Below are 95486 nucleotides of genomic sequence, written 5' to 3'. Positions count from 1 at the left end.
CGGCGGATCCGGCAGCCCCGGCCGCGCCGCCGGCTCCCGCGGAACCGCCGCCCGCCGAGCCTCCGGCTCCCGCGGAACTGCCCGCGCCGGCCCCGCCGGCACCGCTTGCCGACCCGACCACCGGTGCGGAGCCTGCCCCGACCGTCACCGCGCCTGGCATGGTCCCCGACGCGCCCGCCGCCAGCGCGATCAAGGGAGCCGCGCCGCCCTGGAGGGTGGCGAGGTAGGCGGTGGCAGCGCCCGCACCGATCGTCAACGGCAGCAGCACCAGGGCAAGACGGTGCGAGACCTCGGCGGCCTCGGCGGCCACGATCGTGCATCGCGCACAATCGGCGAGGTGCGCCTCGAGCTTCTTGTGGTCGCGGGTCCCCAGGTTGTCACGGGCGTAGGCGCCGAGCCGTTCGATGGTCCACTGACAGTCCGACCCGTCGGCCACCGTCTGCAGGTGCGCCTGGATCCACGCTTCACGCAGGCCTTCGCGCGCACGGAAGGCCAGCTGGGCCACCGCGGTCGACTTCATCCCCAGCAGGGGAGCGATCTCCGCCGGCTTCATCTGCTCGATCTCGGTGTACCAGAGCACCTCCTGCCACCGGGTCGGCAGGCTCCGGAACGCACGGTGCGTGAGGCTCCGATCGAGCGCCTCGTCGGTCGCGTGCGCGTCGGCATCCGGATCGGGAAGCGCCTCGAGCTCGTCGATGGCCGTCTCACGACGGGCGCGGCCCCACCCGGCGGCCGTATTGCGGATACTCGTGAACAGGTACGCGCGGAAAGAGCCGGTCGGGCCCCCGCCCTTCGCGATCGCCTGGTAGATGCGCGCGTACGCCTCCTGGACGAGGTCGTCGGCATCGAAGGTCGAGGTGATCGACGAGGCGACGGTCAGCCCCGACCGGTAGTGGCGGCGCCACAGCTCGGCGAACGCCTGACGGTCTCCGGCGCGCGTGCGCAGCACGAGGTCGGCATCGGGGCGCGGCTGATCGGGCGTGTCCATGACGAGAGAGTCCTGTCGGAGTGGGCGTCGTTCGTTGTCATCGAAGAGACGGCCACGGCGGCGGATTATGACGCGGGTCGCGCCATTTCTTCCCATTTTCGCAGGTCCGGTGGGGCAACGGCCCCTCGCGGCGGAGCGAGCTGAGCGCCGTCGGAGACAGTTCGAGAAAAATCCCACAACCCGCGTCATGGATCGTGCGGTGCGCGCTCTCTTGGGGTGAAGGGCTTCCCGTCGCGTGCTCTCCAGGGGGATTCAGGAGCAGCGCCGACGGGAACGGCCAGGGGAACGGAGCGATCCGTGGCCAGGACCGGAAGCGCGGAATCTCGGGGGAGGATCTGCGCGGTACCGGTGGGCGGACGGCGCGGGGGCGCCCTCCGCCCCGCTTCTGTCATCCGGTCCCCGTCGCCGTCGGGCGCGGGTGCCGTCAGATGCGGATGCCGTCGACCCACACCGTCCGCACCCGGAGGTGCTCGTCGAGCAGCACGACGTCAGCGACGCGATCGCTCTCGAGAGAGCCGTAGCGATCCTCGAGGCCGACGGCACGCGCCGGAACGCGGGTCAGCGCGTCGACGGCGCTGGTCAGCGCGATGCCGTGGCCGACGGCGAGCCGCAGGGCAGCGTCCTGGGTGAGCGTCGAACCGGCGATGGCGCCGCCGTCATCGAGTCGCGCCGTGCCGCCGGTGACCGTCACGCCGAGCCCGCCGAGCTCGTAGTGCCCGTCGGCGGCGCCGGCGGCCGCCATCGCGTCGGTGATGAGCGCGACCCGACCCGGCGCCTGCGTGAACGCCAGCGCGACGACGTCCGGATGCACGTGCACCCCGTCGGCGATGATCTCCAGCGTCACCCGCTCGTCGCGCAGCGCGGCCACCACCGGCCCGGGTTCGCGGTGGTGGATGCCGGGCATGGCGTTGAACGCGTGCGTGAGGATCGTCGCGCCGGCGTCGAAGGCGGCGAAGGCGTCGTCCTCGGTGGCGTTCGTGTGGCCGACCGCCACCGCGACACCCGCGGCGACGAACTGCGACACCGCCGCCAGCGCGCCCGGCAGCTCGGGCGCGAGGGTGACCTGCCGCACGGTGCCGCGCCCGGCGTCGAGCAGCCGTCCCACGGCCGCGGCATCGGGCGGGCGCAGCAGGCTGAGGGTGTGGGCGCCTTTGTGGCCGGGATCGAGGAACGGCCCTTCGAGGTGGGAGCCGAGGATCGTCGCGTCGCGCTCGACGAGATCGGCGATGACGGCGACGCGCGCGGCGAGATCATCGAGCGATGCCGTGACGAGCGACAGCACCGCGCGGGTCGTTCCGTGCGCACGGTGCACGGCCCGCGCCGTGGCGATGGCCTCGGCGCCGTCATCGAACGAGGCGCCCCCGCCGCCGTGGCCGTGGATGTCGATGAACCCGGGAGCGAGCACCCCTCCCGCGGCGTCGATCACCTGGGCCGCCCCCAGGGTGCGCCACGTCGTGCCCGTGCCGCGGCCGTCGATGACCCCGTCGGTGAAGGCGATCCAGGCGTCGGGGGTGAGTGTTCCGGCGGTGACCAGTTGCGCCGAGTGGATGACGGTGGTCATGTGTTGTCCCCTTGCGCGGTGATCGGCTCCGCGGGTGTCCAATCGATCTCGGACAGCGCGGTGAAGCGGATGCCGAGTGCCGACCACAGCGGCCCGAGCCCGCCCACGCGCGCCCGGAAGGACTCCCATGTTCGCAGAGGCAGGGTTCCCAGCGCCGGGGACCACGCCGCTTCGGCGGCGGCGGCGACGCGCGGGAAGGCGAGGGCGTCGATGTCGGCGGACGTGCGGGCGGTCTCGCTCCACAGCGGCGCCTCCACGCCGAGAATCTGCGCCTGATCCATGCCGTCGATGACGGCAGTCGGCTCCCACTCGTAGGAGCGGCGGGCACTGGTCACTCCGCGCGCCCACGTCAGCCCGAGTGGCGAGTCGGGGTCGAACTTCATGTCGAGGTAGATCGCGTCGGCGGGTGAGAGGATGACGCGCCCGCCGCGGCGGACGAAGCCCCTGGTCTTCTCGTCCATGCCGTCGGTCGGCGACACGAAACCCCAGTACTGCCCGATGGTTCCCTCCGCGAGGCCGCCGCAGACGCCGGCCTCGTGCCAGGCGATGGCGGTCTTGCCGGTCTCGGCCACCAGCCGCGAGACGCGTGCGATGTAGCGGTCGTAATCCTCGGCATCCGTCCCCAGCGCCTCGTCGCCGCCGATGTGCAGGTACGGACCGGGAGTGAGAGCCGCCAGCTCGGTGAGGACGTCGGCGAGGAAGGCGTACGTCGCCTCGTCGCGGATCCGCAGCGACGAGAAGCCCACGCCGATGCCGTCGTAGGCGACGCCGCCGAGCGGGAGGGCGCTGCCGTCCTCCTCCGACTGCCGCCGCAGCTGTGCGCTCACCACCGGCGGCGCGCACAGCTCGGGGTAGGCGAGGGAGATGGCGTGGGTGTGACTGGGGCCGTCGATCTCGGGCACGACGATCATGTGGTGGCGGCCGGCGTACGCGACGATGGCGCGGTAGTCGTCGTGGGTGTAGAAGCCGCCGCCGTCCGCGCCGACCGAGCTCGACGCGGACTTCTCCGTGAGCCGGGGGCGGGAGTGCATCTGGATGCGCCATCCCTGGTCGTCGGTCAGGTGCAGGTGCAGGGCATTGAACTTCAAGCCGGCGGCGCGGTCGATGTAGCCGCACACCGTCGCGACATCGAGGAAGTGACGGGCGACGTCGAGCATGACGCCGCGATACGCGAAGCGGGGGGCGTCCTCGATCTCCATCGCCGGAATCCGCCAGCCCGAGGCGTCTGTCGTGATCGCCTGCACGAGGGTCTGCACGCCGTAGAAGAGGCCCGCCGCATCGGCGCCGGCCACGTGCACGGCGCCGGCGTCGCTGCGCAGCCGGTATGACTCGGCGGGCCCGTCGTGCTCGAGGCTCAGGCGGAGGTGTGGCTCCCCGTCGTTCGCGGGTGTCGGAGCGGCGAGGCGGATGCCGGTGCGCGCCGCGATCAGCCGGCGGAGCTCCGCGGCGGCGTCGGCGACTCCCACGGCATCCGTCGTCATCACGAGTGCGACGTCGCTCGCGAGGAGGAAGGGGCTGCCCTCGTCGAGGGTCAGCCGCGCGGGTGCGGGGACGAGGCAGGGCTGCGACACGGTGTCTCCATTCTGCGTGGCGGCTGGGGATCGCGGCCAGCGGCTGCGGCCTGAGGGTCGGCGGTGATGTAAGGAGTCCTAACAAATCCGATGACGCCAGCCTAGCCGTGTGCCGGCGGCGTCGCATCCGATATGCTCGCACTGTCGCGACTGGCGTTGAGGTGGGTCACCATCGGGGAGCGGCGAACACGGCAATCGACCGCACGCCTGGGCCGGCCTTCGTTTGATACACCGGCGTGCGCCCGGCGCACACCGGCATCCACCCGACGAATGGCAGGAGACCGTCATGACCGATCCGTACTTCAACGCCCCGCTCGCCGAGGTCGACCCCGAAATCGCGCAGGTTCTCGAGCGCGAGCTCGAGCGTCAGCGCGGCTACCTCGAGATGATCGCCTCGGAGAACTTCGTTCCCGTCTCGGTGCTGCAGTCGCAGGGCTCCGTGCTGACGAACAAGTACGCCGAGGGCTACCCGGGCCGCCGCTACTACGGCGGCTGTGAGGAGGTCGACGTCGCCGAGGAGCTCGCCATCCAGCGTGCGAAGGCGCTGTTCGGCGCCGAGTTCGCGAACGTCCAGCCGCACTCGGGCGCCTCGGCGAACGCCGCCGTGCTGCACGCGATCGCGCGCCCCGGCGACACCCTGCTGGGCCTCTCGCTCGACCACGGCGGGCACCTCACGCACGGCATGAAGATCAACTTCTCCGGCCGGCTCTACAACATCGTCGCCTACGGCGTCGACCCCGAGACCTCGACGATCGACATGGACGAGGTCGAGCGCCTCGCCGTCGAGCACCAGCCGAAGGTGATCATCGCCGGCTGGTCGGCCTATCCGCGCCAGCTCGACTTCGCGCGCTTCCGCGCCATCGCCGACAAGGTGGGCGCGCTGCTGTGGGTCGACATGGCGCACTTCGCCGGCCTCGTCGCGGCGGGCCTGCATCCCTCGCCGGTACCGCACGCGCACGTCGTGAGCTCCACGGTGCACAAGACCATCGGCGGACCCCGCTCGGGCTTCATCCTGACCAACGACGCCGACCTCGCGAAGAAGATCAACTCGGCCGTCTTCCCGGGTCAGCAGGGCGGTCCGCTCATGCACGTCATCGCCGCGAAGGCGACCGCGTTCAAGCTCGCCGCGACCCCGGAGTTCAAGGAGCGCCAGGAGCGCGTCGTGCGCGGTGCGGCGATCCTTGCCGAGCGCCTGTCGCAGCAGGACGTGAAGGACGCCGGGATCTCGGTGCGCTCCGGCGGCACCGACGTGCACCTGGTGCTCGTCGACCTCCGCGACGCCGCGATCGACGGCAAGCAGGCCGAGGACCTCCTGCACGAGATCCACATCACCGTCAACCGCAACGCGGTGCCCAACGACCCGCGTCCGCCCATGGTGACGTCGGGCCTGCGCATCGGCACCCCGGCGCTCGCGACCCGCGGCTTCGGCGACGCTGAGTTCACCGAGGTCGCCGACATCATCGCGCTGGCGCTGCTGCCGGACGCCGACGTCGAGTCGCTGCGCACGCGCGTGGCCGCCCTGACCGCCGCCTTCCCGCTGTACCCCGGCCTCACGCAGTAACCCGCCCGCGGCATTCCCCGCCCGCGCGGGTGCGCCGCGGCATCCACGGTCCGCGAGACACCGCCTGCGCACCGAGACACGCGCCGTCGACGCGTGTCTCGGTGCGGGAACCGTGTCTCGCGGGGAGAACACGGAGGAGACAACGCATGACTGCACAGAAGCTCGACGGCCGCGCGACGGCCGCGGCCATCAAGGCGGAGCTCGCCGAGCGGGTCGCGAAGCTGAAGGCGCGGGGAGTGACGCCCGGTATCGCGACGGTGCTCGTCGGCGCCGACCCGGCATCCCAGCTGTACGTCGGGATGAAGCACCGCGAGTCGGAGGCGATCGGCATGAACTCGATCCAGGTCGAGCTGCCCGCCGACGCCACGCACGCCGACGTCGAAGCCGAGATCGATCGCCTCAACGCCGACCCGACCTGCCACGGCTACATCGTCCAGCTGCCGCTGCCGCGGCACATCGACACCGATCGCATCCTCGAGCGGATCGATCCGGCGAAGGATGCCGACGGCCTGCACCCGACCAACCTCGGCAAGCTCGTGCTGAACGTCAACGACGAGATCACCTCGCCGCTGCCGTGCACGCCGCGCGCCGTGATCGAGCTGCTGGAGCGCAACGGCTTCGCCTTGGCGGGAACGCACGTCGTGGTCGTCGGTCGCGGGGTCACGATCGGCCGCTCGATCGGTCTGCTGCTCACGCGCCGCGCCGTCAACGCGACGGTCACGCTCACCCACACCGGCACCCGCGACCTGCCCTCCTACCTGCGGCAGGCCGACGTCATCGTCGGCGCCGCGGGGGTCAAGCACCTCGTGCGTCCGGAGGATGTGAAGCCCGGCGCCGCCGTGCTCGATGTCGGCGTGACCCGCGAGCGCGATCCCGAGACGGGCAAGAGCAGGGTCTACGGTGACATCGCCCCGGGCGTCGAGGACGTCGCCGGCTGGCTGTCGCCGAATCCCGGCGGCGTCGGACCGATGACCGTGGCGCTGCTCATGACGAACGTGGTCGAGGCGGCCGAGCGCAGCGTCCGGGCGTGATCGCCGGCGGAGCGTGGATGCCGCGGCATCCACTCGGCTCACGAACTCCGCAGACTCTCGCGAACTCCGCACGGATGCCGCGAGAACCTGCGGAGTTCGTCGCATTCTGCGGAGTTCGTGCGGGAGCGCGCACCCAGGGGAACGTCAGCCGCGCGCGCCGCGCAGGTGCGCCTGGACGAGGGCGTCGTGCTCCTCGTCGGTCAGCGCGTCGTAGCCGGCCGCCTCGACGCGGTCGCGGCGTCCCCAACGCACCAGCAGGATGATCAGGATGGGCACGTCGGCGACCTCGGCGATGAACCAGAGCAGGTCTCCGGCGAGGTGCTGATCGTGCAGCGGGTTCGGCCACCAGCCGGCGCCCGTCGCGGCCGCGACGCCGTCCACGACCGTGTCGTTCAGGCGCAGCAGGATGCCGGGGATCGAGTCGATCACGAGTTCCACGAAGGCCAAGAGGAACTCCACCGCGAGGAACGTACTGGTGTGGATGCCGGTGAGCGCCATCAGGGGAACGACCAGCAGCAGCCCGACGACGAGGGAGACGAGCCCGAGCGCCTCGCCGATCAGGGGGGAGGTGCGGAGAACTCCCGCGAGGGGTGTCAGGAACACGCAGAAGATCGCCGCGACGAAGACCGTCGCGAACATCGCATTGCCCAGCACGCGGAACACACGGCCGTCCAGGGCCGCGTCAAGGCGCTGCCGGGCGGCATCCGACAGGCCCGCGCGGAGCAGATCGAGCGGACGTCCGAGGCAGATGAGCCCCGGAACGGCCATCAGCAGCAGTGCGATGCGGGCGACGAACGCCCAGCGGAGCTCGGCCGACCACGTGCCGAGGAAGCCGAGTTCCACCACGGCGTACGAGCCGAGCCCGAGGACGAAGAAGAGCACCGTGCGGTGGGCCGGCCATGAGGTGCCGCGTCGCCGTGCGCGTCGCACCCCGAGGGCGTAGAGCAGTGCCGCGCCGACCAGGACCGCGATCGTGACGGGGTCGGCGCGCCAGGTCGTGAGCAGAGCATCGATGGGAGGCGTATGCCGAGCGTACGACCGGCGGCTATGCGTGCGCGGTGAACTCGCGCCGCGCCAGCTGGATTGTGTAACAATGTTCCGGTGAGTCGTTCCCTGTCCGTCGTCGCCGTCCTCGTCGCGGCGCTGTGCTTCGCCACGACGGGAACGTCGCGGGCACTCGCCGAGGTGGATGCCGACGCCCTCTCGATCGGCGCGGCGCGCGTGCTCATCGGGGGCGCGCTGTTGGGCGTGATCGCGCTCGTCTCGCGGGCGCGGCGCACAGCGCCGCGGCCGGCGGTCGACAGCCTCCCGGTCCGACGGGGGGTCCCCGCGTTCGTCATCGTGCTCGTCGGAGCCGCCGGGGTGCTGGCGTACCAGCCGACGTTCTTCTCGGGAACCGGGCTCAACGGCGTCGCCGTCGGCACGGTCGTGGCGCTCGGTTCGGCGCCCATCGTCACCGGCGTGCTCGACAGCGTGCTGCGCCGCCGCCGCCCGAGCCTTCGCTGGAGTGTCGCGACAGCCGTCGCGATCGTCGGTGTCGTGCTGGTGTCGGGCGTGTTCGGCGACGGTTCCGCCGCACCGACCAGCCTCCTCGGCGTCGCCGCCTCCGTGGGTGCCGGCGCGTCCTACGCGCTCTACGCGATCGCGAGCAAGATGCTGCTCGACCGCGGCTGGACGGCGCCGGCAGTGATGGGGGCTGTGTTCGGGACCGCCGCGGTGCTGAGTCTGCCCGTGCTCTTGTCGACCTCGACCGCGTGGCTGAACACCGCGAACGGCGTCGCGCTCGCCCTGTGGCTCGGCGTCGTCACCGTCACGATCGCCTATCTCCTGTTCGGTGCGGGCCTGCGCGGCCTGAGCCCGGCGACCGTGTCGACCCTCACGCTCGCCGAGCCGCTCGCCGCGACGGTGCTCGGCCTCGTCGTGCTGCACGAGCAGCTCTCCGCCGTCTCGGTGGCAGGGCTCATCGTCATCGCTGTCGGGCTCGCCCTGGTCGCCGCCCCCGCCCGTCTCCGGAGCGCCGGTGTCTCCGCGCCGGCGTGAGGACGCGCCGCGGCCGACGGCGGACGTGCGCGTGGCCGATGCGCTGCGCGGCGAGATCCTGAGCGGCGCGCTGGCGCCGGGTGCGCCGCTGCGCGAAGAGGAGATCGCCCGCGCGCATGACGTGTCGCGGCATACCGTGCGTGCGGCCCTGGCCGCGCTCGGGGCAGAACGCCTCGTCCAGCTCGTCCCCTATGCCGGCGCCCGGGTCTCGGCGCTCGACGACGACGATCTGCGGGCACTCCAGCAGCTGCGCGCCGCGCTGGAGACCGAGGCCGTGCGGCTGATCACCGAGGCGCAGGGCGTCGCGTGGTCGGCCGCGACGCGGGCGGCGATCGAGGCGGCGATCGGCGATCTCGCGGATGCCGAAGCCCGCGCCGACTGGGCGGCCACGATCCGCGCGCATGCCGCGGTCCACCGCGCGATCGTCGATGCCGCCGACAGCCCTCGTCTCGCGGAGGCCCACGCCGGCCTCGAGTCGGAGGTGCTGCTCTTGCTGACCCACGTGCGTCCCCACTACGCGCCGGGTGCGCTCGCCGCCGAGCATCGCGCCTACCTCGACGCGCTGCCCCGCGACGGGGGAGCGGCCGTTCGCGCGCATCTCGACCACTCGACGCAGCTCATCCGCGCCGCGCGCTAACCCGCACGCGCTGACGTCCTCCGCAGAAAGCGACGAACTCCGCACGTTTTCGCGGCATCCGTGCGGAGTTCGCGCGATTCTGCGGAGTTCGCGCGCCGCGCGCTGACTCTCAGCCGGAGAAGCGCGAGAGGAATGCCTGCGTGCGCGGATGCTGCGGCGCGGCGAACACGGATGCCGCGGCACCTTCCTCCACGATGACGCCGTCGTCGAGGAAGACGACGCGGTCGGCGACGTCGCGGGCGAAGGCCATCTCGTGGGTCGCCATGAGGATCGTCGTCCCGTCCGCGGCCAGGGCGCGCACGAGTTCCAGCACCTCGCCGACCAGCTCGGGGTCCAGCGCGGAGGTGATCTCGTCGAGCAGCAGCACTTCGGGATCGGTCGCGATGGCCCGCACGATCGCCGCGCGCTGCTGCTGGCCGCCGGAGAGGCGGTCGGGGTGGGCCGTCGCGAACTCCGCGAGGCCCACGCGTGCCAGCAGATCGTGGGCGCGCTCCTCGGCCCGTGCCCGCGGCATCCGGTGCACGACCCGTGAAGCGAGCGTGACGTTGTCGAGCACCGACAGGTGGGGAAACAGGTTGTAGCTCTGGAAGACGGCGCCCAGGCGTGCCCGCACGCGGTTGCCGTCGACGCGGGGGTCGGAGATGTCGAGCTCGCCCAGCCAGATGCGCCCGTCGTCGATGGGCTCCAGGAGCCCGAGGCAGCGCAGCAGCGTCGACTTGCCCGATCCGGAGGAGCCGATGAGGGCCACCACCTCGTGCGCGGACAACGAGACCGAGACACCGCGCAGAACGTCGCGCTCGCCGAACGACTTCCAGAGGTCGTCGGCGCGCAGGACGGGGGAGCCGGATGCCGCGGCGTGCCCGCTCACAGGATCGATCCCTGCTGCTCGCGCTCGCGCAGCCGCGCGGTGTACCAGTCGGTGACGCGGATCGTCGGGATGGCCAGCAGGATGAAGAGGATGCCGGCGACGACGTAGGGCGTGAAGTTGTAGCTCAACGACGCCGACGAACGGGCGGCGGCGATGGCGTCGATCGCGCCGAGGATCGAGATCAGTCCCACGTCCTTCTGCATCGAGATGAAGTCGTTCATCAGCGGCGGCGTCACCTTGCGGACGGCCTGCGGCAGCACGACCCGGCGGAGCGTCTGCACGTAGCCGAGACCGAGCGCACGCGCCGCAAGTCGCTGCGAGGGGTGCACCGCTTCGATGCCGGCGCGCAGCACCTCGGACACGTACGACGAGTAGGTCAGCGTGACCGCCACGACGCCGAGCACCACGACCGGGATCCGCGTGTTCATGATCGTCGGCACACCGAAGCCGATCAGGTAGAGCACGATGATGAACGGCAGACCGCGGAAGAGGTCGGTATAGGCCGCCGCGAGCACGCGCAGCGGAAAGAGCACCGGCCCGCGCACGGTCCGCAGCACCGCGATCAGGAGAGCCACGGCCGACACGGTGACGAGCGAGATGCCCAGCACCTGCAGATTGATGAGGAAGCCGTCCCAGATCTTCGGCAGCGACTGCAGCGCGATCTGCGGGTCGAAGAACGCCTGCTGCACGCTCGCCCACCCGGGCGTGTTGATGACGCTCGCCCAGACGATCGCGGCGAACACGAGGCTTGAGGCGATCGCGACGAGCACCGAGCGTCGCTCGCGCCCGCGGCGGAACGCACGCCGCTCGAGCTCGAGTGCGCTGGGGGAGTGAATGGTCACGGACCGACGTTACCCGAGCGGGTCACTTCAGCTGCGGCACGCCTTCGGTCAGCACCGACAGCCACTGCTTCTTCAGCTCGTCGAGGGTGCCGTTCTCGCGGAGGGCGTCGACCGCGGCGCTGACCTTCGCGGTCAGCGGTGAGTTCTTCGCGAGCAGCAGTCCCCACTGGTCGGGGATGCCGGCGGCGGGCAGTTCGCCGACCACGAACGAGTTGTCGATGTAGGGCGCGTTGACCGCGATGTACGCGGTGGGCGTGTCGAGCACGATCGCGTCGATCTGGCCGGCCTTGAGGGCGGCGACGGCGTCTTCGTTGGAGTTGTAGAGCGACGGCGCCGTGGTCGGGGCGATCGCCTTCTCCAAGGTGGCGGCGCTCGTCGAGCCGGTCATCGCGCCGATCGCGAGGCCCTTGAGTCCCGCGATGTCGGTGATGCCCTGGGCCTTTCCGCCCTTGATCGCGACGACCGACTGGCTCGCCTCGTAGTAGGGCGTCGAGAAGTCGACGGCCCGCTTGCGCTCGTCGGTGATCGTGTACTGCTGGATGTTGATGTCGAAGTTCTTCGGTCCCGGCGCGATGGCCGACTCGAAGGAGGTCCGCACCCACACGACGTCGTCCTTCGCGAACCCGAGCTGATCGGCCACGGCGTAAGCGACCGCTGCTTCGAAGCCCTTTCCGGATGCCGGGTCGTCGCCGTACACGTAGGGCTCGTACGCCGTCTCACCCGTGGCGAAGGTGAGTTTTCCGGGGGTGATGTAGCCGGCATCCGCGTTCGCGGAGCCGGACGCCGCACCTCCCGGGCTCGAGGTCCCTCCGGCGCAGCCGGCGAGGGCGAGGGCGAGAGCGGCCGCGGTGGCGGCGAGGGCGGTGCGCAGGATGGGACGCGGCATGGAGACCTCCGGGTGGGATGAGCGGCGCGCCGAATGCTGTGTGCGGATGCCGCGACATCCATCTTCGCCGCTGGCGCGGTGCCGGGCGTCGCCGGGCGACGCTTTGTTACAGGGTCTTCACCCGTGCCGTCCGCGGCGGGGAGGGCGCTTCGCCCGTCGACGGGTGGTCGGCGCGGCGGGAGGAGGCGGCATCCGCTCGCCCGTGCCGTGCCACGCGCTCGATCCAGCCGCGGCGGGCGGTGTCGTCGCTGAAGCGCACGGGCGTGAAGCGTGTGATGCCCACGGTGCGCACGCCGCAGTAGCCGAGGGTCGCCCGGGAGAGCGATGCCTCGGCGGCGCCACGGTAGACGAGTCGGTTCCAGAACCGAGGGGAGTCCATCGTCATGACGATGCGTGCCGTGCGTCCGGCGAGCAGGCGGTCGGACAGTGCCGACCGTTCGCGATAGCGGAACGTCGCGTTGGAGAGGAAGACACGGTCGATGAACGCCTTCAACGCTGCCGGCACGGTGCCCCACCACTGCGGGTGGAAGATCGCGATGTGGTCGGCCCAGAACAGGTCGTCGAGGTAGCGGGCGACGTCGGGATCCAGCGGCAGGTCGTCGGTGCGCCCGCTGCGCGGCGCGCGCAGCTGGTCACGGCTGCGCGGATGGTCGGGAATGGGGTCGTGGGCGAGATCGATGAGGCGCACCTCGGCGCCGGCGGCGCGGGCGCTCGCCGCGTAGCTCTCCGCCAGCGCATGGGTGAGGGTGTCCGCCAGCGGCGTGCCGACGATGACGAGCAGACGGCGATTCATGAGGTGCGACCTTTCGCGAGAACGATGTCGGTGAGTGCCGACAGGTGAGCGTTGAGCGCGGCCGGGCTGATGCCCGTGCCGGAGCGGAGCGGGTGCAGGCGAGGATCGGCGAGCATCTGAGCGAACTCGGCCTCGAGTTCACCCCCCGCGATGCGCACCAGTTCGACGCCTTTCGGGGTCAGCTCCAAGATGATGCGGCGTCCCTCGCCCGCAGCGGCGGTGAGCCAGCCGTCGGCGACCAGCGTCGGCACGCGCTTGCTGACAGCCGCCTTCGTCACCCGCAGACAGTGCGCGAGCCCGGTGATGTCGATCGGAGCACGCTCGGCGAGGGTCGCCAGGATCTCGAAGAGGTTGAAGTTCACGCCGTGCTTCTCTCGCAACCATGCGTCCGCGAACAGGTCCAGCTCGCCGACGAGCTCGTGGAGGGTGACGGTGAGACGCGCGGCCATGAGGTGAGTCAACCAGTTGACACTCTACGAGTCAACGGGTTGACTCCCGCACTCTTCTCGCCCGCGCGCAGATGTGCGCTCCACGGCGTCAGACGAGGCGGACCAGGCGATTCAGATCGTCGTCGGGGAGGACGTCGGCGGTGGCCGTCACCTGCATGTCAGCGAGGTCGGCGCGGCCGCGCAGGATGTTCAGGAAGGCGGTGTCCGCGGCATCCCGCCCCGTCGAGATCCGCACCAGCGTGTCGCGCGGGGCGAGGGTGGTGGCGTCGACGACGCACCAGGCACCGTCGACCCACGCCTCGGCGACGGCGTGGAAGTCCATCGGGTCGAGTCCTGGCGCGTACACCGCGACCAGCCGCGCGGGCACGCCGCCGGCGCGCAGAAGGGCGACACACAGGTGGGCGTAGTCGCGGCACACGCCGCGGCGAGCCAGGAGCGTCCGGGTGGCCCCGTCGGTCGGCAGGCTCGAGCCGCTCACGTACGACAGCTCGGTGCCCACCCACGAGGACACTGCGATCAGCAGCTCGCGTGGATCGGTGATGCCGCCGAACTCGGCCGCGGCCGTCGGCGCGAGCGCGTCGGATTCCGCATAGCGGCTGGGGCGACCGTAGACGAGCAGTTCGGCCTCGTCGGCGCCCAGGGGCGCGCCCGTGCCGTCGATCGTCGCCGCGTAGTCCAGTCGAAGGTGGCCGATCGGGGCGTCCACACGGTGAAGGCGACCTCCGTGCGCGTCGGCGTGTTCGCGCGCCGGTACGGGGGCGCCGTCGACGCTCACCTCGAGGGTCTCGGATGCCGCGGCATACGCCCGCGACGCGGCGACCGCGAACACGAGGTCGGCGGGGGCGGAGACGTCGAGCTCGATGCGGGCGGTGACGATTCTCTGCATGCACACAGCGTGGCACGGCGCGGCATGGTGCGCCGGGGGCTTGACAGCGCCGCGACACGTTCCGACTCGCGGCGCCCCGCGTCAGTACGAGTCGCGCTCCGCGTCGTCGTGCTCCGCCACCCACCGCGCCGCGAGGGCCTCCGAGCCGCGGGCCAGCAGCGCCACGTCGGCGCCCACCAGGATGAATGCGGCGCCGTCATCGAGGTAGGCCTGCGCGAGCTGCGGGTCGAACGCGTTCACCCCGACGGGAAGGCCCGCCGCGCGGACGGCCGCGAAGGTGCGCCGCACGGCGGCGACGACGTCGGGGTGCGTCTGCTGACCGAGCAGTCCGAGCGAGGCGGCGAGGTCGCTCGGCCCGACGAACACGCCGTCGATGCCCTCGACGGCGGCGATCTCGGCCGCCGCGTCGACGCCGTCGGCATTCTCGATCTGCACGAAGACCGACACGGACGCGTCGGCGGTGGTCAGGTAGTCCTCCACCCTGTTCCATCGCGCCGAACGTGCCAGGGCCGAACCGACGCCGCGGCGACCGCGCGGCGGATAGCGTGTGGCGGCGACGACGGCGCGCGCCTCGTCGGCCGACGACACCATCGGCACGAGGATGTTCTGCGCGCCGAGGTCGAGCACCTGCTTGATCGTGACGGTGTCGCCGATCGGAACGCGCACCATCGGGGTCGCGCCGGACCCGTCGACGGCCTGCAGTTGAGCGAGCACGCTGTCGAGCGTGTTGGGGCCGTGCTCCATGTCGACCAGCAGCCAGTCGAGCCCCGACCCCGCCATGATCTCCGCGACCAGAGGTGAGCCGCTGCAGACCCAGCCGCCGACGAGGGGGCGGGATGCCGCCGCCAGCCGATCGCGGAAGGTCGCCCTCAGACGAAACGACACTCGATCACCCCCATCTGTCCGAAGTCGCACCGCACCGCGTCGCCGCGCTGCACCCACATGGGCCGCGTGAACGATCCTGCCAGGATGATCTCGCCCGCCTCCAGCCGCGCGCCGTGCTGGTGGAACTTGTTGGCGAGCCACGCGACGCCGGTCGCGGGGTGGCCGAGCACGCCGGCGGCGACGCCCGTCTCCTCGATCTCGCCGTTGCGGCTGAGCACGCCCGGCACCCAGCGCAGATCGATCTCGTCGGGGCGCTTGCGCACGTCACCGAGCACCATCGCGCCGTACGCCGCGTTGTCGCTGATGGTGTCGACGATGGTCCGCCCCTCCAGCTCGATGTGCGAGTTCAGCACCTCGAGGGCCGCAACAGCATAGTCGGTCGCGGCGAGGGCGTCCTCGAGCGTGCAGTCGGGTCCCTCGAGCGGCCTCTTCAGCACGAAGGCCAGCTCGACCTCGATGCGCACGTTCGAGAAGAGATCCACGGGGATCTCGGCGCCCGAGCGGTAGACCGTGTCGTCGAACATGACGCCGTAATCCGGCTCGTTGATGCCCGTCGCCTGCTGCATCGCCTTCGAGGTGAGGCCGATCTTGCGCCCCACGAGCATGCGCCCCGCGGCGATCTGCGTGTCACGCCAGCGCCCTTGGATCGCGTAGGAGTCCTCCACCACGGCATCCGGATACCGCGCGGTGATGCGCGGGATCACGCTGTGCGTGCGGTCGGCCTCGGCGAGCTCCGCCGCGATGGCGTCGATCTGTGCGTCGGTCAGCATGGCATCCTCTCGGGTTGGCCGGCGGGCTAGAGCTGGTTGCCGAGCTTGAACTCCCCGGCGTCGACATCTTCGGGGGCGCGGGTGTAGCTGAAGCCGTCGGCGCCGATCGTGACCGCCATCTCGCTCGCATCGGTGCGGGCGCGCACGGGCTGCGGGTTGCCGTCGAGGTCGAGTACGACGGAGCCGTCGGTATACCAGGACGGGACGACGGGGTTTCCCCACCAGTCGCGACGTTGGTTGTCGTGGACGTCCCAGGTGACGACAGGGTTGTCGGGATCGCCGGTGTAGTAGTCCTGCGTGTAGATCTCGACCCGGTGACCGTCGGGGTCGCGCAGGTACAGGTAGAACGCGTTGGAGACGCCGTGTCGGCCCGGGCCGCGCTCGATGGAATCGGAACGGCGCAGTGCTCCGAGCTTGTCGCAGATCGCCAGGATGTTGTGCTTCTCGTGCGTCGCGAAGCACACGTGGTGCATGCGGGGTCCGTCGCCGCCGGTCATGGCGGTGTCGTGCACCGTGGGCTTGCGGCGCATCCAGGCGGCGTAGACGATGCCGTCCTCGTCCTGGATGTCCTCGGTGACGCGGAAGCCGAGGGATTGCATGAATCCGACGGCGCGCGGCACGTCGGGCGTGATCTGGTTGAAGTGGTCCAGGCGGACGAGCTCACCGGGGCAGTAGAGGTCATAGCGCCACGACAGGCGCTCCACGTGCTGCGTCTCGAAGAAGAACTCGTACGGGAAGCCCAGCGGATCCTCCACGCGCACCGAGTCGCCGATGCCCTTCGTGAAGCCCTCCCGGCGCCGCTCGACGCGGCATCCGAGCTCGGAGTAGAACGCGACGGCCTTGTCGAGGTCCTGCGCCGACCGCACACGGTACGAGAAGGCGGCCACCGCCGCAACCGCACCCTTGCGCAGGACGAGGTTGTGGTGGATGAACTCCTCCGTCGAACGGAGATAGATCGCCTCGTCGTCCTCTTCGGTGATGTGCAGCCCGAGGATGTCCACGTAGAACTCGCGGGATGCCGCCAGGTCGGTGACGACGAGTTCCATGTACGCGCAGCGCAGGATGTCGGGGGCCGGGACGGAGGGCGTCGGGATGGGATTGTCCGCGTGGATCGGTGCCTCCTGCGAGACGAAGAATCCCGAGGAGGTTCGGATCATCTGGCTGCGGTCGGTCATCTCAGGCTCCCTTGCCGAAGGTGGGGTTGTGGGCGGGGCCGAGCGTGATGTGCACGGCCTGCTGGTCGGTGTAGAAGTCGATGGAGCGGTAGCCGCCCTCGTGTCCGAGGCCCGAGGCCTTGACCCCGCCGAAGGGCGTACGGAGGTCGCGGACGTTGTTGGAGTTCAGCCAGACCATGCCGGCCTCGACGTTCTGGGCGAAGTTGTGCGCGCGCTTCAGATCGCTGGTCCACACGTACGCAGCCAGACCGTATTTCGTGTTGTTGGCGAGGGACAGCGCCTCCTCGTCGGTGTCGAACGGGGTGATCGCGACGACGGGACCGAAGATCTCCTCCTGGAAGATGCGCGCGTCGGGGGCGACGTCGGCGAACACGGTGGGGCGCACGAAGTTGCCTTCGGCGAAGCCCTCCGGCCGGCCGCCGCCGGCGACGAGCCGGCCCTCGCTCTTGCCGAGCTCGACGTACGACATCACCTTCGCGAAGTGCTCCGGGTGCACGAGCGCGCCGACCTCGGTCGCGGGGTCATCGGGGTAGCCGACCTTCACGCGGTCGGCCTGTGCTGCATACCGCTCGACGAACTCGTCGTAGATCTCGCGCTGTACGAGGATGCGGCTGCCGGCGGTGCAGCGCTCGCCGTTGAGCGAGAACACCCCGAAGATGGTCGCGTCGATCGCCGCGTCCAGGTCGGCGTCGGCGAAGACGATGGCCGGGCTCTTGCCGCCCAGCTCCATCGACAGGCCCTTGAGGAACGGGGCTGCGTTCGCGAAGATGAGCTGGCCGGTGCTGCTCTCGCCGGTGAAGGAGATCAGGGGCACGTCCGGGTGCTTCACGAGCGCGTCGCCGGCGTCTTCGCCGAGACCGTTGACGAGGTTGAACACCCCCTCGGGCAGGCCTGCCTCTTCGAAGATGCCCGCCCACAGCGAGGCCGACAGGGGAGTGAACTCCGCGGGCTTGAGTACGACGGTGTTGCCGGTGGCCAGGGCGGGGCCGAGCTTCCACGACTCGAGCATGAACGGCGTGTTCCACGGCGTGATGAGTCCGGCGACGCCGATGGGCTTGCGGTTCACGTAGTTGAGCTGGCGGCCGGGAACCTTGAAGGCGTCGTCGGTCTGCGCGACGATCAGGTCGGCGAAGAAGCGGAAGTTCTCCGCTGCGCGACGCGCCTGCCCGAGCGCCTGGGTGATGGGCAGGCCCGAATCGAAGCTCTCCAGCTCGGCGAGGCGCGCGTCACGCGACTCGACGATGTCGGCGATGCGGTGCAGCACGCGCGAGCGCTCACGCGCCTGCATGCGCGGCCAGGGTCCCTCGACGAACGCCTTTCGCGCGGCGGCGACAGCGAGGTCGATATCGGCCTTCTTGCCTGCGGCGGCTTTCAGATAGGTCTGGTTGGTCACCGGATCGAGCACATCGAACGTGTCGGCGTCGACCGAGTCGACGAAGCGGCCGTCGATGTAGTGCTGGATGTGCTCCGGCAGATCGGCCGGCACGCGGCGGGCGGTGGTGAGCGCGGTGGTCATGGAGGCTCCTTCGTGGGAGGGGCGGATGCCGGAAGGCGGTGAGTCAGAAGGCGGGGAGGCCGAGCGCTTCGTCGGGGTGCTCGTGGATCATGTAGGCGTCGAGAGTCGCTGAGCGGTGTCGGCGCGAGGCCTTCTCGATCTCGGCGAGCGGAGCACCGGTCTCGATGAGCACGAGGATGTTCTCGTGTTCGCGCACCGACTCGGCGGCGCGGCCGGGTACGAAGCTGAACGTCGAGTCGCGCAGGTGCCCCAGTCGCGCCCACTCAGCGTGCACCAGTTCGAGCATGCGCGGGTTGGCGCACTTCTCGAACAGGATCGCGTGGAACTCCTGGTTCAGCGCGGTGAAGGCGCGCGGGTCGAAGTGCTCGAGCGTCTCGACCATCAACTCGTTGACCTGGCGCGCGCGCCGCACGTCGTCGGCGGTGAGCGCGCGTGCCGAGAGGGCCGTCGCCGCCCCCTCCAGGATGCTGAGCGCCTGCATGCTGAAGCGGTAGGCGGTGTCGTCGACCATCGACACCCGCGCGCCGACGTTGCGTTCGAACATGACGAGGCCCTCGGCCTCGAGCTGGCGGATCGCTTCGCGCACCGGCACCACGCTCATGTCGAGCTCGCCGGCGATCGTGCCGAGCACGAGGCGGTAGCCGGGGGTGAATTCCTGCGCGGCGATGCGCTCCTTGATCCAGTGGTACGCCTGCTGCGACTTGCTCTGCGCTGTCGCGGGCGTCATGGCGGACATCAGGAGCTCCTCTCGCTCTCATAGCGGGCACGCCATTCGGAGTTCATCGGGAACAGGCCGTCGACGCGATGACCGGACGCCACCTGCCGGGCGATCCACGCATCCTCCTCCTCCTGAGCGAGGGCAGCGTCCACGACCTCCTCGGCGAGAGCGGGCGGCAGCACGAGGACGCCGTCGCCATCTCCGACGACGATGTCGCCGGGCTCGACGGTCGTGCCGCCGCAGCCGATCGCGACGTCGGTCTCCCACGGGATGTGGCGACGGCCGAGAACGGCGGGGTGGGGACCGGCGCTGAAGACCGGGATGCCGACGGCCGCGACCGCCTCGGCGTCGCGGACGCCCCCGTCGGTCACGATGGCGGCGGCGCCGCGCGCGTGGGCGCGGATCGCCAGGATGTCGCCGAGTGTGCCGGATCCGGTTTCGCCGCGGGCCTCGATGACGAGGACCTCGCCCTCCTCGACCGCGTCGAACGCGCGTTTCTGGGCGTTGTAGCCTGCGCCGCGCGCGGCGAAGAGGTCTTCGCGGTGCGGGAGGAAGCGCAGGGTGCGGGCCGTGCCGACGAAACGACTGCCCGCGGTGAGCGGGCGCACCCCGTCGATCGTGACATCGTTGAGCCCGCGCTTGCGCAGCTGTCCGCTGAGTGCGGCGACGGGGACCCGGGAGAGTTTCTCGCGCAGCGCGGCGGTGAGCACCGGGGCCCCGGTGATGATCCCGGCCGCGTCCGAGGAGCCCCATGCCTCGGCGCGCTGGTGGTCGTCGACGGCGGGGAGCGAGCCGATCGCACCGTCGAAGGCGCGCGCGCCCTGCACCACGGTGGTGCGCAGCCGTCCGGTCGACAGGGGCCCGGCATCCACCTGCACCTCGACGACGTCGCCGGGGACGACGACCGACGAGCCGGCGGGTGTGCCGGTGAGGATGAGGTCGCCGGTCTCGAGGGTGAAGTGCTGCGACAGGTCGGCGACGATCTGGGCGAGCGGGAAGATGAGGCCGGCGGTCGTGTCGTCCTGCACGAGATCGCCGTTGACCCAGGTGCGCAGGCGCAGGCTCGCCGGGTCGATACCGGCCGCGTCGATCAGGGTCGGGCCGATCGGGGTGTAGCCGTCGCCGCCTTTGGATCGGACGTTCGATCCCTTGTCGTTCGCGCGCAGATCGTAGAGACCGAAGTCGTTCGCGGCGGTGATGGCGGCCACGTGCGACCACGCGTTCTCGGGCGTCGTCCATCGGGCGGGCGCGCCGATGACGAGAGCGATCTCGCCTTCGAACGCGAGCAGCTCGGTGCCCGCGGGGCGCTCGATCTGCGCGCCCGAGGCGGCCAGCGAGCTGGATGGCTTGAAGAAGTACGAGGGGGATGCCGGGCGGCGGCCGCGCTGGTCGGCGCGCGAGGCGTAGGCGAGGTGGACCGCCACGATCTTGCCGGGGCGGGCGCCGAGGGCGGCGAACCGGCTGTCGGTGTCAGTCATGGATGCTCCCTTGCGTCGTATCCGAAATCGTATATGATCGTCGTCATCGGGGCAAGCACCGCTTCGCCGCCTGACAGAGACGTCACCCTGACACTGGAGTCACCTCATGAGCGCATCAACGAACCACCCCGTCGGGTTCACGCCGACCGGGACGATCGCGACGTCGACGGACCGCCGCCGCGTCATCTTCGCCACGATCGTCGGCACGACGGTCGAGTGGTACGACTTCTTCATCTATGCATCCGCGGCCGGCCTGGTCTTCGGCAGTCTGTTCTTCGCTCCCGCCGGGGAGGGGTTTGCGCAGGTCCTGTCCTTCATCACTGTGGGCATCAGCTTCCTGTTCCGGCCCTTCGGTGCGTTCCTCGCCGGCCATTTCGGCGACAAGTACGGGCGCCGGCTGGTCCTCATGGTGACCCTGATCCTGATGGGCGTGGCGACCACGCTCGTCGGTCTCCTGCCGACGTATGCCGCGATCGGCATGGCCGCTCCCATCCTGCTCGTGCTGCTGCGCATCCTGCAGGGCATCTCTGCCGGTGGAGAGTGGGGCGGTGCGGTGCTGATGGCCGTGGAGCATGCCCCCAAGACGCGGCGCGGCGTCTTCGGCGCCTCTCCCCAGATGGGCGTGCCCCTGGGTCTGCTCCTCGCATCGGGGATGCTCGCACTGATGGCCACGATCGCACCGGGGGAGGCCTTCGTGCAGTGGGGGTGGCGCGTGCCGTTCCTGCTCTCGTTCGTGCTGATCGTCATCGGCTCCTACATCCGTCGCCGGGTGGAGGAGAGTCCGGTGTTCGCCGAGCTCGCCGAGCGCAAGGAGGAGACGCGGATGCCGATCGTCGCACTGTTCCGCAAGCACACGCTGCTCGTGGTCATCGCGGCTCTCGTCTTCGCCGGCAACAACGCCGTGGGATACATGACCACCGGCGGCTACATCCAGCGGTACGCGACCGACCCGAAGGGACCGATCGGCCTCGCGACGGCCGACGTCCTGGGCGCGGTCACCCTCTCGGCGATCACCTGGCTCGTGTTCACGTTCCTCTCCGGCTGGATCTCCGATCGCATCGGACGGCGGACGACGTACATCATCGGCTGGCTGTTCCAGCTGGTCGGTGTCTTCCTCCTCTTTCCGCTCGCCAACACCGGCTCGATCGTCCTGTTGACGCTGGGTCTCGTGATCCTCACCGTCGGGCTCGGCTTCACCTACGGCCCCCAGGCGGCCCTCTACGCCGAGCTGTTCCCGGCATCCATCCGGTTCTCCGGTGTCTCCATCTCGTACGCGATCGGTGCGATCCTCGGCGGCGCCTTCGCTCCGACGATCGCGCAGGCGATCGTGCAGGCGACGGGATCCACGACCGGTGTCACCTGGTACCTCGCGGGCATGACCGCGCTGGGACTGGTCGCGACGCTGCTGCTGCGTGACCGCAGCGGCATCCCGCTCGGACCCGACCACGAGGCGGAGCAGGCGGTCAGCCCCATCCGAGGGCTCTCCCAGGCGTGAGCCGGAAGGACGACGACGATGCAGTTCCATCACCACGGGTATGTCTCCGCCGATCCCCGGGTGCAGCCGGCAGCGGGAACGGGCATCGACCGGGCGGGCGTGCTCCCCGACGAGGTCGACGTCCTCATCGTCGGCTCGGGACCGGCCGGAATGCTCCTGGCGGCGCAGCTGTCGCAGTACCCCGGGGTGCTCACCCGCATCGTCGAGCGGCGTGAGGGGCGGCTCGCTCTCGGGCAGGCCGACGGCATCCAGCCGCGCAGCGTCGAGACCTTCCAGGCGTTCGGCTTCGCGGAGCGGATCATCGCCGAGGCCTACAACATCGGGTGGATGAACTTCTGGGGCCCCGATCCCGCGAACCCCGGCCGCATCGTGCGCCGCTCGCGCACCGCCGACTACGCCTACGACATCAGCGAGTTCCCGCACCTCATCGTCAACCAGGCGCGCGTGCTCGACTACTTCGCCGAAGCGGCGGCGCACGGACCGGCGCGTATCGCGCCCGACTACGGGGTGGAGTTCGTCGGGCTGCGTGTGCACGAGGGCGAGAGCCGTCCCGTCGAGGTGCGTCTGCGCCACGTCGCCGGGGAGCACGCCGGGGAAGAGCTCGTCGTCCGCGCGAACTACGTCGTCGGATGCGACGGCGCGCGCAGCGGCGTGCGTGCCGCGATCGGCCGCGTGCACGTCGGCGACATCTCGCAGCACGCCTGGGGCGTGATGGACGTGCTCGTCGAGACGGACTTCCCCGACTGGCGCATCAAGTGCGCGATCAACGCCGAGGCCGGCAACATCCTGCACATCCCGCGCGAGGGCGGGTACCTCAGCCGCATCTACGTCGATCTCGGCGCCGTCGCGGACGATGACGACCACCGCGTGCGCCAGACGCCCGTCGAGGAGATCATCCGCCGCGCCAACGAAATCCTGCACCCGTACACGCTCGAGGTGAAGAGCGTCGCCTGGCACAGCGTGTACGAGGTCGGCCACCGGGTCACCGACGGCTTCGACGATGCGCTCGACGGCGGACGGGACCCCCGCGTGTTCCTCACCGGCGACGCCTGCCACACCCACAGCGCGAAGGCGGGGCAGGGCATGAACGTCTCGATGCAGGACGGCTTCAACCTCGGATGGAAGCTCGGCTCCGTGCTCACCGGGCTGAGCCCGGCATCCCTCCTGTCGACCTACACCGCCGAGCGCAGGCCGGTCGCCCAGCAGCTCATCGACTTCGACAAGGAGTGGTCGACGCTGATGGCGCGAAAGCCCGAGGAGATCTCCGACCCCGCCGACCTCGCCACCTACTATCTCGCCACCGCCGAGTTCCCCTCGGGGTTCATGACGACCTATGCGGAGGGATCGGGAGTCGTCGCCGGCGATGTCCACCAGCATCTCGCGACGGGGTTCCCGGTGGGCAAGCGCTTCAAGAGCGCGCCCGTCACCCTGGCCGCCGATGGCAACGCGGTGCATCTCGGTCATCATGCGAAGGCCGACGGGCGTTGGCGTCTGTACGCCTTCGCCGACCGCGACGGGCTTGCAGACGACTCACCCCTGGCGCGCTTCGCGGCCTGGCTCCTCCAAGACCCCGGATCGCCGGTGCGCCGTCACACCCCGACGGATGCCGACATCGACGCCGTCTTCGACGCGAAGGTGATCTACCAGCAGGGTTTCGACGCCATCGACGTCACGCGTGCGCCCGCGATCTTCCGCCCGCGCTCGGGCGCGCTGGCGCTCACCGACTGGGAGAAGGTGTTCGCCGCGGCGCCCAGCCGGTGGAACGCGGTCGACATCTTCGACGCCCGGGGACTGTCGCGTGACGGCGTGGTCGTCGTCGTGCGCCCCGATCAGTACGTCGCGGCGGTGCTGCCGCTGGAAGCGACCGACGAGTTGGCGGACTTCTTCGCCCGGTGGATGCTGCCCGCCGCGTGACGGCTCGGGGAGATTCAACGCGCTGCGCACGCTCTCGCCGGTCGTTGAGCGAGACCCGGAGGGTCGAGTCGAAACGCAGAACCGCGCCTCAGTCGAGGTCGTCGTAGCCGCTGAGGCGCAGCTCCTCGGCATCCAGGTGCGCCTCCAGCCGTCGGGCGAGAAGATCGTCGACCGTGCCCTCACGCCGAAGGCGCAGCAGCACTTCGCGCTTGCGGTCCAGCAGAGCCAGCTTCAGTCGGGTCATCTCCTCGAAGCGCACCAGCGGCGACCGCTGGGTGAGATCGATCCCGGTCGAGGCGGCGAGCATCGTCAGCGAGGTCGCGCCATCGGCGCCCGCCACGGCCGGGTCGATCCCCACGCTGGGCGCAGAGCCGTTCACGACGCTCTGCGCACCGGTGTCGGGGGCCGAGGGCGCCGCGACCATGCCCTCCAGCTGAGCGATCTGGTCGGCATCCGAGGAGGCCTGGGCGCGGGCGAACGCGCGCGCGTTGGCGAGCTCGAGCATGTCGTACCCATCCTGACGAGCCCGCTCGCGGACCTCGTCGCTGATGCCGTGCTCGGCGGCGATGTCGTCCAGAGCGGCGATCGCCGCGCCGGTGATGGTCCGCTGCGCCAGCTCGATCTCGTCAGCGGCCCAATCGTCGCTGGGCAGCTTCGCCCATCGGACGATGGCAGGAAGCAGCGGGCCCTGCACGAGGAGGCTCAGGACGATCACGCCGGCGGTCACGAAGACGACGGCGTCGCGGCCGACGAGGGGGTGGCCGGATGACGTCGTCAGCGGCACCGAGAGCGCGATCGCCAGCGACACGGCGCCGCGGAACCCGGCGAGCGTGCTGACGACGCGGGCGCGGTTCAGCGATCCCGGTCCGGATCCGGTGGCCAGTGCCGGGGTGCGCGGGCGCGAGAACGGGGTCATCAGCAGCTGGAACACGTAGCGCACGACGAGCAGCGCGGCCCACGCGGCCACGGTCAGCAGCGCGAGCCCCCACACGTCGCTGGGCGAGATATCGTGCAGCACGAGCTGCACCTCCAGGCCGATCAGCACGAACAGGGCTCCGTTGAGCAGGTAGACGCCGAACGGCCATGCCGCCATCGCGGTGCGGCGGGAGGCGGCGGTCGTGATGCGCGGCGACGCCCACGCGATGATGAGGCCGGCGAACACGACGGCCAGCACCCCCGAGGCGTTCACGAGCTCCGCCAGGAGGAACGCCGTGAACGGAACCAGCAGCAGGGTCACGTTGATCGACAGCGCATGGCGCATCCGCCGCAGCGAGAGGTAGGCGAGCGCCGCGACGACGATCCCGGCGATCGCTCCGCCGAGGTAGGAGACGAGCACAGTGGCGGTGATCGACCAGCCCGTGACGGTGTCTCCGAGGGCGACGGAGATCGCGATGGCGTAGAGAACGAGCGCGGTGCCGTCGTTGGTCAGGCTCTCCGCCTTCAGCTTCATGAACGTGCGCTGGGGAAGCAGCCGTCCGAGGGCGGCGACAGCCGTGGCATCGGGCGGGGCGACGGCGGCGCCGAGGATCATGGCGGCCGGCCAGGGCAGACCGAACAGCGTGGCGACCCACGCGACGGCGAACGCCGAGGCGACCACGAGCAGGGTGCTCATCGGGATGATGTAGCGCAGCGACCGGCGAACGCCTCGCAGCGATGTCGTCAGGCTCTCCCAGAAGAGCATCACGGGCAGGAACAGCAGCAGCACCGTCTCCGGCGGCAGCTCGATGTGCCGCAGCGCCGGCACGAATCCCAGCACCAAACCGATGACCAGCAGCACCAGCGGCGTCGCCACGCGCAGGCGCGGCGCGAGGATCGTTCCCGCCAACACCGACAGCCCGAGTAGGACGGTGACTTCCAGACCTTCCATGGCCCCCCGATTCCGCGCGCACGTCCCGACGGATATCCGTCGCAGCCCAGTGTGCGCCACAGACACAGCGTTCCAACAGGTCCGCGCATTCCCACCCGGCGCGGAGGGCCCGCCGCGGCGCGGCAGATCGGCGGGTGACGCCGGCCTACCGCCCGGAGTTCACGCGGATGATCTCCTCCTGGTAGGGGGCGATGACGTCGCCGGAGATCCGGCAGTCCAGCAGCAGGAAGGGCCGATCGGATGCCGGGACCCGCACCCACCGCGCGAGCTCGTCGAGGTCGTCGAGCGTGCGCACCACGATCCCGCGGGCACCGACCGCGGAGGCGAGACCTGCGAAGTCGACCTCGGGGATGAGCATCGGCTCGCGGGCGAGGCCCTGCAGTCCGTACAGGTTGATCTCGGCGCCGTACGCGGCGTCGTTCCACACGACGGCCAGTCCGCGCCCGGCCGCCACCCGCACCGCGGACTCGAGGTCGGCCAGCGCCATCAGCCCGCCGCCGTCGCCGGTGGACAGCACGATGGTCGCCTCGGGCCGAGCTCGTGCCGCGCCGGGAACCGAGGGGAAGCCCAGACCGATCGACTGGTACGCGGTGCCGACCATCATCATGCGGTCGGGCGAGGCCACCGGCCAGTACATGTTCGCCCAGCCGAGGAAGTGGCCGCCGTCCGTGACGACGACGCGGTCGCGGGTGGAGGGCGCGCTCTCGAGCAGCTCACCGATCCGCTCCGCGACCGAACGCGGGTCGAGGCGGCCGTCGGACGCCAGCGGGTCGCCGCTGTCGCGGGCGCGCAGCGCCGCGATGTCCACCCGTTCGCGCCAGCCGCTGGGCGCGGCATCCCTCCGGGCCAGCTCGTCGCACAGCGCTTCGGCGACGAGGCGTGCATCGCCGCGGATGAAGCCGCCGACGTGCGGGTGCGTCGCGGCGGGGGAGATGTCGACCTGGACGACGCGGGTGCCCGGAGCGAACAGGTCACCGAAGCGCATCGTGAACTGGTTGAGTCCCGCGCCGAAGACCACCGCCACGTCCGCCGTCGAAATCAGCTCCATGGCGCCGTCGGCGCCGAACCCGCCGGTGACTCCGAGGTCGAACTCCGACCGCGGGAACGTCCCGCGACCCAGCGCCGTCGTGGCCGTGACGGCGCCCGTCGCATCCGCCACGCGCCCGAGAGCGTCTGCGGCGCCCGAGATCCATGCACCGCGACCGGCGATCAGCACCGGGCGCTGGGCTGCGGCCAGCGCGTCGGCCAGATCGGCGATCGCCGCACGCGCGAACGGCGACGGGGTGATCGGCGCGGGAAGCGTCGGCTGCGGCGTGGGCGGCACCGGGCCTGCCTCGAGCCTGGCGACGTCGTAGGGGATGGCGAGCACCGTCGGCACACGATAGGCCAGCGCGTGCTCGATCGCGATGACCGTGGTGGCCGCGGCATCCGCCCGTCCGACCGTGTACGTGCGCGCACCCACCGCCGAGGCCAGGGCGATCTGGTCGACGTCCCACGGACGGGGGCCCGACGTCGGCTCGTCCCCGACGACGAGCACGAGCGGCACGTGGGCCTGCACCGACTCCGCCAGAGCGGTCAGCGTGTTGGTGAAGCCGGCGCCGTAGGTGGCGGTCGCGGCGGCGAGGCGTCCGCTCGCCCGATGGTAGGCGTCCGCAGCGACGACCCCGCCCGCCTCGTGGCGCACGGCCGTGTACTGCACGTCCGTGGAGCGCTCCAGGGCGTCGAGGAAGTAGGCGTTGCCGTTTCCCATCACGCCGAAGACGTGGTCGATGTGGGCGGCGAGGGTCTGGGCGACGTGCGCAGAGACGGTGGGCATGGGGCCTCCGGAAGACGAAACGGTGAATGGATGCCGTATATGTCTCGCGTGCCCCTTTTTCGAGCACCGGATGCCGCGTCGCGTCCGGACCCGTCGATTATAGAAGGACGGATGTCGGCGGTGGCCACCAGGATGGGCACCGCGCGACGATCGGACCGACCCTCAACGGGATGGTCCCTCCCGTGCTCGTCGCCGGGGGAGAGGCGGTCGGCACCTGGCGACACTCGACCGCGGCCGGTCTCAGGCGAACAGGCCCGCCCCGACGTAAGACCCCTCTTGCGCTCCGGGGGAAATCGCCCACAACCCCGAGCCGATGTGGCGGATGTACTCGTTCAGCAGGTCCCTGGACAGCGCGCGCTGGAGGGTCACGAACTGCTCGGGAGAGCGCTGGTACGCGAGGAAGAAGAGCCCCGCGTCCAGGCGCCCCAGCTCGGTGTTGCCGTCGACGTAGTTGTAGCCGCGGCGAAGGATCCGAATGCCCTTGTTGAGATCGGGATGGGCAAGGCGCACATGACTGCGCGCGTCGATCGCGGGCTGTCCCGTGGCCCCGGCGGCGGAGAAGTCCGGCGCCGTCGGCTCCTGTCCGCCCGAGAGCGGCGCGCCGTGCGCCTTGTCGCGTCCCGTGATGCGCTCCTGCTCGCTCAGGCGCACGCGGTCCCATGTCTCGATGAGCATCGCGATCTTGCGGGCCACGAGGTAGGAGCCGCCGACGAGCCAGGCCGGTTCGTCGCCGTCGCCGACCCAGACGTGCTGATCCAGCGCCGCCTGATCATCGGCGAGGATGTTGGCCGTGCCGTCCTTGAACCCGAAGAGGTTGCGCGGCGTCGCCTGATCGGCGGTGGTCTTCGACGTCTTGCCGAAGCCGAGCTGCGACCAGCGCAGCCGCGCCCGGCCGAAGGCGATGCGGCTCAGGTTGCGGATCGCGTGCACGGCGACCTGCGGATCGTCGGCGCACGCCTGGATGCAGAGGTCGCCGCCCGTGTGATCGGGTGCCAGGTCGTCGCCGAGGAACGCCGGCAGCGTGGTGAGCAGGGCGGGGCGGCGATCGGCGAGACCGTAGCGGTCGGTGCCGTCGGCGGCCGTGAACAGCGTCGGGCCGAACCCGAACGTGACCGTCAAGCCGTTCGCGGCCAGCCCCAGCGCTTCGCCGGTGTCGTCCGGCGGCGCCTCGGGCGATCCTCCGACCGCGCCGCTGGCCGAGACATCGAGACCCTGTGTCATCCGCGACGCCGCGTAGGACCAGTCCTGGAGAAGCTCGATCAGATCCTCGCGGGTCGTCCCCGCCATCATGTCGAACGACGCGAAGTGCAGGTGGTCCTGCACGGGCGTGGTGATGCCGGCCTGATGCGCGCCGTAGAACGCGTACGGCGACGCCCCGCCGGCGGCCCCACGCGCGCGACCCACGGCGACACCCGCCGCGGCTCCCGCGCCGGCGCCGACGGCGAGACCTGCGGCGCCGACGCCGGCCGCAAGGCCGAGCAGACTCCGGCGGCTGAGGCCCGCGCGCGGCGACGGGTCGACGCGCTCGTCGCCCGCAGGCGCTTCGTCGGTGCTCATTGCAGGATCGTGGAGGTCAGCTTGGACAGCGGCTCGGCCAGCGCGTTGATCAGATCGGTGAGCTCACGCTTGTCCGCCTCGCTCAGCTGCCGGTAGTTCACGAAGCCGGCGCTCAGCGATCCGTGGCGGGCCAGTGCGGCTTCCAGGGCCGCGTAGCCGCTGTCGATCCGGCCGGCGAGCTCGGTTCCGGTCGCCCCGGAGGAGACGGCGAAGTCCTTGACCAGCGAGAACGCCATCTTCGACCCCTCGACGTTGGCCGCGAAGTCGTAGAGGTCGGTGCCGCTCCACCAGTCCTCTTCGCCGCTGATCTTTCCCGTGGCCACTTCGTCCAGCAGGGCGATCGCACCGTTGGAGATGCCGCCGATGCCCTGCGCGTCGAGTGCCTTCTGGAACGCGTCGCCGTGGACGTAGTCGTTCAGCTCGCCCACGTCGGCGATCAGCTTCGCCCCGTATGTCGCGCGCTCGGCGGCCGTCGAGGGCGCCCAGTCCTTCCACGCGGGAGTGGAGCCGTCGGAGTTCAGAGCGTCCTGAGCGGGCACCCAGAGATCCTTCTCGATGCGGTGGAAACCGGTCCAGTCGAGACCTTCCGCGACGGCATCCACCTCGCGGTAGTCGATGCGCGGGTCGAGGTCGCCCAGCGACTCCGCGACGGGCTCGATCCGCTCGTAGAACGCGCGCGTGGTGGGGAAGAGGGTCCGCGCCTTCTCGTCGTCGCCGGCCTCGTAGGCGCTCACGAAGCTCGCCACGGCCGGGACGAGCTGTTCCACCTGGTCCTTGACGAACGACGCGTACAGATCGACCGCCTTCTGCTTCTGGGCGGCGTCGTCGCCGGAGGCCGTGACCGCATCGCCGGTGACCGTGAAACCGGTGCGGCCGACGCCGTCACCGACCATGCCGGGCTTGCACAGCGTGAAGTAATCGCCGGGCTGCGCGACGACGGTGAGCGTGCGCGAGGCGCCGGGGGCGATGTTCTCGACCTCGCCGACGATGCGCAGGCCGTCCGAGGCCAGGAGGTAGAACTCCGTCACCTGCGAGCTGGCGTTGATCACCGCGAACGCGAGCGTGCCGCTGGTGGCGGTCGCGGTCGAGACGGTGCACGCCGTGTCGGTGGAGGTGACGGTCAGGGCGTCGGAGGCGGCGACGTCGGTCTTGGCGACGCAGCCGGCCAGCACGAGGGCGGTCGCGCCGAGCGCGGCGACGGCTCCCCAGGTGCGTGTGCGGGTCATGATGCTCCTTGGTGGTGGGAGGGCTCCGCGTGGTGCGGGACGGATGAGAGGGGCGCGGATGCCGAGGGCCGGGCGGGCCGGCTGCCCAGCCCCCGGACGAACAGCGTGCCGACGATGGCGAGATACAGGGCCCAGGCGACGACCTGCAGCCAGGACATCTGCGGCATGAAGCCGACGGTGGCCTGCAGGATCGCAGCGAGAGGGCTTCCCGGCGGGATCGCCGCCGAGAGATCGAACGCCCAGCCGAACGGGAAGCCCGCCGCCCCCACGGCGACGGTGCCGCCCACGATGGGCGCCAGGGCGGAGAACGGGCCGGGGAGGGCGCCGGCCTCCTGCAGGTCGTGGATCGCGTACGCCAGAACGCCGGCGGCGACGATCACGAGGAAGCCGCCGGTCCAGGCGAAGAAGACGCGGAGGTCGAGGCGCACCATTCCGCGGGCGAGGAGCCACCCGAGGATGACGGCGGCGGCGAGGCCGAGCAGCGCGCCGAGAAGGGCGGACGGCGTGTCGCCGAAGGACTGCACCATCGACCAGAGCAGGAGCGTCGTCTCGATGCCTTCGCGGGCGACGGAGATGAATCCGATGAGGACGATTCCCCAGAGGCCACCCGTCGCGAGCGCCCGGTCGACACCGCCCTCGAGGGTCTTCTTCATCGTACGGGCGGTCTTCTGCATCCAGAAGATCATCCAGGTCACCATGCCGACGGTGACCAGTGAGAGCAGGCCTCCGATCAGCTCCTGCGCTTCGAACGTCAGGGCGTAGGCACCGAAGGTGAGGATCGCGCCGATGCCGACGGCCAGGGCGACGGCGAGGCCCACTCCGGCCCACAGGCGCGGGAGCACATCGCGGCGATCGATGCGGCGCAGGTAGGCGACGAGGATGCCGACGACGAGAGCGGCTTCGAGGCCTTCGCGGAGGCCGATCAGGAAGGTGGCAAGCACGAGCGTTTCTTCGGGGAGGGGAAGTGAGGTTAGGCGAACCTCACAAACAGCGAGAGTACACCTCGACGCCTCACCGCACCACGCTCACCGGGCGAGGCGCGGGTCGTTCGAGGGGTCGGCGTACGTCGGCGGACACCTGTGAGCACCGGCATCCGGTCGCAGTTCGACGTGCCACGGCTCGTTGTCGTACACCAGACACAAACCGAACGCCGGGCCGTGCCGGGAGATCCAGTCCTGCGTGCCGCTGCCGTCGACGTCGGCGGCAGCGCCCTGCACGTGCAGAGAGGTCGCGGGGGTCGCCACCCAGCGTGCCGCGCGCTCGCGTGAGCCGTACTGGCTCACCGCCTGCGACAACAGCGACTCCTGCAGAGCTTCGGTGTGCGGCCGGCATGGCGTCGGTCTCCGTCACATCCGCGGAGCGCCCGTCAGCCCTGGGCGTGCCGGTCGAGGAAGGCGTAGACCTCGCCGTCGTCGACGCCGGGGAAGGCGCCGCGCGGCAGCGGTGAGAACATCTGCATGTGCACGCGGGCACTCGGCCACGCGCGACCCTCCCAGCGCGCCGTGAGATCGGCATCCGGCCGTCGGCAACACGACTCATCGGGGCACGTCGAGATCGCGCGCTTCTGCGTCTCGCGGCCGCGGAACCAGCGCGCGTCGTCGAAAGGCACCCCGACGGTGATCGAGAACTCGCCGTCCGAGGTGCGTCCGGTCTGCGACGAGCACCAGAACGTGCCGGCCGGGGTGTCGGTGTACTGGTAGTGCTCGACCGTGCGGTTCTGCTCCGAGAAGGCGGCGCGCGCGGCGAAATGCCGGCACACGACTTGTCCCTCGACCGATCCGGTGACGTCCATCGGCAGCGGCAGGTCATCGTTCTCGTAGGCGCGGGTGATGGCGCCCGAGCCGTCGACCCGCAGGAAGTGCAGGCGGATGCCGATGTGCTGCGTCAGGAGGTTCGTCAGCCGCATGCCGGCGGCCTCGTGGGTCACGCCGAACGCATCGCGGAAGTCCTCGACGGCCAGGTTGCGATCCTTCTTCGCCTGGGTCAGGAAGGCGACCGAGGCGGTCTCGGGCATGAGACAGCAGGCCGCGAAGTAGTTGATTTCGAGCCGCTGCTGGAGGAAGTCGGCGTAGTCACTGGGCGGTGTGTGTCCGAGCAGCCGGTGGGCCATGGCCTGTAGGGCCATCGAGCGCAGGCCGTGGCCGCCGGGGATCGATGCCGGCGGCAGGTAGATCCTGCCGTTCTCCAGGTCGGTGACCGAGCGGGCCGAGTGGGGGAGATCATCGACGTAGATCAGTTCGAAACCGAGCTGGGACGCCATGATGCTGACCGTGCGGTGGGTGAGGGCGCCCGAGACGTGGCCGGCGGCCTTCAGCTGCTTCTCCGCGAGCTTTTCGATCTCGGGGAGGTAGTTGTCCTTGGCGCGCATGCGCAGGCGCAGCTCCGTGTTCGCGCGTCGGGCCTCCTCAGGCGTAGCGATCGCCGCGCGCTCGCGCCGCTGCAGCTCACGGTGCAGCCCCAGCACAGACTCGATTGTCTCGTCGGAGGTCGCCTTGGTCACCCGCAGAGCCGGGATGCCGAGGCTGCGGAAGACGGGGGACTGCTGCGCACGTTCGAGTTCGAGCTCGAGGGCGGCCCGGCGGTTGGGCGGCTCGGCGGAGAGCAGATCGGTGACGTCGGTGCCGGTGGCGGCGGCGATCGCCTGCAACAGCGAAAGCTTCGGCTCGCGCTTGCCGTTCTCGATCAGGCTCAGCTGGCTGCCGGCGACGCCGACGATCGCGCCGAGCTCGTCGAGGGTGAGCCCGTGCGACACCCGTTGGTGACGGATGCGATGACCGAGCGTCGACAGCTCTAGGGACGTGGGTGGCATTCCTTGAGCATAGCGAAAGAATCACGTTTCTTGACGACGTCAGGGCATGCAAATCCGTCGTGAGGAGCTCAATCTAGAAGAGACCCCTCCGGATCGCCCCACCGACGCCACGCTGAAGGAGCCCGACATGGCCATCGCCGACATGTTCACCCGCCCGACCGCCATTCGCACCGCCACGGGGGCCGACGCGGCCGACGAGCCCCGCGGCGGGTTCGGGATGCGACCGGTCCTGGCCGGCGCAGGCTTGGAGGCGCTGCTCGCCTGGGTCGACGAGGTCGCCGCCCTGACGCAGCCCGCGCGCATCCACTGGGTCGACGGTTCCCGCGCCGAGAACGAGGCTCTTCTTCGCCAGCAGGTCGACGAAGGCAAGCTCATCAAGCTCAACCCCGAGTGGCGACCGGGCTCCTACCTCGCCCGCTCGCACCCGAGTGACGTCGCTCGCACGGAGGCGCGCACCTTCATCGCCTCGGCGCGACAGGAGGATGCCGGCCCCACCAACAACTGGGCACAGCCCGATCAGATCCGGGCGACCATCACCCCGCTGTTCGAGGGGTCGATGCGGGGACGCACGATGTACGTCGTGCCCTTCTCGATGGGCGCCGTCGGCGGTCCGCTCTCGCACATCGGCGTACAGATCACCGACAGCGCGTACGCGGTGACCTCGATCGGCATCATGACGCGCGTCGGCACTGCGGTGCTGGAGCAGATCGCCGCCGGCAAGCCCTGGGTCAAGACGGTGCACTCGGTCGGCGCGCCCCTGGCCCCCGGCCAGGAAGACGTCGCCTGGCCCTGCAACGACGAGAAGTACATCGTGCACTTTCCCGACACGCTCGAGGTGTGGTCGTTCGGATCGGGCTACGGCGGCAACGCGATCCTCGCGAAGAAGTGCTTCGCACTGCGCATCGCCTCGGTCATCGGACGTGAGGAAGGGTGGCTCGCCGAGCACATGCTGCTGATCCGCGTCATCAGCCCGGAGGGCAAGCGCTTCCACCTCGCCGCCGCCTTCCCCTCGGCGTGCGGCAAGACCAATCTCGCAATGCTGCGTCCCACGATCCCGGGATGGCGGGTCGAGACCCTCGGCGACGACATCGCGTGGCTTCGCCCCGGCGAAGACGGTCGGCTGTGGGCCATCAATCCCGAGGCCGGATTCTTCGGGGTGGCGCCGGGAACGGGCGCGTCGACCAACGTGGCCGCCGTCGAAACGCTCTGGGGCAACACGATCTTCACGAACGTGGCTCTGCGTCCCGACGGAGACGTGTGGTGGGAGGGTCTCACCGACGACGTGCCGCAGGAGCTGATCGACTGGGAGGGCAAGCACTGGACCCCGGCCATGGGCCGCCCGGCCGCCCACCCCAACTCGCGCTTCACCGTCAGCGCCGGACAGTGCCCGCAGATCGCCCCCGACTGGGAGACGCCCGAGGGCGTGCCGCTGGACGGCATCCTGTTCGGCGGGCGCCGCGCTACGAACGTCCCGCTCGTGCTCGAGGCCACCGATTGGACCCACGGCGTGTTCCTCGGCTCGAACATCTCCTCCGAGCGCACCGCCGCTGCCGAAGGGACCGTCGGCGAGCTGCGCCGCGACCCCTTCGCGATGCTCCCGTTCTGCGGCTACAACATGGCGGACTACTTCGGCCACTGGCTCAAGGTCGGCCAGCGTCTGCGCTTCGACCGCGCCCCGCGCATCTTCCAGGTCAACTGGTTCCGCAAGGGCGAGGACGGCCGCTTCCTCTGGCCGGGATTCGGCGACAACGCACGCGTGATCGACTGGATCATCCGCCGCATCGAGGGAGTGGTCCCCGCCATCGACAGCCCGATCGGACGGCTGCCGCGCACGGAGGATCTGAACCTCGACGGCATCGAGGTGCCCGATGCCGACCTCGACGCCCTGTTCGCGATCGACCGCGACCTGTGGCTGCAGGAGGCCGAGCTCACGGAGGAGTTCTACCGCACGTTCGAGGGGCGGGTGCCGCCGGCCCTGTACGCCGAACTCGCCGCTCTTCGCTACCGCCTCAAGCTCGCGGCGGTGGGGTGATACGGCTGACGCGCACGCGTGTGTCGTGATCGCGGGTCAGACGAGCAGCTGGTGCTTCGCGAGGTCGCGATAGAGCGGGACGGTCTCGACGAGTTCGGAGTGGGTGCCCTGCCCGACCACTCTGCCGTGGTCTATCACGACGATCAGATCACTGTCCACGACCGTCGACAACCGGTGCGCGATCACGACGAGCGTCCGCCCCGCGGCGACGGCGTCGATCGCCTCGCGCATGCGCTGCTCGTTGAGGCCATCGAGCGATGACGTCGACTCGTCCAGCAGCAGAATCGGGGGAGCAGCCAGCAGCGCTCGGGCGATCGCGAGCCGCTGCCGTTCGCCGCCCGACAGCATGACACCGGCCTCACCCACCGGTGCGTCCAGACCCAGATGCGAGCGCTCCAGGACCTCGCCGAGGTTCACGGCGCGCAGCACGCGCACGCACTCCTCGTCGGATGCCGACGGCGACGCCAACCGCAGGTTGTCGGCGATCGTCCCGGCGAGGGTCGGTGCATCCTGTTCGACATAGCCGAGCTGGGCGCGCAGCCGCGTGCGATCGATGCCGCGGAGATCGACGCCGTCGAGCAGGATCGAGCCCGCCGTCGGGTCGTAGAACCGCTCGATCAGCGCGAGGGTGGTGGACTTGCCCGCACCCGACGGCCCGACCAGGGCGACGCGCGCCCCGCGCGGCACGCGGAACGACACGCCGCGCAGCACCTCGCCGGCCGCTTCCGAGACCGCCACCGTCGCGTCGGCGTGGGCCTCGGCGAGCAGGGCCGCCGCCTCGGTCTCCGAGCGACGGCGCGCGCTGACCACGGCATCCGGATACGCGAAATGCACGTCGCGGAACTCGATCGCCGACGTCGTCTCGTGGTTCTCATGCGCGGCGGCCGTCGAGATCGGGGAGGTGCCGACGGCGACGGATGCCGCGACCTCCGCATCGCACGCCGTCTCGGTGCGCAGGTCCAGCACCTCCTGGATGCGTCCCAGTGCGCCCAGGGCCTGCCCGACCGAGGTGATCGCTCCGAAGAACGAGCCGAGGGGCTGCACGAGGAAGAACAGGAACATCACGAACGTCACCAGCCCGGCGATCGTGATCGCGCCGGAGGCGACGCGCAAGCCGCCGACGCCGAGGACGACGAGCAGCGACAGCTGGAGGGCGACGCCGGCGACCGGCACCACGAACGCCGATGCCTTCGCGACCTGCACGCCGGCCTCGTACGCACCGCGCGCCGTGTGCTCGATGCTCTCGCGTTCACGGTCGGACGCACCCGAGGCGCGGATCGTGCGGATCGATCCGACGGCGCGCTCCACCCCCGAGGCCAGCTCGCCCACCTTCTCCTGCTGCACGGCGGTCGCCCGGCGGATCCGCCCGCTGAGCGCCACCACGACGGCGACCGACGCGCCGACGACGACGAGGATGAGCACCAGCAGCACCGGATCGATGATGAACATCGCCACGATCGCCCCCACGAAGATGAGCGCATTGCCGATCGAGTCCGCCAGCCCCTGGGTGAGCACCGCGTACAGCAGGGTCGTGTCGGTGCCGACGCGCGAGACGAGGTCGCCCGTGCGCCGTGCGTCGTACTCCTGCACGGGAAGGTGCAGCAGCTGTGCGATGAGACGGCGCCGACTCGAGTAGACGACCGCCGTGCCCGTGCGCTGCAGGAGGAAATGCTGGATGCCGCTGATCACCGAGGAGGCGACGACGAGACCCACCAGCACCCACACCAGCAGACCCAGCGGGTTCTGCTTCTGCACCCGGTCGATGACCTGGCCGACCACCAGCGGCTGGGCGAGGGTCGCGACGGCGGCGAGCACGCTCAGCACAGCGACGACGACGAGCACGCCCTTCTGCTCGAAGACGAAGGGGAGCAGCTGTCGCAGACTCGCTCGAGGACCGTCATCGGGGGCGCGGCGACGGGAGCGGGAAGGGCGGGTGGTGCTGGCAGAGGACATGAGGCGCTTTCCTGCGGTGTTCGGGTACTTCTATCTTCTCTCTCGACGACGGCTGCCGGTGCCGCCCTGGCGACGCGCGCCGGTGCTCGCTGTCAACGCGCGGTGACGCTCATCCGTCCGCAGGTGTCGCCACCCGACGCCGACAACGCCAGAACGGGACGGATGAAGCGGGTTTGCCGTGTCCCAGGCCCTGGGTAGGGTGGATCGGTGCCTGCTCCTGTCATCTCCGCGCATCAGCTCGTGAAGTCCTACAAGGTCAAGGGCAAGCCCGACTTCGTCGCCGTCGACGGGCTCAGCTTCGAGGTCGCGCCCGGTGAGTCGTTCGGTCTTCTCGGTCCCAACGGCGCCGGCAAGTCGACGACGATGAAGATGATCGGTGCGGTCTCCACCCGCTCCGGCGGCGACCTGCAGATTCTCGGCCTCGACCCGGACCGCTACGGTCCCGAGATCCGCTCGCGGCTCGGCGTCGTGCCGCAGCAGGACAACCTCGACGGCGAGCTCAACGCCCGCGAGAACCTGTACATCTACGGCCGGTACTTCGGTCTTTCGAGCAAGGTGTGCCACGAGAAGGCCGATGAGCTGCTCGCCTTCGCGCAGCTCGAGGAAAAGGCGAAGAACAAGGTCGACCAGCTCTCCGGCGGCATGAAGCGGCGCCTCACCATTGCGCGCGGCCTCATCAACGACCCGCGCATCCTGCTGCTCGACGAGCCGACGACGGGCCTCGACCCGCAGGCACGCCACGTCCTGTGGGACCGCCTGTTCCGCCTCAAGGAGCGGGGCACGACCCTGGTGCTGACCACGCACTACATGGACGAGGCCGAGCAGCTGTGCGACCGGCTCATCGTCGTCGACAAGGGCCGCATCATGGCCGAGGGCACCCCGGCATCCCTCATCCGAGAGCACTCCAGCCGGGAAGTGCTCGAGGTGCGTTTCGGCTCCGACCGCAACGCCCAGGTCGCCGGACAGCTGGCCGGCATCGGCGACCGTGTCGAGGTGCTTCCCGATCGCATCCTCATCTACGCCGACAACGGCGAGGCCGCTCTCGAGCGCGTGAGCGCGCAGGGGCTCGAGCCGATCACCTCGCTGGTGCGGCGCTCGTCGCTGGAAGACGTGTTCCTGCGCCTCACGGGAAGGTCGCTGATCGAATGAGCGCCGCCCAGACGGATGCCGGGACGCACCCCAGCCTGGACGAACTGCGTGCCGAAGCGATGCAGTGGGGGCGCAAGCCCCGCCGCCGCGGCGGGTGGTACGTCACCGAGCACATGGTCCGCGCGATGCGCGCCTACGGGTGGACGATCATCGTCGGCGCGGTCGGTCAGCCGATCCTCTACCTGCTCGGCCTCGCGGTCGGCCTCGCCGCACTCATCCGCGTGCCGATCGTCGAGCACGGCCAGGAGGTGAGCTACCTCATGTTCGTCGCTCCGGCGCTCCTGGCGACCGCGACCATCTCGGTGGCCAGCGAAGAGCTCACCTACCCGGTCATGGCGGGCTTCAAATGGCGCCGCTACTTCTACGGCTTCAACGCCTCGCCGCTGTCGAGCCCGCAGATCGCCAACGGCGTCGTCGCCGGAGCGACCGCGCGGATGGTCGTCGCCTCGGCTGCCTACTACCTCATCGTGTGGCTGCTGCCGTTCGGCGCGGTGCCGCACCCCGCGACGGGATGGCTCGCGGTGTTCGCCGGTGTGCTGGCCGGGCTCGCCTTCGGCATCCCGCTCATGGCCTACGCGGGTTCGATCGAAGACGACAAGGGGCAGTTCGCACTCGTGCAGCGCTTCCTGTTCATGCCGATGTTCCTCTTCTCCGGCACGTTCTATCCGCTGGACTCGCTGCCGCTGTGGTTGCAGTGGATCGGGTGGGTCTCACCGCTCTGGCACGGCGCCGAACTCGGCCGCGTCGCGACCTACGGCGCGGCCGTCGACCCGGTGATGGTGTCGGTCCACCTCGTCTACCTGCTCGCCCTCGCGGTGGTCGGCTACCTGTTCGCCCGCCGCGTCTTCACCGAGAGGCTCGCGAAGTGAGCGCCGTCGTCGAGGTGTCCTCCACCGTGGCCCGTCGCGGGGGCGTGCGCGCGCTCTGGGCGGGCAACCCCGGTGCTGTCGTCCAGCGCGGCCTCATCGCCGCGCGGTCCTCCAGCTGGGCGGTCGTGCTCTCGGGCTTCTTCGAGCCGGTGTTCTACCTCGCCTCGATGGGCATCGGTCTCGGCGCGCTGATCGGCGACGTCGAGACCGCCCAGGGCGCGAGCATCAGCTACGCCGCCTTCATCGCGCCGGCGCTGCTGGCCGTCTCGGCGATGAACGGGGCGATCTACGACTCCACGTGGAACGTCTTCTTCAAGCTCAACTACGGCAAGCTCTACGAGGGCATGCTCGCCACCTCGCTCGGCCCGCTCGATGTCGCCCTGGGCGAGATCCTCTACGCGCTCCTGCGTGGGCTGGCGTATGCGACCGGGTTCATGATCATCATGCAGATCCTCGGGCTCAACCTCGCCTGGACGGCGGTGCTCGCCCTGCCTGCGGTGGTCCTGATCGCGTTCGGCTTCGCGAGTCTCGGCATGGCCGTCACCAGCTACATGAAGACGTTCCAGCAGATGGACTGGATCAACTTCGTACTGCTGCCGATGTTCCTCTTCTCCGCCACCTTCTACCCGATCACCGTCTACCCCGGCTGGGTTCAGCAGATCGTCATGGCCCTGCCGCTGTGGCACGGGGTCGAGCTGATCCGGGGGCTGACGACCGGCATCCTCAACGTCGACATGCTGTGGCACGTGCTCTATTACGTCGTGATGATCGCGATCGGTCTCGTGTTCACCACGAAGCGGCTGCGCGCGCTGTTCCTCGACTGAGCGCCCGCCACTCAGGCGCAGAACGGCGGATGCCGCGGCCCGTGCGGGTCGCGGCATCCGCCGTTCGTGCGTGAGTCGTCAGAGTGAGCCGGTCTCGCCGAGCCCGATGTTCGTCTCGTAGTCGACGTCCTTGGTCTCGCGAGACAGGATCAGCGCGATGAGGGTGAGTACCGCCGAGCCCGACAGGTAGAGGCCCACGAGCCAGGGCTCTCCGCCGGCGGCGGCCCACAGCCCCAGTGCGATCGACGGTGCGACGGCGGCGCCGAGGATCGACGAGACGTTGTAGGCGATCGCCGAGCCGGTGTAGCGGACGTTCGTCGGGAAGAGCTCCGGCAGCACGGCGCCCATGGGGCCGAAGGTGGCTCCCATCAGCATGAAGCCGAACACGAGGAAGGCCTGTACCAGCGCACCCGTGAACTTCGGATCGACGGCCGGAAGCAGGAAGACGTTGAACGTGAGGCCGAGCACGCCGATCAACGCCGTGACCCAGATGAGGAGCTTGCGGCGGCCGACCGCGTCGGCGATGGGGCCCGACAGCAGGGTGAACACCCCGAAGAACACCACGCCGATGATCTGCATGATGACGAAGTCGGTGTAGCCGAAGCCGAGGCCGGCGACCGGCGCATCCGTCGCCTTCGTGCCGTAGGCGAGGGTGAAGCTCGTCATCAGGTAGAAGAGCACGTAGGTGGCCAGCATGATGAACGTGCCGAGGATAAGGTTCTTCCAGTGTCCGCGGACGACCTCACCCAGGGGGAAGCGGCGGATCGCGCCCTTCTTCTCTGCGGTCGTGAACGTCTCGGACTCGACGAGCTTGAGGCGTACCCACAGGCCGATGATCACCATCACGGCCGAGAAGAGGAAGGGCACGCGCCAGCCCCAGGCGAGGAACGCCTCGGAGCGCTGGGTCGGCCCGTCGGGGTGGGGGAGGGCGAAGTTGATCACGAGGAAGAGCGCGTTGGCGATGATGAAGCCGATGGGTGCGCCCAGCTGGGGGAACGTGCCGTACCAGGCGCGCTTTCCCTGGGGGGCGTTCTCGGTTGCGACGAGCGCGGCGCCCGACCACTCGCCACCGAGCGCGAAGCCCTGGAACAGGCGCAGCACGAGCAGCAGCAGCGCAGCCCACCACCCGATGTTGCCGTAGGTGGGCAGGCATCCGATGAGGAAGGTCGCGATGCCCATCGTGAGCAGCGATGCGACAAGGGTGGCCTTGCGGCCGAAGCGGTCGCCGAAGTGGCCGAACACGACGGCGCCGATGGGTCGGGCGATCATCGCCGCGCCGAACACGGCGAACGACGACAGAAGAGCCGTCGTGTCGTCGCCGGTCGGGAAGAACAGCGCCGGGAATACCAGAACGGCGGCGGTCGCGTAGACGTAGAAGTCGTAGAACTCGATCGTCGTGCCGACGAGGCTCGCGGTGATCACGCGAGCGCGGGAGTTGACGGGCGCGGCGGGGGCCGCGGTGGCGGTGGACATGCGCAGAGGCTACCTATCGATGAGAGATCGCAGGTCCTCGTGGGACGCACCGGTGGTGGGCGTCCGGGGCAGGGGTGTGTGCAGCGGGCGCCGCGACAATGAGGTCACCGGGGCGCCGGCAGGTTCCCGGCGCACGGCTAAAGAGTCTACGCCGCGTGGCGCGTCTCGTTCGTGCAGCGGGAACCGGCCGGCGTCGACGCGGTCAGCGCCAGAGGACGGCGAGGGCGGCGTTGAGGAAGGTCAGGATGCCGACCAGCCAGAACATGGCCGGCGGCACGGATCCGGTCTTGCGCTGGCGTGCGGTGCCGATGCCCAGCAGAGCGCCGATCGCGAGCAGCACGACGAGCTTGACGCCCAGCTTCGTGTAGTTGAGCGGGTAGTCGATGCCCCACGGCGCGGCCAGGGCGAGGCCGGCGACGGCGGCGACGAGCATGCCCCACGTCATCAGGCGGGTGACGCGCCGCTGTCCCACCGCCTCGACGACCCAGGCCCCGAAGAGGATGGCGAATCCGGTGAGGTGGACGAGGACGACGGCGTGACGCAGGATCTCCATGCCTTCAGCCTAACTGATAGTGCACGCCTCCGCGCCCCCCGGCCGTCGAGCGAGCGCAGCGAGTCGAAACGCGGCTTCTGGTCGGCGCGGCGTCAGCCGCGAAGGCGCTGCAGCAGCAGCGCGGTGCGCAGCGCGGCATCCGCCGCCTCGGCGCCCTTGTCCTCCTTCGAGCCGGGAAGGCCCGCCCGGTCGATGCCCTGCTGCTCGTCGTCCAGCGTCAGCACCCCGAAGCCGACCGGCTTGCCCGTGTCGAGCGCGACGCGCGTCAACCCGTCGGTGGCCGCCGACGAGACGAACTCGAAGTGCGGGGTGCCCCCGCGGATGATGACACCGAGTGCGACGACGGCGTCCGCCCCGGCATCCAGGGCCGCCTTCGCCGCGACCGGCAGCTCGAACGAGCCGGGAACGCGCTCCAGGCTCCACTCGGCCCCGGATGCCGCGAGCACCCGCTCCGCGCCGGCGATCAGGCCGTCGGTGATGACGTCGTGCCAGAGGCCGGCGATGACGACGACCCGCAGTCCGGTCGCGTCGATCGGGACGGTCTGGGGGGCTCCGTGGCCGCTCATGCGTGCTCCTCCGTGCTGTGGGCGAGAGCCGCGTCGAGCTCTGCCGCGCTGATGATGTGGCCCATGCGATCGCGCTTGGTGGCCAGGTACTGATGGTTGTTGGCGCCGACGCCGACGAGCAGCGGCACCTGCTCGACGATATCGAGTCCGAGCTCGCGCAGCTGCTTCACCTTGTCGGAGTTGTTGGTCAGCAGCCGGATGCTGTCCACACCCAGATCCGCGAGGATGCCGCCGGCTGCCGCGTAGTCGCGGGCGTCGGCGGGCAGGCCCAGCGCGAGGTTCGCATCGACGGTGTCGAGGCCCCGCTCCTGCAGGCTGTAGGCGCGCAGCTTGTTGATGAGCCCGATGCCGCGTCCCTCGTGGCCGCGCATGTAGATGACGACGCCGCCGTCCTTGTCGATGCGCTCCAGCGCGGCATCCAGCTGCGGGCCGCACTCGCACTTCTGGGAGCCGAAGGCTTCACCGGTGAGGCACTCGGAATGCACGCGCACGAGCGGGGCCTCCTCGGTGAGGTCACCCGAGACGACCGCAATGTGGTCGGTGCCGGTGACGCGGTCCTTGTACGCCAGAAAGCGGAACGTTCCGTGCGAGGTGGGAACGGTCGCCTCGGCACGCAGGCTCACACGGCGCTTCTGCGCCGCCGCCTGTGCAGCGGGCGCGGCGACCGGTTCGACCTCGTCGAGGTAGGAGATGAGCTGTTCGATCGTGATCACCGCAACGCCCTCGCGCGCGCCCATCTCCATCAGGCCCGGCAGGCGCATCATCGACCCGTCCTCGGCGACGACCTCGCCGATCGCCGCGACAGGCTGCAGACCCGCGAGACGCATCAGCTCGACGCCGGCCTCGGTGTGACCCGCACGCTCGCGCACGCCACCGTCCACCGCGCGCAGCGGCAGGATGTGACCCGGCCGGATCACCGACGACGGCACGGATGCCGGGTCGGCGAGCACATTGAGGGTGTGCGAGCGGTCGGTCGCGCTGATGCCGGTCGAGACGCGGTCGGCGGCATCCACGCTCACCGTATACGCGGTGCCGCGAGCGTCCTCGTTCACCGCGACCATCGGCGGCAGGTCGAGGCGGTCGGCCCACTCGGCGGGCATGGGCGCGCAGATGAAGCCGCTGGACCAGCGGATCGTCCAGGCGAGCCACTCGGGCGTGGCGAGCTGGGCCGACAGGATGATGTCACCCTCGTTCTCGCGGTTCTCATCGTCGGCGACGATGACGGGACGTCCGGCGCGCAGCGCTTCGAGGGCCTCGGGGATGGTGGCAAGGCTCATCGTGAGCCTCCTTCGGTGATGGAGTCGGCGGAATCGGAAACGGTGGGGGCGAAGGCGAGCAGGCGCTGCACGTGGCGCGCCAGGATGTCGGTCTCGAGGTTGACGCGGTCGCCGGCAACGCGGTCGCCGAGGGTCGTCGCCTCGAGGGTTTCGGGGATCAGTGACACTTCGAACCACGCGTCGGGCGCCGCGGCATCCGACGCGTTCGAGACGGTGAGGGAGACCCCGTCGACCGCGATCGATCCCTTGTCGACAACGAGGGGGGCGAGCTCTGCGGGCAGCGAGATGCGGATGACCCGCCACTCGGCACCGGGGCGCACCTCCCGTACGGTGCCGGTGCCGTCGACGTGTCCCTGAACGATGTGTCCGCCCAGGCGGCCGTGTGCGGCCATGGCGCGCTCGAGGTTGACGCGGGTGCCGGGGCCGAATGCGCCGAGGGTCGCCATATCCAGGCTCTGGCGCATCACGTCGGCGGTGAACCAGTCCTCGCCCTGGTCGACGACGGTCAAGCAGACGCCGCTGACCGAGATCGAGTCGCCGTGGTGCGCGTCGGAAACGGCCAGCGGCGCACGGACGGTCATCCGCACACCGTCACCCGACGGCTCGACGGCGACGATCTCGCCGCGCTCTTCGATGATTCCGGTGAACATCAGTTCTCTTCCTTCGTGGTGGAGGTGTGTGAGCAGGCCGTGCCGTCGAACCGGCCGACGATGAGCAGGTCGTCGCCGAGATGTTCCACGGATGCCGCGCGCAGTCGCCGCTGGTCGCCGATCGAGGTGACGCCGATATCGCCGAGGGCCAGGCGAGGCCCCCCGAGCAGGGTGGGAGCGACGTACACGAGCACCTCGTCGGCGAGCTGCTGGCGGAGGAAGGACGATGCGAGAGTCGGTCCCCCCTCGACGAAGACGCGGTGTGCGCCGAGCTCGCGGAGGCGCTCCAGAAGGTCGGGCAGATCCTCGCCCTCGTCCTGCATGAACGGGCGCGGATGCCGGCGCACGGCGGCTTCCTGCGGCACGGCTCGGGTCCCGACGACCACCGGCCGCGGCTGCTCGTCATAGAGCGAGCCGTCGGGGCGGCGTGCGGTGAGGGCGGGATCGTCGGCCAGCAGCGTGCCGGTGCCGACCACGATCGCGTCGGCGAGGCTGCGGCGGCGATGCACATCGGTGCGGGCTGCCGGACCGGTGATCCACTGGCTGGTGCCGTCGGCGGCGGCGCCGCGGCCGTCGAGCGACTGCGCCCACTTCACGGTGACGTGGGGGCGGCCGAGCCGCTGCACCTCCAGCCAGGAGGCCAAGAGCGCGCCACCCTCGTCGGCGCGCCAGCCGCCGATCACGTCGACCCCGGCCTCGCGCAGACGTGCGGCGCCGCCCGAAGAGGCCTCGCCGGGATCGGTGACGGCGAACACCACGCGCGCGATGCCGGCGGCGATGAGCGCTTCGCTGCAGGGACCGGTGCGGCCGGTGTGGTTGCACGGTTCGAGGGTGACGACGGCGGTCGCGCCGCGCGCGGCATCCGCTCCCGCCGCGGCGGCGAGGTTCGTCAGCGCGTCGACTTCGGCGTGAGCCGTGCCGGCTCCCCGGTGCCACCCTTCGGCGAGCACCTCGCCGTCGGAGGAGAGCAGCACGGCGCCGACCTGCGGGTTGATGCCGCGCGGCCCCCGTCGAGCGATCTCGAGGGCGCGCTGCATCGCACGGTCGATCGCCGTGTCGTCGCGGTCTGTCGCGGCCATCCGTCGTCCTCCTGTGAGGCTCCGGGGCACGGCCGACACCGCAGACGCCGCCGCGTGCGCGCGACCACGTCCGTGCTGCCTCCCATCCGGACTAGCGATCGGGTTCTGTCGAACCGTCACGCATCACCGTCGGTCCCGGAATTCCACCGGATCAACCCCTCGTGAGAGGGGCTCGCGGACTGTCACCGCCGGTTCGGATTCACACCGACCCCGGAGCACGTTTCTTGCACTTGATCCTACTCAACGCCCCGCCGACGTTTTCATTCCATGTCGGTCGCGAGGGGCGCTGCGCTACTTCAGCAGCCGCGACAGTCGCCGGTCGGCGAGTAGCTTTCCGCCCGTCTGACAGGTGGGGCAGTATTCCAGCGAGTTGTCTGCGAAGAAGACGCTGCGCACCTCGTCGCCGCACACCGGGCATGCCTCGCCGCGCCGGCCGTGCACCGCCATGCCACGGCGCTTCGCGTCCTTCAGATCGGCGGGCGGCTTGCCGGACGCGGTGGCGACGGCATCCGTCAGGGTCGTGCGCATCGCGTCGTAGAGCCTGTCGACCTCGTGGTCGGCAAGACCGGCCGCCAGGGCGTAGGGCGACATGCGCGCGGCGTGCAGGATCTCGTCAGAGTACGCGTTGCCGATGCCGGCGACGATCGACTGGTCGCGCAGCACGCCCTTGATCTGGGTGCGCCGACCGGCCAGAAGGCCGGCGAGCACATCCCGCGTGAACTCCTCCGCGAGCGGGTCGGGGCCGAGGCGGGCGATGCCGGGGACATCCTGTGGGTCGCGGGCGACGTAGACGGCGAGCGATTTCTTGGTGCCGGCCTCGGTCAGATCGAACCCGCCGCCGTCGTCGAGGCGCACGCGCAGGGCGATCGGCGTCTTGCCCGGTCGGATCACCGTGTCGGGCACCGTCTCGTACCAGCGCAGCCAGCCGGCCTTGGCGAGGTGGAAGACGAGATGGATGCCGGCATCCGTCGCCAGGTCGACGAACTTGCCCGAGCGGCGGGCGTGGCTGAGGCGACCACCGACGAGTGCGTCGATCGGCGGGTCGTAGGTCTTCAGCGCCGCGATGTGGGCGACGGTCACTTTCGTGATCGTCCGGCCCGTCGCGCGCTCACCCAGGAAATCGACGAGACCTTGCACCTCCGGCATCTCGGGCATGGCCTCATCCTGCCACTGCGTACCGACACCGCATCAGGGCTCAGTCGGCAGGGAGCCACACCTGCGGGGTGCGCTCATCCTCGGCGAGCAGCCCCGCGATGAGGCCGTCGGCGCGCACACCGGCACCGTTGACGAGGGCCGCCCGCACGCGGCCCTCGTAGCGGAAGCCGAGTCGCTGGGCGACGCGGTGCGACGCGGGATTGTCGACCACGGCGCGCCACTCGATCCGCCGCAATCCGAGCCCGTCGGGAGAAAACCCCCAGTCGATCACGCAGCGCGCGGCCTCCGAAACCAGCCCCTGACCGCGGACGGCGGGCGTCATCCAGTACCCCAGCTCACCGGACCCCTGGTTGAGGCGGTGCAAGCCCATCATCCCCGCCAGCGCGCCCTCGTGGCGCACCGCCCAGGTCGCCTCCGTCCCGGCATCCCACCAGCCCGCGACCTTGGCGACGAACCCCTCGGCGTGCGTGCGCTCATACGGCGACGGAACCGTCGTGAAGCGTTGGATCAGCTCGTCCTGGCAGGCGGCGTAGATCGCGTCGACGTCGTTCTCGGTCGGCAGCGAGAGCTCGAGTCGCGCCGTCCGCAGGGTCACCGGTTGCATGCCGCGAGCCTATCCGCCCGCGCGCGCGGTCCCGCCGGCCCGGGCGTATACGGGTACGAGGACGGCCCGCGCCCGCAGGGGCTCGTGCCGACTCCGACGACGGCTCTCGCGATCCGTATTCAGTCTCGGAGGGATGTCACCTCCGCACGCGCCGCGATTTTTTGCGGTCGCTCGAGTGCGATCCGGCGGCGGGGACTGAATACGGAACACCCCTATTGCGGCATCCGTCACCGCCAGAACGCGCAGACATCCTCCCCATCTGCTGCCCGCCGCGGACTGTCCACTGATTGTCAGGGGCGGCTGCTTTCCGACCGTGCGATGACAAGGCTGGCGCGATGTTCGATGTGTGGACGCGGGCCGAGTTGCGCGCGACAGGGATGACGAGTCGCGCGATCCGAGCGAGCCTCGACAGCGGTCAGCTCGTCCGCGCAAGGAAGGGACACTACGTCCGCGGAGACGCGCCGGAGGCGCTGCGCAAAGCCGCGCACGTCGGGGGTCGGCTGGGCTGTCTCTCGCTCTTGTCCGAGTGTGGCGTGTTCGTTGCCGACTCGACCAGACTTCACGTCCACATGGAGCGCGGCGACAGCCGTATGCGCCCGATCGTCGGGGGCGGTGCCTTGGGCCCGGCGGCGCAGCGCCGCGACCTGGTCCTGCACTGGCACGCTTTGACCGAACCGCCGACATCGGGTGCGGTCGACATCGTGGATGCTCTGTCGCACGCGATCCGCTGTCAGGAGGCGCGGTTCGCGGTGGCGACGTTGGATAGTGCCATCCACCTCGGCATACTCGCGGTCGATCAGCTCGACCAGGTCTTCGGCGCGGTCCCGGCGCGTTTCAGGGCTATCCGGCCCTTCATCGACAGCCGTGCGGAAGCGGGAACGGAGACACTCGTGCGGCTCCCGCTTCGCCGGTGGGGCTGTGACGTCGATCTGCAGGTCAGCATCGACGGCGTTCGTCGTGTGGATCTCCTGGTGAACGGATGGCTGATCATCGAGTGCGACAGCAAGCAGTTCCACAGCGACTGGAATCAGCAGCGTATCGACTACCAACGCGACCGCGCGCTCGCGGCGCTCGGATTCACCGTTCTCAGGCTGACAGCGGAGGACATCCTGTACCGGTTCGAGGACGTCGCCAGTGCGCTGCGCGGTCTGATCTTCGCCAATCGTCGCGGCTGACCTCTTCCACCGCGCGGCGCCCTCAGTCGCTCCGGCCGTTCGGGTGTGCGGGGCGGCCTCGCCGGGCGGTCGGTACTCAGTCTGCCGCCTCGTCGCACTCTCGCATCTCGCAGACATCCGCCGGGGCCAACGCCCGGCGGATCCATCAGAGACTGAATACGGAACACCGGCGGCGTCGGACGCGCAGGAGCGTCGTGAGATGCGGGCTGGACGGGATCGCGGCGTGGACGGTGCAGCCCGGGTCGCCATATTCAGTCTGCGACGATTGTTGCGAGCGTGACGTGCGCGGGACATCGCAGTCTCGGAAAGCTCGACCACCGTGCAGACTGAGTACGGAACCGACAGCAAGCCCCGCGGCAACCGCAACCCGCGACGCTTGTCAGCCGCGGCGGAGGAGTCCGACCTTCGCGTACACGTCGGCGAGGGTCGCATCCGCGACCTCGGCGGCTCGGTCGGCGTTGGCGGCGAGCACGCGGTCGAGTTCGGCGGGATCATCGAGCAGCTCGAGTGCCCGCGCACGGACGGGCCCGAACTCGTTCACGACCACCTCTGCGAGCCCCTTCTTGAAGTCGCCGTAGCCGCGACCCGCGTACTCGTCCTCGATCGAAGGGATCTGGCGTCCGGTGAGGGCCGCATAGATCACCAGCAGGTTGGAGACGCCGGGCTTGTTCTCCTTGTCGTAGCGGACCACGCCCTCGCTGTCGGTGACGGCACGCATGATCTTCTTCGCCGACACGGCCGGGTCATCCAGCATCCACAGCACACCGGCATCCGACTCGGCCGACTTGCTCATCTTGGCGGTCGGATTCTGCAGGTCGTAGATGCGCGCCGTGTCCTGCTGGATCACCGGCATCGGCATGCGGAACGTCTGGCCGTAGCGGGAGTTGAACCGCTCTGCGAGGTCACGCGTGAGTTCGACATGCTGCTTCTGGTCGTCGCCGACCGGGACGATATCGGTCTGGTAGAGCAGGATGTCGGCCGCCATCAGCACCGGGTAGGTGAACAGGCCGACGTTCGTCTGGTCGGCGCCGTACCGTGCGGACTTGTCCTTGAACTGCGTCATACGGTTCGCCTCACCGAACCCGGTGATGGTCGAGAGCACCCAGGCGAGCTCGGCGTGGGCGCGCACGTGCGACTGCACGTACAGCGTCGACTTCGAGGGTTCGATGCCGGCGGCGATGTACTGCGCCGCCGTCCGCCGGGTCTTCTCGCGCAGCTCCGCCGGATCGTTGGGCTGGGTCAGGGCGTGCAGATCGACGACGGAGAAGAAGGCCTGATACTCCTCCTGCAGGTCGCGCCACTGCAGCAGAGCCCCGATGTAGTTGCCGATCTGGAGGGAGTCGGCGGAGGGCTGCATTCCGGAGTAGAGGCGGGGCCTGGTCATTGTTCAAGTCTAGAGAACGGATGCCGCGCCCTCTCACGGCTGGAAGGTCTGCCCATGCGCCAGATCGACCAGGATCTGGTGCATCGCACGCTCGCCCGGTGGGCGGATGCGGTCAGCGCGGTGGGCGAGCACGATGCGCCGCGACGGCGCCTGCTGCCCGAGGCTGACGACGCGTACGTCCGGGCGCGCCGTGGTGACCGCGGTGCGCGGCATGAGGGCGATCCCGAGCCCGACACTCACCATCGCAAGCGCCTCCTGGTAGTCGTTGGCCTCGAACGCGATCGACGGGGTGAAGCCCGCCGCGCGCGTGCTGCGCTCGAGCACCTCGGCGACGGGGTGGTCGCGCTTGCGGACGACCCAGTCCTCGTGCTCGAGGCCGGCCATCGTCGTATGGCGCGTCCGGCCGAGGCGGTGGTCCTGCGCGACGACGAGAACGGTCGGATCCTCCATCAGCGGCGTGAGCGTCAGTTCCGGATCGTCGATGCGGTTCCACTCGTAATCCCACAGCAGTGACAGTCCGATGGCGCCCTCCTGGAGCAGGGCGACGAGTTCGTCGTATCGCGCGCTGTGCACGTCCAGGCGCACGTCGGGATAGTCATGGCGGAACCTCTGGACGGCGAGCGGCACCAGCGTGCTGCCGACGGTGGGGAAGGTGCCGATCGCGATGCGCCCGCGCCGAAGGCCCGCAAGCTCGTCGAGCTCCGCCTCGGCGGCGCGCAGCCGACGCAGCACGTAGCGGCCGTGGGAGGCGAGGAGCGCGCCCGCTTCGGTGGGCACGATGCCGCGCGGCTGTCGGCGTACGAGCGGGTGCCCGGTCTCTCGCTCCAGGCGCTGCAGCTGCTGGGAGACAGCCGAGGGAGAGTAGCCCAATTCGGCGGCCGCGGCCGTCACGGACCCGCAGTCCACGATGGCCACCAGGACGGCGAGTCGTCGGACATCGAGCATGCGCACCTCCGGCTCTGAGCGTACAGGCACAGGGGCATTTTCTGAATGCTGATGAAGCAAAACTTCATGCCACTGTCTCCGCAGAGCTTGCAATCCTTGGCACTGAGAGCGCGGAAATCCGTCGTTCCGGCACTCTTCTCTATGAAGCAAAGCTTCACGAAGGTGAAGCAAGATGAGATGGAAGTGAACATGTCTCGCGACGGACGATGGTCTCCACCGATCGCAGGAGGCACCCGTGTACGACATTCCGGCCACGCTCATGAGGGGCGGAACCAGCAAGTGCTGGGTCTTCGCACGCGATGACGTCGACGTTCCCGGCATCCATCTCGACGACGTGCTGCGCCGGTTGTACGGCAGCCCCGACTCCCGCCAGATCGACGGTGTCGGCGGCGGTACCTCCACGACGAGCAAGGCAGTGATCGTCGCGCCCAGCGCGCGCGCCGATGCCGACATCGACTACTCCTTCGCCCAGATCGGTGTCGCCGACGGGGTGGTGGATTGGTCCAGCAACTGCGGGAACTGCTCCGCGGCGGTCGCTCCGTACGCGCTGCACAAGGGATGGCTCCGCCCGAAAGGCGAGGTGACTCGCGTGCGGATCCACAACACGAACACCGGACAACTCATCGTCGCGGAGGTTCCGACGCCCGACGGTCGCGTCGTCGAGACCGGTGACGCGCGCATCTCGGGCGTCCCGTTCCCGGGATTGGAGGTGGTGCTGTGGTTCGTCGATCCCGCCGGCCGCTCCACCGGCCGACTCTTTCCCACCGCTTCGACCACGGACGACCTCGACGGCACGCCGGTGACGCTCATCGACGCCGGGGCGCCGCTCGTCATCGTCCGGGCGTCCGACCTAGGCCTTGACGCCGACGTCTCGCCTGCCGACATCGACGCCAGCGAGACGCTGCGCGCCCGCATCGAGATCCTCCGCCGCGAGGGCGCGGTGCGCATGGGACTGGCCCGTACACCGGATGCCGCGGCTCGCGCCGTCCCGAAGTTCGCTCTCGTGTCCGAGGCGACAGACGACGACCACGACTTCGGCGTGGTCATGATGTCGATGGGGGCCGCGCACCCGGCACTGGCCATCACGGGCAGCGTCGGTCTGTCGCTTGCCGCGACGACCGCGGGCACCCTCGTGCACGAGCTGACCGGCGACCCGTCGTCGTCCGCAGTGCGCATGCGCACTCCCTCCGGAGTGCTGACCACACGGGTGGGGTCATGGCAGGGGCGACCTGCCGTCGCCGTCGCGCGTACGGCGCGACGTCTGGCCGATGCCGTCCTGCCTCTTCCCCTCGAGGAGCTCACGTCGTTCAGCCGAGGGGCTGTACCCCGAGAGCTCGCCGTCCGATGATGAACACGGACGACTCTCAGCCGCGGCCGTGAGTCGTCCCCAGCAGATAAGAGACAACGATGTCCCCACAACTCATTTCTATCCTCGCGCTGTTCGCCATGGTGATCATCGCGACCCTGCGGCCGGTCAACATCGGCATCCTCGGCTTCATCGGGTCGTTCCTCGTCGGCACTTTCGTGCTGGGCCTCGACGACAAGAGCATCCTCGCCGGCTTTCCGGCCGACCTCTTCCTGACGATCGTGGGCGTGACCTACTTGTTCGCGGTGGCCAAGCTCAACGGCACCGTCGAGCTCATCGTGGATGCCGGGGTGCGCGTGGTCCGCGGGCGCACCGCTCTCGTGCCCTGGGTGCTGTTCTTGGTGAGCGCGCTGCTGACGGCGATGGGAACCTTTCCGCCTGCAGCGGTCGCTCTCGTCGCGCCCATCGCGCTCGGGTTCGCTGCCAAGCACGACATGGACCCGCTCCCGGTCGGCATGACCGTCGTCTACGGCGCTCTCGCCGGATCGCTCTCGCCGATCTCGGTGCTCGGCCTGCTGGTCAGCGGCATGGCCGGTGATGTTCCCGGCTTCTCGCCGAGCGTGCTGTTCGCCACGGCGTTCGTCTTCTCGACGCTGATCGCGATCCTCACGCAGTTGTTCTTCCACTACAAGAGCCGGATTGCCGGTGCTCGCGCGGCGGTCGACGCGGCGGGGATCGCAGAAGACGGAGACACAGGCGCGCCCGTGACCGGCGGCGGCTCACACCTGCCCGGACCTCGCGTTCCGGCGACCGGCGGCATCACCGTGACCGCCATCCGACCCGAGCCGACACTGACCATCACCCGTACCCTGCCGACGACTCGGCTCATCGTGACGTGGCCCCAGCGGGCAACGCTGGTCGCGCTGCTGTCGCTGGCCGTCGGAGCGATGGTGTTCCACCTCGACATCGGCATTCTGGCGCTGGCGGCGGGCACCCTCCTGAGCTTCATCGACAAGCGTCACCTGAGCGCCGCGGTGGAGGGCATCAGCTGGTCGACCATCCTCCTCGTCGCCGGGATGATCACCTACATCAGCATCGTCGAGGAGGCCGGGGCCATCGAGTGGGTTGCGGCCGGCATCGGGAGCCTTGGCTCGCCCCTGATCGGAGTGTTGGTGCTCTGCGTCATGGCCGGTGTGGTCTCGGCCTTCGCTTCGTCCACGGCGGTGATCGCGATCTCCATCCCGATGCTGTTGCCGTTGTTGCAGAGCGGAACGGTGGCGGCGGGCATGGCGATCTCGGCGGTCGCGATCGCGGCCAAGGTCGTCGACGTCTCGCCGTTCTCGACGAATGGCGCCCTCATCCTCGCCAACGCGCAAAAGGTTGATCCGTCGGCCTTCTACCAGCGCATTCTGCGCTACTCCGCAGTGATCGTGCTGGTCGGGCCGGCGCTGGCGTGGGCGACGCTGGTCGTCCCCTTCTCCTGGTGAGGCGCCGATAGCCGGAGTCTCGTGCGAGTGAGGTGCCGTCCGATTTCGGGCGGCACCTCACTCGTGATCTCAGAACGCGTAGTCGGCGACCACGGGGGCGTGATCGCTCCACCGCGTGTCCCAGGAGGGCGCGCGCACCACGCGATAGTCCACCACGCGTTCGGCGAGTGCAGACGAGGCGAGGTGGTAGTCGATGCGCCAGCCCGTATCGGTGTCGAACGCCTTGCCGCGGTTCGACCACCACGAGTAAGGACCGTCGACCTCGCCGGCCCACCGGCGTCCCACGTCGACCCAGCCGAGACCCGTGCCGGTGCTGCCGTCCGTGCAGGCGACCGCTTCGCCTTCGGGCCCGGTGAAGCGGTCGAAGTACGCGCGCTCGCGCGGCAGGAAACCCGCCTTCTTGACGTTGCCCCGCCAGTTGCGGATGTCGAGCTCGCGGTGCCCCACGTTGAGGTCACCGGTGATGAGGGCGAGCTCGCCGAGCATCGGCATCCGGGCCTCCATCGCGTCGAGGAAGGCGTACTTGGCCACCTGCTTGTCGGTATCGGCTTCGCCGGTGTGGACGTACGCGCTGACGATGGTCACTTTCTCGCCGGCGACCTCGATATCGGCTTCGACCCAGCGGCCGCGGGAGTCGAGCGTGCCGTCTCCCAGCGCCACGCGCCAGATCTCGATGGGTTCGCGCGCCGCGATCGCGACTCCGGCGCGGCCCTTGGCCAGCGCCTCGTCGTTCACGACATGCCACCCGGGGAGCGCATCGGCGAGGTGCACCGCTTCGCCGCGGACCTCCTGCAGGGTCAGGACGTCGACGTCGGCCGTCTCGAGCCAGGGGAGCATGCCCTTGCGTGCGGCGGCACGGATGCCGTTGACGTTGACGGAGGCGACGCGGAGGTTTTGTGGCACCCGTCAACCCTAACGAGCGGCGCCGACACCGAATGCGGTCGTCAGTCGAGGAAGCCGCGCGGGGGTGGGGGAGTGTCGGCTTCCACCCGTGCGAGATCGTCCTCCGCCCGCCGGAGTTCATGGGTCGCCTGCCAACGCCCCCACCAGGGCGCTTCGGCGTGGGCGAGATGGGCGTCGCGTACGCGTACGCGCGCAGCGGTCAGCAACGCGGTGTGCTCGCGACGGCGCTGCTCGTCCGCCGTCAACCGCTCGATGGGCACGTCCGCGTCCTGCGCGGTGAGGGCGACCCACGACGCCGCGACGAGGATCACGATGCCGACCAGGCGAAACCAGAGCAGGAACCCGACGAAGACCGAGAAGGTCGCGAGCAGCGGGTTGGAGGGTGAGTAGGAGAGGAGAATGCCCGCGCCGTACTGGAGCACCACCATCGCGGCTCCGCCGAGGGCGGCGCCGGGGAGGATCAGTCTCCAGCGCAGCGACGTGCCGGTGAGGAAGCGGATGAGTGCTCCGATGGCAGCCGTGTTGATCGCGAAGGCGACCGCACCCGAGGCGATGCGCCCCGTCACCCACACCCAGTCCGAGTAGTCCGGCCACTGGAACAGCTGGAACAGCAGCTCGATCGCGCCGGCGGCGACGCTCGCCAGCACCGCGCCGGCCACCAGCGCCAGCCCGAACAGCGTGGCCGCGAAGAAGTCGCGAGCCTTCAACAGCACGTAGCTGCGGGTGTCGAACGGCAACCCGAAGATGTCGCGGACGGCCCGCCGCGTGAACGTGACGAAGCCGATCGCCGTCCACAGCGCCGCGATGAACGCCACGGCACCCGTGACGGCGAGCACGCTCGCCGACTCCTGGGCGATCTGGGCGACATCGGCCTCGCTCACGAGCCCCTGGCCATCCTCGCGGCCGATGAGGCCGGGGATGTACAGGTTGAGGATGCGGATCAGGCCGGCGATGGCCTGCGCGCTCCCACCGAGCCAGATGCCGACGATCGCGAAGCCGAAATAGATGACGGCGAAGATCGCGAACAACGACTGGTAGCTGATCGCCGCGGCGAGCAGGAATCCGTTGGCGCGCAGGAAATGACGCCACACGCGGATGGGGAACCAGCCCAGCGTCGTGCGCGTGATCTGCGTCGCGCGCTCGATCGGCTCGTCCAGGCGCTCCCGCAGGGTCGATTGCTCCCAGCGTGCGCGCCACGCGGCATCCGCGCGGTCTGAGGAGTCCGTCACCCGTTCAGACTAGCGATCGAGCATGCCGATGCCGCCGGAGAAGGGCTGCGGGCGACGGCATCCGCGGTTCTCCGACGACGGCTCAGCGACCGCCGCGCATGACGGCCTGCTTGACCTCGGCGATGGCCTTGGTCACCTCGATGCCGCGGGGGCACGCCTCGGTGCAGTTGAAGGTCGTGCGGCAGCGCCACACGCCCTCCTTGTCGTTGAGGATGTCCAGGCGCGTCGTGGCGGCGTCGTCGCGCGAGTCGAAGATGAAGCGGTGCGCGTTGACGATCGCGGCCGGTCCGAAGTACTGGCCGTCGGTCCAGAAGACGGGGCACGACGAGGTGCACGCGGCGCAGAGGATGCACTTCGTGGTGTCGTCGAAGATCTCGCGGTCGACGATCGACTGGATGCGCTCCTTGCCGGCCTCCGGCTTGCTGTTCGCGATGAGGAAGGGCTGCACCTCGCGGTACGACGCGAAGAAGGGCTCCATGTCGACGACGAGGTCCTTCTCCAGAGGCAGGCCCTTGATGGCCTCCACGTAGATCGGCTTCGAGATGTCGAGGTCCTTGATCAGCGTCTTGCAGGCGAGGCGGTTGCGGCCGTTGATGCGCATCGCGTCGGAGCCGCAGATGCCGTGGGCGCACGAACGGCGGAAGGTGAGCGAGCCGTCGACCTCCCACTTGATCTTGTGCAGCGCGTCGAGCACGCGGTCGGTCGGGTACATCTCGACGTCGTAGTCGACCCAGCGCGGCTCGCTGTCGGTCTCCGGGTCGAAACGGCGGATGATGAAGGTGACGAGGTACGACTGGATCGGGGCCTCACCGGTCGTCTCGGCGACGACATCCTGCTCGACGATGGCGGTCGACATCAGTACTTCCTCTCCATCGGGGGGTAGTTCAACTCGCCCTTGTCGTTCTTGGTGAAGACGACCGGCTTCCAGTCCAGCTTGATGTGGTCCTCGGGGTCGGGCGAGTGCGGGTCGCCGGTGAGGTAGGCCATCGTGTGCTGCATGTACTGCTCGTCGTTGCGGTCGGGGTAGTCCTCGCGCATGTGGCCACCGCGGCTCTCGCGACGGTTGCGGGCCGCGTAGGCGACGATCTCGGCGAGGTCGAGCAGGAAGCCGAGCTCGACCGCTTCGAGCAGGTCGGTGTTGAAGCGCTTGCCCTTGTCGTCGATGTGCACGTTCTTGAAGCGCTGGCGCAGGTCGTGGATCGTGCCCATGACGTTGGTCAGGGTCTCCTCGGTGCGGAAGACCTGGGCGTTCGCGTCCATCTCCTCCTGCAGCTTCTTGCGGAGCACGGCGATGCGCTCGGTGCCCGTGTTGTTACGCAGGCCCTCGAGCATCTCGCGGACCTCCTTGGCGGGATCTTCCGGCAGCGGGACGAAGTCGGCCGTCTGGACGTACTCGACCGCGTTTCGGCCGCTGCGCTTTCCGAAGACGTTGATGTCCAGCAGCGAGTTGGTGCCGAGGCGGTTGGCGCCGTGGACGGAGACGCACGCGCACTCGCCGGCGGCGTACAGGCCGGGGACGACGGTGTCGTTGTTCTGCAGCACCTCGCCGTTGTTGTTGGTCGGGATGCCGCCCATCGCGTAGTGGGCGGTCGGCATGACCGGCACCGGCTCGGTGACCGGGTCGACGCCCAGGTAGGTGCGGGCGAACTCGGTGATGTCGGGGAGCTTGGTCTCCAGCACCTCTGCACCGAGGTGGGTGCAGTCCAGGTACACGTAGTCCTTGTGGGGACCGGCGCCGCGACCCTCGAGGACCTCCTTGACCATGCAGCGGGCGACGATGTCGCGCGGGGCGAGGTCCTTGATGGTCGGCGCGTAGCGCTCCATGAACCGCTCGCCCGAGGCGTTGCGCAGGATCGCGCCCTCGCCGCGGGCGCCCTCGGTGAGCAGGATGCCGAGGCCCGCGAGACCGGTCGGGTGGAACTGGAAGAACTCGATGTCTTCGAGGGGCAGGCCCTTGCGCCACACGATGCCGACGCCGTCGCCCGTGAGGGTGTGGGCGTTCGAGGTGGTCTTGTAGATCTTGCCGAAGCCGCCGGTGGCGAAGATGACGGCCTTGGAGTGGAAGACGTGCAGGTCGCCGGTCGCCAGCTCGTAGGCGACGACGCCCGCGACCTGGGTGTTGCCGTCGGCATCCTTCACCGTGATGAGGTCGAGCGCGTAGTACTCGTTGAAGAAGTTGATGCCCAGCTTCACGCAGTTCTGGAACAGCGTCTGCAGGATCATGTGACCAGTGCGGTCGGCGGCGTAGCACGCACGACGCACGGGCGTCTTGCCGTGGTCGGCGGTGTGGCCTCCGAAGCGGCGCTGGTCGATCTTGCCCTCGGGGGTGCGGTTGAAGGGCAGACCCATGTTCTCGAGGTCGATGACGGCGTCGATGGCCTCGCGGGCGAGGATCTCCGCGGCATCCTGGTCGACGAGGTAGTCGCCGCCCTTGACAGTGTCGAAGGTGTGCCACTCCCAGGAGTCCTCTTCGACGTTCGCGAGCGCCGCCGCCATGCCTCCCTGCGCCGCCCCGGTGTGCGACCGGGTCGGGTAGAGCTTCGTGATCACGGCGGTGCGGGCGCCCGGGCCCGCCTCGATCGCGGCGCGCATACCGGCGCCGCCGGCGCCCACGATGACGATGTCGAACTCGTGGTAGTAGACGCCGTCCTTGAGTACGGCTTCGGGATGCTGCTGGGTAGTCACGTCAGGGATGCCTTGTCTTCTGCGTCGTCATGAGCGTCGTGGTGCGCGCGCTCAGTGCGCGGCGCACATCTGGATGAGCCAGTCCGTCGTCGAGTTCTCCACGCCCAGGCACGGGTCGAAGGTGAAGACGACGAGGGTGCCGAGCACGATCAGGAAGCCTGCGGCGATCCACAGGGCCCACACGAGCACCTTGCGGGTGGTCGCGCCGACGACATAGTCGTTGACGATCGTGCGCATGCCGTTCGCGCCGTGGATGAGGGCGAGCCAGAGCATCAGCACGTCCCAGACCTGCCAGAACGGGCTCGCGAACTTGCCGGCGACGAAGGCGAAGTCGATGCCGTGGATGCCCTCGCCGAGCATCAGGTTCACGAAAAGGTGCCCGAAGATCAGCACGACCAACAGCACGCCGGAGGCGCGCATGTAGATCCAGCCGATCTTCTCGAGGTTGGCCCCCCTCTTGCGCACCTGCGGGGCGCGGGGCGCGGGGATGGTCTGGTCGTTGCTCGGGGTGAGGGTGGACATCAGTGACCGCCTCCGATTTTGGACAGCACGATGGGGATGTGGCGTGCGGCGAATCCGCCCACGGTCACGACCCACAGGCCCAGCACGCCCCACCACAGCTGACGCTGGTGGCGGGTCGCCCACGGCCACAGGTCGACCGCGATGATGCGCAGGCCGTTGAAGGCGTGGTAGACGATGGCCGCGACCAGAGCGACCTCGCCGAAGCCCATGATCGGGTTCTTGTACGTGCCGATGACCGCGTCGTACGCCTCGGGGGAGAGGCGGATCAGGGCCGTGTCGAGCACGTGCACGAGCAGGAAGAAGAAGATGGCGACGCCGGTGATGCGGTGCAGCACCCAGGACCACATGCCCTCGTTGCCGCGGTAGAGCGTTCCGCGCGGCGTCTTGGACGTGGTCTGAGCTACCGACGGTGTGACGCGTGCTGGTGCAGACACGGTCGTCCTCCCTTGGTGTGAACGGACACCTCGGTACGGCGGGGGCTGACATCGGCCCCGGGGTTCACAACGACACTGGACCCTCGGCGTCGCACACGGGCGCAGTCATATCCTAAGTTGGCGTTCGAGAGCAGGGCGACGAAGGCGAGCCTAAGTTCTCTCGATATCGAGAGATTCGGAACGAAACGGCCTTCTTGACGAAATCGGTCCGTCACGTGCGGCCCGGTACCCTGGCGGCATGGCCGATCCGATCGACGACTTCTACGCCGTGATTCCCGCCGGCGGTGTCGGCAGCCGCCTGTGGCCGCTGTCGCGCGCCGACGCGCCCAAGTTCCTTCACGACCTCACCGGATCGGGGCACTCCCTCCTGCGCGACACCTGGGACCGCCTCGCGCCGCTGTCCGGGCCGGACCGCATCGCCGTCGTCACGGGACGTGCCCACCGGGCCGCCGTGGAAGAGCAGCTTCCCGGCATCCCCGACCGCAACGTGTTCCTCGAATCCGAGCCGCGCGACTCGGCGGCCGCGATCGGCCTGGCCGCCGCGATCCTGCATCGCCGCGAGCCCGACGTCATCATCGGATCGTTCGCGGCCGACCACGTGATCCGCGGCACGCGGGTGTTCGAGTTCGCCGTCCGAGATGCGGTGGAGGTGGCGCGCGAGGGCTACATCTGCACCGTCGGCATCTCGCCGTCCGAGCCCGCGGTCGGTTTCGGCTACATCAAACGCGGTGGCGAGCTCATCGTCGACGGCGCGCGGGACGCCTCGCTGGTCGAGCGTTTCGTCGAGAAGCCCGACCTCGAGACGGCGAAGCAGTACCTCGCCGATCGTGACTACCTCTGGAACGCGGGCATGTTCATCTCGCGCGCCGATGTGCTCCTGGCTGAGATCGAGGCGAACAACCCCGAGCTGCACGCGGGGCTGCTCGAGCTCGCCGAGGCATGGGACGACCGCGACCGCCGCGGTCCCGCGGTCGACCGGATCTGGCCGAAGCTGCCCAAGATCGCGATCGACTACGTCGTCGCCGAACCCGCCGCCGAGAAGGGGCGCCTGGCCGTCGTACCGGGTCACTTCGACTGGGACGACGTGGGTGACTTCGCCAGCCTCGCCAAGCTGAACAGCGGAGGGCGCAAGAACGATCTCGCGATCCTGGGCGAGAACGCGCGCATCCTCTCCGATGCCGCGAGCGGCATCGTCGTCAGCCACACCAACCGCGTGATCAGTCTGATCGGGGTGAAGGACATCGTCGTCGTGGACACCGCCGACGCGCTCCTGGTGACCACGAGCGAGCACGCCCAGCGCGTGAAGGGCGTCGTGGACGCGCTGAAGCTCACCGGTCGCGGAGACGTCCTCTGAGCGCACAGCGCGAGGCAGGATGCCGCGTTCGTGTCGGCTTGATTGCGTCTTTGTAACCTTTCGCCCGCACCCGGGTGTGCAGCGTGCAAATCCCACGTCACAGTAGGTAACTTCGATCCGTGCGCCCGCGAAATCCGCGGGTCTATCAATGTGGAGGCTGCATTGACCATCTCGACCACCAAGAAGCTCGCCGGCATCACAGCTGCCGCGGGGCTCATCATCGCCCTGGCCGGTTGCGGCTCGGCCCCGACCCCCGCAGGCTCCGGCTCGGCCGCCGCCGGCGGCACCGTCGTGGACGGCTTCAAGCCCTGCCTCGTCTCGGACGCGGGCGGTTGGGACGACAAGTCGTTCAACGAGTCCGCCAAGAACGGCATGGACAAGGCCGTCGGCGAGCTCGGCATCAAGGCTGTCGAGTTCGAGTCGACCAACGACAACGACTACGCGCCGAACATGACGACCGCCATTTCCGAGGGCTGCACCCTGATCATCTCGGTCGGCTTCAAGCTCGCCGCCGCGACGGTCGCGGCCGCCAAGGCGAACCCGACGCTGAACTTCGCGATCATCGACGACTACGCCGACACCGACTTCGACGGCAAGACGGACGCCCCGAACATCAAGCCCCTCGTCTTCAACACCGCCGAGGCGGCCTACCTGGGCGGCTACGCGGCTGCGGCGTGGTCGGCGCAGGCCGGCGTGAACAAGGTCGGCACCTTCGGCGGCATGCAGATCCCCTCCGTCGCAGTCTTCATGGACGGCTACGAGCAGGGCGTGAAGAAGTACAACGAGGACAAGAGCGCCAACGTTCAGGTCGTCGGGTGGGACAGCGCTGAGCAGAAGGGCTCGTTCACCGGGGCCTTCGACGCCAACGACACGGCCAAGCAGACCGCGCAGGGCGTTCTCGACCAGGGCGTCGATGTCATCCTCCCCGTCGGTGGCCCCATCTACAAGAGCGCGGCGGCGGCCATCGCCGACAGCGGCAAGAACACCCTGATGCTCGGCGTCGACAGCGACCTCGCCGTCGCCGACCCGAACGTCGCCTCGATCACGCTGGTGTCGATCATGAAGGCGATCGACGTCGCCGTCTACGACGCGACGATCGCGGCTTCCAAGGGCGAGTTCGACCCGACTCCCTACGTGGGCACGTTGAAGAACGAGGGCGTCAAGCTCTCCAGCTTCCACGACTTCGAGTCGAAGCTGCCGGCCGGTCTCACCGACGACCTGAAGAAGCTTCAGGACGACATCGTCGCGGGGACCATCAAGGTCGAGTCGAAGAACTCGCCCGCCGGCTCCTGATCTGACGCGGACGCACTCGGGGCGAGCAGCGGCACGCTGCTCGCCCCGAGTTCCGTTCGTCCGCCTTCCGCCAGAAAATCCGACCCAGGTAGGGTGCATCTATGAAGCTCGAGCTCCGCGGGATCACGAAGAGATTCGGCAGCCTCGTCGCCAACGACCACATCGATCTCGTGGTCGAATCCGGGGAGATCCACGCGCTCCTCGGCGAGAACGGCGCCGGCAAGTCCACGCTCATGAACGTGCTGTACGGCCTGTACCGCGCCGACGAGGGCGAGATCCTGCTCGACGACGTGCCGCAGCACTTCCGGGGCCCCGGCGATGCCATGGCCGCCGGGATCGGGATGGTCCACCAGCACTTCATGCTCATCCCCGTCTTCACCGTCGCCGAGAACGTCATGCTCGGCCACGAGGACACCAAGGCCTTCGGCCGCCTCGACCTCAACGCCGCCCGTGCGCACGTGCGCAGCGTCGCACAGCGCTTCGGCTTCGAGATCGACCCCGACGCCCTCGTCGGCGATCTGCCCGTCGGTGTCCAGCAGCGCGTCGAGATCATCAAGGCGCTCTCCCGTGACGCGAAGGTGCTCGTCTTCGACGAGCCGACGGCCGTGCTCACTCCGCAGGAGACCGACGAGCTGATGGCCATCATGCGCCAACTGCGCGATGAGGGCACCTCCATCGTCTTCATCACCCACAAGCTGCGTGAGGTCCGCGAAGTGGCGGACCGCATCACCGTCATCCGCCTCGGCACCGTGGTCGGCGAGGCCTCGCCGACGGCGACGAACGCCGAGCTGGCCTCCCTCATGGTGGGACGTGCCGTCGAGCTGACCGTGCACAAGGAGGCGCCGCGGACGCGTGAGGGCGGACTCAGCGTGCGCGGGCTGCGCGTGCTCACGGCGGCCGGTGCGATCGTCGTGGACGACGTCGACCTCGAGGTGCGTCCCGGTGAGGTGCTCGCCGTCGCCGGTGTCCAGGGCAATGGGCAGACCGAGCTCGTCGAGGCGATCGTCGGGCTGGCCGCCCGCGTCGAGGGCTCCATCAGCCTCGACGGCACCGAGCTCGTCGGCAAGAACGTGCGCGCGATCCTCGACGAAGGCGTCGGGTTCGTCCCCGAAGACCGCAAGGAGGACGGCCTCGTCGGCGGGTTCTCGGTCGCCGAGAACCTCATCCTGGACCGCGCCGCGGAGTCGGCCTTCGCCGCCGCGGGCACGCTGCGTCGGGGCGCGATCGACGCCTTCGCCCGCGACCGCATCCGGGAGTACGACATCCGCACGCAGGGGCCGGACACCCTCGCCGGCACCCTCTCGGGCGGAAACCAGCAGAAGGTTGTCATCGCCCGTGAGATGAGCCGCGAGCTCCGCCTGCTCGTCGTCGCCCAGCCGACCCGCGGTGTCGACGTCGGGTCGATCGAGTTCATTCACCGTCGCATCATCGAGACGCGCGATTCCGGTATCCCCGTCATCGTCGTCTCCACCGAGCTGGACGAGGTCAGCGCGCTCGCCGACCGCATCGCCGTGATGTATCGCGGCACGATCGTCGGCGTCGTCCCCGGCGACACGCCCCGCGACACCCTCGGTCTCATGATGGCCGGAGCACACGACCCGGAGGTGGCCGCATGAGCGGATCGACGCCCACGAACGACGGCGCGGCGGGTGTGCCGCTCGGCGAGGCCGAGCTGCCCCGCGCGAGCGGGCCGCTGACCGGCGAGCCCGCACCCCGCGAGGGCGAGGAGTTCCCGCCGACGCGGTCGGGAGTCTTCCTCAAGGAGCTGCTGCGCGGCAGTGCGGTGACGACCTTCCTGGCCATCGTGCTCGCCATGATCGTCGGCGGCATCCTCATCGCCGTGACCAACAAGGACGTGCAGGCGGCATCCTCCTACTTCTTCGCGCGGCCCGGTGACACCTTCGTCGCGATCTGGCAGGCCGTCTACAACGGCTACGAGGCGCTCTTCCGGGGTGCCGTGTTCAACGCCCGCGGCGCCGACTTCGCGGCGCAGATCCGCCCGCTGACCAACTCGCTCGGGTTCGCGACGCCGCTCATCGCGGCCGGCCTTGGCGTCGCGCTCGCCTTCCGTGCGGGACTGTTCAACATCGGCGCCCGCGGTCAGATGCTCGTCGGCGCGATCTTCGCCGGCCTGTTCGCGTTCAACCTCGATCTGCCGATGTGGCTGCACCTTCCCCTCACTCTGCTCGCCGGCATCGTCGGCGGTGCGCTCTGGGGCGGGCTGGTGGGCCTGCTGAAGGCCAAGACCGGGGCGCACGAGGTGATCCTCACGATCATGCTCAACTACGTCGCGTTCTACCTCCTGCTGTGGATGACGCGCACGCCCGGGCTGCTCCAGGCCCCGGGTACCAACCAGCCGCAGACGAAGCCCACGCCCGCCTCCGCGCAGTTTCCCGACCTCCTCGGCCCGCTCTTCCCGCAGCTGGACTGGGGCTTCGTCGTGGTGCTCGCGGCCACCGTGTTCGTCTGGTGGCTCATTGAGCGGTCGAGCCTCGGTCTGCGGCTGCGCGCCGTCGGCGAGAACCCGCGAGCCGCGCGGGCCGCGGGCATGAGCGTGGACCGCCTCTACATCTACGCGATGCTCTTCGCGGGCGGCCTGGCGGGCCTCGCCGCCATGAACCAGATCCAGGGCACCGTCACGACGGGCTTCGGCGCGACGATCGACGCCGGCATCGGCTTCGATGCGATCACCGTTGCCCTCCTCGGTCGTAGCCGCGCGTGGGGGACCCTGGCTGCCGGCATCCTCTTCGGTGCGCTCAAGGCGGGATCGTTCTCGATGCAGGCACAGGGCATCCCCGTGGACATCGTGCTCGTCGTGCAGTCGTTGATCGTACTGTTCATCGCCGCGCCGCCGCTCCTGCGCGCCGTGTTCTTCCTCCCCAAGACCGACGCCGAGAAGGCGGCCAAGGCGCGAGCGAAGGCCGCGAAGAAGGCGGTGGCCGCATGAGCGCCTCGACACCGGCAGCCCAGATCGAGCAGAGTGACGGCACCATCCAGCTGGCCGTCGTCCGGGAGCGGCACTTCAAGGCGCCGATCGTTCTCGCGGTCATCCTCGTGCTGCTGGCCGCCCTCTTCGGCCTGGCACCGCGCGACGGTGTCTCGACCTTCCGTCTCGGCGATCCGTCGCAGTCCTTCGGTCTGCCCGACGTGGGCGTCCCCACCGCGCCGACCGCCTGGACGCTGTGGGCCGTGCTGGTCGTGCTCACCGCCGGCGCGGCCTGGCGGGCGTGGACGTACCGTCGTCCGTCCCTCTGGCTGACGATCGCGTTCGGCGTTCTCGGCGTCGTGGCGTTCCTGGTGTGGGCCGCTGCCGACGGGTTCGTGCCCGTCTCGAGCCTGCTGTTCGGCGCCGTATCGCTGTCGGTGCCCCTCGTCTTCGGTGCGCTCGGCGGTGTGATCGGCGAACGCGTGGGCGTGGTCAACGTCGCGATCGAAGGACAGCTGCTGCTCGGTGCGTTCTCGGCCGCCGTGCTCTCCAGCATCACGCACAACCCGTTCATCGGGCTGCTCGGCGCCATGGTCGGCGGTGTCCTCGTCTCGTTCGTGCTCGCAGCCTTCGCGCTCAAGTACCTCGTCGACCAGGTCATCGTCGGTGTCGTGCTGAACGTCCTCGTGACCGGTCTGACCGGCTTCCTGTACGGTGCGCTCCTGGCTCCCAACGAGCAGCAGCTCAACACCCCGGAGCGCTTCGGCCGTATCCAGATCCCCGTGCTGAGCGAGATCCCGATCATCGGACCGGTGCTGTTCAACCAGACCTTCATCGTGTACCTCATGTTCGTGACGGTTCCGCTCGTGGCCTGGGGCCTCTACCGCACGCGGTGGGGCCTGCGCCTGCGCGCCGTCGGCGAACACCCGCAGGCGGCCGACACGGTCGGCATCAAGGTGAACACGTCCCGGTTCTGGAACGTCTCGCTGGCCGGCGCGATCGCCGGCATCGGCGGAGCGTACTTCACGCTCGTCTCGGTGCCGCAGTTCGGCAAGGACATGACCGCGGGGCTCGGCTTCATCGCCCTCGCGGCCGTCATCTTCGGTCGCTGGGACCCGATCCGCGCGACTCTCGCCGCCCTGCTGTTCGGCTTCGCGACCAACCTGCAGAACCTGCTGACGATCCTGAAGACGCCGATCCCCAGCGAGTTCATGCTCATGCTCCCGTACGTCGTGACGATCCTCGCGGTCGCCGGCTTCGCCGGCCAGATCCGCGGGCCCGCGGCATCCGGCAAGCCCTATATCAAGGAGTGACCTCTTTCATGACCGACATCGACTGGGACGAGCTGCGCGCCGTCGCCACCGAGGCCATGCGGCGCGCGTATGCGCCCTACTCCCGCTATCAGGTGGGTGCCGCGGCGCTGGTCAGCGATGGACGTATCGTGTCGGGCTGCAACGTCGAGAACGCCTCCTACGGCGTCGGGCTCTGCGCCGAATGTGCCCTCGTTGGCGATCTGCACATGTCCGGAGGCGGGCAGCTCGTCGCTTTCGTGTGCGTCAACAAGGAGGGGCAGACGATCATGCCGTGCGGGCGCTGCCGTCAGCTGCTCAACGAGTTCGCCCTTCCGGGAATGCTGCTGGAGACCGTCTCCGGCATCCGCACGATCGATGAGGTACTGCCGGATGCCTTCGGCCCGCGCGACCTCGAGGAGGTGTCGCGATGAGCGGCGGGACGCAGAGCACGCCGGATGCCGCGGTCGAGCCCTTCGACGCGGTCGACGTCATCCGCACAAAGCGTGACCACGGCGCGGTGCCCGAAGACGCCCTGCGCTGGATGATCGACGCGTACACGCGCGAATACGTCGCCGACTCGCAGATGGCCGCGTTCGCGATGGCGGTGCTGCTCAACGGCATGAACCGCGACGAGATCCGTGTCATGACCGACGCGATGATCGCCTCGGGGGAGCGGATGAGCTTCGCCGGACTCGGCAAGCGCACCGTCGACAAGCACTCCACCGGCGGGGTCGGCGACAAGATCACGCTGCCGCTCGCGCCGCTCGTCGCGGCATTCGGCGTCGCGGTGCCGCAGCTGTCCGGCCGGGGCCTCGGTCACACCGGCGGCACGCTCGACAAGCTCGAGTCGATTTCGGGGTGGCGCGCCGCGCTCTCCAACGACGAGATGTTCGCGCAGTTGCGCGACGTCGGTGCCGTCATCTGCGCGGCCGGCTCGGGCCTGGCTCCGGCGGACAAGCGGCTGTACGCGCTGCGCGATGTCACCGGCACGGTCGAGGCCATCCCGCTGATCGCGTCGAGCATCATGTCGAAGAAGATCGCCGAAGGCACCGACGCGCTCGTTCTCGACGTCAAGTTCGGCTCCGGCGCATTCATGCGCGATGTCGACAAGGCGCGCGAGCTCGCCCGCACGATGGTCGCCCTGGGCACCGACTCGGGCGTCGCGACGACGGCGCTGCTCACCGACATGAACACCCCGCTCGGCCTCACCATCGGCAATGCCAACGAGGTGCGCGAGTCGGTCGAGGTGCTCGCCGGCGGCGGCCCGGCCGATATCGTCGAGCTGACCGTGGCTCTGGCGCGCGAGATGCTGGCCCTCGCCGGACAACCCGACGCCGACGTCGAAGCCGCGCTGCGCGACGGGCGCGCCATGGACGCGTGGCGGGAGATGATCCGTGCCCAGGACGGCGATCCCGATGCGCCGCTGCCCACCCCCCGCGAGACGCACACCGTTGTCGCTGCCCGAGACGGTGTGCTGACGCGGATGGAGGCGCTCCCGTTCGGCATCGCCGCCTGGCGTCTGGGGGCGGGACGCGCGCGCGCCCAGGACCCCGTCATCCACGCCGCCGGCATCGACCTGCACGTCAAGCCCGGCGCATCCATCGTCGCCGGACAGCCGTTGTTCACCCTTCTGGCCGATGATGACAAGCGCTTCGAGCGCGCCCTCGACGCGCTCGAAGGCGCATGGGAGATCGGAACGGATGCCCCGGCATCCACTCCGCTCGTCCTCGAGCGCATCACCGCCTGACCTTAAGCTCCACCCGCACAGCCCACCAGAAGGAAGCCCCATGGCCACCGACCCCTACGCCGACCCGAAGCTCGAGGGCGTCTCCATCCGCTCGCTTCCCAAGGTCTCGCTCCACGATCACCTCGACGGTGCGCTGCGGCCTCAGACGATCATCGAACTCGCCGACGAGATCGGCCTCGATGTCCCGACGACGGATGCCGGGGAGCTCGCCGACTGGTTCGAGGACCAGAGCGACTCGGGTTCGCTGGTGGAGTATCTGAAGACCTTCGATTTGACGACCGCCGTCATGCAGAGCGCCGAGGGCCTTCGCCGCGTCGCGAAGGAGTTCGTCGAGGACCTCGCCGCCGACGGCGTGATCTACGGCGAGGTGCGCTGGGCGCCGGAGCAGCACCTCGCGGGCGGGCTGTCGCTCGAAGAGGCCGTCGAGGCCGTGCAGGAGGGCATCGAGGAAGGCGAGGATGCCGTCGATCGCTCGGGTCGCGACATCCGCGTCGGCCAGCTCATCACGGCGATGCGTCACGCCGACCGCTCGCTCGAGATCGCCCAGCTCGCCGTCGCGTTCCGCGGTCGCGGCGCAGTCGGCTTCGACATCGCCGGAGCGGAGGACGGCTTCCCGCCGTCGCGTCACCGCGCCGCCTTCGACTATCTCGCCTCAGAGTTCTTCCCGGTGACGGTGCACGCGGGAGAGGCGGCCGGTCTCGACTCGATCCGCTCCGCGATCCTCGACGGCCGCGCCCTGCGCCTCGGCCACGGCGTGCGCATCGCGGAAGACCTCGAGGTCGTGCAGCAGCAGGGCGACGAAGTGCTGGTGACCTTCGGAGACCTGGCGCGGTGGGTACGCGACCGTGAGATCCCGCTCGAGCTCTCGCCCTCCTCGAACCTGCAGACCGGGGCGATCGCGGCGTGGGGCAAGAGCCTCGAGGATCATCCGTTCGACCTGCTGTACCAGCTCGGCTTCGCCGTGACGGTCAACGTCGACAACCGCACGATGAGCCGCACCTCGCTCACGCGCGAGCTCGCGCTGCTGGCCGAGACCTTCGACTACCGTCTCGAAGACCTGGAGGCGTTCCAGCTGAACGCGGCCGCAGGCGCCTTCTTGTCGGTGGAGGAGCGCGAGGAGCTCATCGAGCTCATCGGCGAGGGCTTCGACGCCTGACCCGCACCCCACGGCAGCCCCGTCAAGGGTTCCGGGCGGGCTCGGGTTCGGGTTCTGGCTCGGGTTCTGGTTCTGGTTCGGGTTCTGGGTTCGGGCGGAGCGCGGGGGAGCCCGGTGCGCGTCTCGATCACGTCGATCACGGCCACCGTTCACAACTCCGGAGTTTCCGAGCAGGTTCGGCCCTCTGGGCCACGGATCGGCCTGTCCGTTCACAGTTCACCGGAGTTGTGAACTCGCACGGTGCGCGGCGTGGTGCCAGGGCCGCGGGCTACCGCCCGCCGGAGAACCTCGATCACCCATTCCGGACGGAAGAGGATGTCCTCGGCGAGCAGCCGCAGAGTCGTGAAGCCGAGTCCGATTGCGGCGGCATCCCTGCGGCGGTCTCGCTTGTGATCCCCCCACGACCCGTGGTGCGAGCGACTGTCGCACTCGATGACAAGCCAGCCGTCGACGAGGAGATCCACTCGGCCGACGCCGTCGATTCGAACCTGCAGGTCCACGTGGCATCCCAGACTGCGCAGCATGAGGCGGACGAGGGTCTCGGTACCCGCCTCCGCACGTTGGTCGAGAAGCGGCCGCAGGGATCGGTAGCGCCCGGGAACGTGCGCGAAGACGTCAGCGAGACCGTCTTCATCCACTGCCCCGAGATGCCACGCGCTGTCGAGCGTGGCGACCGCATCCCGCGGCCGCTGGCAGCGCACCGCTGCACATAGTGCTTCGCGGACAGGTACGAGCACATCATCGGCGGCGCTGGAGGTGGGACGCCAATGTCGCACGATCTCCGTCGACGCCTCCGGTCGCGGCGTGCGGGAGGCGTCCGGAGCGAGCTGGATGTGCAACCCCGCACGCTCCCGTACGAACACGCCGAGAAGTCGCAACAGTGAGACGCAGTCCAGGCGCCCGCCCCACTGCACCGCCGCGCACACCTGCGGATCGGTGTCCCGGGGCAGATAGTGATCGCGCCGCAGGCGCAGGAGCCGTCCGTCGCGCACCGCATCGGTGATCTGTCGGCCGGTGGCTCCCGCGGCGAGCAGGTGAGCACGCCGCAGAACAGCGGTCGGGACGTCGCTGGGCAGAACGGGACGGTCGGCAGAAGATCGGATCATGTCCAGAACTCTGACCGCGACGCCCGTCGGGCAGGGCTTTGTGTGCCTCGTCGGTGGACGACCGGATTCAGCGGGGCGCGGGGGAGGAGGCGTCGCCGTTCACAACTCCGGAGATGTGCTCGCGACCGTCGGCCACAGCCCTGGCTGGGTGCGGTGTACCGAGGGATCTCCGGAGTTGTGAACGGTGGAAGGGGCCCCGGGCTCCGCGGCCGGAAGCCAGCGCGGTCCGCCGTCCCGGGGCGCGGGAGCGGGTCAGAGCTCGGACTGACGCTGTGCGACGACGGCTTCGACCGCGGCGAACAGCGGGTGCGACGGCTCCAGACCCGTCACCGCGGCGGTGAAGGTGGCCGCGTCCTCGGCGCGCAGTCGTCGCTGCATCTCCACCGACTGCTCGTCGTCGGGCTCGTCGAACTCCAGCGCCGCCCCGATCGCCTCGACCAGGGCGGTCGTGGCCAGCCCCCGCTCGGCGGCGGCCGCGGCGGGGCCGATGAACCGCTCGTGTCGCGAGAGTTTGCGCAACGGCTGGCGCCCGACGCGGCCGACGGTGTCGGGCAGAGCCGGGTTGGCGAAGCGGCGCAGGATCGTCGCACGGTACTCGGCGAGCTCGGCAGCATCCCATCCGTGCACCGCGACCAGCAGTGCGGACGTCTCTTCGAGCGCGGCGGACACGCGGGAGACGATGGACGGATCCGCCAGCGCGTCGGAGATCTTCTCGACGCCCGCGCGGGCCCCGAAGTAGGCGGTCGCGGCGTGACCGGTGTTCACCGTGAAGAGCTTGCGCTCGATATAGGGGGCGAGGTCGTCGACGAAGTGGGCGCCGGGGATGTGGGGTGGGGCGTCGGCGAAGGGGGGCCGTTCAATGGCCCATTCGAAGAAGGGTTCCACGGTGACGTCGATCCCCGCGCCTTCCGGCTGTGCGGGCACGATTCGGTCGACGGCGGTGTTGGCGAACACCGCCCGGTTGCTGATCGCGTCCCACGCGTCACCCGCCTGCTCGCGGATCTCGTCGCGGAGGGTGTCGGTCGCCCCGATCGCGTTCTCGCACGCCATGACCTGCAGCGGAGGCCGAGACGGGTCGCGCAGGGCCAAACCGGCCAGGATGTGCGGCGCGACGAAGCGCAGGATCGTCGGGCCGACCGCGGTGGTCACCACCTCGGCGGTGGCGATCTCGTCGATCAGCGCCTGCGGATCGGTGGCGCTGTTGATCGCGCGGAAGCCTGTCACGACCGTGTCGGTGCCGCCATCGCCGACCTCGTGGACGGTGTACTCCGAAGCCGCGTTGATGGCGTCGACCAAGGATGCCGCGACATCCGAGAACACCAGCTCGTAGCCGCCTTCGTGCAGCAGCAGCCCGACGAAGCCGCGACCGATGTTACCGGCGCCGAAGTGGACGGCCTTCATCAGCCGTTCACCGTCGACAGCAGTGCGAACAGGTCCTCTGCGGTGGTCGCCGCCTTCAGGCGTGCGACCTCCTCGTCTTCGGAGAACATCAGGGCGATCTGCGAGAGGATGTCCAGGTGCTCATCGCCCTTGCCGGCGATGCCGACGACGAAACTGACCTTCTCGCCGTCCCAGTCGACGCCGCCGTCATAGCGGACGAACGAGAGCGCCGAGTCGAGGATGGCATCCTTCGTCTCGTTGGTGCCGTGGGGGATCGCGAGCTCGTTGCCCATGTAGGTGGACACGGTCTGCTCGCGCTGGAGCATCGCGTCGTAGTAGGCGGAGGTGACGGCTCCGGCGGCTTCGAGGATGTCCGCGGCCTCACGCATGGCGTGCTCTTTCGTGACCGATCCGGAGTGGATCCGAACCTGATCGATCTTCAGTACATCGCGTGACATGTCGTCCTCGTCTCTGTGCGTAGCGTCGTCTCGGTCATCGTACGTCTGGGCGACGCTGTATCGGGTGAGAGCCGCGGGGGCGGGGCATCGCGCATCCCGTCCCCGCGGCGTCAGGGTGGGCCTGAGCGATCAGGCCTGGTTCTTGTGCTGCTGGACCACCAGATCCACGACCTCGTCGTACTTCGGCGAGTTCATGAAGTTGTCCACCGACACGTGAGTCGCGTTCGGCGTGCGCCCGCGTGCGCGGTCGGTGAGCTGCTGCTGGGTGATCACGAGGTCTTCGCTGCCGTCGAGGTTGGCGATCGCCTTGTTGGTGACCGAGACGTCGTCGATGCCCGCCTTCTTGATCTTGTTGCGCAGCACGCTCGCGCCCATCGCGGACGAGCCCATACCGGCGTCGCAGGCGAACACGATGTTCGTCACGCGTGCGGCGGGTACCACCGTTCCCGCGGCGACGGCGTCGGCGGCCCGGTCGGCCGACAGCGACGACTGGTCACCCTCGAGCCCGGCGTTCGCGGCCGCCCCGGCGCGGAGGCCGGCGAGGGCCTCGGAGCTCTTGCCCTTGTTCGCCTCGGTCTGGGCGATCGCCGCCTCGAACGATGCGCTGGAGTCCGCCTCTGCGGCCAGGTCACGCTTGCGGGACGCCCGCAGGATCACCGCGGTGATCAAGAACGTCACGGTGGCGGCGAGGATCACCGACAGATACACGACGAACAGGTTGCCGACGCCCGGGCCGATGGCCGCGGCAGTCACGGCGATGATGCTTCCGGGAGCTGCCGGGAAAGCGAGGCCGCCGCCCAGCAGCATGTTGGTCGTCACGCCGGTCGCGCCTCCCGCGATGAGGGCGAGGATCGTCATCGGCTTGCTCAGCGCGTACGGGAAGTAGATCTCGTGGATGCCGCCGAAGAACTGGATGATGATCGCGCCCGGAGCCGAAGCGCGAGCCGCACCGACGCCGAAGAAGGTGAAGGCGAGCAGAAGTCCGACGCCGGGGCCGGGGTTGGCCTCGATGAGGAAGAGGATCGACTTGCCCGCCTCGGTCGCCTGCTGGATGCCGAGGGGGGTGAACACGCCGTGGTTGATGGCGTTGTTGAGGAACAGCACCTTCGCCGGCTCGACGATGATCGACAGCAGCGGGAGCAGGTTGACGCTGACGAGCCAGCCCACGATGCCGCCGAGGAACGTCGAGATTCCCAGCATGATGGGGCCGAAGGCGAAGAAACCGACGATCGCCAAGATCATGCCCAGGATGCCGGCGGAGAAGTTGTTCACCAGCATTTCGAAGCCCGGCTTGATCTTGCCGTCCCAGAGCTTGTCCATCTGCTTGGTGATCCAGGCCGCCAGCGGGCCCATGATCATCGCGCCGAGGAACATGGGGATGTCGGTGCCGACGATGACACCCATGGTGGCGATCGTCGCCACCACGCCGCCGCGCTCGCCGTAGACCATGCGACCGCCGGTGTTGGCGATCAGCAGCGGCAACAGATAGGTGACCATCGGGCCGACGAGGCCGACGTAGGCCGCAAAGTTGCCCGCATCGCCGCTCGCCAGCGCCGTCATCGCGCCGTTCCAGCCGATGTCCGCCGCGTTTCCGCCGCCACCGATGATCTCCGCGACGGGAGACCAGTGCCACCCGAACGGGCTCTCCGCGCCGAAGAAGCCCTTCGTGATGAAGAGCATCGTGATGAAGCCCCAGGCGATAAAGGCCGCGATGTTCGGCATGATCATGCCGGACAGGAAGGTGCCGAACCTCTGCACGCCGACGCGTGCGCGGTTCACCCCCGTCGATGTCGTGGACGCCGTTGTCATTGTCTTCGTTCCCTTCGAATGTGCCGCGCCGTCAGCCGGCGAGGTTCTCAGCGGCGGCCTGAGCCGCCGATCGTGCGGATGCCGCGTCATCGGCGGCAAGAGCGGCCGCGGCGATGCGCTCGGCATCCTCGCGGGTGTACTGCAGAAGCGAGGCGCGCACGTCCGCGAGGGCCGTGGGAGCCATCGACAGCGTCGTCGCGCCGAGGCCCACGAGCACGACGGCCAGCAGCGGGTCGGCGGCGGCCTCGCCGCAGATGCCGACCGGCTTGCCGTTGGCCTTGCCGCCGGAGGCGGTCATCTTGATCAGCTCCAGGACCGCGGGGTGCCAGGGGTCCTGGTACGACGCCACCGAGCCGAGCAGGCGGTCGGCGGCGAGCGTGTACTGCGTGAGGTCGTTCGTGCCGATGGAGGCGAAGTCCGCGATCTGGAGGATGCGCTTCGCCTGGATCGCGGACGAGGGGACCTCGACCATGACGCCGGCGGTCTTGATGCCGTACTCCTTCGCGAGCGTCACGAAGTAGTCCGCTTCCTCGACGGTGGCGACCATCGGCGCCATGACCCAGAGGTCGGCCTCGGTCGCGGCGTCCGCGTTCGCGAGCGCGGTGAGCTGCTCGCGCAGGATGTCCTCGCTGGCGCGGAGGGCGCGCAGGCCCCGAAGGCCCAGGGCGGGGTTGTCTTCGTGCGCGTCGTTGAGGAAGGCGAGGGGCTTGTCCGCCCCGGCGTCGAGAGCGCGGACGACGACCTTCTTGCCGGGGAACGCCTTCAGCAGCTCGGTGTACGACGCGGTCTGCTCGTCGACGGTCGGTGCCTGCGTGGCCGACAGGAAGAGGAACTCGGTGCGGAAGAGTCCGACGCCCTCGGCGCCCAGCTCGACCGCCTCGGCGGCGCCGCCCGGCTTGCCGAGGTTGGCCAGCAGCGGCACGGCGGAGCCGTCCTTCAGTGCACCCGGGGTGAGCGGGGCGGATGCCGCGGCGGCACGGTCGGCGGCGCGGTTGTGGGCCTGGGCGAGCTCGTCCTCGGTGGGGTCGACGGTCACGACACCCTTCGCGGCATCCACGATGACCGTCTGCCCGTCGGTGAGATCCTTCGCGGCGGCGGCGCCGACGATGGCGACGATGGACTTCTCGCGCGCCAGGATCGCGGTGTGCGAGGTCGGCCCGCCGTCGGTCGTGATGAGCGCGAGCACCTGGTCGAGGTCGAGCAGGGCGGTGTCGGCGGGGGCGAGGTCCTTCGCGACGAGCACGAACGGGTGACCGGGGTCGGGCACGCCCGGGGCGGGCAGGCCGCGCAGGCGTGCGATGACGCGCTGGGCGACGTCGTCGAGGTCGGCGGCGCGCTCGCCGAGATAGCCGCCCATCGCGGCCAGGGTGTCGCGGAAACTCGCGAACGCCTCGTGTACGGCATACTCGCCGGTCTTGCCGGCGTTCACGCGCGTGGAGACCTCGGTGTCGAGTGTGGGGTCCTCGGCCATCATCGCCTGGGCCTCCAGGACGTCGCGGGCGAGACCTCCGGCCTTCGAGCCGCGCTCCTCGAGCTCACGGGCGACGGCGGAGACCGCCGCGCGCACGCGGGCCAGCTCCTCGGCGGGTGTCAGCGTGCTGGGTACGTCCGAGGGGGCGGGCAGCGGGTCGGCCATACGGGCCACGGGACCCTGGGCGACGCCCAGTCCGATACCCACTCCACGCAGTTCACTCATCTTCGGGTCTCTCTTTCGGTTCAGTTGTCGTCGTGGTCGGTCGTGAGCAGCTCGGCGAGTACGTCGAGCACGGCGTTGGCGTTCTCGCCTTCCGCGGTGAGGGTGACGTAGTCGCCCTTCTCCGCTCCGAGGGAGATGACGCCCAGGATGCTGGCGGCGTTGACCGGTGCACCCGCGCCTTTGGAGATCGTGACCTCCAGGCCGGAGTCCTTCACGCCCTGGGCGAAGAGCTTCGCGGGGCGGGCGTGCAATCCGTTGGACGATCCGATGCGGATCGTGCGGGACACAGAGCTCATGCGGGGTTCCTCTCCGTCGAAGCGGGCATGTCGGGGTCTGTCCTCAGGGTCTCGTCGATCAGCGCGAGGGTGCGCGTGCCGTGGAGATCGCTGTAGATGTCGGGCGGAAGGAGGATCACGCGTACGAGACGCGGCGCCGCTTCGCGACGGATGCGATCCAGGCTGCTCTGCAGGTGGGGACCCACGAGCACCACGTCTGCGGCATCGATGTCGATCGGGAGCGACTGCTCGGTGCCGGCGACGGCACTGAGCTCACGCTCGGCCGCCTGCGCCGCGTGACGAACACGCTGCGCGACGAACGTGCTCGACGCTCCCGCGCCGCACACAACGAGGATCCTCATCGATCCGCCTCCTTCTCCGCCATTCTTGTGAAAGCGCTGGGAGGCGACAACCACACCTGTTTCCGCGGGGGCGGAAACACCCCGCGATGGGCGTGGTTGACTGGTGGATATGAGCAGAGCGCGCCAGGACCGGGTCATCGCTCTGCTCGCGCGCGAGGATGACTGGCTTACGGCCGCCGAGCTCGCCGACATCGTCGGAGTGACGCCGCGCAGCATCCGCAGCTACGTCACCGCGCTCAACGCCCGCGTGCCGCGGGGCGTCGTCGTGGAGTCCGGTCCGCTCGGGTATCGCGCGGGTGCGGATGCGCCCGCAGCGCTGCGCGCCGGAGCGGATGCCGCGACGCCGCGGGAGCGCGTGCACCGGCTCGTGCGTCGACTGCTGTCGGGCCGCGAGGGCATCGACGTCTTCGAGACCGCCGAGGACTTCCATGTCAGTCCGGCGACCCTCGAGGGAGACCTGGGCCGGGTCCGTGCGCTGCTGGGCGACACCGAGCTCACGCTGGAGCGCAGCGGATCGCGCGCGCGGCTGAAGGGCACGGAGATGGCACAGCGTCGCCTGCTGAGCCGGCTTGCCCACGACGAGACGGACGACGGCGCGTTCGACCTCGATGCCCTCCGGCGCAGCCTCGGCGCGGGATCGATCGGCGAAGCGGTCTTCGGCCCGTTCAAAGCCGATCTCGTTTCGGGTCTGCGCGAGCTCGGCTACTTCGTCAACGAGTTCGGTATCGGCGATGTGATGATGCACGTCGCCATCACCGCCGACCGCGTCGCCCACGACCGTGCGCTGGAGACGACGGCGCTGGAGAGCACGACGCCCGCTCAGGAGCAGGTGGGGACGCTGCTGGACACGCTCTGTGAGCGCCATCTGGGGGTTCGCCTGGGGGCGGGCGACCGGCGCCACCTCTCCGCGCTCGTCCTCGGCCGCGTCGTCGCGCCCGGTCCCGGTGAGGCCGCGTCGGTGACACGAGCGGGTCTGCAGCCCGAGGTCGAGGCGGCGGTGCGCGACGTCGTGCACCGTGCGGCATCCGAGTTCCTCGTCGATATCGAGCACGAGGATTTCGTGCTGCGTCTCGCCCTCCACGTGCAGAACCTGCGGCTGCGCGCACAGGAGCAGGCGTGGTCGCGCAACCCCCTCACCCGCTCGCTGAAGGCGACCTACCCGATGATCTTCGAGGTCGCGGTGTTCATCGCCGACGGGCTGCGGGGGCTTCTCGGCATCCCGCTCCTGGACGACGAGATCGCCTACATCGCGATGCACGTCGGCGGCCAGCTGGAACGGAGCCGTCACGCCGGCACGGTGTTGACCGCGACGATCGTGTGCCCCGGGTACTACGAACTGCATGAACTGCTGCGATCGAGCGTGGACCGCTCGCTCGGACAGGCGGTCGACGTCGTCGGCGTCGACACACGGGCCGACCCCGACTGGCGGGCGATCGAGACCGATCTGATCCTCACGACGATCGACCCGCCCTTCACCGGTGACGGCATCGTGCGCATCCAGCCCTTCCTCACGGAGAGCGACATCGAGCGGGTGCAGGCGGCGGCCGGACGCGTGCGCCGTGCGCGCCGCTTGGCGCGACTGCGCGATGAGCTCGGCCGCTACTTCTCCGCCGACGCCTTCATCGGGCGCGTTGCCGCGGATGCCGACGAGGAGAGCGTCATCCGCGACCTCGGAGCCCGACTCGTCGCGCTGGGCGTCATCGATGAGGGGTACGTCCAGCGCACGCTCGAGCGCGAACGGCTGTCATCGACCGCCTTCACCGACGCGCTCGCGGTGCCCCACGCGATCGGGATGACCGCGGCGCGCACGGCGATCGCCGTGGGCATCGCCGACCCGTCCATGGCCTGGGGCGAAGGGCGCGTGCAGGTGATCGCGATGGTGGCCTTCTCCGAGAGCGATCGCGAAGCGTTCCAGACGGTGTTCGAGCAGCTGGTCGAAGTGTTCAGCGAACGCGACAGCGTGCAGCGGATCGTCCGCCGCGGCACGTCTTTCGGACCCTTCCTCGACGAACTCGTGGCCGTCGTCGACGGCTGAGGCAACCGGAGCCACGCCGCACACGGTATCCGCTCAGCGCAGCCGGGCCCGCAGGCCCTGCTTCACCGTCGGCCACTCGTGCGGGAGGATCGAGTACACGACGGTGTCGCGCAGCGTGCCGTCGGGGCCGACCCGATGGTTGCGGAGCACGCCGTCCTGCTTTGCGCCGAGGCGCTCGATCGCGGCCCGCGACTGACGGTTGTGCCAGTGCGTGCAGAACTGCACCGCGATCACGTGGCACTGCTCGAACGCGTGCCCCAGCAGCAGGAGCTTGGCGGCCGTGTTCACACCGGTGCGCTGCACCGTCGGCGACAACCACGTGTAGCCGATCTCCACCCGCGGACTGTCCAGGTCGATGGTGCAGAACGTCGTCATCCCCACGGCCACGCCGCCGACCACGACGGCGAACGGGTTCATGCGCCCGCCGTCGCGTTCGGCGAGCCGGTGGATGATGTCTGCGCTCGCGTCTGACGGAACCGAGGTGTACCAGGCGTACTGCAGCCCCTCGCGGGCACGTTGCAGCTCGCCGGCGTGGTCCGCCCGCAGCGGCTCCAGCCGCACATGCTCGTTCTCGAGGACGACAGGATCGGTCAGCAGCACGCCCCCACCCTATCCGCGTGCTCTTTCCCCTTCCCCGAGCCGCCATCATGCGACCGAGCCGCCACGATTCGCCGCGCAGCTTCGTGGCGGCTCGGTCGAAACGTGGCGACTCGGCGGGGTGAGAGGCGAGGGGGGTCAGAGGAGGAGGGTGCGGGTGGCGGCATCCAGGGCGGCGAGCCGTTCCTGCGCGTCTGCGGCCGAGGTGCCGCGCACGTCCAGGTACGCCTTGAGCTTGGGCTCGGTGCCGCTCGGGCGCACGATCAGACGCGACCCGTCCTCCAGCCACAGCCGCAGGACGTCGCTGGCCGGCACGCCGCCGGCGCCGGTGAGAAGGTCGTCGATGCCGGTCACCGCGACCGCGCCCACCCGAGCGGGCGGAGCCTGGCGGAGCGCCGACATGATGCGCCCGATCACCGACAGGTCGTCGACGCGCAGCGAGACCTGACCCGATGCGAGGAAGCCGAACGTCTCCTGGAACCCCCGCAGCAGATCGGCGAGGCTCTCACCGCGCTCACGCGCGTCGGCGATCATTCCGAGAATCGCCACGGCGGCGGAGATGCCGTCCTTGTCGCGCACCGTCTCCGGGTTGACCAGGTACCCGAGGGCCTCCTCGAAGCCGTACAGGATGCCGGGCGCGCGCGAGATCCACTTGAAGCCCGTCAGCGTCGCGTGGAAGTCGAGCCCGTAGTGCTCGGCGACAGTCTGCAGGCCCGGGGAGGACACCAACGAGCAGGCCAGCGACCCCGTCTCACCCCGTTCTCCGGCCCGCGCCGCGGCACGCCAGCCCAGTAGCAGCCCGATCTCGTTTCCGGTCAGGCGGCGCCAGCCGCCGGGGGCGGTCTCATCTGGCAGGGCGACGGCCAGTCGATCGGCGTCGGGGTCGTTGGCGATCACGAAGTCGGCACCGACCGCGCGAGCCGTCTCGAACGCGAGATCCATCGCCCCCGGCTCCTCCGGATTGGGGAAGGCCACGGTCGGGAAGCGTCCGTCGGGCGCGATCTGCGCCTCCACGACGCGGGGTCGGGGGTAGCCGGCGAGGTCGAGGATCGCGTGCAGGGTCTCGGAGCCCACGCCGTGCATGGCTGTGTACACCCAGTTCATGCCGGCCGCGCCCGCGGTGGCGGGGGCGACGGCCGCGGTAGCGGCGACGTAGGCGGAGATCAAGGACTCGTCGGCGATCTCGTACGCGGCGCGAGCGAGATCCGGAACGAGCGAGGTTGCCGCGACGCGGTCGATGTGCGCCGCGATCTCGGCGTCGGCGGGGGAGACGATCTGCGACCCGGCATCGGCGCCGCCGAGGTACACCTTGTAGCCGTTGTCGTCCGGCGGGTTGTGCGACGCCGTCACCATGACGCCAGCGGCGGCGTCGAGATGGCGCACCGCGAAGGCCAACACCGGGGTGGGGAGCATCCGCGGAAGCAGCACCGCGCGCAGGCCCGCGCCGGCGAACAGCTCCGCCGAGTCGCGGGCGAACACGTCCGAGTTGCGGCGGCCGTCGTAGCCGACGACCACGAGCGGCGTCGTTCCCGGCGCCGCCTTTTCACGCAGATAGGCGGCGAAGCCCGCGGCGGCCTGAGACACCAGCACCCGGTTCATGCGGTTGCTGCCCGCTCCGAGGCGTCCGCGCAGACCCGCGGTGCCGAACTGCAGGCGGGCGCCGAAACGGTCGGCGAGCTCGGCGGATGCCGCCTCATCGCCGTCCGCTGCGGCATCCACGATGGCGGTCAGCTCCGCGCGTGTCAGCTCATCGGGATCCTGCGCGAGCCAGGCGCGCGCCGCATCGAGCATCGTCCCGGCGGCATCCGCGCCGCTCACAGCTGTCCGATCACGCGGGCCAGCAGTGCGGAGATCACGGGCTCGGCGGCCTGGCCGGCCTCGATCACCTCGGCGTGACTGAGCGGGCTCTTCTGGATGCCGGCGGCGAGGTTGGTGATGAGGGAGAAGCCGAGCACCTCCATCCCGGCCTGGCGGGCGGCGATCGCCTCGAGTGCCGTCGACATGCCGACGATGTGGCCGCCGATCGCCTTGGCCATCTGCACCTCCGCCGGGGTCTCGTAGTGGGGGCCGCGGAACTGGCAGTACACCCCTTCGTCGAGCGTCGGATCGACCGTGCGGGCGAGCTCGCGCAGACGCGAGGAGTACAGGTCGGTGAGGTCGATGAACGTCGCGCCCTCCAGCGGCGAATCGGCCGTCAGGTTGATGTGGTCGCTGATGAGCACGGGGGTTCCCGGCGTCCACGTCTCCTTGATGCCGCCGGCGCCGTTGGTGAGCACCATCGTCGAGGCCCCCGTGGCGGCGGCCGTGCGCACGCTGTGGACGACCCGGCGCACACCGTGTCCCTCGTAGTAGTGCGTGCGGGCGCCGATCACGAGCACGCGCTTTCCCTCGGGGGTGACGATGCTGCGGATTGAGCCGACATGGCCGGCCAGCGCGGGCGCGCTGAAGCCGGTGACCTCGGTCGCGGGAATGGTCGCGGTCGTCTCGCCGACGAGGTCGGCGGCCTTGCCCCAGCCGCTGCCGAGCGTCAGGGCGATGTCGTGCCGTTCGACGCCGGTCAGGCGTGCGATATCGGCGGCGGCGCGCGCGGCCACCTCGAACGGGTCGGCGGAGGGGTCGTCGAGCGGATGGGTGTTCATGTCGGACATGCTCCCACTCTAGGAACCGCGGCCTCGGCGGGCCACTCGCGGCGCGTGAGTCCGTGTGCGTGGACGGCGGCACGAGTGGCGGCGGGGGCCTGAGAGAATGGAGCAATGTCCTCGAGCTTCGTGAACACCCAGTCGGTCGCCGTCCTCGGGGGCGGTCCCGGAGGCTATGAAGCGGCGCTCGCGGCGGCACAGCTCGGCGCGGACGTCACCCTCGTGGAGCGTGCGGGCGTGGGCGGCGCGGCTGTGATCACCGATGTCGTCCCCTCCAAGAGCCTTATTGCGACGGCGGATGCTGCGGTCGCCATCTCGGAGGCCTCCGACCTCGGCGTGCAGTTCTTCGCGAAGGGGGAGAGCGGTGTCGCGCTCAAGCCCGAGGTCGCGATCAACCTCGCCGCGGTCAACAAGCGCCTGCTCTCGCTCGCTCGCCAGCAGTCCGATGACATGCGCGCGCAGCTGGTCGATGCCGGTGTGCGCATCATCTCCGGACACGGGCGTCTGGACGGCCATCACGCGATCGTCGTGGCCACCGGCCCCGGCGGAACCGATTTCGATCGCGTGGAGGCCGACACCCTGGTCGTCGCGGTCGGCGCCTCGCCCCGCGAGCTGCCCACCGCCCGCCCCGACGGAGAGCGGATCCTCACGTGGACGCAGCTCTACGACATGAAGGCGCTTCCCGAGCACCTCATCGTCGTCGGCTCCGGCGTCACCGGTGCCGAGTTCGCCTCTGCCTACATGAACCTGGGCGCCAAGGTGACGCTCATCTCCAGCCGCGATCAGGTGCTCCCGGGCGAGGACGCCGACGCCGCCGCGGTCCTTGAGAAGGTCTTCACCCGGGGCGGCATGACGGTGATGTCGAAGTCGCGCGCCGAGGGGGTCGAGCGCACCGCCGACGGTGTCGTCGTCTCGCTCTCGGACGGCCGTACGGTCGAGGGCAGCCACTGCCTGCTCGCCGTCGGCTCGATCCCGAACACCTCGGGTATCGGACTCGAGGATGCCGGCGTGCAGCTGACCGCGTCGGGTCACATCCGCGTCAATCGCGTCGCCCGCACCTCGGTGCCGAACATCTACGCCGCCGGCGACTGCACGACCTTCGTTCCGCTGGCCTCAGTGGCCGCCATGCAGGGGCGCACCGCGATCTTCCACGCGCTCGGCGACACCGTCATCCCGCTGGAGCGTCGCCGCATCACCGCGAACATCTTCACGGCGCCCGAGATCGCCACCGTCGGCCGTCAGGAGAAGGACCTCGAGACGGGCGCCATCAACGGCTATGTCTACAAGCTGCCCCTCGCGGCGAACGCCCGCGCGAAGATGATGGGCATCACCGACGGCTTCGTCAAGATCATCGCGCGCGAGGGCAGCGGCACCGTCATCGGTGGCGTGATCGTCGCCCCGCGTGCCTCCGAGCTCATCTACCCGATCGCGATCGCCGTCGAGCGTCGGCTGACCGTGGATCAGGTCTCGCGCGTGTTCGCCGTCTTCCCCTCGCTCAGCGCGTCGATCACGGACGCGACCCGCGCGATGCACCTCGTCAACCGCGACGACGACTTCTTCGGCTGAGCGCTCTCGCCGCCGGCTCGCGCGTGCGCGCGCCTCTTACCGCTGGAGCTGCGCGGTCCAAACACCTTCGCCGTCCGACGAGGTTGCCGAGACGGTGAACGAGGTGAGGTTCTGCATCGCGGTGGGAATGGCGATGGGGGTGCGCAGGGCGCCGTTCTGACAGACGATGTCCTGCTGCGTCCCCACGGTCGAGCTTCCCGCGACGTAGGTGAGCGCGAACTCGGCGCGCGCGGCGCCGATGCAGCGCAGCTCCACGGCGCGAAACGCCGTCGCGGGGGAGAACTCGAGAGTGACGCCGCCCGCGGCGGAGGCTGTGATCGGGGCGCTCGCGGCCGTGTTCGGGGTCGTGCCCACGATCGCGGTCGACCATGCGGTCCACGCCGCGCGGTCGGCATCCGACGGGCCGGTGCTGCATCCGGCCAGGGTGAGAGCCAGGAGGCAGGCCGCGCCCGTCGCCAGGATCGGACGTGAGCGGGCCGGACACATGATCAGGAGATCGTGAGCAGCTGGTGGCCGGCCGACACGGTGGTGCCTGGGTCGGCGTTGATGGCGCCCACGACACCGTCCTTGTGGGCGGGGATGGGCTGCTCCATCTTCATGGCCTCCAGGACGACGACCAGGTCGCCCTTGACCACCGACTGGCCTTCTTCGACGGCGACCTTGACCACGGTGGCCTGCATCGGCGACTTGACCGCGTCGCCGGACGCACCGGCGACCGCCGAGGGCGCGTGCGAGCGGCGCGAGGGCGGCGCCGCCACGGGGCGACCGATCTTGGCCGGGGCCGCCGCGATGCGGTCCGGCAGGCTCACCTCGAGGCGCTTGCCCGACACCTCGACGACAACGGTGTGGCGCGGCTCGGCGCCGGCCGGGGCTTCGGCTTCGCCGTCCCACGGCGCGATGTCGTTGACGAACTCGGTCTCGATCCAGCGCGTGAACACGCCGAAGTGACCGTCTTCCGCGGTGAACGCAGGGTCGCGAACGACCTTGCGGTGGAAGGGCAGCACGGTCGGCATGCCCGCGACCTCGAACTCGTCGAGGGCGCGACGCGAGCGCTCCAGCGCCTCGGCGCGATCGCGGCCGGTGACGATGAGCTTGCCCAGCAGCGAGTCGAACGCGCCGGAGACGCTGTCGCCCGCGGTGACACCGGAGTCCAGGCGGATGCCGGGGCCGCCGAACGTCTTGAACTGGTGGATGCGTCCGGGTTGGGGAAGGAACCCGCGGCCCGGGTCTTCGCCGTTGATGCGGAACTCGATCGAGTGGCCGAGCGGCTCGGGGTCGTCGTAGTCGAGGCTGCCGCCCTCGGCGAGACGGAACTGCTCGCGCACCAGGTCGATGCCGGTGACCTCCTCGGAGACGGGGTGCTCGACCTGCAGGCGGGTGTTCACTTCGAGGAACGAGATCGTGCCGTCGGCGCCGATGAGGAACTCGCACGTGCCCGCCCCGACGTACCCGACCTCGCGGAGGATCGCCTTCGACGATGCGTAGAGCGTCTCCTTCTGCGCATCGGTCAAAAACGGCGCGGGCGCCTCCTCGACGAGCTTCTGATGGCGTCGCTGCAGCGAGCAGTCGCGCGTCGACACGACGACGACGTTGCCCTCGGCATCCGCGAGGCACTGCGTCTCGACGTGGCGCGGCTTGTCGAGGTACTTCTCCACGAAGCACTCGCCGCGACCGAAGGCCGCGACCGCCTCGCGGGTGGCCGACTCGAACAGCTCGGCGACCTCGTCGAGCTCGCGGGCGACCTTGAGACCGCGTCCGCCGCCGCCGTAGGCGGCCTTGATCGCGATGGGAAGGCCCACCCGCTCGGCGAAGGCGACGACCTCATCGGCCCCGGCGACCGGCCCCGGGGTGCCCGGGGCCAGGGGAGCGCCCACCTTCTCGGCGACGTGGCGGGCCGTGACCTTGTCGCCCAGAGCCTCGATCGCCTCGGGCGACGGGCCGATCCAGATCATGCCGGCGGCGGTGACGGCGCGAGCGAACTCCGCATTCTCCGCGAGAAAGCCGTAACCGGGGTGCACCGCGTCGGCGCCGGAGCGGCGGGCGACCGAGAGGATCTTCTCGATCGACAGGTAGGTGTCGGCGCTCGTGGCGCCCTCGAGCGCGTACGCCTCGTCGGCGAGCTTGGCGTGCATGGCGTCGCGGTCCTGGTCGGCGTAGACCGCCACCGACGCCTTCCCCGAGTCGCGGGCGGCGCGGATCACTCGGACCGCGATCTCTCCGCGGTTCGCGACGAGCACTTTCGTGATCTGCGGGCGCGGGGACGTCAGGTCCAGTGAGCGTGGCATGGATGCCAGCCTACCCACGGGAGAGCATGCTCCTTTGGATCACCCGCACAAGATCGTCGGCGATTCGTGTGTGAGAGCCTACGAAGACGCGCCGTCGTCCGGCGCGCTGCCCGATCGGGAGGGGGCCGACCTCCACAGATCGGTCCAGGCGATGCCGAGCGCGTTGCACAGGCGGCGCACCGTCGACAGCGACATGCCCACCACCGTGGACGGATCGCCGTCGACGCGCTCGATGAAGGGCCCGCCCAGGCTGTCCACCGTGAACGCTCCGGCCACCTGCAACGGCTCGCCGGTCGCGACATACGCGGCGATCTCGGCATCCGAGATGTCCGAGACGAACGTGACCGCGGCGGCGGCCACGGCGTGCTCTTCGCGCGCCGGCTGTCCGGGGCGGACCCGGATGACGCTGTGGCCGGAGTGCAGCACGCCCGTCTTGCCTCGCATCTGCTCCCACCGCGCCACGGCAATCTCGGGTCGCAGCGGCTTGCCGAGCACCTGACCGTCGATCTCGAACATGGAGTCGCCGCCGACGACGACTCCGTCGAAGTCGGGCAGATCGCGCACGAGGGAGACCGCGACGTCGGCGGCTTTGCGTCGCGCGAGCAGCAGAACGTGCTCGTCAGGAGGCAGGATGCGCGCCTCCCGCTCCTGCACCTCGTCGATGACGGCCTCCTCGTCGACGTCAGGCGCACGCAGCAGCGGCTCGATGCCCGCCTGGCGCATGAGCATGAGGCGGGCGGGCGAAGTGGAGGCGAGGCACACGCGCATGCCGTCCAGCGTACGGTCCGTCGCGTGCGGGGTCGGCGATCCGTGACAGCATCGAAGGATGAACCCCGGAGACCTCCTCGACCTCGACATCACCGATGTGGCCCATGGTGGCGTGTTCATCGCACGTCATGAGGGGCGGGTCGTGTTCGTCTCCGATGCGGTTCCCGGGGAACGCGTCCGGGTGCGGCTGACCGAGACCGCGAAGTCGTCGTTCTGGCGCGGCGCCGTCGTCGAGGTGCTCGATGCCTCGCCGCATCGGCGTTCGCACGTCTGGGCGGCCGCCGATGTCCAGATCGACCCCGATCGGCGCCCCGGCGGGGCGGACTTCGGCCATATCGCGCTGGCGTACCAGCGCGAGCTGAAGCTCCAGGTGCTGCGTGACGCCCTCGAGCGCTTCGGCGGTCTCGAGCTCCCGTCGGTGGCCATTCGCGGTGCGCGTCCTCTCCTCTCGGAGCAGGGAGAGGTCGTCGCCGAGGAGTCCGCCGACGCGACCGGCTGGCGAACACGCGTGAGCCTCCACGTCGACGGCGACGGTCGGGTCGGCCCGTACGCGGCCCGCAGCCACCGCGTGATCGAGGTGGAGGAGCTGCCTCTCGCTACGGCCGAGATCCAGCGCGCGGCGCGTGCGCTGTCGGCTCCCTCAGGCCGGGTCGATCTCGTCCAGCCCGCCGACGGCCGTGTGCGCATCGTGCCCCGCCCCGAGGCCTCGACCCCCGTGCGGGCCGGATCGGGCCGCCGTGGCGGCGGTCCGCGGCGCGGCACGCCGCCACGTGCGGGAGTGGATGCCGCGGCGCACGAGATCATCACCGAGGACGTGGACGGGCGTTCGTTCCGGCTCGACGCGGGTGGGTTCTGGCAGGTGCACCGCCTCGCCGCGCACACCCTGACCCGCACCGTGGCCGATCTGCTCGCCGACGCCGACGGCGTCGATCCCGAGGCGCATCACCTCGACCTGTACGGCGGCGTCGGCCTGTTCGCCGCGACCCTCGGCACCCTCGGGGGCCCCGCCACCCGCATCACGACGGTCGAATCCGACCCGCGGGCGACCGAGCATGCGGGGGAGAACCTCGCTGACTGGGTGGGAGTGCGCGCCGAGACCGCCCGCGCCGACCGGTTCCTCGCGCGGTTGCACGCCCAGGCGAGCGCGGCGGAGCGCGGGCGCCTCGGTCGCGGCGTTACGCTGCTCGACCCGCCGCGGGCCGGCGCGGGGCGGGAGGTCGTCGACGCGGTCGCGGCGCTCGCACCGGCATCCGTCGTCTATGTGGCGTGCGATCCGGTGGCGCTGGCACGGGATGTCGGAGCGTTCCGGGAGCGCGGGTACGGCGTGCGCCGCATCGAGGCTTTCGACCTATTTCCGCACTCGCACCACGTGGAAGCCGTGGCGCTCCTGCAGCGCGAACCGTGACGCCGGGGGCCGCCCGAACCTCACTCCTTCGTCGGATGTGGGCCTTCGAGTGGCCTCGTTAGGCTGAAGACATGACCCGCGTCGCCCTCATCGATGACCACGAGTCCGTGCGCCTCGGGCTCGAGGCGGCGTGCGCGCGTGCCATGACCAAAGAGGTCGTCTTCTCCGGCAGCAGCGTGAGGGCCTATCTCGAGTGGCGTCAGCGATCGGGAGCGGCGCCGGTCGACATCGTCGTGCTCGACCTCACGCTCGGCGACGGCACGACGGTCACCGAGAATGTCACCAGTATCATCGCCGACGGGTCGCCGGTGCTCATCCACAGCGTCGCCGATCGCCCCGGCGCGGTGCGGGAGGCGCTGGCGGCCGGAGCCGCCGGTGTCATCAGCAAGGCGTCTCGCATCGATGACGTCCTCGCCGCCATCCGCACCGTAGCCCGTGGAGACGCCCTGGACAATGTTGAGTGGGCCAGTGCCGTCGACGGTGACCGTGCCTTTGCCGACGCGCAGCTGTCCAACCGTGAACGCGATGTCCTCCGACTGTATGCCGCGGGCCTGCCGTTGAAAGCGGTCGCTGACCGGCTCGGCATCGCCTACCCCACGGCGAAGGAGAACATCGCGCGCGTGCGCACGAAGTACGTCGAGGTCGGCCGCCCCGCCCCCACGAAAGTCGATCTGCTCCGCCGGGCGATGGAGGACGGTCTCATGCCCGGCCACGCCGGAGCGACCCGCGGTGACGACTGAGCCCCTGCCGATCGCCGTCGACCCGGCGGTTCGCCGTCCCCTCGGCGACATCGCCGCGGGCGCGGAGCGGTTTACGCAAGCGAGGGTGGAGCGGATCATCCGCATCGTCGTCGCCCTGGGGTGCGCGGTGCTGGGCACGCAGGCCTTTCTCAATGCGCTGGGCTCGCGGCAGGAGGCACCGCCCGCGCACCTGCCGCTTCTGCTTGTCGTCTTCATCCCACTCGCCATGATGGTCGCGGCATCCGTCGCCGGCGTGGGGGTGCGCACGGTCGCCGGCATCTTCGCGGTCGTCTTCCCGATCGTCCTGCTCTGCTGGCCCCTCGTCACCTACGCTCGTGCGGATGCCGCGGACGGTGCGCCCTGGATCTGGTATCTGCTCAACGTGGGCACCTCCGCGGCGGTGCTCGCCTTCGGCCTTCCGCTGCAGATCGCGTGGGCGGCGCTGATCCCGATCCTGTATGCGATCTCCCGGCTGGCCCAGCTCGGCGGGCCGTCCTCTGACGCCGTCGACGTCGCACGCGACACGGTGTTCGCCGCGATCCTGGCAGCCGTGGTGATCACCCTGGGACGTCTGCTGCGTGGCGTGGCGGTGGGTATCGATCAGGCGCGCAGCGACGCTGTCGCCTCCTACGCCGTCGCCGCCGCCAACAACGCCGCCGAGACCGAGCGGGTCGCTGTCGCCGCGCTCATGCACGACAGCGTGCTGGCGGCGTTGATCGCGGCCGAGCGAGCGCGCACCCCGCGGGAGGAAGCACTGGCGACCGCGATGGCGCGCGAGGCGCTGACCCGGCTCGCCAACACCGATCAGGACGCCGGGGAGGGGCCCGACGAGCCGGTCGCTGTGACGGCGATCGCCGCAGCCCTCGAGAGAGTCGTCGCCGATCTGGACGCGAATGCGGCTGTCGCGGCCGATATCGATGCGGCTGCCCCGACCGTTCCGGGGCGCGTCGCGCGCGCCGTCGTGCTCGCCGCCACTCAGGCGGTGTCCAACGCCATCGTCCACGCGCACGGCGAAGGCCTGCGCGTGGGGTTACGGGCCGACAGGCAGCGTCTGCGGGTTCAGGTGATCGATCGGGGCCCGGGCTTCGATCCGGCGGGCATCCCCGATGATCGTCTGGGCATCCGCGGTTCGATCGTCGCGCGCGTGGCGGCTGTGGGCGGCCGTGCGCGCGTGCGGACGGGGACGGGTGGGACGCTCGTGGTGCTCGACTGGGAGTTCCCCCGATGAATTTCCGCGTGCATGCCACCCTGTCGGCGTTGGCGATCGCGTTCACGACCTATCTCGCGATCGGCGGTCTCGTCTGGACGGCCGCGGCGCAGATGCCGCTGGTCGTGGTCAGCGCGGGGGCGTTGTATCTGGCGACGACGTGGATCTGCGTCTTCTGGAGCTCCGGCGCCCTGCCGACGCGGCGCGATCCCATCACCGGCGACCTCGGGCGCAGTCCGGTACTGCCCGCCGGGGCCGCGGTGCTCGCGCTCGCCGCGGCGGTGCTGGTGCCCAACGCGACGTGGCTCGCCGTCGAACCCGAGGCGCGTGGCGCGGATGCCGGCACCTGGAGCCTGGGAGCCATCGGTGCGCTGCTGACGATCGTGATGGTGCGTCGCCGCCCGTGGGTCGCGTGGAGCGGGGTCGTCATCCTCGCCGCTGAAGCGGCCTTCTGGATCGGCCCGGCCGCCGCGCTGGCGCTCGGTGTGGTCGGCGCGGTGCTCTGGGTGGGGGTGGCTCAGTTGCTGACGTGGCTCGTCGATCGGGCCGCGCGCGACACCGCGGAGCTCGCCGCGCTCCAGCGAGCCGCGTCGGAGTGGCTCGCAAGCCAAGAGGGTATCCGGCGCGAACGTCGCACGCAGGTGCAGCGTGCCCTCGCCCTGGCCGGGCCGGTGCTCACCCGCACGATCGAGGCGTCGGGGAGGCTGAGCGAGGGCGAGCGTCACGCGGCGCGCATCGCCGAGGAGGCGCTGCGCGACGAACTGCGCGGCTCGGCTCTGCTCGACGCGGATGTGCGTGCGGCGCTCGCGGCGGCGCGGGAACGCGGGACGACGGTGTCCGTGCTCGACGAAGGGGGCCTCGACGGCCTCTCGCCGGCGGAGCGGGCGGCGGTTCGATCGCGGCTGGCGGCTGTCCTGGCCGAGGCTGACTCCGACCGCGTCTACGTGCGAGCCGCCACCCACGACGACGTCGCCGTCACCGTCGTCGGTCGCTCGGCGGCCGACGATGACGGCGAGGACGAGGTCGATCTGTGGAGCGAGATTCCGCGACGGCCATGAATGCGCGCGGGCGGAAGATCCGCCACGGCCGTGGGACGAGACCGTTGGAAGAAGAGGAGGCGAGGGGCGGCGAAGCCGCCCGCCCCTCGCCATGCGAGTGGTTACCCGAAAACCGACTCGCGAAGGGCCGACCCACTCATGAAGCAGATCGGCCGAACGCAGAAGCGTTCCAGCGATATCGATTCTTCCCGGTGGAAGAAGCTGTGTCTGTAGGTATTTTGGGGGACAAGCGACCGACCGTGGCTCAGCCCGCGAATCGTCCCCAGGCGACATCGCGACGCAGGGGTGCCCGGAGGCCGCGCGCCGAGACCTCCCAGGCCGACCGCAGCGGTGCGTCTTCGACGACCGCATCCGCGGCCTCGCGCTCGTAGGCCTCCGTGACGACGGCGATGACGGCGGCGAGCTCCTCCGCGGTGGGGTTTCCGCGACGGATGTCGATGTGCACGGCATCCGCGCCGGGCGGATCCGCCTCCGGCGCGGGCATCGCGGGCATGCTCATAGCGGGATGTTACCGTGCTTCTTCGCGGGCAGGCTGGCCCGCTTCCCGCGCAGGGAGCGGAGCGCCTTCGCGACCGCGACGCGGGTCTGCGCGGGCTCGATGATGCCATCGAGCTCACCGCGCTCGGCCGCCAGGAAGGGTGACGCGACGTTGTAGGTGTACTCGTTCGCGAGGCGCTGCCGCACGGCGGCGACGTCTTCTCCCGCCTCCTCGGCCTTGCGGATCTCGCCGCGGTAGAGGATGTTGACGGCGCCCTGTCCACCCATGACGGCGATCTCGGCCGTGGGCCACGCGAGGTTGACGTCGGCGCCCAGCTGCTTGGAGCCCATGACGATGTACGCGCCGCCGTAGGCCTTGCGCAGGATCACGGTCACCAGCGGCACCGTCGCCTCGGCGTACGCGTACAGCAGCTTCGCGCCGCGGCGGATGACGCCCGTCCACTCCTGATCGGTGCCGGGGAGGTAGCCGGGCACGTCGACGAGGGTGAGGATCGGGATCGAGAACGCGTCGCAGAAGCGCACGAAGCGGCTGGCCTTCTCGCCGGCTTCGATGTTGAGGGTGCCGGCCATCTGCGACGGCTGGTTCGCGATGATGCCGACGGTGCGGCCCTCGACGCGGCCGAGGCCGATGACGATGTTCGGGGCGAACAGCGGCTGCACCTCGAGGAAGTCGCCGCCGTCGACGATGTACGAGATCACCTGATGGATGTCGTACGGCTGGTTGGGGGAGTCGGGCACGACCGTGTTGAGGGTGCGATCGGCGTCGGTGGTCTCCCACTCGAAGCCGTTCTCGTACACCGGGATCTCGGCCATGTTGTTGTCGGGCAGGTAGCCGACCATCGAGCGGACGTAGTCGATCGCATCGTCCTCGTCCTCGGCCAGGTAGTGCGCGACTCCGGAGCGGGTGTTGTGCGTGTACGCGCCGCCGAGCTCCTCCATGCCGACGTCCTCACCGGTGACGGTCTTGATGACGTCGGGGCCGGTGACGAACATCTGGCTGGTCTTGTCGACCATGACCACGAAGTCGGTGAGGGCGGGGGAGTACACGGCGCCGCCGGCGGCCGGTCCCATGATGATCGAGATCTGCGGGATCACGCCCGACGCGGCGGTGTTGAGGCGGAAGATCTCACCGTACTTGCCGAGGGCGACCACACCCTCCTGGATGCGGGCGCCGCCGGAGTCGAGGATGCCGATGATCGGCATGCCGCCGCGCAGGGCGTACTCCATGATCTTGATGATCTTGTCGCCCGCGACCTCGCCCAGTGACCCGCCGAAGGTGGTGAAGTCCTGCGCGTAGAAGGCGACGGTGCGACCGTGAATGGTCCCCACGCCGGTGACGACCGAGTCGCCGTAGGGGCGCGACCGGTCCATCCCGAACGCGGTCGTGCGGTGGCGCACGTATTCGTCGAACTCCACGAACGTCCCGGGGTCCACGAGCAGCTCGATGCGCTCGCGGGCGGTCATCTTGCCCTTCGCGTGCTGCTTATCCTGAGCGCGGACCTCCGCGTCGACCACTGCCTCCTGGTAGCGGGCACGCAGGTCGGCGATCTTGCCGGCGGTGGTGGACAGGTCGGGCTGCGCGGACGTCACTGGCTGCACGGAAGGCTCTGACTGCTGAGGCACGCCTTCCACCCTAGCGACCGGGTCGGTGACTCTGTTGGGGGACGCTCACAACGGGACGGCGATTCGGTTGTGGGATGCCGCGCCATGCGCACGGCCGCCTGACGCGGCCCGCGCGTAGGGTGGCGCTATGTCGATTCCCACCGAGGGCTATCCCCTGACCGCCGCCGTCTCACCGCGGGTGCACGTCATCGAGAGCGTCGATTCGACGAACGCGAAGCTCCTCCATGACGTGGAAGGCGACCCTGACGCCCACCCACACCTGTCGCTGCTCGTGACGCGGGATCAGCGTGCCGGCCGTGGACGCCTCGATCGCACGTGGGTAACGCCGCCCGGCTCTGCCGTCGCGGTCTCGGCCGTGCTGCGCGTCGGCGCTGTCGCCGTGCACGATCGCGGCTGGATTCCGCTCGTCGCCGGTGCGGCGATGGTCGACGCCGTGGCCGCACAGCTGCCCGGGCGTGCGGTGGCGCTGAAGTGGCCGAACGACGTGCTCGTCGATGGTCGGAAGATCTGCGGCATCCTCGCCGAGGTCCTCCCCGCCGACCCGCACACCGTCATCCTGGGCGCCGGGGTGAACACGGCCATGGCAGAGGCGGACCTGCCGGTGCCGACCGCCACGTCGTTCGCGGTGTCGGGGGTCGACGTCGACGAGGATCGTCTGCTCTCCGACTACGTCGGCGGGCTGCGGGATCTGATCGCGGCGCTGGCGGTCGGCGGAGGGGGCGCCGTCGGGGCGACGGTCACGGAGCGGTGCGGCACGCTCGGCGCACAGGTGAGCGTGACCTTGCCGGATGACACAACCCTGATCGGCAGCGCCGTGCGACTCGACCCCGACGGCCGGCTCGTCGTCGCCACCGGCGACGGTGTGGAGAGCATCGTGGGTGCCGGTGACGTCGTGCACGTGCGCTGAGCGGCGGGATCGAGGGCTGAGGCACGGCGCGATCGCGTGACGACGGCCCGGTCATGCGCGGTTTCGCACCGGTGCCGGGCACAATGATCTCGTGACCTCGCCGACCGCCTACCCCGGGCGTCCCGCAGCGCCCGCACCCGGCGCGCCGGCACCGGAGCGTCGTGTCGCGTGCGTGCGTGCGCACGCGCGGCGGCTGTTCTGGTCGGCACTGGTGCTGATCGCCGTGTCCGGCGCCACCGGATACTTCACCGGCAATCTTCCCGAGCCGCTGCAGGACTGGATGCTGTGGGTGGCTGCGGGGATCGTCGTCGTGTTGCTCGTCGTGATTCCCTACGTCCGGTGGTGGACGCACACGTACACCGTCACGACGCGCCGCGTCGTCGAGCAGTCCGGAATCTTCGGCCGCCGACGTCACGAGGTGCTGCACGCTCGCGGCTACACCATCGCGGAGCGACGCGGACCGGTGCAGCGCCTGTGGGGGGCCGGCACGCTGGTGCTGTCCAACGGCGTCGACGAGCCGCTGCGCATGGTGAACGTCCCGGCCGTCCGTCTGCTGCACGAAGCCCTGTCCGATCAGGTGGAGGTCAGCCAGATCCTCGCGCATCGCGACGGGCGCTGGGACGGGGCCACGGCGCCGCTCATCGGCGACCCACCGCCCCTACCACGCTGAACTCGACGCCCCGTGTCGCTCGTCGAGGGAGGCCGGCTGTGTGCGACGGTGCGCGGTGCGAGCTGAGAAGATGGATGCGACGAAAGGGAGCACCATGGCACTCACCCTCGGCATCGTGGGCGGCGGACAGCTCGCCCGCATGATGATCGCCCCGGCGGTGGAGCTCGGCGTCCAGGTGCGCGTCCTCGCCGAAGAAGAGGGAATGTCCGCCGAGCTCGCGGCGACCGCCACCGGCGACTACCGCGACCTGGACACGGTGCGGGCGTTCGCCCGCGACGTCGACGTCGTCACCTTCGATCACGAGCACGTTCCGCAGGACGTGCTGCGGGCGCTGGTGGCCGACGGCATCCGCGTGCACCCCGGCCCCGATGCGCTCCAGTTCGCGCAGGACAAGCTCGCGATGCGCGCGCGCCTGGCCGAGCTCGGCATGCCTCAGCCGGAATGGGCGGCCGTCACCGACGCGGCGGGGCTGCAACGCTTCCTCGACGCCAACGGCGGGCGCGTGGTCGTCAAGACGCCGCGAGGCGGTTACGACGGCAAGGGGGTGCGGGTCGTCAGCGACCCTGCCGAGGTCGCCGACTGGTTCGACGGCGGTGCGCTGCTGGCCGAGGAGCTGGTCGACTTCTCGCGCGAACTGGCCCAGCAGGTCGCGCGGAGTCCTTCCGGTGAGCTGCGTGCGTATCCCGTCGTCGAGACGGTGCAGCGTGACGGCGTGTGCGCCGAGGTGGTTGCGCCGGCCCCGCGCGGCGGTGCGCGTCTGACCGAGGTCGCGGCGTCGATCGGTACAGGCATCGCCGAAGGGCTGGGCGTGACCGGAATGTTGGCGGTCGAGCTGTTCGAGACGACGGACGAGCGTCTGCTGGTCAACGAGCTCGCCATGCGACCGCACAACAGCGGGCATTGGAGTCAGGACGGTGCCGTCACCGGGCAGTTCGAGCAGCACGTACGCGCGGTGCTCGACCTCCCGCTGGGAGACCCTGCTCCGCGTCAGCCGTGGGCGGTCATGGTGAACATCCTCGGTGGTCCCGCGACCGATTCGCT

The 95486-nt window shown here is 69.9% G+C and carries 85 protein-coding genes and 2 riboswitches (1 of these 87 running past the window's edge); of the genes, 30 read left to right on the top strand and 55 right to left on the bottom strand.

Annotated elements, in window-relative coordinates; translation table 11 throughout:
• From HMPREF1529_RS01760 to HMPREF1529_RS01750, 3 genes are all read right to left on the bottom strand, one after another.
• The coding region (locus HMPREF1529_RS01760) for a sigma-70 family RNA polymerase sigma factor (protein ID WP_016463459.1) at positions 1 to 988 on the bottom strand (988 nt) is incomplete at its 3' end.
• Between the two features lie 424 nt (positions 989 to 1412).
• The gene (gene nagA, locus HMPREF1529_RS01755) at positions 1413 to 2549 is read right to left on the bottom strand and encodes an N-acetylglucosamine-6-phosphate deacetylase (RefSeq protein ID WP_016463458.1); all 1137 of its coding nucleotides are present in this window, start codon (positions 2547 to 2549) and stop codon (positions 1413 to 1415) included.
• Positions 2546 to 4120, bottom strand: coding sequence for a beta-N-acetylhexosaminidase (locus HMPREF1529_RS01750; protein ID WP_016463457.1), 1575 nt, complete (start codon positions 4118 to 4120; stop codon positions 2546 to 2548). The genes nagA and HMPREF1529_RS01750 overlap by 4 nt, the downstream gene beginning before the upstream one ends.
• Before the next feature lie 136 nt (positions 4121 to 4256).
• Positions 4257 to 4340, top strand: a riboswitch (ZMP/ZTP riboswitch).
• A 66-nt stretch (positions 4341 to 4406) separates the two neighbouring features.
• On the opposite strand from HMPREF1529_RS01750, the gene glyA reads away from it, so the two are divergent.
• Entirely contained in the window at positions 4407 to 5681 is a 1275-nt protein-coding gene (glyA, locus tag HMPREF1529_RS01745; RefSeq protein WP_005048010.1) for a serine hydroxymethyltransferase, read from the top strand.
• Between the two features lie 146 nt (positions 5682 to 5827).
• Positions 5828 to 6712: a bifunctional methylenetetrahydrofolate dehydrogenase/methenyltetrahydrofolate cyclohydrolase gene (locus tag HMPREF1529_RS01740; RefSeq protein WP_016463456.1), complete on the top strand. Its 885-nt coding sequence runs from the start codon at positions 5828 to 5830 to the stop codon at positions 6710 to 6712.
• Between the two features lie 144 nt (positions 6713 to 6856).
• Here the strand turns inward: HMPREF1529_RS01740 and HMPREF1529_RS01735 are convergent, their stop codons facing one another.
• The gene (locus tag HMPREF1529_RS01735; protein WP_036282912.1) at positions 6857 to 7660 is read right to left on the bottom strand and encodes a cytochrome c oxidase assembly protein; all 804 of its coding nucleotides are present in this window, start codon (positions 7658 to 7660) and stop codon (positions 6857 to 6859) included.
• A 153-nt stretch (positions 7661 to 7813) separates the two neighbouring features.
• Here HMPREF1529_RS01735 and HMPREF1529_RS01730 point away from each other — a divergent pair, with 153 nt between their 5' ends.
• Both HMPREF1529_RS01730 and HMPREF1529_RS01725 read left to right on the top strand, forming a co-directional pair.
• Positions 7814 to 8752 (top strand): DMT family transporter, encoded by a 939-nt coding sequence (locus HMPREF1529_RS01730; RefSeq protein ID WP_016463454.1) that lies wholly within the window; start codon positions 7814 to 7816, stop codon positions 8750 to 8752.
• 31 nt (positions 8753 to 8783) lie between these two features.
• A complete protein-coding gene (locus HMPREF1529_RS01725; protein ID WP_232212029.1) occupies positions 8784 to 9389 on the top strand; it encodes a GntR family transcriptional regulator in 606 nt (201 codons plus the stop codon).
• A gap of 109 nt (positions 9390 to 9498) precedes the next feature.
• Here HMPREF1529_RS01725 and HMPREF1529_RS01720 read toward each other — a convergent pair whose 3' ends face one another.
• From HMPREF1529_RS01720 to HMPREF1529_RS01665, 12 genes are all read right to left on the bottom strand, one after another.
• Positions 9499 to 10257, bottom strand: a complete 759-nt coding sequence (locus HMPREF1529_RS01720; RefSeq protein ID WP_016463452.1) for an amino acid ABC transporter ATP-binding protein — start codon at positions 10255 to 10257, stop codon at positions 9499 to 9501.
• On the bottom strand, positions 10254 to 11099 hold the full coding sequence (locus tag HMPREF1529_RS01715) for an amino acid ABC transporter permease (protein ID WP_016463451.1): 846 nt from the start codon (positions 11097 to 11099) through the stop codon (positions 10254 to 10256). The genes HMPREF1529_RS01720 and HMPREF1529_RS01715 overlap by 4 nt, the downstream gene beginning before the upstream one ends.
• Positions 11100 to 11121: 22 nt before the next feature.
• Positions 11122 to 11985 (bottom strand): ABC transporter substrate-binding protein, encoded by an 864-nt coding sequence (locus HMPREF1529_RS01710; protein ID WP_016463450.1) that lies wholly within the window; start codon positions 11983 to 11985, stop codon positions 11122 to 11124.
• A gap of 106 nt (positions 11986 to 12091) precedes the next feature.
• The gene (locus tag HMPREF1529_RS01705; RefSeq protein WP_016463449.1) at positions 12092 to 12778 is read right to left on the bottom strand and encodes an NAD(P)H-dependent oxidoreductase; all 687 of its coding nucleotides are present in this window, start codon (positions 12776 to 12778) and stop codon (positions 12092 to 12094) included.
• The gene (locus tag HMPREF1529_RS01700; protein ID WP_016463448.1) at positions 12775 to 13227 is read right to left on the bottom strand and encodes a MarR family winged helix-turn-helix transcriptional regulator; all 453 of its coding nucleotides are present in this window, start codon (positions 13225 to 13227) and stop codon (positions 12775 to 12777) included. Before HMPREF1529_RS01700 ends, HMPREF1529_RS01705 begins: the two co-directional genes overlap by 4 nt.
• 88 nt (positions 13228 to 13315) lie before the next feature.
• Positions 13316 to 14113: a transglutaminase-like domain-containing protein gene (locus HMPREF1529_RS01695; protein ID WP_016463447.1), complete on the bottom strand. Its 798-nt coding sequence runs from the start codon at positions 14111 to 14113 to the stop codon at positions 13316 to 13318.
• Between the two features lie 81 nt (positions 14114 to 14194).
• Positions 14195 to 14998, bottom strand: a complete 804-nt coding sequence (locus tag HMPREF1529_RS01690) for an HpcH/HpaI aldolase family protein (RefSeq protein ID WP_016463446.1) — start codon at positions 14996 to 14998, stop codon at positions 14195 to 14197.
• The gene (locus HMPREF1529_RS01685) at positions 14983 to 15768 is read right to left on the bottom strand and encodes a fumarylacetoacetate hydrolase family protein (RefSeq protein WP_016463445.1); all 786 of its coding nucleotides are present in this window, start codon (positions 15766 to 15768) and stop codon (positions 14983 to 14985) included. The genes HMPREF1529_RS01690 and HMPREF1529_RS01685 overlap by 16 nt, the downstream gene beginning before the upstream one ends.
• A gap of 26 nt (positions 15769 to 15794) precedes the next feature.
• Entirely contained in the window at positions 15795 to 16943 is a 1149-nt protein-coding gene (hpaD, locus tag HMPREF1529_RS01680) for a 3,4-dihydroxyphenylacetate 2,3-dioxygenase (RefSeq protein WP_016463444.1), read from the bottom strand.
• A gap of 1 nt (position 16944) precedes the next feature.
• A complete protein-coding gene (hpaE, locus tag HMPREF1529_RS01675) occupies positions 16945 to 18459 on the bottom strand; it encodes a 5-carboxymethyl-2-hydroxymuconate semialdehyde dehydrogenase (RefSeq protein WP_005048041.1) in 1515 nt (504 codons plus the stop codon).
• Between the two features lie 43 nt (positions 18460 to 18502).
• Entirely contained in the window at positions 18503 to 19195 is a 693-nt protein-coding gene (locus HMPREF1529_RS01670; protein ID WP_016463443.1) for a GntR family transcriptional regulator, read from the bottom strand.
• Entirely contained in the window at positions 19195 to 20655 is a 1461-nt protein-coding gene (locus tag HMPREF1529_RS01665) for a fumarylacetoacetate hydrolase family protein (RefSeq protein ID WP_016463442.1), read from the bottom strand. The genes HMPREF1529_RS01670 and HMPREF1529_RS01665 overlap by 1 nt, the downstream gene beginning before the upstream one ends.
• A gap of 106 nt (positions 20656 to 20761) precedes the next feature.
• Between HMPREF1529_RS01665 and HMPREF1529_RS01660 the strand changes: the two genes are divergently transcribed.
• Both HMPREF1529_RS01660 and HMPREF1529_RS01655 read left to right on the top strand, forming a co-directional pair.
• Entirely contained in the window at positions 20762 to 22150 is a 1389-nt protein-coding gene (locus HMPREF1529_RS01660; RefSeq protein WP_005048046.1) for an MFS transporter, read from the top strand.
• An 18-nt stretch (positions 22151 to 22168) separates the two neighbouring features.
• Positions 22169 to 24064, top strand: coding sequence for an FAD-dependent monooxygenase (locus HMPREF1529_RS01655; RefSeq protein WP_016463441.1), 1896 nt, complete (start codon positions 22169 to 22171; stop codon positions 24062 to 24064).
• A gap of 88 nt (positions 24065 to 24152) precedes the next feature.
• Here HMPREF1529_RS01655 and HMPREF1529_RS01650 read toward each other — a convergent pair whose 3' ends face one another.
• The 7 genes from HMPREF1529_RS01650 to HMPREF1529_RS01620 all read right to left on the bottom strand — a co-directional run bounded on the left by HMPREF1529_RS01650 (position 24153) and on the right by HMPREF1529_RS01620 (position 33339).
• Positions 24153 to 25931 carry a Na+/H+ antiporter gene (locus HMPREF1529_RS01650; RefSeq protein ID WP_016463440.1) on the bottom strand — a complete coding sequence of 593 codons (1779 nt, stop codon included), beginning with the start codon at positions 25929 to 25931 and terminating at the stop codon, positions 24153 to 24155.
• Positions 25932 to 26076: 145 nt separating this feature from the next.
• The gene (locus HMPREF1529_RS01645; protein ID WP_016463439.1) at positions 26077 to 27747 is read right to left on the bottom strand and encodes a thiamine pyrophosphate-binding protein; all 1671 of its coding nucleotides are present in this window, start codon (positions 27745 to 27747) and stop codon (positions 26077 to 26079) included.
• Positions 27748 to 27987: 240 nt separating this feature from the next.
• On the bottom strand, positions 27988 to 29304 hold the full coding sequence (gene efeB / locus HMPREF1529_RS01640; RefSeq protein ID WP_016463438.1) for an iron uptake transporter deferrochelatase/peroxidase subunit: 1317 nt from the start codon (positions 29302 to 29304) through the stop codon (positions 27988 to 27990).
• Positions 29301 to 30530 (bottom strand): iron uptake system protein EfeO, encoded by a 1230-nt coding sequence (gene efeO / locus HMPREF1529_RS01635; protein WP_016463437.1) that lies wholly within the window; start codon positions 30528 to 30530, stop codon positions 29301 to 29303. The genes efeB and efeO overlap by 4 nt, the downstream gene beginning before the upstream one ends.
• Entirely contained in the window at positions 30527 to 31471 is a 945-nt protein-coding gene (efeU, locus tag HMPREF1529_RS01630) for an iron uptake transporter permease EfeU (protein ID WP_016463436.1), read from the bottom strand. Before efeU ends, efeO begins: the two co-directional genes overlap by 4 nt.
• An 84-nt stretch (positions 31472 to 31555) precedes the next feature.
• On the bottom strand, positions 31556 to 31825 hold the full coding sequence (locus HMPREF1529_RS01625; RefSeq protein WP_016463435.1) for a hypothetical protein: 270 nt from the start codon (positions 31823 to 31825) through the stop codon (positions 31556 to 31558).
• Between the two features lie 71 nt (positions 31826 to 31896).
• Positions 31897 to 33339 (bottom strand): XRE family transcriptional regulator, encoded by a 1443-nt coding sequence (locus HMPREF1529_RS01620; protein ID WP_005048065.1) that lies wholly within the window; start codon positions 33337 to 33339, stop codon positions 31897 to 31899.
• A 127-nt stretch (positions 33340 to 33466) separates the two neighbouring features.
• Between HMPREF1529_RS01620 and HMPREF1529_RS01615 the strand changes: the two genes are divergently transcribed.
• On the top strand, positions 33467 to 35371 hold the full coding sequence (locus HMPREF1529_RS01615) for a phosphoenolpyruvate carboxykinase (GTP) (RefSeq protein WP_036282625.1): 1905 nt from the start codon (positions 33467 to 33469) through the stop codon (positions 35369 to 35371).
• A gap of 36 nt (positions 35372 to 35407) precedes the next feature.
• Here the strand turns inward: HMPREF1529_RS01615 and HMPREF1529_RS01610 are convergent, their stop codons facing one another.
• The gene (locus HMPREF1529_RS01610) at positions 35408 to 37324 is read right to left on the bottom strand and encodes an ABC transporter ATP-binding protein (RefSeq protein WP_016463433.1); all 1917 of its coding nucleotides are present in this window, start codon (positions 37322 to 37324) and stop codon (positions 35408 to 35410) included.
• Between the two features lie 207 nt (positions 37325 to 37531).
• Here HMPREF1529_RS01610 and HMPREF1529_RS01605 point away from each other — a divergent pair, with 207 nt between their 5' ends.
• The 3 genes from HMPREF1529_RS01605 to HMPREF1529_RS01595 are packed head-to-tail and all read left to right on the top strand — an operon-like array spanning position 37532 to position 40166.
• Entirely contained in the window at positions 37532 to 38473 is a 942-nt protein-coding gene (locus HMPREF1529_RS01605; protein ID WP_016463432.1) for an ABC transporter ATP-binding protein, read from the top strand.
• Entirely contained in the window at positions 38470 to 39342 is an 873-nt protein-coding gene (locus HMPREF1529_RS01600) for an ABC transporter permease (RefSeq protein WP_016463431.1), read from the top strand. Before HMPREF1529_RS01605 ends, HMPREF1529_RS01600 begins: the two co-directional genes overlap by 4 nt.
• Complete coding sequence (locus tag HMPREF1529_RS01595) at positions 39339 to 40166, top strand: ABC transporter permease (RefSeq protein ID WP_016463430.1); 828 nt, start codon at positions 39339 to 39341, stop codon at positions 40164 to 40166. Before HMPREF1529_RS01600 ends, HMPREF1529_RS01595 begins: the two co-directional genes overlap by 4 nt.
• 78 nt (positions 40167 to 40244) lie before the next feature.
• On the opposite strand, the gene HMPREF1529_RS01590 is transcribed toward HMPREF1529_RS01595, so the two are convergent.
• The 8 genes from HMPREF1529_RS01590 to HMPREF1529_RS01555 all read right to left on the bottom strand — a co-directional run bounded on the left by HMPREF1529_RS01590 (position 40245) and on the right by HMPREF1529_RS01555 (position 47523).
• Positions 40245 to 41639, bottom strand: a complete 1395-nt coding sequence (locus HMPREF1529_RS01590; protein ID WP_016463429.1) for an MFS transporter — start codon at positions 41637 to 41639, stop codon at positions 40245 to 40247.
• Positions 41640 to 41841: 202 nt separating this feature from the next.
• On the bottom strand, positions 41842 to 42192 hold the full coding sequence (locus HMPREF1529_RS01585) for a hypothetical protein (RefSeq protein WP_005048079.1): 351 nt from the start codon (positions 42190 to 42192) through the stop codon (positions 41842 to 41844).
• 92 nt (positions 42193 to 42284) lie between these two features.
• The gene (gene ribH / locus HMPREF1529_RS01580; RefSeq protein ID WP_016463428.1) at positions 42285 to 42758 is read right to left on the bottom strand and encodes a 6,7-dimethyl-8-ribityllumazine synthase; all 474 of its coding nucleotides are present in this window, start codon (positions 42756 to 42758) and stop codon (positions 42285 to 42287) included.
• On the bottom strand, positions 42755 to 44035 hold the full coding sequence (locus tag HMPREF1529_RS01575) for a bifunctional 3,4-dihydroxy-2-butanone-4-phosphate synthase/GTP cyclohydrolase II (RefSeq protein ID WP_016463427.1): 1281 nt from the start codon (positions 44033 to 44035) through the stop codon (positions 42755 to 42757). The genes ribH and HMPREF1529_RS01575 overlap by 4 nt, the downstream gene beginning before the upstream one ends.
• On the bottom strand, positions 44032 to 44685 hold the full coding sequence (locus HMPREF1529_RS01570) for a riboflavin synthase (RefSeq protein WP_016463426.1): 654 nt from the start codon (positions 44683 to 44685) through the stop codon (positions 44032 to 44034). Before HMPREF1529_RS01570 ends, HMPREF1529_RS01575 begins: the two co-directional genes overlap by 4 nt.
• A complete protein-coding gene (ribD, locus tag HMPREF1529_RS01565; protein ID WP_016463425.1) occupies positions 44685 to 45764 on the bottom strand; it encodes a bifunctional diaminohydroxyphosphoribosylaminopyrimidine deaminase/5-amino-6-(5-phosphoribosylamino)uracil reductase RibD in 1080 nt (359 codons plus the stop codon). The genes HMPREF1529_RS01570 and ribD overlap by 1 nt, the downstream gene beginning before the upstream one ends.
• 69 nt (positions 45765 to 45833) lie before the next feature.
• Positions 45834 to 45986: riboswitch (FMN riboswitch) on the bottom strand.
• Between the two features lie 69 nt (positions 45987 to 46055).
• Complete coding sequence (locus HMPREF1529_RS01560; RefSeq protein WP_016463424.1) at positions 46056 to 46919, bottom strand: Fpg/Nei family DNA glycosylase; 864 nt, start codon at positions 46917 to 46919, stop codon at positions 46056 to 46058.
• Between the two features lie 40 nt (positions 46920 to 46959).
• A complete protein-coding gene (locus HMPREF1529_RS01555) occupies positions 46960 to 47523 on the bottom strand; it encodes a GNAT family N-acetyltransferase (protein ID WP_016463423.1) in 564 nt (187 codons plus the stop codon).
• Between the two features lie 569 nt (positions 47524 to 48092).
• On the opposite strand from HMPREF1529_RS01555, the gene HMPREF1529_RS01550 reads away from it, so the two are divergent.
• On the top strand, positions 48093 to 48698 hold the full coding sequence (locus HMPREF1529_RS01550) for an endonuclease domain-containing protein (RefSeq protein ID WP_232212028.1): 606 nt from the start codon (positions 48093 to 48095) through the stop codon (positions 48696 to 48698).
• Between the two features lie 379 nt (positions 48699 to 49077).
• Here the strand turns inward: HMPREF1529_RS01550 and trpS are convergent, their stop codons facing one another.
• The gene (trpS, locus tag HMPREF1529_RS01545) at positions 49078 to 50082 is read right to left on the bottom strand and encodes a tryptophan--tRNA ligase (RefSeq protein WP_005048100.1); all 1005 of its coding nucleotides are present in this window, start codon (positions 50080 to 50082) and stop codon (positions 49078 to 49080) included.
• 33 nt (positions 50083 to 50115) lie between these two features.
• Positions 50116 to 51027: a LysR family transcriptional regulator gene (locus tag HMPREF1529_RS01540; RefSeq protein ID WP_016463421.1), complete on the bottom strand. Its 912-nt coding sequence runs from the start codon at positions 51025 to 51027 to the stop codon at positions 50116 to 50118.
• 235 nt (positions 51028 to 51262) lie between these two features.
• On the opposite strand from HMPREF1529_RS01540, the gene HMPREF1529_RS01535 reads away from it, so the two are divergent.
• On the top strand, positions 51263 to 52375 hold the full coding sequence (locus tag HMPREF1529_RS01535; RefSeq protein WP_016463420.1) for a PrpF domain-containing protein: 1113 nt from the start codon (positions 51263 to 51265) through the stop codon (positions 52373 to 52375).
• Between the two features lie 59 nt (positions 52376 to 52434).
• Positions 52435 to 53820, top strand: a complete 1386-nt coding sequence (locus HMPREF1529_RS01530) for an SLC13 family permease (protein WP_016463419.1) — start codon at positions 52435 to 52437, stop codon at positions 53818 to 53820.
• Between the two features lie 69 nt (positions 53821 to 53889).
• Here HMPREF1529_RS01530 and HMPREF1529_RS01525 read toward each other — a convergent pair whose 3' ends face one another.
• The 6 genes from HMPREF1529_RS01525 to sdhC form a co-directional block, all read right to left on the bottom strand.
• A complete protein-coding gene (locus tag HMPREF1529_RS01525) occupies positions 53890 to 54723 on the bottom strand; it encodes an exodeoxyribonuclease III (RefSeq protein ID WP_016463418.1) in 834 nt (277 codons plus the stop codon).
• A gap of 41 nt (positions 54724 to 54764) precedes the next feature.
• Positions 54765 to 55952 carry a YihY/virulence factor BrkB family protein gene (locus HMPREF1529_RS01520; RefSeq protein WP_016463417.1) on the bottom strand — a complete coding sequence of 396 codons (1188 nt, stop codon included), beginning with the start codon at positions 55950 to 55952 and terminating at the stop codon, positions 54765 to 54767.
• A gap of 82 nt (positions 55953 to 56034) precedes the next feature.
• Complete coding sequence (locus HMPREF1529_RS01515; protein ID WP_005048113.1) at positions 56035 to 56808, bottom strand: succinate dehydrogenase iron-sulfur subunit; 774 nt, start codon at positions 56806 to 56808, stop codon at positions 56035 to 56037.
• The gene (gene sdhA, locus HMPREF1529_RS01510) at positions 56808 to 58637 is read right to left on the bottom strand and encodes a succinate dehydrogenase flavoprotein subunit (protein WP_016463416.1); all 1830 of its coding nucleotides are present in this window, start codon (positions 58635 to 58637) and stop codon (positions 56808 to 56810) included. The genes HMPREF1529_RS01515 and sdhA overlap by 1 nt, the downstream gene beginning before the upstream one ends.
• A gap of 51 nt (positions 58638 to 58688) precedes the next feature.
• Entirely contained in the window at positions 58689 to 59159 is a 471-nt protein-coding gene (locus HMPREF1529_RS01505) for a succinate dehydrogenase hydrophobic membrane anchor subunit (protein ID WP_016463415.1), read from the bottom strand.
• A complete protein-coding gene (gene sdhC / locus HMPREF1529_RS01500) occupies positions 59159 to 59593 on the bottom strand; it encodes a succinate dehydrogenase, cytochrome b556 subunit (RefSeq protein WP_016463414.1) in 435 nt (144 codons plus the stop codon). Before sdhC ends, HMPREF1529_RS01505 begins: the two co-directional genes overlap by 1 nt.
• Before the next feature lie 238 nt (positions 59594 to 59831).
• On the opposite strand from sdhC, the gene HMPREF1529_RS01495 reads away from it, so the two are divergent.
• The 8 genes from HMPREF1529_RS01495 to HMPREF1529_RS01460 all read left to right on the top strand — a co-directional run bounded on the left by HMPREF1529_RS01495 (position 59832) and on the right by HMPREF1529_RS01460 (position 69361).
• Entirely contained in the window at positions 59832 to 60947 is a 1116-nt protein-coding gene (locus tag HMPREF1529_RS01495; protein ID WP_016463413.1) for a mannose-1-phosphate guanylyltransferase, read from the top strand.
• Positions 60948 to 61109: 162 nt separating this feature from the next.
• Entirely contained in the window at positions 61110 to 62240 is a 1131-nt protein-coding gene (locus HMPREF1529_RS01490) for a BMP family lipoprotein (RefSeq protein ID WP_016463412.1), read from the top strand.
• A 101-nt stretch (positions 62241 to 62341) separates the two neighbouring features.
• Positions 62342 to 63856 (top strand): ABC transporter ATP-binding protein, encoded by a 1515-nt coding sequence (locus tag HMPREF1529_RS01485; RefSeq protein WP_005048130.1) that lies wholly within the window; start codon positions 62342 to 62344, stop codon positions 63854 to 63856.
• On the top strand, positions 63853 to 65187 hold the full coding sequence (locus HMPREF1529_RS01480) for an ABC transporter permease (protein ID WP_016463411.1): 1335 nt from the start codon (positions 63853 to 63855) through the stop codon (positions 65185 to 65187). Before HMPREF1529_RS01485 ends, HMPREF1529_RS01480 begins: the two co-directional genes overlap by 4 nt.
• Positions 65184 to 66479, top strand: coding sequence for an ABC transporter permease (locus HMPREF1529_RS01475; protein WP_005048134.1), 1296 nt, complete (start codon positions 65184 to 65186; stop codon positions 66477 to 66479). Before HMPREF1529_RS01480 ends, HMPREF1529_RS01475 begins: the two co-directional genes overlap by 4 nt.
• Before the next feature lie 8 nt (positions 66480 to 66487).
• On the top strand, positions 66488 to 66889 hold the full coding sequence (locus HMPREF1529_RS01470) for a cytidine deaminase (protein ID WP_016463410.1): 402 nt from the start codon (positions 66488 to 66490) through the stop codon (positions 66887 to 66889).
• Complete coding sequence (locus HMPREF1529_RS01465; RefSeq protein WP_016463409.1) at positions 66886 to 68205, top strand: thymidine phosphorylase; 1320 nt, start codon at positions 66886 to 66888, stop codon at positions 68203 to 68205. The genes HMPREF1529_RS01470 and HMPREF1529_RS01465 overlap by 4 nt, the downstream gene beginning before the upstream one ends.
• A 40-nt stretch (positions 68206 to 68245) precedes the next feature.
• The gene (locus HMPREF1529_RS01460; protein ID WP_016463408.1) at positions 68246 to 69361 is read left to right on the top strand and encodes an adenosine deaminase; all 1116 of its coding nucleotides are present in this window, start codon (positions 68246 to 68248) and stop codon (positions 69359 to 69361) included.
• Between the two features lie 209 nt (positions 69362 to 69570).
• On the opposite strand, the gene HMPREF1529_RS01455 is transcribed toward HMPREF1529_RS01460, so the two are convergent.
• From HMPREF1529_RS01455 to HMPREF1529_RS01425, 7 genes are all read right to left on the bottom strand, one after another.
• Positions 69571 to 70467 (bottom strand): endonuclease domain-containing protein, encoded by an 897-nt coding sequence (locus HMPREF1529_RS01455; RefSeq protein WP_016463407.1) that lies wholly within the window; start codon positions 70465 to 70467, stop codon positions 69571 to 69573.
• Between the two features lie 252 nt (positions 70468 to 70719).
• Positions 70720 to 71868, bottom strand: coding sequence for a mannitol-1-phosphate 5-dehydrogenase (locus tag HMPREF1529_RS01450; RefSeq protein WP_016463406.1), 1149 nt, complete (start codon positions 71866 to 71868; stop codon positions 70720 to 70722).
• The gene (locus HMPREF1529_RS01445) at positions 71868 to 72305 is read right to left on the bottom strand and encodes a PTS sugar transporter subunit IIA (protein ID WP_005048150.1); all 438 of its coding nucleotides are present in this window, start codon (positions 72303 to 72305) and stop codon (positions 71868 to 71870) included. The genes HMPREF1529_RS01450 and HMPREF1529_RS01445 overlap by 1 nt, the downstream gene beginning before the upstream one ends.
• Before the next feature lie 129 nt (positions 72306 to 72434).
• On the bottom strand, positions 72435 to 74114 hold the full coding sequence (locus tag HMPREF1529_RS01440; RefSeq protein WP_005048152.1) for a PTS mannitol transporter subunit IICB: 1680 nt from the start codon (positions 74112 to 74114) through the stop codon (positions 72435 to 72437).
• A 31-nt stretch (positions 74115 to 74145) separates the two neighbouring features.
• Entirely contained in the window at positions 74146 to 75810 is a 1665-nt protein-coding gene (gene ptsP, locus HMPREF1529_RS01435) for a phosphoenolpyruvate--protein phosphotransferase (protein ID WP_016463405.1), read from the bottom strand.
• A 20-nt stretch (positions 75811 to 75830) separates the two neighbouring features.
• The gene (locus HMPREF1529_RS01430; RefSeq protein ID WP_005048157.1) at positions 75831 to 76106 is read right to left on the bottom strand and encodes an HPr family phosphocarrier protein; all 276 of its coding nucleotides are present in this window, start codon (positions 76104 to 76106) and stop codon (positions 75831 to 75833) included.
• Positions 76103 to 76447, bottom strand: a complete 345-nt coding sequence (locus tag HMPREF1529_RS01425) for a PTS sugar transporter subunit IIB (RefSeq protein WP_005048160.1) — start codon at positions 76445 to 76447, stop codon at positions 76103 to 76105. The genes HMPREF1529_RS01430 and HMPREF1529_RS01425 overlap by 4 nt, the downstream gene beginning before the upstream one ends.
• Before the next feature lie 109 nt (positions 76448 to 76556).
• Here HMPREF1529_RS01425 and HMPREF1529_RS01420 point away from each other — a divergent pair, with 109 nt between their 5' ends.
• Positions 76557 to 78482 (top strand): BglG family transcription antiterminator, encoded by a 1926-nt coding sequence (locus HMPREF1529_RS01420; protein ID WP_005048162.1) that lies wholly within the window; start codon positions 76557 to 76559, stop codon positions 78480 to 78482.
• A gap of 33 nt (positions 78483 to 78515) precedes the next feature.
• Here HMPREF1529_RS01420 and HMPREF1529_RS01415 read toward each other — a convergent pair whose 3' ends face one another.
• The 3 genes from HMPREF1529_RS01415 to HMPREF1529_RS01405 all read right to left on the bottom strand — a co-directional run bounded on the left by HMPREF1529_RS01415 (position 78516) and on the right by HMPREF1529_RS01405 (position 81727).
• A complete protein-coding gene (locus HMPREF1529_RS01415) occupies positions 78516 to 79082 on the bottom strand; it encodes a GNAT family N-acetyltransferase (protein ID WP_005048164.1) in 567 nt (188 codons plus the stop codon).
• Between the two features lie 135 nt (positions 79083 to 79217).
• Positions 79218 to 80870 (bottom strand): phospho-sugar mutase, encoded by a 1653-nt coding sequence (locus HMPREF1529_RS01410; RefSeq protein ID WP_051120837.1) that lies wholly within the window; start codon positions 80868 to 80870, stop codon positions 79218 to 79220.
• A 23-nt stretch (positions 80871 to 80893) separates the two neighbouring features.
• The gene (locus tag HMPREF1529_RS01405; protein WP_036282618.1) at positions 80894 to 81727 is read right to left on the bottom strand and encodes a purine-nucleoside phosphorylase; all 834 of its coding nucleotides are present in this window, start codon (positions 81725 to 81727) and stop codon (positions 80894 to 80896) included.
• Between the two features lie 105 nt (positions 81728 to 81832).
• Between HMPREF1529_RS01405 and HMPREF1529_RS01400 the strand changes: the two genes are divergently transcribed.
• A complete protein-coding gene (locus HMPREF1529_RS01400) occupies positions 81833 to 83284 on the top strand; it encodes an NAD(P)H-quinone dehydrogenase (RefSeq protein ID WP_005048170.1) in 1452 nt (483 codons plus the stop codon).
• A gap of 36 nt (positions 83285 to 83320) precedes the next feature.
• Here the strand turns inward: HMPREF1529_RS01400 and HMPREF1529_RS01395 are convergent, their stop codons facing one another.
• From HMPREF1529_RS01395 to HMPREF1529_RS01385, 3 genes are all read right to left on the bottom strand, one after another.
• The gene (locus HMPREF1529_RS01395) at positions 83321 to 83770 is read right to left on the bottom strand and encodes a hypothetical protein (protein ID WP_016463403.1); all 450 of its coding nucleotides are present in this window, start codon (positions 83768 to 83770) and stop codon (positions 83321 to 83323) included.
• A 2-nt stretch (positions 83771 to 83772) separates the two neighbouring features.
• Positions 83773 to 85569, bottom strand: coding sequence for an acetyl/propionyl/methylcrotonyl-CoA carboxylase subunit alpha (locus HMPREF1529_RS01390; protein WP_016463402.1), 1797 nt, complete (start codon positions 85567 to 85569; stop codon positions 83773 to 83775).
• A gap of 78 nt (positions 85570 to 85647) precedes the next feature.
• On the bottom strand, positions 85648 to 86337 hold the full coding sequence (locus tag HMPREF1529_RS01385) for a Maf family protein (RefSeq protein ID WP_005048178.1): 690 nt from the start codon (positions 86335 to 86337) through the stop codon (positions 85648 to 85650).
• Positions 86338 to 86395: 58 nt separating this feature from the next.
• Between HMPREF1529_RS01385 and HMPREF1529_RS01380 the strand changes: the two genes are divergently transcribed.
• From HMPREF1529_RS01380 to HMPREF1529_RS01365, 4 genes are all read left to right on the top strand, one after another.
• Positions 86396 to 87742: a class I SAM-dependent RNA methyltransferase gene (locus tag HMPREF1529_RS01380; RefSeq protein WP_016463401.1), complete on the top strand. Its 1347-nt coding sequence runs from the start codon at positions 86396 to 86398 to the stop codon at positions 87740 to 87742.
• A gap of 71 nt (positions 87743 to 87813) precedes the next feature.
• On the top strand, positions 87814 to 88482 hold the full coding sequence (locus HMPREF1529_RS01375) for a response regulator transcription factor (protein ID WP_016463400.1): 669 nt from the start codon (positions 87814 to 87816) through the stop codon (positions 88480 to 88482).
• Positions 88472 to 89710, top strand: coding sequence for a sensor histidine kinase (locus HMPREF1529_RS01370; protein WP_005048184.1), 1239 nt, complete (start codon positions 88472 to 88474; stop codon positions 89708 to 89710). Before HMPREF1529_RS01375 ends, HMPREF1529_RS01370 begins: the two co-directional genes overlap by 11 nt.
• Positions 89711 to 89718: 8 nt before the next feature.
• Positions 89719 to 90747, top strand: coding sequence for a hypothetical protein (locus tag HMPREF1529_RS01365; RefSeq protein WP_231477023.1), 1029 nt, complete (start codon positions 89719 to 89721; stop codon positions 90745 to 90747).
• A 244-nt stretch (positions 90748 to 90991) separates the two neighbouring features.
• Here the strand turns inward: HMPREF1529_RS01365 and HMPREF1529_RS01360 are convergent, their stop codons facing one another.
• Both HMPREF1529_RS01360 and HMPREF1529_RS01355 read right to left on the bottom strand, forming a co-directional pair.
• A complete protein-coding gene (locus HMPREF1529_RS01360; protein WP_016463398.1) occupies positions 90992 to 91231 on the bottom strand; it encodes an acyl-CoA carboxylase subunit epsilon in 240 nt (79 codons plus the stop codon).
• 11 nt (positions 91232 to 91242) lie between these two features.
• The gene (locus HMPREF1529_RS01355; protein ID WP_016463397.1) at positions 91243 to 92844 is read right to left on the bottom strand and encodes an acyl-CoA carboxylase subunit beta; all 1602 of its coding nucleotides are present in this window, start codon (positions 92842 to 92844) and stop codon (positions 91243 to 91245) included.
• 151 nt (positions 92845 to 92995) lie between these two features.
• Here HMPREF1529_RS01355 and HMPREF1529_RS01350 point away from each other — a divergent pair, with 151 nt between their 5' ends.
• The 3 genes from HMPREF1529_RS01350 to HMPREF1529_RS01340 all read left to right on the top strand — a co-directional run.
• Positions 92996 to 93775, top strand: a complete 780-nt coding sequence (locus tag HMPREF1529_RS01350) for a biotin--[acetyl-CoA-carboxylase] ligase (RefSeq protein ID WP_016463396.1) — start codon at positions 92996 to 92998, stop codon at positions 93773 to 93775.
• A gap of 172 nt (positions 93776 to 93947) precedes the next feature.
• Positions 93948 to 94445 carry a PH domain-containing protein gene (locus HMPREF1529_RS01345; protein ID WP_016463395.1) on the top strand — a complete coding sequence of 166 codons (498 nt, stop codon included), beginning with the start codon at positions 93948 to 93950 and terminating at the stop codon, positions 94443 to 94445.
• 70 nt (positions 94446 to 94515) lie between these two features.
• Positions 94516 to 95486 carry the 5' portion of a 5-(carboxyamino)imidazole ribonucleotide synthase gene (locus HMPREF1529_RS01340; protein WP_016463394.1) on the top strand. The gene runs 169 nt beyond the window's last position, so only the first 971 of its 1140 coding nucleotides appear in the window; its start codon is at positions 94516 to 94518; its stop codon lies beyond the right edge, outside the window.

This window comes from Microbacterium sp. oral taxon 186 str. F0373, assembly GCF_000411455.1.
Taxonomy (GTDB): Bacteria; Actinomycetota; Actinomycetes; order Actinomycetales; family Microbacteriaceae; genus Microbacterium.
This window is presented reverse-complemented; position numbering and strand designations above follow the sequence as displayed.

Excerpts from the sequence above, each read along its gene's own strand:
- HMPREF1529_RS01375 (WP_016463400.1), top strand. The coding sequence starts at position 87,814 with ATGACCCGCGTCGCCCTCATCGATGACCACGAGTCCGTGCGCCTCGGG.
- efeB (WP_016463438.1), bottom strand. The coding sequence starts at position 29,304 with ATGAGCACCGACGAAGCGCCTGCGGGCGACGAGCGCGTCGACCCGTCG.
- glyA (WP_005048010.1), top strand. The coding sequence starts at position 4,407 with ATGACCGATCCGTACTTCAACGCCCCGCTCGCCGAGGTCGACCCCGAA.
- HMPREF1529_RS01485 (WP_005048130.1), top strand. The coding sequence starts at position 62,342 with ATGAAGCTCGAGCTCCGCGGGATCACGAAGAGATTCGGCAGCCTCGTC.
- ribH (WP_016463428.1), bottom strand. The coding sequence starts at position 42,758 with ATGAGCGGCCACGGAGCCCCCCAGACCGTCCCGATCGACGCGACCGGA.
- HMPREF1529_RS01705 (WP_016463449.1), bottom strand. The coding sequence starts at position 12,778 with ATGAATCGCCGTCTGCTCGTCATCGTCGGCACGCCGCTGGCGGACACC.
- HMPREF1529_RS01380 (WP_016463401.1), top strand. The coding sequence starts at position 86,396 with ATGAACCCCGGAGACCTCCTCGACCTCGACATCACCGATGTGGCCCAT.
- HMPREF1529_RS01460 (WP_016463408.1), top strand. The coding sequence starts at position 68,246 with ATGGCCACCGACCCCTACGCCGACCCGAAGCTCGAGGGCGTCTCCATC.
- HMPREF1529_RS01400 (WP_005048170.1), top strand. The coding sequence starts at position 81,833 with ATGTCCTCGAGCTTCGTGAACACCCAGTCGGTCGCCGTCCTCGGGGGC.
- ribD (WP_016463425.1), bottom strand. The coding sequence starts at position 45,764 with ATGGCCGCGACAGACCGCGACGACACGGCGATCGACCGTGCGATGCAG.
- HMPREF1529_RS01600 (WP_016463431.1), top strand. The coding sequence starts at position 38,470 with ATGAGCGCCGCCCAGACGGATGCCGGGACGCACCCCAGCCTGGACGAA.
- HMPREF1529_RS01710 (WP_016463450.1), bottom strand. The coding sequence starts at position 11,985 with ATGCCGCGTCCCATCCTGCGCACCGCCCTCGCCGCCACCGCGGCCGCT.
- ptsP (WP_016463405.1), bottom strand. The coding sequence starts at position 75,810 with ATGAGTGAACTGCGTGGAGTGGGTATCGGACTGGGCGTCGCCCAGGGT.
- HMPREF1529_RS01740 (WP_016463456.1), top strand. The coding sequence starts at position 5,828 with ATGACTGCACAGAAGCTCGACGGCCGCGCGACGGCCGCGGCCATCAAG.
- nagA (WP_016463458.1), bottom strand. The coding sequence starts at position 2,549 with ATGACCACCGTCATCCACTCGGCGCAACTGGTCACCGCCGGAACACTC.
- HMPREF1529_RS01455 (WP_016463407.1), bottom strand. The coding sequence starts at position 70,467 with ATGATCCGATCTTCTGCCGACCGTCCCGTTCTGCCCAGCGACGTCCCG.
- efeO (WP_016463437.1), bottom strand. The coding sequence starts at position 30,530 with ATGACCCGCACACGCACCTGGGGAGCCGTCGCCGCGCTCGGCGCGACC.
- HMPREF1529_RS01695 (WP_016463447.1), bottom strand. The coding sequence starts at position 14,113 with ATGCAGAGAATCGTCACCGCCCGCATCGAGCTCGACGTCTCCGCCCCC.
- HMPREF1529_RS01505 (WP_016463415.1), bottom strand. The coding sequence starts at position 59,159 with ATGTCCACCCTCACCCCGAGCAACGACCAGACCATCCCCGCGCCCCGC.
- HMPREF1529_RS01465 (WP_016463409.1), top strand. The coding sequence starts at position 66,886 with ATGAGCGGCGGGACGCAGAGCACGCCGGATGCCGCGGTCGAGCCCTTC.
- HMPREF1529_RS01495 (WP_016463413.1), top strand. The coding sequence starts at position 59,832 with ATGGCCGATCCGATCGACGACTTCTACGCCGTGATTCCCGCCGGCGGT.
- HMPREF1529_RS01550 (WP_232212028.1), top strand. The coding sequence starts at position 48,093 with ATGGAGCGCGGCGACAGCCGTATGCGCCCGATCGTCGGGGGCGGTGCC.
- trpS (WP_005048100.1), bottom strand. The coding sequence starts at position 50,082 with ATGACCAGGCCCCGCCTCTACTCCGGAATGCAGCCCTCCGCCGACTCC.
- hpaD (WP_016463444.1), bottom strand. The coding sequence starts at position 16,943 with ATGACCGACCGCAGCCAGATGATCCGAACCTCCTCGGGATTCTTCGTC.
- HMPREF1529_RS01450 (WP_016463406.1), bottom strand. The coding sequence starts at position 71,868 with ATGAAGGCCGTCCACTTCGGCGCCGGTAACATCGGTCGCGGCTTCGTC.
- HMPREF1529_RS01530 (WP_016463419.1), top strand. The coding sequence starts at position 52,435 with ATGTCCCCACAACTCATTTCTATCCTCGCGCTGTTCGCCATGGTGATC.
- HMPREF1529_RS01515 (WP_005048113.1), bottom strand. The coding sequence starts at position 56,808 with ATGTCGACCGCCATCGTCGAGCAGGATGTCGTCGCCGAGACGACCGGT.
- HMPREF1529_RS01425 (WP_005048160.1), bottom strand. The coding sequence starts at position 76,447 with ATGAGGATCCTCGTTGTGTGCGGCGCGGGAGCGTCGAGCACGTTCGTC.
- HMPREF1529_RS01555 (WP_016463423.1), bottom strand. The coding sequence starts at position 47,523 with ATGCAACCGGTGACCCTGCGGACGGCGCGACTCGAGCTCTCGCTGCCG.
- HMPREF1529_RS01385 (WP_005048178.1), bottom strand. The coding sequence starts at position 86,337 with ATGCGCGTGTGCCTCGCCTCCACTTCGCCCGCCCGCCTCATGCTCATG.
- HMPREF1529_RS01615 (WP_036282625.1), top strand. The coding sequence starts at position 33,467 with ATGGCCATCGCCGACATGTTCACCCGCCCGACCGCCATTCGCACCGCC.
- HMPREF1529_RS01655 (WP_016463441.1), top strand. The coding sequence starts at position 22,169 with ATGCAGTTCCATCACCACGGGTATGTCTCCGCCGATCCCCGGGTGCAG.
- HMPREF1529_RS01475 (WP_005048134.1), top strand. The coding sequence starts at position 65,184 with ATGAGCGCCTCGACACCGGCAGCCCAGATCGAGCAGAGTGACGGCACC.
- HMPREF1529_RS01395 (WP_016463403.1), bottom strand. The coding sequence starts at position 83,770 with ATGTGTCCGGCCCGCTCACGTCCGATCCTGGCGACGGGCGCGGCCTGC.
- HMPREF1529_RS01445 (WP_005048150.1), bottom strand. The coding sequence starts at position 72,305 with ATGTCACGCGATGTACTGAAGATCGATCAGGTTCGGATCCACTCCGGA.
- HMPREF1529_RS01430 (WP_005048157.1), bottom strand. The coding sequence starts at position 76,106 with ATGAGCTCTGTGTCCCGCACGATCCGCATCGGATCGTCCAACGGATTG.
- HMPREF1529_RS01405 (WP_036282618.1), bottom strand. The coding sequence starts at position 81,727 with ATGTCCGACATGAACACCCATCCGCTCGACGACCCCTCCGCCGACCCG.
- HMPREF1529_RS01470 (WP_016463410.1), top strand. The coding sequence starts at position 66,488 with ATGACCGACATCGACTGGGACGAGCTGCGCGCCGTCGCCACCGAGGCC.
- HMPREF1529_RS01570 (WP_016463426.1), bottom strand. The coding sequence starts at position 44,685 with ATGTTCACCGGAATCATCGAAGAGCGCGGCGAGATCGTCGCCGTCGAG.
- HMPREF1529_RS01480 (WP_016463411.1), top strand. The coding sequence starts at position 63,853 with ATGAGCGGATCGACGCCCACGAACGACGGCGCGGCGGGTGTGCCGCTC.
- HMPREF1529_RS01390 (WP_016463402.1), bottom strand. The coding sequence starts at position 85,569 with ATGCCACGCTCACTGGACCTGACGTCCCCGCGCCCGCAGATCACGAAA.
- HMPREF1529_RS01650 (WP_016463440.1), bottom strand. The coding sequence starts at position 25,931 with ATGGAAGGTCTGGAAGTCACCGTCCTACTCGGGCTGTCGGTGTTGGCG.
- HMPREF1529_RS01590 (WP_016463429.1), bottom strand. The coding sequence starts at position 41,639 with ATGTCCACCGCCACCGCGGCCCCCGCCGCGCCCGTCAACTCCCGCGCT.
- HMPREF1529_RS01560 (WP_016463424.1), bottom strand. The coding sequence starts at position 46,919 with ATGCCCGAGATGCCGGAGGTGCAAGGTCTCGTCGATTTCCTGGGTGAG.
- HMPREF1529_RS01670 (WP_016463443.1), bottom strand. The coding sequence starts at position 19,195 with ATGTCCGCCATGACGCCCGCGACAGCGCAGAGCAAGTCGCAGCAGGCG.
- HMPREF1529_RS01620 (WP_005048065.1), bottom strand. The coding sequence starts at position 33,339 with ATGCCACCCACGTCCCTAGAGCTGTCGACGCTCGGTCATCGCATCCGT.
- HMPREF1529_RS01645 (WP_016463439.1), bottom strand. The coding sequence starts at position 27,747 with ATGCCCACCGTCTCTGCGCACGTCGCCCAGACCCTCGCCGCCCACATC.
- HMPREF1529_RS01410 (WP_051120837.1), bottom strand. The coding sequence starts at position 80,870 with ATGCTCGATGCGGCGCGCGCCTGGCTCGCGCAGGATCCCGATGAGCTG.
- HMPREF1529_RS01685 (WP_016463445.1), bottom strand. The coding sequence starts at position 15,768 with ATGCTGACCGACGCACAGATCGACGCCATCGCGGCGGAGCTCGCCGAG.
- HMPREF1529_RS01610 (WP_016463433.1), bottom strand. The coding sequence starts at position 37,324 with ATGTCCTCTGCCAGCACCACCCGCCCTTCCCGCTCCCGTCGCCGCGCC.
- HMPREF1529_RS01350 (WP_016463396.1), top strand. The coding sequence starts at position 92,996 with ATGTCGATTCCCACCGAGGGCTATCCCCTGACCGCCGCCGTCTCACCG.
- HMPREF1529_RS01700 (WP_016463448.1), bottom strand. The coding sequence starts at position 13,227 with ATGGCCGCGCGTCTCACCGTCACCCTCCACGAGCTCGTCGGCGAGCTG.
- HMPREF1529_RS01540 (WP_016463421.1), bottom strand. The coding sequence starts at position 51,027 with ATGCTCGATGTCCGACGACTCGCCGTCCTGGTGGCCATCGTGGACTGC.
- hpaE (WP_005048041.1), bottom strand. The coding sequence starts at position 18,459 with ATGACCACCGCGCTCACCACCGCCCGCCGCGTGCCGGCCGATCTGCCG.
- HMPREF1529_RS01665 (WP_016463442.1), bottom strand. The coding sequence starts at position 20,655 with ATGACTGACACCGACAGCCGGTTCGCCGCCCTCGGCGCCCGCCCCGGC.
- HMPREF1529_RS01660 (WP_005048046.1), top strand. The coding sequence starts at position 20,762 with ATGAGCGCATCAACGAACCACCCCGTCGGGTTCACGCCGACCGGGACG.
- HMPREF1529_RS01420 (WP_005048162.1), top strand. The coding sequence starts at position 76,557 with ATGAGCAGAGCGCGCCAGGACCGGGTCATCGCTCTGCTCGCGCGCGAG.
- HMPREF1529_RS01360 (WP_016463398.1), bottom strand. The coding sequence starts at position 91,231 with ATGCCCGCGCCGGAGGCGGATCCGCCCGGCGCGGATGCCGTGCACATC.
- HMPREF1529_RS01585 (WP_005048079.1), bottom strand. The coding sequence starts at position 42,192 with ATGGAGATCCTGCGTCACGCCGTCGTCCTCGTCCACCTCACCGGATTC.
- HMPREF1529_RS01575 (WP_016463427.1), bottom strand. The coding sequence starts at position 44,035 with ATGAGCCTTGCCACCATCCCCGAGGCCCTCGAAGCGCTGCGCGCCGGA.
- HMPREF1529_RS01440 (WP_005048152.1), bottom strand. The coding sequence starts at position 74,114 with ATGACAACGGCGTCCACGACATCGACGGGGGTGAACCGCGCACGCGTC.